Here is a 113723-nt window from a genome sequence, read left to right as displayed (position 1 = left end):
GCGGGCGCGGCTCCACCTTCTTGCGCTCCGCCGCGGCCTTCTGCATCTCGCGCAGCCGCGAGAACGCGGTGATGGTGGACTGGAACGTGCCGCCCGAGAAGCTTGCGGACACGGCGAAGTAGCAGTCGACTGTCAGCGGTACCCCGACCGGTAGCTGCTGCACGGTGTAGAGCACGCCGAGGTCATAGGGGATGGAGTCAAAACCGCACGCGTGCACCAACCGTGCCCCGGTCTCTACCGCCCGTGAGTGGTACCGCAAGTAGGTGCGGTCGACGAACTCGGGCTCCCCGGTCAGGTCCACGTAGTCGGTGCCCGCTTCCGCGCACGCGCCTACCAGCACGTCGCCGTACTCCAGGTAAGGGCCGACGGTAGTGATGACGACCCGGGTGGCCTCCGCGACGGCGGCAATCGACGCCGGGTCCGTGACGTCCGCTGTGAGCGTCTCCACGTCGACGCCGAGCCGGTCCCGCACCGCCGCCAGCTTCGCCGGGTTCCGACCCGCCAGCGCCCACCTCAGCCCCTCGGGCGCGTGCCGGGCGAGGTATTCGGCGGTGAGCTGACCGGTGAAGCCGGTGGCGCCGAACAGCACGATGTCGAACCTGCGACCGGTGGGCATGGCCACACCCTACCCGCCGGTAACCGGGTCGGGCTCGTTCACCTCTTCAGCGGCACGGGGCCGCGCCCGCCAGCCGATGACCCCGATCACGGTCCCGAACAGCAGCGACACGGCCGTGAGCACGGCGTGCACCACGAAGAACGCCGTCGGTCCCGGCGCGAACGAGCGCGGGTCGACCCAGACGTTGCGCAGGAAGACCGGCCAGATCACCCAGGACCAGACGCCGAACAACAGCAGGAACAGCGCCGACCGACGACTCAGGCTCATCCGGGCAGTATCCAGTCGCCGACCCCGGTGCCCACGTGTGGGTGATAGGCCGGATCGTGGCCGGATCGTGACGGGTTCTATCGTGCAGGGGTGCGCTTCGCAGCCCGCAGGACCGTGACCGCTCTCCTCGTCTCGTTGTGCGCCCTGCTCCTCGGCGCCCTCCCGGCGGGCGCGCAGCCTGCCCAGCGCAAGGCCCAGCAGCAGACCGACGCCGCCAAGACGCCGACCACCCCCCAGTGCCAGAACCACGACCGCCCGCCGCCGCCGGTGGACACCTCGGAGGAGCCCAAGCCGGGCAGCACGACCCCCGAGGCGCTGCCGGTGCCGAACGAGCCCGTCGGCGGCACCCGGATGGGCGAGTGCGGCGTGGTCACCCCGACCGGCGCCAAGGCCGCCATCGCCGGTGACGTCACCTCGGCGTCCTGGGTCATCGCCGACCTGGACACCGGCGACGTGCTGGCCGCCAAGGACCCGCACGCCAGGGAGCGGCCCGCCTCGCTGATCAAGACCCTGCTGGCCGTGGTGGTCATCCGCGAGCTGCGGATGGACGAGGTCGTCGTCGGCACCCAGGACGACGCCGCCCAGGAGGGCACCAAGGTCGGCGTCGGCCCCGGCGGCCAGTACACCGTCCGCCAACTGCTGTTCGCCCTGCTCATGCGCTCCGGCAACGACGCGGCGCACGCGCTGGCCGTGAAGCTCGGCGGCATGGACGTCGCGGTGAAGAAGATGAACGACCTGGCCAAGGAGCTCGGCGCGCTGGACACCCGGGCCGCCACCCCGTCCGGCCTGGACGGGCCCGGCATGAGCACCTCGGCCTACGACCTGAGCCTGGTCTTCCGCGCCGCGATGAAGCACAAGGAGTTCGCCGAGGCGGTCGCCACCAAGTCGCTGGACTTCCCCGGGTACGGCACCAAGCCCGGCTACAAGGTCATCAACGACAACAAGCTGCTCGGCAAGTACGCGGGCTTCCTCGGCGGCAAAACCGGCTTCACCGACGACGCCCGGCACACCTACGTCGGCGCCGCCGAACGCGGCGGCAAGCGCCTCGTGGTGGTCCTCATGCGCGGCGAGCTGAACCCCAACCCCCTCGCCGACCAGGGTTCCCGCCTCCTCGACTACGGCTTCGCGCTGACCGCCGAAGGCACCAAACCAGTCGGCGTCCTGGTCGACCACGCCCCCGAGGCCCAGCCCAAGCAGGACACCGGCCTCGGCACCTCCAGCGCGGCCCCCCAACAGCAACAGCAGCCACCCGCCGGCCAGTCACCCACCGAAGCCCTCCCCCCAGACGCCCAACGCTCCGCCTTCGGCAACTACGGCGCTCCCCTGGTCGGCTTGGCAGGACTCGGCATCCTGATCTCGTTCGCGATGTGGGTCCGCCGCAAACGCGCCCGCGCGGCCCGCACCGCCCGAGCCAAGGCGGCGGGCTAGCAACCCGCCGGTTCACGCCTTTTCCCAGGTCAACGCCCTACCGACACACCCGGGATTCATCCTTCTCGGCGACGGAAGTTATCCACAGGAGAACCCCTCCGTCAGCCTTGTCAAGATCCACTGTCGGTGCCCACCGGTAGACTGGCATCGAGGGCTGCCCCCGGGAGGGTGGGGGCCGCCCTGTGGGGTGGCGGGGTGGCGGTGTCAAGTGGTTGTGGTGGGGATCAGGCGGAAGTGTGAGGCGGGGGTGCGCGGCCGGCGGCGGGGGGCGGAAGGCGGCGCGCAGGGCTACTTGCGGCGGCGCCAGGCCAGGCCGAGGAGGGCGCCGAAGCCGACGAGGCCGAGGACTTCCTTCGCGCGGGGGGTGCGGGTCACCTCGATGGTCGGCCGGATGATGGCGGGGGCGGGGGCCGGTGGGGGCACGACGGCGATGTTCTCCTTCGCCGTCGCGGCCCAGGCGGTGATGAACAGGAGGAAGCGGGACACCAGGTTGGCGAACACCAGCAGACCCACGATCGGACCAACGAGCGACCCCAACGGACCCTTGATCACGACGCTCAGGTAGATCGACCCGACGAGCTTCAGGATCTCGAAACCGATCGCCGCGGAAAGGGCGCCGCGGACCGCGCTCTTGGCGCTTACCCGTTTGCGCGGCAATCGCGCGATAACCCACAGGAACACGAGCCAGTTCGCCGAGATCGACAGCAGTGTGGCGATCACGAACAGGACAACTTTGGCCCAGCCGTAACCGCCGAGTCCGATCGCGTCGAGCAATGTGTCGGCCAATCCGCCGCCGATCGCGCTGAGGCCGAAAGACACCGCCATCGCGGCGCCCAAACCGAGTAGCGCCAACAGGTCGAGGACCATTCCGCGCAGGAACGGCGGCGGTTCGAGCTTGTGCCCCCACTGCGCGGTGAGCGCGTCGCGCAGGTTGCTCATCCAGCCGAGACCGGTGTACGCGGCGGTCAGCAGGCCGATGATCCCGACCTTGCCGCGTTCCAGGATGGCGGCGTTGACGAGGTCGTCGAGGATGCTGCGGATACTGCTCGGCGCGGCGCTGATCAGGCTGGCCCGCAGGTCGTTGAGGGTGTCCGGTTGACCGGCCAACACGAAACCGAGGATCGACACGCCTATCAGGGTCAACGGGAACAATGACAGCACGCTGAAGTACGTGATCGATGCGGCGAAGTGGTTGCCGTAGCGTTCGGTGAACGCGTCGTAAGCCCGGATGAGGTGGTCGATCCCCGGCCGCCGGGCGCGGAGGCGGGTCAGCCAGGACTCGTTCTCGGTCACCACGGAAACTCTAGCCGCCCACGGCGGCGCCGCAACGCGAAAGATCGACAGTCGGGCGCGGGATTCCGCCCGGCCAATCGCCCGGACGGGGGGTGTTTGGCCGGTGTTCGGGTGATGATCGTTCTCCCCCGGGGCCATCCGGCCCTAGCGTCGGCGGAATCCGTCTTCCGCACCGACCCCGTTTCCGGAAAGGACCCCGATGACCCACACCCTCCAGGGCGTCGACGTCGCCGACCTGGTCCCGTCGCTGGGCGCCCAGCACACCGTGTCCGTGACCAACAACTCCACTGTGGACGGTCGGAACGCCGTGCTGTTCCAGGGTTCGCCAGGGCTGCTGGACAGCGCCGTCCCGATCGCCTGGCTGGCCCGGCTGTCCCGACCCGGCACCACCGTCACGCTCGACTGGACCCTGAGCTACTGCTTCGTCATGGGCAGGCAGGGCAACCTGCACGACGGCGTCGACTACGGCGCCGCGGGTGTGCTCGACGCCCGGCTCTCCCGGTACAACGTGGCGGGGTTGTCCTACCGCGCCGGGAACTTCGCGTTCCGCCGCGAGTCGGGCAGCCACCCCGACGGCGTGCTCGCCGTGTTCGAGGACGACACCGTGCCCGGATCGGGCGCCTACCGGCGGGGCTGCGTCGGCATCGGGATGGACGGGCGGGCCACCTTCGTCGCGCCGACCGAACCGGGGCGGGACCTGACCTTCGACCCGCACCCGGAGTACTGGCTCACCCTGGCCCGCTACGCCGCGGGCGCCGTCGTCGACCCGGCCGCCACCCGCGCGGTGCGGCTGAGCTTCCCCGGCGGCAAGACCAGGGCGCACGCCGAGTACAACGGCACCACCTGGACCATCGGCTACAGCTGACCCGGCCGCGGTGGCGTGGAGTCGGGGACCGGCCGCCGGGCCCGCTGGACCAACCGGCGGATTGCCCGGACCGTCCCAAGGTGACAGGTTCCGTGTGCGCCTGACCGGCGCGGACCCGACTCCCCACGCCTGCTGGAGGTTGCTGTGCACAGACCTTCCCGACTCCGCTTACTCGGCGCCGCGGTGGTGATCGCCACGGCAACCGGCCTGGCGACCGTCGCGGGCCAGGCGTCGGCGGCCCCCGCCCCCGCGCCTGCCGCCGCCGAGGGTGGGGCGCACTTCGTGGTGCTCGGTGACGAGGGCCACAACCTGTCCCAGGTCGAGCGGGCCGTCCGCGACGCCGGTGGCGCCGTGCTGCAGAGCTGGCCGCAGATCGGTGTCGTCGTCGCGACCTCGCCGAACGCCGACTTCGCCGCCACCGTCCGCGGCAAGCGCGGCGTCCGCGGCGCCGGTGCCACCCGCAACCTGGTCGAGCTGGCCGCGACCCCGCCCGCCGCGCGGATCTCCGCCGCCGAGGCGAACAACGTGCGCACGCTGGAAGCCACCCAGGCCGTCATCACCAACGGCGGCAAGGGCACCCCGTCCGACGCGGGCGACCCGCTCAGCGTCAACCAGTGGGACCTGAAGGCGATCAAGGCCGACCAGGCGCACAGCAAGTCCCTCGGCAGCCGCGACGTGGTCGTCGGCGTGCTCGACTCGGGCATCGAGGCCACCCACCCCGACCTGGCGCCGAACATCGACGCGTCCCGCTCGGTCGGCTGCACCAACCAGGGCGTGCCGGACACCAGCCCGGCCGCGTGGGCGCCCACCACCAGCGACCACGGCACGCACGTCGCGGGCACCATCGCCGCCGCCAAGAACGGTGTCGGCGTGGTCGGCATCGCGCCGAACGTGCGGCTCGCCTCGGTGAAGGTCGTCGACGACGGCGGCTTCATCTACCCCGAGTACGCCATCTGCGGGTTCGTCTGGGCCGCCGAGCACGGCATCAAGGTCACCAACAACTCGTACTTCATCGACCCGTGGTACCTCTGGTGCCGCACCGACGCCGACCAGCGCGCCGTGCTCACCGCGGTCACCCGCGCGGTCGACTACTCCGCGCACCGCGGCGTGGTCAACGTGGCCGCCCTGGGCAACAGCAACTGGGACCTGTCGCACGACATCACCGACTCCGGCAGCCCCGACAACGGCACCCCGGTGCCCCGCGAGACCGGTCGCGAGTGCCTGAGCATCCCGGCCGAGATCGACGGCGTCGTCGGCGTGTCGGCGACCGGCGCGACCAACCAGAAGTCGTACTACTCGAACTACGGCCGCACCGAGACCGACGTGGCCGCCCCCGGCGGTGACGCCAAGGTCATCCCGAACACCCCCGACGCGAACGGGCGCATCCTGTCCACCGTCGTCGGCGGCGGCTGGGGCTACAAGCAGGGCACCTCGATGGCGTCCCCGCACGCTGTCGGTGTCGTCGCGCTCATCCGCTCGACGCACAAGAACTGGTCCGCCGACCGCGTGATCGACGAACTGCGCGACGACGCGGACCGCCTCCCCTGCCCGCCCGGCGGCACGTACGACCCGGACGGCACCGGCGTGTGGAAGGCCACCTGCGAGGGCGGCAACTCCGGCCGGGGCTTCTACGGCAGCGGCCTGATCGACGCGCTCGACGCGGTGCGGTAACTGTCTTTCCGAGGCCGGGCCCCTCCTTTTGTTCGGGGGGCTCGGCCTTTCTTAAACCTCGGCCTGAGACCGACGCGGCGCGGGCACCTTCAACGGCCCGACCACCTGCGCCACCTTGGCCGCGGCCTGCTCAGCGGCCAGCGCGATCCGCGCCTCGGCCTTCGCCACCTTCCGCCGCCGCACCAAACCCACGGCGAACCCGCCAACCCCGACCACGACCGCCGCGATCCCCACGGGACCGGCCACCGAGAACGGGACACTGCTCTCCACAGCTCCGCTGTCCGCCACCGCGACCTGCGCGGACCCCGCGACCAACACCGCGGAAACGGACGCGGCCGCCGCTATTCGCGGCCCCAACCCACGCGCGTTCACGAATCGACACCACTCGACACAGCTGTACCGTCCCTCGACTGGACTAGCACCATCGGCCAGGTCCCCGGAACCCGCGACCGATCGTGGCGGCATGACCGCACGTTCGGCTGACAAGCCCCGAGACTAGCCCCCACCCCGGCAGGTCGCGGCACGGGGTTACCGATCATCAGGAACCCAACTGGCAACGGGATTCCGCGCCTGCGTCCGAAAACCGCCGCCCGACCAGCAGAACAGCGCGTATCCAACCAACCGCGCCCGGTAGCCCTCACGCACCCCACGCTCCACCCACACGGGTGACTAGGGGCGCTGTGCGATGAACGGATCACCGTGGTCGAACCGCACACCGCGGAAGTCGGCGGCACGCCCGAAATCCGCCCCCTCGACCACCACCGGCCCCGCGAAGCGCGCGTCGCTGACGTCGACCGCGTCGAACACGGCACCGGCGAAACTCACCGGGCCGGAGAACTCCGCGTCGGACAGCTCGGTCTCCCCCCGGAACGACGTACGGGCGAAGCTGACCGGCCCCGCGGCCTTGGCCTCGTTGAACCACGAGCCACCCGCGAACACGACATCGTCGAAGGTCGCGGACGAGCCGAAACCCGCCTCGGAGAAATCGGCGTGGCCACCGACCTCGCTACCGGTGAAATCGGCCCGCGCCGCGAAAGCGGCATCAGCGAAGTCGAAAGCGTCCTTGACGGTCACCCGCTCGAACCGCGCCTCGCCCTCGAAGACAGCACCGTCGAAGTACGCGCAGTGGTCGAAAACCGCGTCGTCACAACGGAAATAGCCGTGGACGACCGTGCGGTCGGCCAACAGGTAGTCCACGTGGCAACCACTGAGATCGACATCGACGAGATCGGTGAACTGCAAGTGGAGGCTGAGCCCCGGCCAGAACCGGGCCGGGTCCCGAGGCCGCACGTGCCGGGTCAGCACCCCCTGCGCCGCGGCCCTGACCTCGTAGTCCAGCCGCAACTCGACCGGGTCGAACCGCTCCGCGACCGACAGATCGATGAGCTTGTTCGACATCTCCCGCACCCCCGGCCCCGACGAACGCAAGTAGTCGGCCAACACATCCACGACGTGCTGCCGAAACCGCGGATCCCCCTGCCCGAGGTCCTCCAAAGCCGAGACAGCCCCCCGCCGCTCCCCGACGTCCGACGCCCCCAACCCCTTCGCCGCGGCCTTGAACAACTTCCGCCCCGCCCACCCAAACTCCATGGCCGAGGACGCTAACAGCGCACCCACACCACCGGAGCCAAAACGATCTCCAACGTCCTCGGCCGAACAGGTCCCCGGACATTCCGCTCGACGACGAGGACATCCACCCGGCCGGTCGCGGGAGTGAACTCCACACCAAGCGCCAGCCCGGACAGATCCAGTCCCGGCGACCTCCCCAGCTTGTCCATCCATCTCAGCCCAGGCAAAGTGGCCAGCCGCACCAGATCCAGATCCAGAACCAGCCCGCCCTCCGCACCCCGAGTTATCCACATCCCCCGACGTTGTCCACAGCGGGCGAGCGCGCCTGTTTTCGCAGCTCAACACCGGTAGGCTGGCATCGAGGGCCGCCCCCGGGAGGGTGGGGGTCGCCCGTAGGGCGGGGGTGGGGTGGGTGGCAAGCGGTGGGGGGTGGGTTCGCTCGATCGGGTGGCGGAAGCGTCGGGCGCTGAGCTGCTTGAGCAGCGCGAAAGCCGCGGCGGCGTTCCACAGGGCAGGCGCGGGGGTCAGGCTGCGTAGAGCGTTTCTTGGTGGCCAGGACTCGCGCGCTGAACCGGTGGCGGAGGTTGGTGATCTCCCTGGACGAGTTCGTGCACGGGCGCTACGACTCGGTGGGGGTGCGGGGCCAGTCGAAGGACACTGTGACGGGGGCGTGGTCGGACCAGCGGTCGGCGTAGGTGGGGGCGCGGTCGACGGTGGCGGTGGTGGCGTGGTTGGCGATGCCGGGGGTGGTGACGACGTAGTCGATGCGCCAGCCGGAGTCGTTGTCGAAGGCTTTGCCGCGGTAGGACCACCACGTGTACGGGCCGGGGCCTTCCGGGTTGAGTTGGCGGAAGACGTCGCGGTAGTCGGCTTCGGTGAAGACTCTGGTCATCCAGGCGCGTTCGCCTGGGGTGAAGCCCGCGTTCTTGCGGTTCGCTTTCCAGGCTTTCAGGTCGATTTCCTGGTGCGCGATGTTCCAGTCGCCGCAGACGAGGACTTCTCGGCCGTCGGTGGCGGCTTTGGCGCGCAGCTCGACCAGGTACGGCAGGAACGTGTCCATGAAGCGTTCCTTCTGGTCCTGCCGCAGGGTGCCGACCTCGCCGCTGGGCAGGTAGACGCTGGCGACGACCAGGCCGGGCAGCCACGCCTCGACGTAGCGGCCGCTGGCCTCGAACTCGGGGACACCGAAGCCGACCTGGGTGGCCTCGAACGGGCGGCGGGAGTAGACGGCGACGCCGTTGCGGCCGCGCAAGAGGGTCGACTCGGCGTGCACGACATGCCACCCGTCGGACAGTTCAGCCGGCAGTTCGGTGGCAGCGGCGCGGACTTCCTGCAGGCACACGACATCGGCCTCGGTGGCGGCGAGCCACTCCACGAAGCCCTTTTTCGCCGCGGCGCGCAGGCCGTTGACGTTGACGGTGGCGACGGTCAGCACCGCACCACCATAGATCTATCCGCAGTCGCGGCCTGCGAGTGGCTTCAGGAACTCGTTCGACGCCCAGCGGTTGTCGCCGAGTTTGCGGAAACCGTTCTGCACGACCTTGTCCGCGTCGGCCTCGGCGCCGTTCTTGTACTTGCCGACGATGCCCGCTTTGGCGTCCGGTGCCGCCCGCACGTTGAGGACGTCGGCGGTGACCGTCATCCGGCAGTTGCTGACGTTGCCCGCGGGCGTGGTCGCGGACTGGCCGTTCGGCGGATCGACCCCCATCGAGTAGATGATGGCGACGGCGACGAGGCCGCCCCCGATCAGCAGGGTGCCCTTCGGCAGGATCACGGCTCACCCTCCACGGCGCGCGGACAGCACTCCACCACCGTCTCGCACCTGTCCCCCCGCCCGCCAGTACCCGTGGCCCGAACCACCCACTGGAGCCAACCGCGGCAACCCAGCGTCACGGGTGCGCGATCATGACCCCCTCGGCGCTGCCGTACCGGTCGTGGACCATCCCCCCGGTCACCCACGGCCACGTCCTGCGGACCCTCCCGGCCACCGGTGACCTCGTCCTGTCCGGTCTCGGCGGCGTCGCGATCGATGGCTGCTGGTCCTCGATGACGTCAACGACCCGAAGGACCTGACGGGCCTGTGGCCGCTGACAGGCACAACGGGCAGGCTCCTCGTCACCACCCGCCGCAACGAGCCCGTCCTCCGCGCCCAGGGCCGCCAACTCGTCCCCCCTTCGACGTCTTCACCGTGCCCGAGTCCCGCTCCTACCTACGTGACGACCCGGATCTGCCGAACCTCGCCGACCTGCTCGGACACCTACCGCTCGCGGTGGGCCAGGCAGCCGCGCACATCTCCCTGCGCCCAGGCATGACCGCCGGTGACTACCACCCGGAGGTCACGGTCACCGAGTTCAACCTGTTGTATTGGCAGAAGCGGGCCGAAACGTGAAGCGGCCCCGCACCTGGGGTGCGGGGCCGCTCACACGAAGACGGACTCAGCCTGCCATCTTCTTCTGCAGGTTCTCGTCCAGGGTGCCGAGGAAGTCCTCGGTGGTCTGCCACTCCTGGTCCTTGCCGACCAGCAGGGCGAGGTCCTTGGTCATCCGGCCGCTTTCCACGGTCTCGATGACGACCTTCTCCAGGGTGTCCGCGAAGCCGGTGACCTCGGGGGTGCTGTCCAGCTTGCCCCGGTGGGCCAGGCCGCGGGTCCAGGCGTAGATGGAGGCGATCGGGTTGGTGGAGGTCGGCTTGCCCGCCTGGTGCTGGCGGTAGTGCCGGGTCACCGTGCCGTGCGCGGCCTCGGCCTCGACGGTGCGGCCGTCCGGGGTGGAGAGCACGGAGGTCATCAGGCCGAGGGAGCCGAAGCCCTGGGCGACCGTGTCGGACTGGACGTCGCCGTCGTAGTTCTTGCAGGCCCAGACGTAGCCGCCTTCCCACTTGAGGGCGGCGGCGACCATGTCGTCGATGAGGCGGTGCTCGTAGGTGAGGCCCTTGGCCTCGAAGTCGGCCTTGAACTCGGCCTCGAACACGGCCTGGAAGATGTCCTTGAAGGCGCCGTCGTAGGCCTTCAGGATGGTGTTCTTGGTGGACATGTACACCGGGTAGTCGCGCTGCAGGCCGTAAGCGAAGGACGCGCGCGCGAAGTCCTCGATGGACTTGTTGTAGTTGTACATGCCCATCGCCACGCCGCCGTCGGGGCCGTAGTTGGTGACGACGTGCTTGATCGGCTCGGAGCCGTCCGCGGGGGTGAAGGTGATGGTGAGCTCACCGGCGCCGGGGACCTTGAAGTTGGTGGCCTTGTACTGGTCGCCGTGCGCGTGGCGGCCGATGATGATCGGCTTGGTCCAGCCGGGCACCAGCCGCGGGATGTTGGAGATGATGATCGGCTCGCGGAACACCACGCCGCCGAGGATGTTGCGGATCGTGCCGTTCGGCGAGACCCACATCTTCTTCAGGCCGAACTCCTCGACCCTGGCCTCGTCCGGGGTGATGGTGGCGCACTTGACGCCGACCCCGTGCTCCTTGATGGCGTTGGCCGCGTCGATGGTCACCTGGTCGTCGGTGGCGTCCCGGTGCTCGATGCCCAGGTCGTAGTACTCCAGGTCCACGTCCAGGTAAGGGTGGATCAGCTTGTCCTTGATGAACTGCCAGATGATCCGGGTCATCTCGTCGCCGTCGAGTTCGACGACCTTCCCCTGGACCTTGATCTTGGCCATGAGCCGCGGTGCTCCTCTCGCCTTCGACACCCGCTAAACGGTACAAGCGTACTGCTACCTGGGTGGGCCGCGCCTGTGGGCACGGTCACCCGGATCGTAGGCCGTCAAGGTATCCTGACACCCATGTACGACATGGACCTCCCGGGGCACCGCGGCGCCGTCGTCGACCTGCGCCCGCACTGCGACTGCGGCTGGGTCGCCGACCGGCACTTCCCGAGCGCCGACGAGGCCACCGCGCACTGGTTCCGGGAGCACGCGCTGCCGTTGGTGGAGGCCGAGCCGCCGTCCTGGCTGCTGGTCAAGTCGGACGTGCTGCGCGAGCAGGTGGAGGAGCTGATCCGGACCCGACCCGAGGTGGCGCTCAAGCTGCTCACCGAGATCGAGTCCTGGCACCGCCCGCTCACCGAACGCGCCGTCGCCGCCGCCCGCACCAGCGGGGCCTCCTGGAACGACGTGGGCCAGGCGTTAGGCGTCACCCGGCAGGCCGCCCACGAACGGTTCCGCCACCTGAGCTGACCGCCACTCGTCGGCGAGCAGCGCGTAGACGAGTTCGTCGGTCCACCGACCCCGCACGTACTCGTTGCGCACGAAGTGAGCCTCCCTGCGCATCCCGAGCCGCTCCGCCACCCCGGCGGACGCGGTGTTGGCACCGTCCAGGCGCGCGATGACGCGGTGCATGCCCAGGTCTTCGAACGCGACGCGCAGCATCTCCCGGGCGGACTCGGTGGCGTAGCCGCGGCCCGCGTGATCCGGGTGGAAGATGTACCCGAGTTCCACTGTCCGGTGCTCTTGGCTCACCAGATGCAACCCCACATCACCGAGCAGTTCCCCAGTCGCCGCAAGGGTTACCGCCAGCACGAGCCGGTGGTGTTCGAGGTCCACTGCGGTCCACGACAGCCGGTCGGCGAGCGCCTCTTCCACCTCTTGCCGCGTGCGCGGACCCCAGTACAGGTAGCGGGTGACGTCCTCGCGCGACTGGATCCGCCACAGCGCGTCGAGGTCGTCGGCGGTGAAGAGGCGGAGAACCAGTCGGCGGGTCGTGATCGGAAACGTGGGTGGTGGCATCGTGCTGATCCTAAGGTGGTCGACGTTTGCCGTCGTTCGAGTTTCCTTGGGGGTGGCCGGTGTCGACCGGTCCAACGCACGCGATGAGCGGGTTGGCGGCGTGGGCGGCGGTGACCGCTCTCGCCGATGGCAGCGCCATTGGGAGCCTGTCCGCGAAGGGGTGGCTGGTCGGGGCGGTCCTGTCCGCCGGTGCGGCCCTCTTACCCGACCTGGACCACCCCGAATCGACCGTGTCGTCGACGTTTGGTCCTATCACGCAAGCGGCTTCGCAACTGCTGAACGGGATTAGCCACGGCATCTACCGGTTCACCCGCACCAAGCACGACGCCAACCGCGACGGCGGTCACCGGGGCCTCACGCACACCCTGGTGTTCGCGGTCATCGCGACCGTGGTGACGACGGCGATCATCCAGACCAGCCGCTCGTGGGCGCTACCGCTGCTGATGTTCTTCTTCTGCGGGTTGGCCGTGCGCGGCATCATGCACAAGTGGTCGCCCCGGCATGACGCGCTCTGGATCACCGGCACGTCCCTGGTCCTCACCTACGCCTGTCTGCGCTGGACGGACCAGACGACCGCCGACGCCGCCGCCTGCGGTGTGGCCGTTGGCATCGGGTGCGTCGCGCACTACATCGGCGACGCGATCACCGAGCAGGGCTGCCCGATCCTGTGGCCGGTGCCGATCGGCTGGAAGACGTGGTACCCGGTCGCGCCGCCGAAGATCTTCCGGATCCGCACCGGCGGCCGGGTGGAGATGAGCCTGGTCGGGCCGCTGCTCACGCTGATCGCGCTGTGGATGTCCGCGATCGCCCTGCACCACGCCGGTGTGCTGCCGGTGCTCGACCACATCCCACTGGAGCCCTGGGCGAAGTCGTGAAGGAGGCCCGACCCCACCACCCCGCGCGGTCGGGGCCGGGCCGGTCCCTCAGCCGGGGTGCGCCCCCACGGCGTCCCGGATCCGCTCGCCCAACCGCTCGTCCGCGGTGCGGGCGCAGTGCGCGCAGCAGTAGAACCGCCCCTCCACCTCGACCCCGTGGCCGAGGATGCGGCAGGCGCACTGCTCGCACACCGGCGCCAGCTTCGTGATCGCGCACTCGAAGCAGTCGAAGGTGTGCACCTGCCCGCTGACCGTCCGGACCTCGAAAGCCAGCCAGTAGTCGTTGCCGCAGGTGTCGCAGATCGCCATGGGGGCACTCCTTCCGTCCCCCCGCACCCTGCGCCCAGCCCGGCGGGTCGGCAACCCGGGACGGCGTTCCCCCGGCCAACCCGCACGATCGAGTGGATCTCAGCCGCCGTTGGGCGCCTTGGCGAAGTTGTCGATCATCAGGGTGCCGTTCTGCTGCACGAACACGTAGACGTACGGCTCCTGGGTGACCCGGTTCTTCTTGGTGGTGAACCGGATCTGGGCGGCGACCTTGTTGCCTTGGCCCTGCGCGGTGACGACCTCGACGGCGGTTAGATCCTGGTAGAAGTTCGCGAACTCGTCGTACCCGTGCGACTTGGCGCGGGCGCGGTCGGTCAGCAGCGCCCACGCGGCCTGCGGGTTGCCCGGCAGGAGCGAGTAGTAGTTGCGCAGCGCGGCTTCGAGGTCCGCGGCGGACGGACCGGTCGTTGTCGGCGTGGCGCTCGTGGTGGTCGGTGTCGACGTGGTCGTGCTCGTCGTCGACGTGGTGGTGGTGCGTGACGCGGCCGTTGTCGCCATCGGCTCCAGAGTCGTCGTCTCTGAGGTCGTGGAGCTGGCGGCGTTCGCGTTGTGCTTGCTGCCGACCAGGCTCGCGACCAGGATGCCGATCAACGCGGCGGCCACGATCGCCAGGATCGTCAACAACACCGACCGCACATCGCGCTTCTTGTTGTCCGGCGCGGGAGCGGGCGCGCGCTGCACGCCACCGGCGGGCGTCCGCGGGCCGTAGTTGCGCGGCGGACCGACGGGACCGCCGAGCCCGTTCTGCATAGGAGGCTGCTGCTGCCGCATCGGACCGGACGGGGTGGGCTCCGCGAACGGGTTCACGTCCAACCTGGTGCCACCGGCGGGAACCGCGGGGCGCTGCGGCATCGGCGCGGGCACCGTCCGCTGGTTCAGCATCGCCACCGACGGCAGCGGCTTGCCCGCCGCGACCGCGGCCAGCGCGTCCTTCGCCGCCGTCATGGTCGGCCGCTCGGTCGGGTCGGCGCGCAGCAACTGCATCAACAGCGCGGTGAGCGGGCCGGCCTGCCGCGGCGGGGTGACCTTCCCGGCCGCCACCGCGTACAGCAGCGCCAGCGTGTTCTCGGACAGGCCGAATGGCGAGTGCCCCTCGACGGCCGTGTACAGCGTCGACCCGAGGGAGAACACGTCCGCCGCCGGCGTCGGCGCCTCACCCTTGGCGACCTCGGGCGCCAGGTAGGCCGGGGTGCCCGCCAGCATCCCGGTGGCGGTGACGGTGATGTCGCCGGTGGCCCGGGAGATGCCGAAGTCGGTGATCTTGACCGTGCCGTCCTCGCCGAGCAGCACGTTGGCGGGCTTGACGTCGCGGTGCACGATGCCCGCCGCGTGCGCCGCCACCAGGGCCGCCGCCACCTGGGTGCCGATCCTGGCCGACTCGACCGGGGGCAGCACCTCGCGCTCGTTGAGCACCGTCGCCAGGCTCTTGGACGGCAGGTACTCCATGATCAGCCACGGTTCGCCGTCGTGCTCGGCCACGTCGTAGACCGTGATCGCGTTCGGGTGCGCCAGCCGGGCCGCGATCCGGCCCTCGCGCATCGCCCGCAGCCGCGCCTCCTCGGCCTGCTCCTCGGTCAGCCCCGGCTGGGAGAGCAACTGCTTCACCGCGACGGTGCGGTGCAGCCGCTCGTCCCTGGCCTGCCAGACCACACCCATGGCGCCGCTGCCGATGCGCGCGCCGAGCCGGTAGCGGCCGGCCACCAAGGTCTGCTCGCTGGTCATGTGCTGCGACTCCTGGCTCAGGGGGAGGGTGTCGGGCTCGAGGTCGTGTTGTTGCCCTGGGTGGTCGTCGTGGTGGTCGGGGTGGCGGTGGTCGTGGTCGTCACCGTCGTCTTCGTCGGGGTCGTGGTGGTGGGCTCGACCGTGGTGGTCGTCGGTGGCGGGGTGGTCGTCTGGCGCGGCTGGGCCGAGGTGGGCACGACCGGCTTGGTGGTGTGCTCGACCTCGGAGGGCTCGGCGCTGGTGGTCGGCATGACCACGGTGCTCTGCGGGGTGTTGATCGAGCCCGGGTTGTCCACCTTGTCGGTGCCGCTCTTGCCGTTGAGGATGAAGAAGGTACCGACCGCCAGGATGGCGGCGAGGCCGACCCCGGCGACCACCAGCGGCATCCGCGAGCGCGGCGGCAGCGGCGGCGGGGCGACCGGGGACTGCCTGCCGGAGACCGGCCTGCTGGTCCCGGTGCGGGCGGTGCGGCCGACCAGGGCGGTCGGGTCGGCGGCCGGGTTGGCCACCAGCCGGGTGCGCGCGTCGGCGATGACCGGGGTCACCGCGGGCACGTCCGGGTCCTCACCGCGGGCGACGGCGGCGAGCATGTCGCGGGCCTTGGCGGCGCTGGGCCGCTCGGTGACGTCGGAGGCCAGCAGCGCGACCAGCACGTCGGTCAGCGGGCCGGACTGCACCGGTGGGTTGATCTTGCCGGAGGCGACCGAGTGCAGCAGGCCGAGCGTGTTCTCCGACAGCCCGAACGGCGGCTCGCCCTCGGTCGCGGCGTAGAGGGTGGACCCGAGCGAGAACACGTCGGAGGCGGCGGACGGGTCGCGGCCGACGGCGACCTCGGGTGCCAGGTAGGCCGGGGTGCCCGCGATCAGACCGGTCTTGGTGACGGTCACGTCGTCGGTGGCCCGGGAGATGCCGAAGTCGGTGATCTTCACCGAGCCGTCGTCGCCGAGCAGGATGTTGCCCGGCTTGATGTCGCGGTGCACGATCCCGACCGCGTGCGCGGCGGCCAGCGCGGCCGCCACCTGGGTGCCGATCCTGGCGACCTCCTCCGGCTGCAGCGGGCCGCGCTCGGACAGCGCGACCGCCAGGCTCACCGACGGCAGGTACTCCATGATCAGGCAGGGCACGCCGTCCTCGTCGACGACGTCGAAGACCGCGATCGCGTTCGGGTGGTGCAGCCGGGCGGCGATGCGGCCCTCGCGCTTGCAGCGGGCCACCGCCTCCTCGGCCTCGTCCTCGGGCAGGCCCGGCGGCAGCAACAGCTTCTTCACCGCGACCGTGCGGCTCAGCCGCTCGTCGACGCCCTGCCAGACCACGCCCATGGCACCGCTGCCGATGCGCCGCTCCAGCCGGTAGCGCCCGGCGACCAGCCGGTCCTCGTCGCTCATCCCGACCGGAACCTCCCTTGCCCGCGATGGCCGCGCGGGCTGTTCGTCATCGGCGCGGTCGCGCGCCACCGGGCACCCCGGCACCGGCTCGGACCCGGGGTTGGCCGACCACCTCAGGCTAGGCGTTCACGCAGCGCGCACGAACGCAGTCCCACCACCACGCGGACGACCCCGAGAACGGCTACATACTGTCACAATCGTACCCCCTATCGGGGGAGATCCAGACCTTCAGTCCAGTTGCACGGACACGAGCTTGGCTCCGACGATCTGCTGCGGCGCGGTGTTTGTGACCGTCAGTAGCTGCTGCACCCGCAGGTGGACCCCATCGGACAGGTGAATCCGGATCACCGCGAGCACCCCGTCCCGCCGCTCGGTCACGTCCAGCACGTCGATGTGCGTCACATCGGCCCACGAGCCGAGGAACTCGGCCAGCGAGGTGCCCAGGTCGTCGCCCGCGATCAGCTCGAACGCCGAGCGCGGGTTCACCTCGACCAACTGGTAGTAGTCCAGCACCAGCTCTCGACTGGAGGTGACCGTCCGCCTGCCGACCTGGTCGGACCGGGCGGGGCTCGTGTCGTCGTACCGGCCGCGCCGCCAACCCGGGTCGGCGGCGGTCGTGGTGGTCGGCGGGCTGAAGCTGGCCGAGGCGGCGCCGGTGACCGGCGGCAACATGCGGGCGGCGACGTCGTCCTTGCCGGTGACGACCTGACCCAGCCGGTGCGGCAGCAGCGCCTGCTCGCCGGTGATCTGGCTGCCGACGTGCGCGCCGGTCTTCGCCGAGTCCCGGTCGCGGGCGATGACGGTGGCCGCGGCGACCGCACCGCACAGGGTGATGACAGCCACACCCATCCCGGTGAGCTTGGCCAACCGGGCGGCCCGCGAGGCCGGGTGCCCGACCTCCGCGCCGTCGCCCGCCACGGTGTGCGCCGGTTCGACGACCGGCACGATCTCGGTGGTCTCTGCGGTCTTCGTGGTCTCTGCGGTCTTCGTGGTCTCTGCGGTCTCGGCGACCTCGACGGCCTTGGTGGTCTCGATGGCCTTGGTCGGGTCGACCGGCTCGACGGCATCGACGGCGGGCGCTGGATCACCCACCTGGTCGAGTGACACGCGGGGCATCGTCGCGGTGTCGACAACGGACGGCGCGGGCTGGCGCTCCATCAGTTCGGCCACCCGAACCGACCCGGAGCGCACCCGCCGCCTACCGGTCGCCGGACGATCCACTGCCGCTGTCCTCCGCCTGAGTCGCTCGTCGGGGCCACTCGTACCCTGTTGCCGGGTGCTCACACCACTCTTTCTCGGCGCATCACCCGATCGAGGCGATACCCAGTGCCGATATTCACTCGAATAGCGCAGTCATGACCCACGGCTCCGACCGAATCCCGCTGAGTCGGGTGCGATCGGCGCAACGATCACGACCAGGCGGCCCATCATGGGGCCCCACCGGATCCATCATGCCGGACCACGGTCCACCGGAAAACCACTGGACGAGGCCGTCTAGTCCTTGATCGGTTCTTGCCGGGGCAACGGCGTGCGGGTACGCGCTAACCGGTGGACTTCTCGGCGGTGATGCGCGGGTCGGTGCCGTAGGAGAAAGTCAGTTCACGTTGCTCGGTAGTGACGCTGCCGTCCTTGCGGGTGACCTTGACCACCGACCGGGTGCGCGCGCGGGTCGGGTCGATCACGATCTGCTCTACATCCACCCGGCGCACGTCGGCGTAGCGGCGCTGGATCTGCTCTTGGCCCTGCCTGCGCAGTTGCCCCGAGGTCAACGCGTACGCGGCGGTCGGGTCGGCGACCACGTCCCGGTAGTACGCCTCGGTGCGGTCGCCCATGGTGCCGGGGTCGTTGGCGGGGACGACCAGCATCGGGGTGAGCACCGTGCTGCGGACGGCCGCGCTCGGCGCGGGCACCCCGGTGTCCGGTTCGAAGAACGCGCCCGGCCGCGAGTCGGTGGTGACCGGGCCGATCGCCGCCGACCCCGGCTGCGCGGCACCCGACCGCGGGGACTGCTCGGCGGGCGGGGCAGGCGCGGCGCTGCCCGGGGCCGGGTCGGCGGTCGTCGTGGTGGCGGGCCGGGACGGGACCTCGGGCGCGGGCAGTGCGAAGTCGGTCGGCGGGCCGGTCATCGGGCGCGGCGGGACCTGGCTGGGCACCGGCAACGCCTCGATCACGTCCGGCCTGCGCGGGCTGGTCATCAGGGTCGCCGCCGCGTACACGAGGCCGATCACCACCAGCATCGCCGAGGTCACCGCGAACCACGCCGCCCGCCGCCACGACCGGGGCGGGGTCACCGACGCCGGGATGCTGCCCAGGTCGAACTTCGCCAACCCGGTCGCGGGCCGGTCCACCCGCACCATCGCGCCGATCACCGGCAGCACATCGGTGTCGGCGGTGTCGGCGGTGTCGTTGCCCGCGCGCGCGGGCCCGCTGCGCGAGCGCGCGCCCGGCAGCCGGGCTCCCCGCGCGCGGCGGTGGACCCGGTGCTTGCCCTCGTCGGTGTCGCCGGCCATGTCTGCTGCGAACTCCTCTCTGCCCAGCGCTCAGCCGGTGGCGACGACCTGGAACTCCTCGGCCAGCCGACCCCGGGGCAGCCCGTAGCGGGCCGCGGTGTCGGCGAAGTGGCCGCGCAACCGGTCCACCAGGTCCGGCTTGTCGCCGACCTGGGACACGTGGCAGCGCAACGCGGCCATCCGCAGGTCGAAGAACTCGGTGGTGTCGACCGCGTGGTTGCGCAGCAGCGACGGGCCGTCGGCCAGCCACAGCTCGGCCACCGTCCACGGGGCCAGGTGCTCGTCGGCGAGCAGCTCCGGGAAGGCGTTGGGGTTGCGCGCGTCCGGGTAGACCGCGGCGAAGGTGGCCGTCCCGACCGCGCGGTGGTCCGGGTGCGCGGTGGGCACGTGGTCCCAGTTGATCTCCGGTGACCAGGTGAGCACCCGGTCCGGGCGGACCCGGCGGATCACCCTGGCCAGGTCGCGGCGCAGCGCCAGGCTCGGCTCGACCGCGCCGTCCGGGTGGTCCAGGAAGACGACCTCGCCGACCCCGAGGGTGTCGGCGGCATGCAACTGCTCGCCCTGGCGGATCGCGCCCACCTCGGCGCGCGGGCGGCTGCCGTCGCCGCTGGCCTCGCCCCGGGTCGCCAGGCAGTAGGTGACCTCGATCCCGGCGGCGGTCCAGCTCGCGACCGTGCCCGCCGCCCCGAAGTCGACGTCGTCGGGGTGCGCGCAGACCACCAGGGCCCGGCGCACGTCCTCGCGTGGAGTGGCTCCCATCACGCGCAGAAGACTAAGCGGTCGCTAGGCGTGACATCGGTCAGCCGAGATCGCCCGAACCGCGCCACTCCTTCGAGCGAAACAGCGGGAAGCGACTCCCCGCTCGGTTCATGTTCGACCTAGCGGTCGGAGCGGTACCGGGTCATCGTGGTGGACAGCGACTGGCCAGCGACCGTGCCGGAGCCCGCCGCGATCAGGATGGCCAGCACGTCGGCGAACCCGCCGCCGCTGGTGAGCAGGAAGGCGAGCGCGGCACCGGCCGTGGTGACACCCGCGACCGGCCACCGGCTCCGCACGTACTGGGCGACCGGACTGCCGCTCACCCCGCGTTTGCGCGCCGCCGAGTTCAGCAGCGCCAGATATCCGACGTGGCCGAGAGCGGCCACCAGGGCGACGATGGCGACGAGGACCGCGATGAGATCGAGCATGGTCCCCAGTCTGCCCCAGTTCGGCCCGCCACAAATGGGGGATTCCCCCTAGATGTCCCTGCCTATTCCTCCCGCCACCCGCCCCCTCTTCCCCACCCGGCACCGTTCCCGACCTGGCGAGCAGGCCGCCGCCACCAGGGGTGAAGAGTTCGCACACGGGCTTGGGCACTTGGCCCCGTGGCGGCTACCGGCCCAGTTTTCCCCGGCCGAGGTCGAGCAGGGCCATGGCCAGGGTGCGGCCCGCCGGTCCCAGTTCGCGGTAGCGGGCGAGCACGTCCATCTCGCGGTTCACCACGATCCGCGGTCCGCCCGCGGCCATCCTGGACGCGCCGATCGCCCTGGACACCTCGGCCCGCCGCTTGACCAGGCGGAGGATCTCCTGGTCCAGGGTGTCGATCTCCTTGCGCAGCTCGGCTACTTCTTCGGGCGCGGGCAGTTCCACACCCGGCTTGTCGGACTCGACCTTGTTCTCCGTTATCGGGCTCATCATCATCCTCGGTGGTCTCGCACCAGGTTCACGTCCCCGAACAGCGAAAGCCCCGGGTCCGTGGACTCGGGGCTTCGTTGTGGTCTGCTGTGCGCCTTACACCACGACGGGAGCCGGAGTCCGGTTCCCGTAGAAAAACTCGTAGCAGGTCAGCACTCGTCGAGTCTCGCACACGGTCGCGGCGGCGGTCGAGCGGTTCGCGGAATTACCGGGGTACCGCGATGCGCGACACAGGGGTGTCGGTGCCTGGCGGTACCGTTGACGGCACGATGGAAGCTCTCTTCGACCTCCCCGCCCAGCCCGGCAGCAGTCCCGGTCAAACCCGAACCCGACCCCACCGCGTGGCCGCCCTGCTCGACGACCTGAACGACCCGCAACGCCGGGCCGTCGAGCACGCCGGGACGCCGCTGCTGGTGGTCGCGGGCGCGGGCTCCGGCAAGACCCGGGTGTTGACCAGGCGGATCGCCTACCTGCTCGCCGAGCGGCAGGTGCACCCCGGCCAGGTCATGGCGATCACCTTCACCAACAAGGCCGCCGCCGAGATGAAGGAGCGGGTCGCCGACCTGGTCGGCCGCCGGGCCAACGCCATGTGGGTGTCCACCTTCCACTCGATGTGCGTGCGGGTGCTCCGCCGGGACGCCAAGACGCTCGGCCTGACCTCGGGGTTCTCCATCTACGACGCCGACGACTCGCGGCGGCTGCTCACCCTGGTCGCCCGCGACCTCGACCTGGACCCGAAGCGGTACCCGGCGCGGACGCTGTCGGTGCACATCTCGAACCTGAAGAACGAACTGGTCGACGCGGAGACGGCGGCGCGGAACGCGGCCAACGACCTGGAGCGCCGGGTCGCCGAGGTGTACGGCGAGTACCAGCGCCGGTTGGCGCAGGCCAACGCGATGGACTTCGACGACCTGATCATGAAGACGGTCGGGCTGCTGCAGGCCTTCCCGGACGTCGCCGAGTACTACCACCGCCGGTTCCGGCACGTACTGGTCGACGAGTACCAGGACACCAACCACGCGCAGTACACCCTGGTGCGCGAGCTGGTCGGCAAGGGCGACGACGGGTTGCCACCCGCCGAGCTGTGCGTGGTCGGCGACGCGGACCAGTCGATCTACGCGTTCCGCGGCGCCACGATCCGCAACATCGTCGAGTTCGAACGGGACTACCCGGACGCCACGACCGTCTTGCTCGAACAGAACTACCGGTCGACGCAGAACATCCTGACCGCCGCCAACGCCGTCATCGCGCGGAACCCGAACCGCAGGGACAAGCGGCTGTGGACCGCCATGGGCGACGGCGAGAAGATCGTCGCCTACGTCGGCGACAACGAGCACGACGAGGCCGGGTTCGTCGCCCGCGAGATCGACCGGCTGGTCGACTCGGGCGTGGCCAACAACAGCGACGTCGCCGTGTTCTACCGGACCAACAACCAGTCCCGGGTGTTCGAGGAGATCTTCATCCGGCTCGGCCTGCCGTACCGGGTGGTCGGCGGCGTCCGGTTCTACGAGCGCCGGGAGATCCGCGACGCCCTGGCGTACCTGCGGGTGCTGGCCAACCCGGACGACACGGTCAGCCTGCGCCGGATCTTGAACGTGCCCAAGCGCGGCATCGGCGAGCGGGCCGAGGCGTGCGTGTCCGCCTACGCCGACCGCGAGCGGGTCTCGTTCGCCGCGGCGCTGCGCGCGGCCACCGAGGGCAAGGTCCCGATGCTGAACCCGCGCTCGCAGCGGGCCGTCTCCGGGTTCGTCGAACTGGTCGACGGGCTGCGCCGGTTCGTCGACGACGGGCAGGACGTGGCCGAGGTGCTCGACGCGGTGCTCGACCAGACCGGCTACCGCGCCGAGTTGGAGGCCAGCGACGACCCGCAGGACGCGTCCCGGCTGGAGAACCTGAACGAGCTGGTCACGGTGGCCCGCGAGTTCACCGAGGCCCCCGAGATCGCGCTGCCGGACGACGTGCCGGAGGGGATCGCCCCGGTCGAGCAGACCGGCCCGGCCGCCGGGACGCTGGCCGCGTTCCTGGAGCGGGTGTCCCTGGTCGCCGACGCCGACTCGGTGCCCGACGCGGACGAGTCCGGTGGTCTGGTCACCCTGATGACGCTGCACACCGCGAAGGGCCTGGAGTACCCGGTCGTGTTCGCCACCGGCTGGGAGGACGGGATCTTCCCGCACATGCGCGCGCTGAGCGACCCGGTCGAACTGGCCGAGGAACGCAGGCTCGCTTACGTGGGCATCACCCGCGCGCGGGAGCGGCTGTACCTGTCCCGCGCGTTGGTCCGGTCGGCCTGGGGTCAGCCGATGACCAACCCGGCGTCCCGGTTCTTCGACGAGATCCCGCCCGACCTGCTGGACTGGCGGCGGGTCGGCCCGGAGCGGTCGGCACCCGCGCGGGCGACCACGTGGGGCGGTCGGTCCAGCGAGTCCGTGCAGGCGAGCCGGTTGCGCGGCGCGCCGGGCAAGGGCTGGCAGGACACGCCCTCGTTGTCGCTGTCGGTCGGCGACAGGGTCAACCACGACAAGTACGGGCTGGGCACGGTGGTCGCCGCCGACGGGCAGGGCCCACGGGCGACGGCCACCATCGACTTCGGCTCGTCCGGCACGATCCGGCTGATGCTGATCGGCAGCGTGCCGATGGTGAAGCTCTAGCGGTTGACCAGGTAGGCCGAGGTCAGGAAGTCGGAGTAGACCTTCGGTCCGGCCGGGGACGACCACGCCTGCTGGGTGAACAGCAGCGTGATCATGTCCTCGGCCTGGCTGATCTGCGCGGACGTGCCGAGGCCGCCCTCCCAGCCGAACCGACCGGGCACCTTGTGCGCGTGGTCCTGCCTGGTGACGACGCTCCCGCCGAAGCCCCAGCCGAAGGTGTCGAAGAAGCCGTCGACCAGACCACCGCCCGCCTTCTGCCGCGGGGTGAGCTGGTCGGTCGTCATGGTGCGGACGGACAGCCGGGTGAGGACCCCCTGCCCGCCGTCACGCAGCATGCGCGCGAAAGCGAGGTAGTCGGCCGCCGTCGACACCAACCCACCCGCGCCGGACTGGAACGCGGGCGGCGTGCTCCACTGCCCGTCCCGCGGGTCGTAGACAGCCCGTTCGCCACTCTCCGTGTTCGAATAGGCGACGGCCAGCCGGTCGAGTTGATCAGCCGGAACGTGGAACCCGGTGTCCACCATGCCGAGCGGCCCGAAGACCCGCTCACCGAGAAAGTCGTCAAGCCGCTGCCCCGACGCCCGCTCGACGAGCACCCCCAGCACGTCGTAAGCCGTGTTGTACCACCACCTTTCGCCCGGCTGGGACAGCAGCGGAAGGGTGCCGAGCGCCCGCATCACCTCATCGCCCCCCGGCGTGGCCGCGGGCTGCGGCGGCCCAGGCGGAAACCCGGCATCGGCGAGGGCAGCCTGAACCGGGTAGGTCCCCGGCGCCGCCATGATCATGCCGTGGCCGAAGGTGGAGTTCATGAGGTGACGCACCGTGATCGCCCGCTCGGCAGGCACCGTGTCATCCAGTTCGCTGCCGAGTTCACGCAAAACCCGCCGCCCCGCCAACTCCGGCAACAGATCGTCGACCGGGTCGTCCAGCCGCAACACACAGTCCTCAACGAGCACCATCGCCCCAGCCGCCACCACCGGCTTGCTCATGGACGAAACCCGAAAAATCGTATCCGGCGCACACTCCCCCAACACCGTCATCGCCGTATCACCCCCGTGCTCGACAACCGTGATCAGCCCCGGCACCGCACCACTCTCAACGTGCCTGGCCATAACCGCCCGATGCCGCGCCACCCCTGCCTGATCCATGCCCGCCAACCTAGTTGCTCCGCCCAACGCGGTAGGAACAAAGCTCATTCGCAGTCGCCCAGCGACCGCCAGAAGCCGAGATCCGCAGCAGTTCTTCGTGCATGTCACACGGCCAATAGAGGCGCCACCTCTCGCGCAAGCCGCACCCACCGCCCCCAACCCAGCCCCCACCCTTCCCGGGGGGCGTCCCCGAGGCCAGTCTACCGGCCACCCGTGATCAACAGGGTCGGGCGCTGTGGGCTGTGGGCGGCTGCAGGGGATGTGGACAACTCGACCGAGTGGCACCGGATGGCGGGGCACCGGGCACGGTCGGATGGCGGCGGTTCAGGCGGACCGGGCCTTGGGAAATCGGCCACCGGGCGAAGGATCAGCGACCGGGCGAAGGCTCGACGGCCGGATGAAGGCTCAACAGCCGGTGAAGGCTCAACAGTCGGGCGCATGCTCAGCGATCGGATGAAGGCTCAGCGACCGGGCGAAAGCTCGACGGCCGGGTGAAGGCTCAACAGCCAGGCGCATGCTCAGCGATCGGATGAAGGCTCAGCGACCGGGCGAGGGCTCGATGGTCGGGTGAAGGCTAAGCGGCCGGTGAAGGATCAACAGTCGGGCGCATGTTCAACAGCCGGATGAAGGTTCAACGGCCAGGAGGCAGCTTGGCCGAAGCGGTCGGGATTGGGGATCGCGACACGGCGGGCACGACATCCTTGAGGATTACGGGCTCAACAACCACGTGATCAACGAGAGGCCGTGCCTGCCGCACAACCCTCCACCCGCAACCCAGCCCCCACCCTTCCCGGGGGGCGTCCCCGAGGCCAGTCTACCGGTTGTCCATGATCGACAGGACCGGGCGTGGTGGGCTGTGGGTGGCCGGATGGGATGTGGACAACTCGACCAAGGTGGCGCGGGGCGGTGCGGCACTGCACGCGGACCAAGGTGGCGCGGGGGGCGGTAAGGCACTGCGACAAACAAGGTAGCGCGAACGCTGGGCGCTGCGTGCAAACAAAGGGGCGCAGACGGTGGGCGCCGTGCGCAAACAAAGGGGCGCAGACGGTGGGCGCTGTGCGCAAACAAGGGGCGCGGAGGGCACTGTGCGCAAATTAAGGCGGTGGGCACTATGCGCGGGCACGATGGCGCGGACGGTGGACACCGCGCGCGAACTTAAGGGGGCGCGGAGCCGGTGGGGGCGCTGTGCGCGGGCACGGTCGGGTGACGAGTGGTTTAGGCGGATCGGGCCTCGGGAAACCCGGGGCCGGTGCTTGGTATCGCACAGGAAGGGGATCACCGCGGCATCGGGAACGCCCGCTTCGGATGGCGACGGACACCCAGCCGAGACCGAATCGGGCGACCGGGGAGCAAACCGCCGCCGTGGCACAACTGAACACGAGCGTGAGTCCGAGCGGTGCGCCCAACCAGGGCTGGCGGGTTCACGCCAGGACTGCCGAAGCGACGGAAAGCGGTGGTTACAGGACGATGCCGCGGTCGGCGAGCCAGGGCTGTGGGTTCATCTTGCGGCCGCCGGCGTCCCAGATTTCGAAGTGCAGGTGGGGGCCGGTGGACTGGCCGCGGTTGCCGATGTGGGCGATGAGCTGGCCCGCTTTGACCTGCTGGCCTTCGTGGACGACGAAGTCGTTCATGTGGCCGTAGACGGAGATGGTGCCGTCGGGGTGCTGGATGCGGACCCAGAGGCCGAAGCCGCTGGCCGGTCCGGCTTCGATGACCACGCCGTCGGCGACGGCGACGATGGGGGTGCCGATGCTGTTGGCGATGTCGACGCCGTAGTGGGTGACGCCCCAGCGGGCGCCGAAGCCGGAGGTGAAGGTGCCCATCGCGGGCTTCACGTACTTGGGTCGGGCCGCTTCGTCCTGCTGTGCCTTGAGGTCGGCGGCGCGCTTGTCGAGGGCCTGGCTGAGGCGTTCGGTCGTGGCCATCTTCTGGGCCTCGACGGTGCCGTCGTCCTCGCTGTCCATCGCCAGCGGCTCGGGGGTGGCCTGCGAGTCGCCACCGACGCCGATCGCGGCGGAGGCCTGGCGGGCGCCGGAGAGCGGGACGATCTCGTCCGCCGCGGCCGAACCACCGGATGCCGCCTGGATCGTCTGACCGGCGGCGGCCGCGGCGAACGCGCCGACGGCGACAGCGGCGACGACCACCCGTCCGCGCAGCGCGGATGACGGTGGGGCGATCCGGTGAGCGCCCTTCGCGCGGCGGGCGCCGCGTTCCAAAGCCTCGTCGAGCCCGGCGAACTGTTGTTCGCCGGTGGTGCGATATCGGGACAAGACCCAGCCTTCCGCCTTCGGGGAGCCCGGTCGCGATGGACACCGGCTCGCGGGGGACGAGCCTTGCGGTGTGGAGCACCGGGCGGGGGACCCGGCTGGGGCGGCTTCCACGGTGGATGCCATCCCTGCCCTATTCGTGACCGGACCGTGACAACGGACCCGGGGACAGTAACGGCGCGGCAGCTTCGCGGGCAACATCACTCACCCGGTTCATGTCGGACGGCATACGCCGTCACCGCCGCAGCCAGCGCCTACTACACAAAGTTAGCGCGACATCACGCCCATAGTGTGAGCTGGGTCTCCCAGCAATCAACCATCCGAGTGGCAACCCATTTTGTTGTCGCGCGTCTTCATCTCTTCCGCAGGTCACGCCGCCGGTAACACATAGCGTTACCTTCACCTTCACCCACACGCGTGACACGCACCCCAAACCCGAGCCACCCTCGACCTGAGCGCCGGGGGAGCAGTGGGCTCGGGCACCGTGGGCCTGCCGGCCCGCGCGGCGGGGCCGGGGTTGCTAGCGTTGCCCGCGATGACTTCGCGGACCACCACCCCGCCCCCCGCCGACGTGGCTGTCGCACACAGCTTGGCGCGGGTTGGTTGGCGGGAGAGCCCGGTGCGGGTGCGGCTGGCGTTCGGCCTGGCCGCGGCAGGGGCTGTTGCCGGGATCACCGGCATCGCGGCCGGTGTCGTGGCAGGCCAGCCCACGGCCGGTTTCGGGGCGCTGCCGTTGCTGGTGGCGCTGACCCTCCTGCCGGTCACCGTCGCCGTGGCGTTCGCGGCGGCGGGGCGGGCGGCGTTGGGCGCGAACGTCCTGGCCGGTGCCGCGCTCATCGAGCCCGGCCGGTTGTTGGCGGACCTGCAGATCCTGGTCGACCCGCTGGTCGTGTCCCGGCCGGAGCTCATGGTGCCGACGAGCCTCGCACCGCTCAGGGCGGGCCTCGGCCTGTGGCTACTGCTCGCGGGCCACGTCCTGCTCATCGCGGCGGGCGTGTTGGCGAAGAACCGGGCGGGCGCACCGCACGGGACGCCCTACGCGGCCGAGTTCGACGAGGACGAGCGGCCCCGGACCCGGATGGCCCTGCTCGGGATCACCGCCGGTGTCGTCGCCGCGTTCGGCCTGCAGCTTTCCCCTTTTACTTCCGGCAACGCGTTCGTGCTCGCCGATGACGTGATCGACAGTCCCGGGTTGTTGCGGCTGGCGTTCCTGGCCACCGGCCTCGGCGCGGTGGTGGCGATGGTGGCGGCCGGGTCGCCGAGGCCGTCGGTGGCGCGCGGGGTGGTCCTCGGCGGGGCGCTGGGGGTCGCCGCGGTCGCGGTTCCGCAGATCGTGGCGGGGCTGGGCGTCGACCTGCTCGGCGCGGCACCCGGGCCGTACATCGCGGTGGCGAGCGTGGTCGGGTTGGCGGCCGTGGTGTGGCTGTCGGCGAAAGCGGTCCAGGTTGATCCGACCGTCAAGGCGCACCGGGTGGCCGGGGTGCTCGGCGCCCTGACCGGGCTGGCGGGCGTCGCGGCGGCGTCGAGCACGTTGTTGGTCGTGGACGGGATCGACCAGCCGGAGACGTACTCCAGTCGGCTGTTCTACCCGGCGGGGATCTTGGTGGTCCTCGTCGCCGTCCCGCTGGTGATCACCCGCTCCGCGGCGGCGGTCCGACCCGCGTTGGCGGCGGCACTGGTCGCGATCCCGCTGGCCGGTCTATCCACTTTGGACGCCGTGGTCACCGCGACCGGGATCCAGTCGGTGGTGCACCCCGGGGTCGGGGTGTGGTTCACCGCCGCCGCCGGGGTGTTCGCGTTGGCGGCGACCGGGGCCGTCCTGCTCGCGGGCAACGCGGAGCGGACCGAGCCGGAGGACGAACGGCCGCTGGACGTCGTGCTGGTCGCGCCGCTCACCGCCGCCGGGCTGCTCTCGATCGGGGCGTTCGGGCTGCCGACGGTGAAAGCGGCCGGGTTGGTGGCGCCGGGGATCTGGTCGGACTTCCGGCTGGCCTCGCTCGGGTTGCTGCTGGCCCTGATCACCGTGCTCGCCTCGGTCGCGATGACGCCGGTCGCGCGGCCGAACCGGGCGGGCGCGCTGCTGCTCGGCTGCGCCGGGCTGGTCGCCGTGCACGCGCTGGAGTACCCGCTGACGGCCGCCAGGGCCGCCGGTTCGGCCCCGGGACCGGGGTTGTGGCTCTCGATCGCCTGCGCCGCCGCGCTCGTCGTGTCCGGCCTGATGGTGTTGAGCCGGAAGTGAGGCAGCCGGAAATACGGCGAGCAGTGCGGGTGGTCCTCGGTGTCGCAGAGCCCGCAATCGCCCGGGAACTGCGTGACCTTGGCGCCGAGGTGGTCGTCGTGGACGGCACCGACCCGGCCGCGCTCGTGTCCGCCGCGGTCCAGGAGGACGCGGACGTGATCGGCGCGACCGGCCCCGCCGAGGCGATCACCGGGCTGTTGGCCGACAATGGCGCCGCGGAGGTGGCCGTAGTCGACGTGCTGCGGATCGCCGCCTGGGTCGTCGACACGGCCGGTGAGCGAGCTCACCACCGGTCGTGACGGACCTCACCGGGTGCGAAGTGTCAAGCCCCATCCCACGTCGCTAGGGTTCCGTGTCGTCCGACCGCGCGGACGTCCCACAGCAGCACGTCGACACCGTAAGTCAGGAGACTGTCGAGTGGACCTGTACGAGTACCAGGCGAAGGACCTCTTCGCCGCCCACGGGGTCCCGGTCCTGCCGGGTCACGTGGCCCAGACCGCCGAGGAAGCCCGCGACCACGCGGCGGCCCTCGGTCAGACCGTCGTGATCAAGGCCCAGGTCAAGACCGGTGGCCGGGGCAAGGCGGGCGGCGTCAAGCTCGCCGAGACCCCGGACGAGGCCAAGGACAAGGCCGAGGCGATCCTCGGCCTGGACATCAAGGGCCACATCACCCGCAGGGTGCTGGTAACCGTCGCGTCCGACATCGCCGAGGAGTACTACTTCTCGTTCCTGCTCGACCGGGCCAACCGGACCTTCCTGGCGATGGCCTCCGCCGAGGGCGGCATGGAGATCGAGCAGCTCGCCGTCGAGCGCCCGGACGCGCTGGCGAAGATCCCGGTCGACGCCATCAAGGGCGTGGACCTGGCCACCGCCAAGGAGATCGCGGCCGCGGCGAAGATCCCGGCGCCGGTCGCGGACCAGGCCGCCGAGGTCATCGTCAAGCTGTGGGAGACCTTCGTCGCCGAGGACGCGACCCTGGTCGAGGTGAACCCGCTGGTCCGCGACCCGCAGGACCGGATCATCGCGCTGGACGGCAAGGTCACCCTGGACGAGAACGCCGGGTTCCGCCAGCCCGCGCACGCGGACCTGGTCGACCAGGAGGCCGAGGACCCGCTGGAGGCGGCGGCCAAGGCCAAGGACCTCAACTACGTCAAGCTCGACGGCCAGGTCGGCATCATCGGCAACGGCGCGGGCCTGGTCATGTCCACCCTGGACGTGGTGGCCTACGCGGGCGAGAAGCACAAGGGCGTCAAGCCCGCGAACTTCCTGGACATCGGCGGCGGCGCCTCGGCCGAGGTGATGGCCAACGGGCTGCACATCATCCTGGGCGACCCGGACGTGAAGTCGGTGTTCGTCAACGTCTTCGGCGGCATCACCGCCTGCGACGCGGTCGCCAACGGCATCGTGTCCGCGCTGGGCATCCTGGGCGACGAGGCCACCAAGCCGCTGGTCGTCCGGCTGGACGGCAACAACGTCGACGAGGGTCGGCGCATCCTCGCCGAGGCCAACCACCCGTTGGTGACGGTCGTCGACACTATGGACAACGCGGCCGACAAGGCCGCCGAGCTGGCTGCGGCGGGTATCTGATCATGGCGATCTTCCTCAACGAGAACTCCAAGGTCATCGTCCAGGGCATCACCGGGTCCGAGGGCAGCAAGCACACCGCGCGGATGCTCAAGTCCGGCACGACCATCGTCGGCGGGGTGAACCCGCGCAAGGCGGGCACCAAGGTCGAGATCGAGGGCCAGTCGCTGCCGGTGTTCGCCACCGTGGCCGAGGCCATCGCCGAGACCGGCGCGGACGTGACGGTCATCTTCGTGCCGCCGAAGTTCGCCAAGGACGCCGTGCTGGAGGCGATCGACGCGGGCATCGGCCTGGCCGTGGTGATCACCGAGGGCATCCCGGTGCACGACAGCGCGTACTTCTGGGCGCACGCGGTCGCGACCGGCAACAAGACCAGGATCATCGGCCCGAACTGCCCCGGCCTGATCTCCCCCGGGAAGTCGAACGCGGGCATCATCCCGGCCGACATCACCGGCCCCGGCAAGATCGGCCTGGTGTCCAAGTCGGGCACGCTGACCTACCAGATGATGTACGAGCTGCGCGACATCGGCTTCTCGTCCGCGGTCGGCATCGGCGGCGACCCGATCATCGGCACCACCCACATCGACGCGCTGGCCGCGTTCGAGGCGGACCCGGAGACCGAGCTGATCGTGATGATCGGCGAGATCGGTGGCGACGCCGAGGAGCGGGCCGCGGCGTTCATCCAGGAGAACGTGACCAAGCCGGTCGTCGGCTACGTCGCGGGCTTCACCGCCCCCGAGGGCAAGACGATGGGCCACGCGGGCGCCATCGTGTCCGGCTCGGCGGGCACCGCGCAGGCGAAGAAGGAGGCCCTGGAGGCCGCTGGGGTGAAGGTCGGCAAGACGCCGTCCGAAACCGCCGCGCTGGCCAGGGAGCTGTTCGCCGCCCGCGGGTAGCGGGAGTGGTTGTTCGGGCGTGGGGCCGGGCGCTGGTGTAGCGTCCGGCCCCACGCCCGTTTTCACCCGTTCGGGAACCGGTGCGGACCGGCGGACGTCGAACGGTCAAGGGATGGGCTAGCGTTTTCGTTGGCTCTGAAGTTTCTTCGTCGCTGAGGAGAGCACGCGATGACCTACCCAGGTGCGCCGGGCGGATACCCGGGGCCGGGACAACCGCAGCCACAGCCGCCGCAGGGGTTCGGACCGCCGCCGGGACCGGTTGGCAGCAAGTTCACCCTGGCGCAGACCCTGCACCTCGTGGTCATCGGGCTCGGCGCGTTGAACCTGTTCCTGGGCTTCGCCCCGATCAGCGCGGGCTACAGCTTCTACGAGAGCGGCTTCGGCTGGGTGACCGCGCTGCTGTTCGCCGGTGGTCTGCTGGCGCTGCCCGCCGTGCTCGCCGGGGACAAGAAGGTCGGGTTGCCGTCGGTCGCGGTGGTGCTCAGCGCGACGCTGGCGTTCCTGTTCACCGTGTTCACCTTCCCCGGCGACCTCAAGGCCGGCGGCATCATGGTGCTGATCTTCGGCCTGCTCCAGGCGATCGCCGCCGTGGTGGCGTACCTGTTCGAGGCCGGGGTGCTCAAGCCCCCGGCGCCGCAGCAGCACCACGGCCACTTCGGTCAGCCCGGTGGCTACAACCCGCCGTCCGGCCAGTTCCAGCAGCCGGGCTACGGCCAGCCGCAGCCGCCGGTCCAGCCGGGCTCGCAGACCACGTTCGCCCCCCAGCAGGGCCAGTTCGGCCAGCCGCAGCAGAACCCGGGCACGCCGCCCGGCGGGTACCCGCAGTGAACTGACCACAGACCGCCGATCGGGCGGGACGGCCACCCGGCCGTCCCGCCCGATCGCGTTCCCGGGGGTTTTTCACCGGATCGGTGGATGGCGGCGTGCCTGCCCCGTCCGGTGCGGGTCGGCTGTCAGAGTGGGGGCCATGCCGCGCACCGACCTGTTGGAGGCCGTCGAGGAAGACCCGGTGTTCGTGCCCCGGTCGATCCGGGCGCGGGTGCTGGTGGTCGCCGCGCTGGGGCCGCTGCTGACCGGGTACGCGGCCGTGGCGGCGGTGTTGGCGCTGGTCACGGCCATCGCCGCGCGCGCGTTGTTCACCACGCACGGCGTGCTGGCGGCCGCGGTGCCTGGCTGGCTGGCCGCTTACCAGGTGCCGGTGCGGATCGAGGGCCACGAACTGGGCGCGTTGCCGCTGCTGCCGACGCTGCTGGTGCTGGTGCTGGTCTGGCGCACCGCCGTGGCCGCGGCCGACCGATTGGACGTGGTGACGCCGCGCGAGGGCGGTCAGGTCGTGCTGGCCATCGCCGGGACGCACGCGGCGGTGGGACTGGCCGTCGCGTTGTTGGGGTCCGGCGGGAAGATCTCGGTGGATCCGATGGCGGGCCTGTACTACCCGGCTTTGTTGTCCGGTCTGGCTTCCGCGGTCGGTGTGCTGCCCCGAGCCGGTTTGTCCCACCTGCTTTCGGAGCGGATGGACGCCGTGGCGTTGCGCGGTTTGCGCGCGGGCGTGCTCGCGGTGGTGGCGTTGGTGGCCACCGGCGCGTTCGTGCTGACGGTGTCGTTGTTGTTGTCTTTCTCGACGGTGAAGAACCTCTTCGCGGTCGAAGGCCTCGGCGGCGGAATCGGGATGTTGTTGCTGTCGCTGGGATACCTGCCGAACGCGGTGGTGGCGGCGACGGGGTTCGCGGCCGGACCGGGGTTCTCGCTCGGCTCGGTCGTGGTGTCCCCTGTGGACTTCGCGGGTGGACCGGTGCCGCCGCTGCCGCTGCTGGGCGCGCTGCCTGAGCACTCCGCGCCGTGGTGGTTCCTGCTGTTCGCGCTGCCCGCCGCCGTCGGCGCGCTGGTCGGGTGGGTGCTGCGGGACGTCAGCGAGTCGCCGCGGTTTCGGCTGCGGGCGGTGGCGGTGGCGTCGGTCGTGGTGGCGCTGGCGTTCGCGGTGCTCGGCGGCTCGGCGGGCGGGGCACTGGGCGGCGGCCCGTTCCACCCGCTGGACATGCGCGCGGCGTGGCTGTCGCTGGCGCTGGTGGTCTGGGTCTCGGTGCCGGGCGGGCTGGTCGCGTGGCTGACCGGGCCGCGACCCGAGTTCCCGGTCGAGCCCGATGTCGAACCCGATGTCGAGCCCGAGGCGGCGGACGACGAGGACTACGACATCGAAGACGTCGAAGACACCGAAGACGAATCGGACGAGGACCCGGACACCCCGGACGAGCGGGCGGATTCCCCGGTGGATTCCCCCGCCGACTCCGCCGAGGACCCCGGGGCTGACCAGGCGGAGGACGCCGGAGAGCCACCCGCGGGGCGCTGAGCAAGATCGACTACGCACGGCCTACGCTGGGCGCACACCGTCCCCGCCGTCGCAGGAGACAACGCTGAGCACCCAGTACCCACCGACCGCAGCGGCCAGGGTCGTCGTCCTGGTCTCCGGATCGGGCACCCTGCTGCAAGCCCTGCTCGACGCGGGCACCGACCCGGCGTACCCGGCCCGCGTGGTCGCCGTCGGCGCCGACCGCGGCAAGATCGAGGGGCTGGCCAGGGCCGAGCGCGCGGACGTGCCGACGTTCACCGTCCGCACCCGCGACCACGCCGACCGGGCCGCCTGGGACGTGGCGCTGACCGAGGCCGTCGCCGCGCACGAACCGGACCTGGTCGTGTCGGCGGGCTTCATGAAGATCACCGGCCCGGCGTTCCTGGACCGCTTCGGCGGGCGGCTGATCAACACGCACCCGGCGCTGCTGCCGTCGTTCCCCGGCGCGCACCCGGTCCGCGACGCCATCGCCCACGGGGTGCGGGTCACCGGCGCCACCGTGCACCTGATCGACGGCGGCGTGGACACCGGACCGATCATCGCCCAGGAACCCGTCCCGGTCGAACCCGGTGACGACGAGCCGGGCCTGCACGAACGCATCAAGGCGGTGGAGCGGCGGCTGCTGGTCGACGTGGTCGGCGGGCTGGCCGCGCAGGGCTACACCGTGGACGGACGAAAGGTGAGCATCCCGTGACCGAATCCGCTGGGGCCGAGCAGCGGCGGCCGATCCGCCGCGCGCTGATCGGCGTGTCGGACAAGACCGGCCTGCTTGAGCTGGCCACCGGTCTGCACGCGGCCGGGGTGGAGATCGTCTCCACCGGCGGGACCGCCAAGACCATCGCCGACGCCGGGGTGCCGGTGACGCCGGTCGAGGAGGTCACCGGGTTCCCCGAGTCGCTCGGCGGCCGGGTCAAGACGCTGCACCCGCGGGTGCACGCCGGGCTGCTGGCCGACCTGCGCGACCCGGCGCACGTGGCGCAGCTCGACCAGTTGGAGATCGCCCCGTTCGACCTGCTCGTGGTCAACCTGTACCCGTTCGTCAAGACGGTCGCCTCCGGCGCGTCGCCGGACGAGTGCGTGGAGCAGATCGACATCGGCGGGCCCGCCATGGTCCGCGCGGCGGCGAAGAACCACGCGAACGTCGCCGTCGTCGTCGACCCGTCGCGGTACAAGTGGTTGCTGGAGCAGGTCGGCGCGGGCGGGTTCACCCTGGCCGACAGGCAGTCGCTGGCCGCGGCCGCGTACCGCCACACCGCCTCTTATGACGTCGCGGTCGCGTCTTGGATCGGCAACGTGCTCGCCCCCGACGACGAGGGCTCCGGTTTCCCCGGCTGGGTCGGCGCCACCTGGCAGCGCGGCGCCGTGCTGCGGTACGGCGAGAACCCGCACCAGAGCGCGGCCCTGTACATCCAGGGCGACGGCTCCACCGGTCTCGCCACCGCGACCAAGTTGCACGGCAAGGACATGTCGTACAACAACTACGTCGACGCCGACGCCGCCTGGCGCGCGGCCCACGACCACACCGCCGCCTGCGTCGCGATCATCAAGCACGCCAACCCGTGCGGCATCGCGGTATCCGATGTGGACATCGCGGAGGCGCACCGCAACGCGCACGCCTGCGACCCGACCAGCGCGTTCGGCGGGGTCATCGCCGCCAACCGCGAGGTCAGCGTCGCCATGGCCGAGCAGGTCGCGGAGATCTTCACCGAGGTCGTCATCGCCCCCGGCTACGCCGACGGCGCGGTGGAAGTGCTGGCCCGCAAGAAGAACCTGCGCATCCTGGTCGCCGAGCCGCCCCGCCGCGCGGGCGCCGAACTGCGCCCCATCACCGGCGGCGTGCTCATCCAGACCATCGACACGATCGACGCCGACGGCGACAACCCCGACAACTGGACCCTCGCCACGGGCGAACCGGTCGACGAGGCCACCCGCGCCGACCTGGTCTTCGCCTGGCGGGCCTGCCGCGCCGTCAAGTCCAACGCCATCCTCCTCGCCCGCGACGGCGCCACCGTCGGCGCGGGCATGGGCCAGGTCAACCGCGTCGACGCCGCCCGCCTCGCGGTAGCCCGCGCGGGCGACCGCGTGAAGGGCTCGGTCGCCGCCTCGGACGCCTTCTTCCCGTTCCCGGACGGGCTGGAAGTGCTGACGGACGCGGGAGTCCGCGCCATCGTCCAACCGGGCGGCTCGGTCCGCGACCCGGAGGTCCTGGCCGCGGCGGAGGCGGCCGGGGTGACGGTGTACCTGACCGGGACCCGGCACTTCGCGCACTAGTTACCGTTCCAGGAGGGGGTCGCTTCGGCGGCCCCCTCCTGGCGTTTGGGGCTTGTCCACAAGTCCTGTGTGTACTGGTTTGACATGGGGCGCGGCTGGGGTATTCTTCAGACATCGAACAGATGTTCGAGGTGATGGCCGGAGTCGAGGCCGACCGTCACGACCGCCGTCTCCCCCACGGCTCGCATCGCGCGCGAAATGAGCGGCGCGCGTGCTGCGACCGTGGGGGTGGCGCGGTGTGGTCGCCGCCTGCTCCCCGCGCGGGGAAGTACGCGGGAGCAGGCGGCGACCGCTCACCAACCGCGACGGCACCGGGCAGCAACGCCGACCGGCTTTTGTTGGCCGGCCAGCGTTGGCCGGCAAGTGTTGGCCAACAGTGTCGGCCAACAACACAGCGTCCAACACACAAGTGGCCCACGAGGCCCGAGATCCCCGTACGTCCCAACGCGTCCGCGGCGCGCTTGCCTGATCCTGCGGCGGCTGAACAATGTCGGCGCATTCGAGCCCACAGACCTTCCACGGCATTCCCAGCGTTCCCGGCGGCCTCAGCGGCCCCGAGGTCCTGCCGGTCCACCCCGACCTGGCGGCCCTGTTCCCCTGGGGCGGTCTACGCCGCGGTGGGACGGTGGCCGTGCGCGGGTCGTCCGGGTTGTTGCTCGCGCTGCTCGCTCGGGCCAGCGCGGAGGGGTCGTGGGTGGCCGTGGTCGGCCTGCCGGACCTGGGGTTGCCCGCCGCGGCGGAGGCGGGGGTGGCGCTGGAGCGGACCGCGGTGGTGCCCCGGCCGGGTGGCGAGCTGACGGCGGTCGTGACGGCCCTGCTGGACGGGTTCGACGTGGTCGTCGTCGGCGCGCGGGTGGTGGATTCGTTGGCGCGCAGGCTTTCGGCGCGGGCGCGGAGCCGGGGGGCCGTGCTCGTGTCGTTCGGGGCGTGGTCGGGGGCCGAGGTGGAGTTGTCCGTCGCGGGCAGCACCTGGTCCGGCCTGGGCGAAGGGCACGGCCACCTGACCGGGCGCGTGGTCGACGTGCACGCCCGCGGCCGTGGCGCGGCGGCCCGACCGCGCCGGGCGAGGCTCACCTTGACGCCGCCCGAGTTCGAACATATGTTCGAGCCGCACGGCGCTACCTGGTGAAACCCCCGCTACCTGGAGAACCCCATGACCCGTCTGCTCGTCCTCTGGTGCCCCGACTGGCCGGTCGTCGCCGCGGGGATGGCGGCGGGGCTGCCGGTCGACGCGCCCGCCGTGGTGGTCGCCGCGAACCGGGTGGCGACCGCGAACGCCCAGGCCCGGCGGGACGGGGTGACGCCGGGGATGCGCCGCCGGGAGGCGCAGGGCCGCTGCCCGGACATCGCCGTGCTGCCCGCCGACGTCGACCGGGACGCCCGGCTGTTCGAACCGGTCGCCGCCGCCGTGGAGGAACTCGCGGTGGGGGTGGAGGTGGTCACCCCCGGCCTGGTCGCGGTGCCCGCGCGCGGGCCCGCGGGCTACTTCGGGTCGGTGGAGGCCGCGGCCGAGCGGATCATCGACCAGGTGTCGGCCCGCACCGGCGCCGAATCCCTGGTCGGCGTGGCCGACGGCCTGTTCGCCGCCACCTTGGCCGCCCGCCGCGGCCGCGTCGTCCCGCCGGACCGCAGCCCGGAGTTCCTGGCCCCGCTCGGCGTGCACGAGTTACCGGACCGTGAGGAACTGGTAGACCTGTTGCGGCGCCTGGGAATCCGCACCCTGGGCGCGTTCGCCGCGCTGTCCGCCGCCGACGTCAACACCCGCTTCGGTGCCGACGCCGGTTACGCCCACCGGTTGGCGCGGGGCTTGGAGCAGCGGCCACCGTCACGCAGGCGCCCACCGGTCGACCTGTTCGTCACGCACACCCCGGACCCACCGATCGACCGGGTCGACGCGGCCGCGTTCGCCGCCCGCACCCTCGGTGAGCGCCTGCACGACACCCTCGCCGCACACGGCCTCGCCTGCACCCGGCTCGCCATCCACGCCGCCACCGCCACCGGCGAAACCCTGACCCGGGTCTGGCGCTGCGCCGACCCGCTCACCCCGTCCGGCATCGCCGACCGAGTCCGCTGGCAACTCGACGGTTGGCTACGAGGTCCGCACCGCCCCACATCCGGCATCACCCTGCTCCGCCTGGACCCCGAGGAAACCGTTGACGGCCACGCCATGCAACCGGCCCTGTGGCAGGGCGGCGCCGACGAGCAGCGCGCGGCCCGCGCCATGGTCCACGTCCAGGGCCTCCTCGGCCCCAACGCCGTCCTCACCCCCACCCACACCGGCGGCCGTTCCCCCGCCGACCAAATCACCCTCACCCCCTGGGGTGACGAACCCCCCACCCCCACCACAAATCCCCCCTGGCCCGGCAGCGTCCCCCCCCCCCCCCCCCCCCCCCCCCCCCCCCCCCCCCCCCCCCCCCCCCCCCCCCCCCCCCCCCCCCCCCCCCCCCCCCCCCCCCCCCCCCCCCCCCCCCCCCCCCCCCCCCCGTCCCCGCCACCGTCCTCGACACCAACGGCACCGACGTCGGCGTCACCGGCCGCTTCACCCTCACCGCCCACCCCGACGAGGTCTCCGTCAACGGCACCCCCCGCCGCGTCCTCGCCTGGGCAGGCCCCTGGCCCGCCGACGAACGCTGGTGGGAACAACCCAACGCCCGCCGCCGCGCCCGCCTCCAGGTCCTCCTGGCCAACCCCCCCACTCAGAACGCTCAAGACACCCAAGACGCACTACTACTGGTCCGCGAAAACGAACAATGGTCCGTGGAAGGAATATACGACTGATGTCCCCAACCGACCCCACCCTCGACGAGTGGCTGGACCTGTTCGACCTCACCACCCTCATCCCCGAACAACGCCACTCCCCCGAAAACCCCCCCCCCCCCCCCTAGCCCCCACCGCACCGCCACCCCACCGGAACCACGGGCGGGGTGGCGGCCCCTCCTCAACCACCACACTCACACCACCAACCAAGACAACCACCACACCCACCAAGCCCCACCACCAACCGGCACCCACGCGCCCCGCAACCCCCAGCCCCATCAACGAAGCCCACCAACCAGCACCGCGCACCTCGAAACCCCCAGCCCCATCGACGAAGCCCACCGACCGGCACCGCGCGCCTCGAAACCCGCCGATCCCAACCGCCCGTTGTGGTGAAGTTGTTTTGTTTGGGGGAAGCGGTGGCCTAAGCCGGCAGGCGGGTAAGGCCACGCTTTCCAGTGGCCCCGCCTTTTAGCCTTACCCAGGCTACCGCTAGGGGCCCCAAACAAAACAACTTCACCACAACGGGCACCCCAGCTTTAATCTGGCGCCCAAGCGCCGGCGTCGCCGAAGGCGACCAGGCCGAAACCCGAGCGCAGCGAGGCCCAGAGACCCCTCACACCAAGATCAACCAGCCGAAAAGCCCCCAAATACACAGCCTAACCGACCCCACCGACAAGATGGGCTACCCGCGCCCCGAGCATGATCAACCCGCTCCAAAGCCCCCGAATACACACCCTAGCCGCAACCACCGACAAGATCAGCCGCCCACAAACCATGATCAACCCAAACTTGAGCCCCCAAATACACACCCTAACCAGCACCACCGACAAAACCACCCACCAACAAGCACACCACCAAACACACCCACCGAAAGGCCCCCATGGGCTGGAACAACCCCCCAGTCCGCTGGTCCGAACTGGAACGCATCCTCTCCGGCCGTCCCCCCACCACCGGCGACGGTGGTGACAGCCCCGCCTGGACCCACCACCGCGATCGCTACCACACCCCTTTCCCCCTCCAACCCTCCGATGACACCGACACCCCCCGCCACCCCTACGCCGAACTGCACTGCCACAGCAACTTCAGCTTCCTCGACGGCGCCAGTCACCCCGAGGAGCTCGTCGAAGCAGCAGCCCTCCTCGGCCTGGACGCCATCGCCATCACTGACCACAATGGAATGTACGGCGTCGTCAGGTTCGCCGAAGCGGCGAGGGAAGTCGGGATCCGCACGGTTTTCGGCACCGAGTTCAGCCTCGGCCTGACCAAACCCCAGAACGGCGAGGCCGACCCGGAAGGCGAGCACCTTCTCCTCCTGGCCGACGGCCAAGAGGGCTATCACCGGCTCTGCCGCGTCCTCACCACCGGCCACCTCAACGGCAACGAGAAGGGCAACCCCAGCTTCAACCGCCGAGACATCACCGAGGAAACCCGCGATCACTGCGTCGTCCTCACCGGCTGCCGCAAGGGCGCTGTCCGCAAGGCGCTCGCAGAAAACGGCCCCGCGGCGGCGTTCGAGCAGTTGCGGCTGATCACGAACGACTACGGCAAAGACCGGGTGTTCGTGGAACTGATCGACCACGGCTACCCGGACGACTCCAAACGCAACGACCTCCTGGCGGGAATGGCCCGAGACCTGGGTCTCCCAACAGTCGCCACCAATGCCGTGCACTACGCGCATCCCGCCAGAGGCAGACTCGCGGCCGCGATGGCGGCCGTGCGGGCCAGGCGGAGCCTCGACGACCTGGAAGGCTGGCTGCCACCCGCGCCAACGGCGCACCTGCGGACCGGCAAGGAAATGCACGACCGATTCCACAGGTACCCAGGCGCGGTGCAGCGGGCGGCGGTGCTCGGGGTCGCGTTGTCGTTCGACCTCGACGTGGTCGCGCCGAAGCTGCCGCCGTTCACAGTGCCGGGAGACCACACCGAGATCACCTACCTCCGAGAGCTCGTTTACCTTGGTGCGGCGAAGAAGTACGGGTCGGCGGCGGAAGCGCCGCGGGCGCACGCGCAGATCGCGCACGAGTTGGCGGTGATCGAGGAGCTGAACTTCCCCGGCTACTTCCTGGTCGTCTGGGACATCGTGCGGTTCTGCCGGGACAACGGGATCTTCTGCCAGGGGCGCGGGTCGGCGGCGAACTCGGCGGTGTGCTTCGCGCTGGGCATCACCAATGTGGACGCGGTGCGGTGGGAGCTGTTGTTCGAGCGGTTCCTCGCGCCGGAACGGGACGGGCCGCCGGACATCGACCTGGACATCGAGTCGGACCGGCGGGAGGAGGCGATCCAGTACGTCTACCGGGAACACGGCAGGCGGCACGCGGCGCAGGTCGCCAACGTGATCACCTACCGGGCCAAGTCGAGCGTGCGGGACATGGCGCGGGCGCTGGGGTACTCGCCGGGGCAGCAGGACGCGTGGAGCAAGCAGATCGACCGGTGGGGGCCGCTGACCAGCACCGTCGGTGACAACCACCTCGACGTGCCGGACACGGTGCTGGAACTGGCCGGGCAACTGGAGGACTTCCCCCGGCACCTGGGCATCCACTCCGGCGGCATGGTCATCTGCGACCGGCCGGTCAGCGAGGTGTGCCCGGTGGAGCCCGCCCGGATGGCCAACCGGACCGTGCTGCAGTGGGACAAGGACGACTGCGCCGCCGTCGGGCTGGTGAAGTTCGACCTGCTCGGCCTCGGCATGCTTTCCGCCCTGCGCTACATGGTGGAACTCGTGCACGAACACCAGGGCGAGCAGGTCGAGCTCGGCGAGCTCGACCTGGACGACCCGAAGATCTACGACATGTTGTGCCGCGCCGATTCGGTCGGGGTTTTCCAGGTGGAGAGCCGCGCGCAGATGGCCACCCTGCCGCGCCTCAAACCGAGGGAGTTCTACGACCTCGTGGTCGAGGTGGCGCTGATCCGCCCCGGCCCGATCCAGGGCGGTTCGGTGCACCCGTACATCCGCCGCAAGAACGGCGAAGAGGACATCACCTACGACCACGACCTGCTGCGCAACGCCTTGGAGAAGACCAAAGGTGTCCCGCTGTTCCAGGAGCAGTTGATGCAAATGGCCGTCGACGTCGCCGATTTCACCCCGGCGGAGGCGGACGAACTGCGCCGGGCGATGGGGTCGAAGCGGTCCACCAAACGGATGGAGCGGCTGCGGGAACGGTTCTACGAAGGCGCCGCCGCGCACGGGATCAACGAGGACCTGGCGGGCCGGATCTACGCGAAGCTGTTGGCGTTCGCCAACTTCGGCTTCCCGGAGAGCCACGCGCTCAGCTTCGCGTACCTGGTTTTCGCCAGCGCGTGGTTCAAGTTCTACCACCCGGCCGCGTTCTGCGCCGCTCTCCTGCGCGCCCAGCCGATGGGGTTCTACTCGCCGCAGTCGCTGGTCGCCGATGCCCGGCGGCACGGGGTGGTGGTTCTCGGGCCGGACATCAACGCCAGCACCACTCACCCGACATTGGAGTCCGGCGCGATCCGGATGGGGCTCGGCACGGTTCGCGGTATCGGCGAAAGCCTGGCCGATCGAATCACGGAAGCCCGCGGTGAAAGCCCGTTCGAGGACATGGTGGACCTGGCGCGTCGAGTCACCCTCACCCGCGCGCACATCGAGGCTCTTGCGACGGCGGGCGCTTTCGGCTGTTTCACCTCGGAACGCCGGGAAGCGTTGTGGGCGGCGGGTGCGGTCGCCGGTGAGGGCAAGGGATATCTGCCCGGAACCAGCGTCGGCGTCGAGGCGCCGACCCTGCCGGGAATGGACGATGTGGAGCTGGCCGTCGCCGACGTGTGGGCGACCGGGTTGTCCCCCGGCAGTTTCCCCACCCAGTTCGCCCGCGAACAACTGAACCGGCTCGGCGCGGTCCCGGTCGCCGGTCTATCCGAAATGGACGGTGGAACACGCGTCCTGGTCGGTGGCGCCGTCACGCACCGGCAGCGGCCGCAGACCGCGGGCGGGGTGACGTTCCTGAACATCGAGGACGAGACCGGCATGCTGAACGTCGTGTGCTCGCCGGGCCTCTGGGTGCGCTACCGCCGAATCGCCCGCACCAGCGCGGCGCTGCTGGTCCGGGGCACGCTGGAGAAGTCCGGCGGCGTGATCAGCCTCTACGCCGACCACCTGCGGACGCTGCACCTGCGGATCGCCGGGAAGTCCCGGGACTTCCGCTGAACCGGTCACCCCGACCCGGTGCGGCGACCGAGGCGGGATGACCGGTTCGGACGGTCACAGCTCGATGCCCGAGAGCACCATGACCTGCTCCTCGGTGAAGTCGTCCATCGCCGACCGGAGGCCCTCGCGGCCGGTGCCGGAGCCCTTGACGCCGCCGTAGGGCATCTGGTCGGCCCGGTACGACGGCACGTCGCCGATCACCACGCCGCCGACCTCGAGCTCGGCCGACGCGCGGAACGCGGTCTGCAGGTCGCGGGTGAACACGCCCGCCTGCAGCCCGTAGTCGGTGCCGTTGGCGATCTCGAACGCCTCGTCGACGCTGTCCACCACGGAGACCACGAGCACCGGCCCGAAGACCTCCTCGCAGGACACCTTCTCCGCGAACGGCACGTCCTTGAGCACGGTCGGCGCGACGGTCGCGCCGTCCCGGGTGCCGCCGGTGAGCAGGGTCGCGCCCGCGGCGACGGCCTCACGGACCCAGGTCTCGACCCGCTCGGCGTTCTTCTCGTCGATCAGCGGACCCACGTCGACGCTCGGGTCGTGCGGGTCGCCGGTGCGCAGGGCCTCGACCGCGGCGACCAGCTTGGGCAGGAACTCGTCGGCCAGCGACCGGTGCACCACGACGCGCTGCACCGCGATGCACGACTGCCCGGCCTGGTAGTTGCCGAAGGTCGCGATCCGGGTGGCGGCGAAGTCCAGGTCGGTCCAGTCCGGGCACAGGATGGCGGCGCTGTTGCTGCCCAGCTCCATCACCACGTGCTTGCGCGGCGCGGCCTGGGTGATGCCGTGGCCGACGCCGGTGGACCCGGTGAACGAGATGACCGGCAGCCGCGGGTCCTCGATCAGCGTCGACATCGCCGAGCCGCGCACCGGCAGCACCGAGAACGAGCCCGGCGGCAGGTCGGTCTCGGCCAGGATCTCGCCGAGCAGCAGCGCCGACAGCGGGGTGGCCGACGCGGGCTTGACGATCACCGGGGCGCCGACCGCCAGCGCCGGGGCGACCTTGTGCGCGACCAGGTTCAGCGGGAAGTTGAACGGCGCGACCGCGAGCACCGGGCCGCGCGGCCTGCGGCGGATCAGGCCGAGGCGGCGTTCGCCGTTGCCGTCGGTGTCCAGCCGCTGCAGCTCGCCGATGTGCCTGCGGGCCTCTTCCGCGGCGAACTTGAACACCGACACCGCCCGGCCGACCTCGGCGGTGGACCACTTGAGCGGCTTGCCGTTCTCCGCCGTGATCGTCTCGGCGATCTCCTCGGTGCGCTCGGCCAGCGTGCGCGAGACGTGCTCCAGGGCGGCCGCCCGCAGGTGCGCGGGGGCGGACCGCAGCGGCTTGGCGGCGGCCGCCGCGGCGGCGATCGCGGCCTCCACGTGCTCCGGGGTGGGCACGGACACGGTCGCCACGTCGGTGCCGTCGTACGGGTGGCGGACGTCGAGGGTGTCTTCGCTGCTCTGCGGCCTGCCCGCCACCCAGAACGGGCGCGGCTTGGCCACCACGACGTCTTGGGCGTCTTGTTCGTCGGTCATGGCTCAACGGTAGGCCGCGGCGGGGCGCGCGGCTTGGCCGAGAAGGCCCCGGGTTAGGATGGCGGTGGCTGACCGACGGTGGTGACTAGGGTTCCGCCGCGCCGAACGCGGGCGCGGGTCTGGTTCGAGCGTCACGGAAAGCCCGCGCGACCTGCGGGCAGGCATCTCCGGGAGAGAAACCCAGGGAGGGACCGGTCGGCGCACAGACATGTCTCGACATGGACGCTGCGCCGATGGGGACCGCTCCCCGCGTGCTCGCGGCTTCCGTGCCAACGGAAGGGTGAGGCCAGATGACGGAGAGTCAACGCCCGGTCCTGGTGGTCGACTACGGCGCGCAGTACGCCCAGTTGATCGCCCGCCGGGTCCGCGAGGCGCAGGTGTACTCCGAGGTGGTCCCGCACACCGCGTCGGTCGCCGAACTGCTCGAGAAGGACCCGGTCGCGATCATCCTGTCGGGTGGACCGTCGAGCGTCTACACCGACGGCGCCCCCACCGTCGACCCGGCCCTGTTCGACGCGGGCGTGCCGGTGTTCGGCATCTGCTACGGCTTCCAGGCGATGGCCCGCGCGCTCGGCGGCACCGTCGAGCACACCGGGACCCGCGAGTACGGCCGCACCGACGTGGGCGGCACCGGCGGCGTGCTGCACGACGGGTTGCCCGCGCGGCACCCGGTGTGGATGAGCCACGGCGACTGCGTGACCAAGGCCCCGGACGGCTTCACCGTCACCGCGAGCAGCGCGGGCGCCCCGGTGGCCGCGTTCGAGGACACCGCGCGCCGGTTCGCCGGGGTGCAGTACCACCCCGAGGTGCACCACTCGCCGCACGGCCAGGAGGTGCTGCGCCGGTTCCTGCACGACATCGCCGGTATTCGTCCACAGTGGACGACGGCGTCCATCGTGGACGAGCAGGTGGAGCGGATCCGCGCCCAGGTCGGCTCCGGCAAGGCGATCTGCGGCCTGTCCGGCGGGGTCGACTCGGCGGTGGCCGCCGCCCTGGTGCAGCGGGCCATCGGCGACCGGCTGACCTGCGTGTTCGTCGACCACGGCCTGCTCCGCGCCGGTGAACGCGCCCAGGTCGAGCGCGACTACGTCACCGCCACCGGCATCCGCCTGGTCACCGTCGACGCCCGCGACCGGTTCCTGACCGCGCTGGCTGGTGTGACCGACCCCGAGCAGAAGCGGAAGATCATCGGCCGCGAGTTCATCCGGGTCTTCGAGGCCGCCGAACTCGACCTGCAGGCCGAGGCGGGCGGCGACAAGTACCGCTACCTCGTCCAGGGCACCCTCTACCCCGACGTCGTCGAATCCGGCGGCGGCACCGGCGCCGCCAACATCAAGAGCCACCACAACGTCGGCGGCCTCCCCGACGACCTCGACTTCGACCTCGTCGAGCCGCTGCGCGCCCTGTTCAAGGACGAGGTCCGCCGCGTCGGTCTGGAACTCGGCCTCCCGGAAACCATCGTCCACCGCCAACCCTTCCCCGGCCCCGGCCTCGCCATCCGCATCATCGGCGCCGTCACCGCCGACCGCCTGGAAACCCTCCGCGCCGCTGACGCCATCGCGCGCGAGGAACTCACCGCCGCCAACCTCGACCGCACCATCTGGCAGTGCCCGGTCGTCCTCCTCGCCGACGTCCGCAGCGTCGGCGTCCAAGGCGACGGCCGCACCTACGGCCACCCCATTGTGCTGCGCCCCGTCTCCAGCGAAGACGCCATGACCGCCGACTGGACCCGCCTCCCCTACGACACCCTCGAACGAATCTCCACCCGCATCACCAACGAGGTCGCCGAAGTCAACCGAGTCGTGCTCGACGTAACCAGCAAGCCCCCCGGCACCATCGAGTGGGAATAAGCACCACCCCCACCCCACCCCACCCAACCCCAATCACCAAGCCCCACCCACATCGACGAAGCCCCACTCCCGCACCGGGCGCCTCAAAACCCCACCCCAATCAACGAAGGCCGCCAGCCCGCCCCGCGCGCCTCGAAACCCGCCGATCCCAACCGCCCGTTGGGGTGGAGTTGTTTTGTTTGGGGGGAGCGGTGGCCTAAGCCGGCAGGCGGGTAAGGCCACGCTTTCCAGTGGCCCCGCCTTTTAGCCTTACCCAGGCCACCGCACAGGGGCCCCAAACAAAACAACTTCACCCCAGCGGGCACCGCCCGCGAAAATCTGGCGCAATCCAGCGGCGTCGCCGCCAGGCGACAAGCAGTCACCACCCCGCCGCCCGCCGCAACGCACCCCCCAACTCCCCCAAATCCGAAAGCACCGCCGCAATAAACCCATCCGGTCGAACCAGCACGCCCGCGGACACATCCACCACCGACTGCTCCGGCACCACCACCACCGTCAACCCATACCCAGGATCAGCAGGATCAGCAACCACCGGAACACCAACCTCCACCGAGGTCAACAACGTGAACCGAGCCCCAAACCGATCCCGTAACCGACTCCCATCCGGAAACGCGAAATCAGGGCACAACACCCCCGCCACCACCGGCCGAACCACCCCCGGCTCCGTCGGAAAGCCCGCAATCACCTCTGGCGCCGCCCGCGTCGTCAACGGCGACTCCAAGTACCAATACGGCTCCGACAACTTCCCCGAGTCGATCTCCGCACTCGCCGCCGGATCAGTCACGCTGCGTTCCAGGACCTCCCGCCGCCGCCCCCACTCGTCATCATCCGCCGGGCAGAGGAACCGCATCGTCGCCTTCGTCACCCGCAGGTTCTCGTCAGTGGCTGGCCCCCGCTCCAGGTCATAGCTGTCCAACAACCCCGGCCCACCCCACCCTCCGCGCACAGCCGCGATCTTCCAAGCGATGTTCTCCACATCAGCCAACCCGGAGTTCATCCCCCGCGCGCCGAACGGGCTCATGATGTGCGCCGAGTCGCCCGCCAGGAACACCCGGTCGACCTGCATCGTCGGCACCCGCCGCTGGTGGAACCGGTACAGCGACGCCCACACCAACTCGAAGTCGATGTCGCCGATCACCGTGCGGATCCGCTTGTCCAGCGCGCCGGTGGCCTGCTCGTCCGCCAGGTCGTACTCGTCGCCGACCTGCCAGTCGATCCGCCACACCGAGTCCGGCTGCGGGTGCAGCAGGGCTTGGCGGCCCGGGTTCCAGTCCGGGTCGAAGTAGAACCGCCGCTCCGGGACCGGGAAGTCGAACTCGGCCCGGATGTCGGTGATCAGGAACTTGTCCCCGAACGAGTGGCCCTCGAACGGCAGCCCGACCAGCTTGCGGATGGTCGACCGGTTGCCGTCCGCCGCGACGCAGTGCGACCCGCGCAGCGACTCCGGACCGTCCGGACCCTCGACCAGCAGGGTGACCCCGGTGTCGTCCTGGCTGATGTCGACGGCCTTCGTGCGGTACCGCAGGTCGATCAGCGGCTCGGCCAGGACCCGCCGCTCCAGCACGCCCTCGATGCTGTTCTGCGGCGTGTTCACGAACGGCGGGAAGTGCCCCGGCGCGGGCACCGGCAGCGTCATGGTGAACACCTCGTGCTCGCGGTAGAAGATCCGCCCCGAGTACCAGGTGACGCCCAGGTCGACGATGTCGTGGCCCGCGCCGACCCGCTCCAGCACGTCGAGCACGTCGCGCTGCACGCAGATGGCCCGGCTGCCCTCCAGCATCCGGCCGGGCAGCGCGTCGACGACCACGGTCGGCACACCGTGCCGGGCCAGGACGAGGGCGCCGGTCATGCCGACCGGGCCCGCCCCGACCACCAGTACCGGCTCGCTCACCGGTCCTCCTGCAGGGCGGCCCACACCTCGCGGTCGCGCTCGGCGGTCCAGATCAGCGGCCAGTCGTTGCCGTCCAGCTCGTCCCAGTAGCGCTGCACGTCGAACGGCAGGCAGTGCTCGAAGATCGGCCAGCGGCCGTACTCGGGCGCCAGCGCGGTGTGCGTGGCCCGGAACGCCTCACCCACCGTGCCGCCGCGGCGGTGCACCTCGCCGACCAGGCGGCGCAGCTCGTCGAGGAAGTGGCGGCTCTGCGCGATGGCGGCCTCGACCGCGGGACGGCCGTGCGCGACCGCGCCGCGCCCGCCGACCAGGACCTCCGCCGGGTAGGCGCCAACCGCGTCCAAAGTGGAGGTGGCCCAGTCGTCGTGGAAGGCGTCGCCGGTGTACAGCGCGGCCTGCGCCTCGACCAGGTCGCCCGCGAACAGGATCTGCTGCTTGGGCAGCCAGGCCACGATGTCACCCGCCGTGTGCCCGCGACCGCAGTAGGCCAGGATCAACTCGCCCCGGTTGCCGCCGAGCGGGATCACCATCCGTTCGGTGAACGTCAAGGTGGGCCAGGTCAGGCCGGGGACGCTGTCCGGCTCCTCGAACAACCGGGGCATCCGGCCGAGCTCGCTGGCCCAGTCCGCCTCACCGCGCTCGGCGATCAGCGTGCGGGTGGTCTCGTGCGTGATGATCTCCTGCGCGCCGAACTCGCTCGCGCCCAACACCCGCACCGCGTGGTAGTGGCTGAGCACCAGGTAGCGCACCGGTTTGTCGGTGCGCTCGCGCAACTGGGCCAGCCAGCGGCGGGCGGCGACCGGGGTGGCCCTGGCCTCGAAGCAGACCAGGAAGTCCTCGCCCTCGATGGCGCCCACGTTCGGGTCACCCTCGGCGGTCAGCGCGTAGACGCCGTCGGCGAGCTCGGTGAACGTCTCGACTTTCTGTTCCAGGTCGGCGCTGGATGCGAATGACTTTGTCACGCCGCAAACCCTGCCACCGGTTGGCGCTCGGGTACAGGGGCGCGCGAGAGCCTGTGGACAACTCACCGGGGTCTGGACCACCGCGCGTCACAATCCGCAGCGCCAGGGCTGTGTTTAGGCTCCGGCCAGTGTCTACTGGAACCGCGTCTACTGGAACCACGGCACGACCAGCGGTGCACGATGGCGGCGGCGGGAGGATTGGCACGATGCTGAACCGGAGGTCGTTCCTGCGGGCGGCGGGCGTCGGCGCCGTGGGGGTCGGCGCGGCGGTCACCGCCGCGTCGTGTTCGGTGAGCGGACAATCCGGGGAACCCGCCCCGACCGGTGGTACTCCCTCCGCCGTGCCCGAGCCATCCAGCACCCGACCGCCGCAGGTCCCCCCGGACTGGGACGGCCTGCGCCAACGACTCGGCGGCGCTCTCCTGCAGCCCGGCGAGAACGGCTACGACGCCGCGCGGAAGTCGTTCAACCCGCTGTACGACCAGCGCAGCCCGGCAGCGGTGGCGTTGTGCAAGACCAGTGACCACGTCCAAGCCTGCGTGGCCCTGGCCAGGAACTCTTACCTGCCGATCGCCGCCCGCTCCGGTGGGCACAGCTACGCCGGTTACTCCGTGCCCGACGCGGGCCTCGTCGTGGACGTGCGGTCAATGTCCGGTGTGGACGTCCACCCCGATGGCACCGCGGTCGTTGGCGCCGGTGCGCGCCTCATCGACGTCTACGCCGCCCTCGCGGCGGCGGGCCGGTGCCTACCCGCGGGAAGTTGCCCCACCGTGGGCATCGCCGGGTTGACCCTGGGCGGCGGTCTTGGCGTCCTCGCGCGCAAGTACGGCCTCACCTGCGATCACCTCTTGTCGGCGCAGATCATCACGGCCGACAGCGTTGTCCGCACCGCGACACCGAGCAACGAAGCCGACCTGTTCTGGGCACTGCGCGGCGGCGGAGGCGGGAACTTCGGCATCGTCACCTCGTTCACCTTCTCCACCGAGCCCGCGCCCACCGTCACCGTCTTCCACCTCGACTACCCCGACGGCTCGGCACCGCAGGTCCTCGGCGCCTGGCAGGACTGGACGGCGGCCGCGCCGGACGAGCTGTGGTCGACCATCGTGATCAGCGGCGGCGGCAAGCCCCGCGCCAAGATCAGCGGCAGCTTCGTCGGTCCGCCGTCCGGGGTGAACCCGCTGCTGGACCGGCTGGTCACCGCGTCCGGCAAGCCGACCAGCCGGTTCGTCCAGCAGAAGTCGTACCTCGACGCGATGCGCTACTACGCCGGGTGCGCCCAGGTGCCGGTCGCCCAGTGCACCCCGGACAAGCTGCCGCGCAGCACCTTCGTCGCCTCGTCGCGGGTGCTGCCCGAGCGGCTCGCCAACCCGGCCGCCCTGGTCGACCTGGTCAAGGACCGGGTCGACATGGACCTGCAGTTGGACTCGCTGGGCGGCGCGGTGTCCAGAGTGGACCCCACGGCCACCGCGTTCCCGCACCGCGCGGCGCTGGCCACCGTGCAGATCTACCAGAAGACCACAGTGGACCAGGGGCCCGCCGCGGCCCGCGCGGTCGCCGAGGTCCGCGACGCACTGGGCCGCGTCGGCGCCAAGGGCGGCTACGTCAACTACATAGAGGCCGCCATGCCCGCCTGGGGCATCGCCTACTACGGCCCCAACCTGAGCAAGCTCGACACCGTCGCCCGGCACTACGACCCGGACATGGTGTTCGCCTTCGCCCAGTCCATCCAGCGCTCTTGATCGCCGAACACAGGCCGGGCCAACACGCCGCGGCCTACGATCTGGAGTCGTGAAGGACGGGCTCGCGGTCATCGTTGTCGGCGTGGACGGCACGCAGCCGTCGCTGAACGCGTTCGCCTGGGCCGCCGGTCTGGCCCGCCGCGAACACGCCCGACTGCTGCTCGTTTACGTCGAGCAGCTCAACAACCCCGCGTACTGGTCCGGGGTAAGCGTCTCCGGTGTTCGCGAGGCCGCCGAGGCCTACGCCGACGAACTGCGGTTGGACGCCACCCGCTACCTGGACCCGATCGGCGTGCCGTGGGAGGTCGTGCACATGACCGGCGACGCCGCCCGCGGCCTGGAAGCCGCCGCTGAACAGGCGGGCGCCGACTGCATAGTGGTCGGGCGGTCCCGCCACGGGAAGGTCCCGAGAGCCCTGATCACCGACGCCGCGCGACCGGTCGTCGTCGTCCCCTAGCGGTTGTGTCGCCGGACCGTGACAGGCTGGCCGGGTGGAAACCACCGGTGAGGACTTCAGCGAGACCGACCTGCACGAACAGCACTGGGAGCAGCGCGAGTTCGTCGAGTGCGACTTCAGCGGCGCGGACCTGCGCGGCGTGACGACCGACCGGTGCGTCTTCGTCGACTGCACGTTCACCCGAGCCGACCTCGGCGAGTCCGCGCACCGGCTCACCGCGTTCCGGACCTGCGTGTTCGACCGCACCACGCTGACCGACAGCGAGTTCACCGGCTGCACGCTGATCGGCTCCACCTTCACCGACGTCCGGTTCCGCCCGATCAAGATCAGCGACACCGACCTCACCCTGGTCAGCCTGGCCCGCGCCGCGCTCACCAAGACCACCCTGCGCGGGCTGCGGCTGCGCGAGGCGAACCTGCTGGAGGCCGACCTGCGCGAGGTCGACCTGCGCGACAGCGACCTCACCGGGGCCCGGCTGCGCGGCGCCCGACTCGACGGCGCCGACCTGCGCGGCGCGCGACTCGACGCCGACGGGCTGGTCGGGGCCAACCTGCGCGGCGCCAGGGTGGACCTGGACACCGCCGTGTCGTTCGCCGCCGCGCACGGCCTCGTGGTTGGTTGACTCAGGGCCTGCTCGGCGCGTCCCGGTCGTCCACCTCGATCAGGTGACCCCGGTCCAGCAGTTCGGCGACCGAGGTCTGCAGCAGGTAGGCCACCCCGCCGCCGGGCTGCTCGAACCACGGGATCGCCACCCCGGTCAGCACCTCGGTCGGCTTCACCACCCGGTACGCGCGGTACGGGCGATTCACCCACTCGGGGACCAATGAGCGTCGCTCGAACGGGGTGCCCGCGGCGTAGGTGAGGTTGCCGCCCGGCTCCCCGTAGCGGTCGATCTCCATCCCGGGGGACAGCTCCATCAACTGCTTGCCGCGGAACAGGGTCAGCGGCGGCTCACCCGGGCGCGGCTGGATCGGCCAGTCCTGCGGCTTGCGCGACGTCGGCTCGGTCCGGTGCAGCACCGGGTCCGGCCTGCGCACCGGCGGCTGCGGCTCCGGCTTGCGCGGCACCGGCCGGGGCTGCGGCGGCCTGCGCACCCCGAAGTCGTCGTCATCGTCGTCGAACACCGGGGCCGGGGCGGGCGGCTCCGGCTTCGCAGGCGGCGGGGTGAACAGGCTCTCCGCCTGCTTGGGCTGGTCGAGCATGATCTTGCCGATCAGGAACGCCGACGCGTCCGCGACGTCCTCGAACACGGCGGGCGCGACGAAGTGCTCGTCGAACCAGCCGACCCGCCACCCCTCGCCGGTCTGCTCCATCGTCCACCCGGCGCCCGACGGCGACCCGATGTGGTACCGGGTGGGGGCGATACCGAGGTCACCGAGCCGGGTGCGCAGGTGCTCGACCACCTCAGCCGCCGGACCCGACGACGGCAGCGCGGCAGCGGGCGGCGTCCGCACCACCGGCTCCTGCGGCGGCGCGAAGTCCGGCTGGATGTGCCCCGGCACGTCACCGTCGGTGGACCGCGCCACCGGCGCGTCGGCGTGCCACGCGACCTGCTCCGGCTGCCACTGCGGCGCAGCCTGCTCGGGCTGCCACGGCGGTACCGGGTCGGGCTCCTGACGCGCGGCGGGAACCTGCTCGGGCTGCCACGGGACCTCGGGCTCCTGGCGGGCAGCGGGCACGGGTTCGGCCTGCCACTGCTGGGGCTGGTCGGTGTCCTGCCGAGCGGCCGGGACCTGCTCCGACTGCCAGGACTGCGGAGCGGACTGCTCGCCGGCGTTCACCGCCTGCTCAGCCTGCCACGGCGGCTGCGCGGGTCCATCCGCCGCACTCACCGGCTGCTCCGGCTGCCACGACTGCTCGACGGGCTGGTCGGCCACGGTCGCAGGCTGTTCGGGCTGCCACGGCAACTGGGCAGGCCGCTCAGCCGCACTCACGGGCTGCTCGGGCAACCACGGCTGCTGGACGGGCTGGTCGGCCGCGTGGGCCTGCTCAGGCTGCCAGGTCTGCTGAGCAGGCTGGTCAGCCGTATTTCCCGGCTGCCACGGCTGGACGGGCTGGTCGGCACCATTCACCGGCTGCTCAGGCTGCCAGGCGGGCTGCTCAACGGGGTTCTCCGGCTGCCACGGCAACTGGGCGGCCTGATCAACCGAGTTCCCCGGCTGCTCGGGCTGCCACGGCAGTTGAGCGGGCTGGTCAGCCGCATTCGCGGGCTGCTCCGGCTGCCACGGCAACTGCTCGGGCCGGTCCGCAGCGTTCACCGGCTGCTCAGGCTGCCAAGCGGGCCGCTCAGCCGAGTTCCCCGGCTGCCACGACAACTGCTCGGGCTGGTCGGCGGCGCTCGCGGGCTGCTCCGGCTGCCAAGGCTGCTGGGCAGGCTGGTCGGCCACATCCGCGGGCTGCCACGGCGACTGCGCGGGCTGGTCGGCGACGTTCGCGGGTTGCCAAGGCTGCTGAGCAGGCTGCTCAGCAGCGTTCACGGGCTGCTCGGGCTGCCATGGCGACTGCGGAGGCTGGTCGGCGGGCGGCTCGGGCTGCCAGGACAACTGCGCGGGCTGGTCGGCCACCGGCTGCTGGGGCGGGTCCGGCTGCCACGTCGGCTGCTCTTGGTGCTGCGGCGCCTGGTCGGCCTGCCACGCGGTCGGGGGCTCCTGCGGCTGCCACGGCTCGCTCTCGTGGCGGGCGGGCGCGGCCTGCTCGGGCTGCCACGTGCCGTTCGGCTGGTCTTGGGGCGCGGGTTCGCCGTGCTGGGGCTGTCGCTCGTGGTGGGTCTGCTCCGGCTGCCACACGGGCTGGTCCGGCGCGACGGGGAGGCCTGGCTGGTCGCCACCGACGGGCTGCCACGGGGCCTGGTCCACCGGCTGCTGCCACGACTGGTCGACGGGCGGCTCGGGGGCGTTCCAGGGCTGCCCCTGGTCGGCCTGCCAGGTGCCGCTCTCGGCGACCGGCTGCCACGGGGCGGTGCTCTCCTCCTCCGGCTGCCACGGCTCGGTCTGGCGCTGCCAGGGGGCCGTGGGCTCGGCGGCGGGGGTGCCGACGTCGAGGGGGTGTTCTGGCGCGCGTTCCCAGGGGGCGGGCTCGGCGGCGTTGACGGCGCTGACAGCGTCGTGCGGGTCGCCGTGGGAGTGGCCGTTGCGGGGTTCGGTGTAGGTCGGGCCCGCGGCCGACTCGGGGGCTTGGCCGACCGCCGGTTCCGGGGCCTCGGGCGTCCACGGGGTCTCGGCGGGCTCGACCTCGGCGGGAGCCCAGGCCTGCTCCTGCGCGGGGGTCCGCGACCACGGGGGCGGGTTCTCCACGTTCACCGGCGCGGGGCTGAACGCGTCGAAGGCCGTGCCGAACTGCCCGGACTCGGTGGGCTCGTTGGGCGGGTTGGGCACAGTGGGGTTCTTGGAAGGGGCGACCGAGCCCCGCTCACCGGCGTTGACGAAGGCGCTGGCGATGTCGGCCGTACCCGCGCGGTCCTCGACGGGCTCGGCGTCGGGCAGCCACGGGGCCTCCGGCGCACGCGCCGCCGACTCCGGTAGCGCTACCTCAGCCGGTAGCTCGGGCAGCACGGGCAGCTCAGTCGGGGCGCCCGCGGTCACCTTCGGCTGGACCGAGCGCGGGTCGGGCAGGCGGGGCTGGTTGGGCTCGGGCGGGACCGACACGCCGTTGGTGCCATTGGTGCCGTTGACCGGCAGCGGTCGCGGCGGCCTACCCCGGTTCAGGAACGCGGCCGCGTTGGCCCGAACGTGCTCCTCGACCTGCGGGAGGGTGAACTCCGACCGGCGGATGTGGTCGACCAGCTCCGGCTCCGGCGCGACCCCGTGCACGCGCAGGTAGTAGTTCACCGCGGCGGGCCAGATCCACACGCCGTCGGTGTGGAAGGCGACCGGCACGCCCTGGCGGCCGTCGGGGTCCATGTGGTCGGTGTCCACGCCCCGGTGCGGCAGCGCGAGCGGCGCGTCGTCCAGGTAGCGCAGGACGGCGTCGCGCTCACCGTCCTCGACCGGCGGGCGGTTGACCAGCGGACCGGTCGGTCCCTTGCCGTCGAAGATCCGGGCCACCCGGAACGGCGGCTTCAGCGCGGCCATCCGGCGGGTCAGCCACTCCGGGACGTTCTCCTCCTCGCGGGGGAACATCCGCAGGTCGTCGGCGTAGGCGGGCGGGGGCGGCGGCGCGGCCCACGGCGGCTCGTCCCGGTCGTACTCCAGGTTGTACGCCGACGGCTGGTCGAGCTGGTAGCGGGCGTTGAACCAGGTGCCCCGGCCCTCCCGGTACATGCCCGCCCGCAGCCGGGTGAACAGCATCGCGATGTCGGGGGAGACCGGCAGCTCGGCCGCGGTCTCGTCCTGCAGGGTGACCTTGCCCGTGGTCTCCAGGTAGCGGCCGAGGGCGCGGTACTCGACGACGATGGACGCCCACCGCTGCGGGGCGCCGCGCAGCAGCGCCAGACCGATCTGCTTGACCAGGGCGTCCTGTTCGGTCGGGTTCAGCTGCGTCGGTAGTGCCACGGTGACATCTTCTCCTGAGGGCATGCCTTCGGCATACGGTGGATCGGTCGGTACCGGTCTGCCAGCGCTGACGACGTCGACAATGACATATCGGTGTCGGTCCGCCGGTGGTGTGGGGCACAGTGGCCGGGTGCTGGGGCCATACCGTCAACTCCTCACCGTCCGCGGCCTGCCGAGCGTGCTGGCCTGGTCACTGCTGGGCAGGCTGCACCTGCCGGGTACCCCGCTCGCCACCACGTTCCTCGTCGCCGGGTGGACCGGGTCGTACGTGGCGTCCGGGGTGGTGAGCGGTCTGTACACGGTGGGTGTCGCCGTTGGTGGCCCATTGCGTGGTAGATCTGCCGACCAGGGTGACCCGGCGAGGCTCTTGATCGCCATTTCACTCCTTTACGCGATCGGGATGACCGCGCTCGCGTTCGCTCCCTCCCTGGTCGGCCCGGGGTGGTGGCCGATAGCCGCCGCCGTGGCCTGCGGGTCCGGACTGGCCCAACCGCCCGTCACCCAAATAGCGCGCGCGGCGTACCCGAGACTGGCCCCGGACGCCGCCGCGCGCCACTCGTTGTTCACCGTCGAGGCCACCCTGCAGGAGCTGCTGTGGGTGGTCGGGCCGGTCCTGATCGCCGTGGTCGTGGCGGTGGCGGGCGGTCGCGCGGGCGTGCTGACCTGCGCGGGACTGGCGTTGGCCGGGTCGGCGGGGTTCGCGGCGGCGCTGCACCGGACCGGGCTGCGCACCCCCGTCCCACGGGCCGGGAGCCCGGACGGGTCGGTGCTGCGGACGCCGGGGATCGCGTGGGCGCTCGCGATGAGCATGTGCGTGGTCGCGCCGCTGACCGTACTGGACATGACCGTGGTGGCCTGGGCGCGGGACGCGGGCAGTTCGGCGGTGGCGGGGGCGCTGGTGGCGGTGTGGTCGATCGGGTCGGCGGTGGGCGGCCTGGTCGTCGGGTCCCGGTCGGCGCCGCCGCGGTTGTCCCGGCGGATCCTGCTGATGGCGGTGGGGATCGCGGCGCTGGTGCCGGTGCTGCCGCCGGTGGCGACCGGGTCGGCGCGGCTGATCGGGCTGGTGCTGGCCGTCGGCGGGGTCGCGATCGCGCCCGCGCTGGCCGCGGCGAACTCCCGGATCGGCGAGTTGGCCCCGCCGGGTCGGGCGGCGGAGGTGTTCGGCTGGGTGATGACGGCGGCGACGGTGGGCTCGGCGATCACCCTCCCGGTCAGCGGGTGGCTGCTCGACCACGTCGGCCCCGCGGCGGCGGCCGCGGGTGCGGCGGCGCTGGTCCTGGTGGCCGCCGTCGTGTCGGTCAGGGTGCCGGTCGGAGCGCCGGAGTCGAGCGGGCGGAACGCGTCGGTGTGAGGTTTGGTGTCAACGTCACATCTGTGCCAACCTGCTGCTCCGCGCGAACCCGCGCGGCCATCTGTGAGGAGCACCATGTCCGACGGCGACCTCGCGCCGCACCTGGGCAGGCTTGGCTTGCCCGGGGCCGAGATCCGCGCCTACCTGTACCTGCTGCGTACCGGTCCCACCACGGTCGACCAGGTCGCGAGCGATCTGGTCGAGCCGCCCGCCGAGGTGGCCGCCGCCGTGGGGGCCCTGATCGACGCGGGGCTGGTCGGCGCGGGTGGCGCGGACGGGCGGACGGTGACGCCGGTGCCGCCCGCGTCCGGGTTGCAGATCCTGAGCCGCCGCCGGGAGTCGGAGTTGGAGCAGGCCAGGGTGGCCACGCTCAACGCGTACGACACGTTCCGGCGGGCCGTGTCGCCGCAGCGCACGGACGACCTGATCGAGGTGGTCACCGGGACCGCGATCGCGCAGCGGATCCAGCAGATGGAGCTGAGCGCGCGGTCGGAGATCCGTAGGCTGGACTCGCCGCCGTACTTCACCGAGGGGCACGTGAACAACGCCGAGCTGGAGCAGTTGGCGCGCGGCGAGGTGACCTACAAGGTCGTCTACGCGCGCGCCGCGATCGAGGACCCCGGCAGGTACACGCAGAACATCCAGCCGTGTGTGGCGGCGGGCGAGCAGGCAAGAGTGTTGCCGGAGGTGCCGGTGAAGCTGACGATCGTGGACCAGCAGTTCGCGACGGTGTCGCTGCCGGTCGCGGAGGCGGACGTGAACCGGTCGCTGCTGGTGGTGCGCCCGAGCAGCCTGCTGTCGGCGCTGATAGGGCTGTTCGAGGCGTCGTGGCGGTTAGCCGTGCCGCTGCACGCCGGGGCGCGCGCGCCGTCGCCCGTGCAGCCCATCGAGCAGCGGTTGCTGGGGCTGCTCGCGGCGGGGGCGAACGACGACTCGATCGCCCGGCAGCTCGGGGTGAGCCGCCGCACGGTGTTCCGGCACCTGCAGCGCCTGATGGATCACGCGGGCGCGACCTCCCGGTTCCAGTTGGCCGTCCACGCGGTGCGGCACCGATGGCTGTGACGGACAAGACGCCGCTGGTCAAGGTGGCCGCGGTGCTGGTGACCGTGCTGGGCGGCGTGGCGCTGGCGACGCAGAGCCGGGTGAACGGGCAGTTGGGCGCGCGGATCGGCGACGGCCTGTTCGCCGCCGTGATCTCCTTCAGCATCGGCCTGGTGATCCTGTTCGCGGGGGTGCTGGTCCTACCGACCGCGCGGGCCGCCGCGCCGAAGTTCGTCCAGGCGCTCAGGACGCACCGGCTGCGACCGTGGCAGTGCCTCGGCGGGGCAGGCGGCGCGTTCTTCGTCACCTCGCAGGGGCTGACGGTGGCGCTGCTCGGTGTGGCGATGTTCACCGTGGCCGGGGTGTCCGGTCAGGTGCTGAGTGGACTGTTGACCGACCGCGCGGGCTTCGGTCCGGGAGAACCACGGCCGATCACGCCGACAAGGGCCACGGGCGCGGTCATGGCCGTCGTGGCCGTCGCCGTCGCCGTGTCCGACAAGTTCGACTCGCCGTCTCGGTTGTGGCTGTCGTTGGTGCCTGCCCTGGCGGGTTTGGCCATTGGGTGGGCTCAGGCGGCGAACGGGTTGGTGCGTATCGCCTGCGGTAGCGTCGCCTTCGCCTCTTTCGTCAATTTCGTCGTGGGCACCGTGCTGCTCGTAGTGGCGTGCGCGATCGATGCCCTCGTGCGAGGTCTACCGGGGCACCTCCCACCGGACTTCTTGCTCTACACGGGTGGGGCTCTCGGGGTGGTCGGTATCTCCACCGGTGTGTTCGCGGTCCGGCACATCGGCGTGCTGATGGTCGGCCTGTGCCTGATCACCGGGCAGGTCGCCGCCGCCGTCCTGTTCGACGTGACCACCGCCGGGATCGAGCCGACGACCGTGGTCGGCGTGGCGGTCACCCTGCTCGCGGCGGGGGTGGCGGCGGTGCCCAGTGGGCGCGCGGCGCGGAATCGGCCAGTGAGAGGATGACGACCGTGACCGCGACGATCCTTGACGGCAAGGCAACCCGGAACGCCATCCTGGACGAGCTCCGCGTCCGGGTCGCGGCGCTCGCCGAGCGCGGCGTCGTCCCCGGGCTGGGCACGGTGCTGGTCGGCGACGACCCCGGCTCGCACGCGTACGTGCGCAGCAAGCACAACTTCTGCAAGAAGATCGGCCTCAACTCGATCCGCCGCGACCTCCCGGCGGAGACCACGCAGGCCGAACTCGAAGCGGTCGTCGAGGAACTGAACGCGAACGCCGACTGCACGGGCTACCTGGTGCAGTTGCCGCTACCGGGCCACCTCGACGCGGGCCGTGTCCTGGAGCGGATCGATCCGGCCAAGGACTCCGACGGTCTGCACCCGGTCAGCCTCGGCAAGCTCGTCTTGGGCGACTCGGGTCCGCTGCCATGCACGCCGGTTGGCATCGTCGAGTTGCTGCGCCGCTACGAGGTACCGCTGGCGGGCGCGCGCGTCACCGTCGTCGGTCGTGGGGTGACGGTGGGCAGGCCGCTGGGTCTGCTGCTGACCCGCCGCAGCGAGAACGCGACCGTGACCCTCTGCCACACCGGCACCAAGGACCTGGCCGCCGAAGTGCGCCGCGCGGACATCGTGGTGGCCGCGGCGGGCAACGCGGGCCTGATCACCGCGGACATGGTCAAGCCGGGCGCCGCGGTGCTCGACGTCGGTGTCACCCGCACCGACGCGGGCCTGGTCGGTGACGTGCACGCGGACGTGCGGGAGGTCGCGGGCTGGCTGGCCCCGATGCCCGGCGGCGTCGGCCCGATGACCATCGCGATGCTGCTGAGCAACACCGTCGAGGCGGCCGAGCGGAACCTGCGGGCGTGAGCGACGGCCCGCGGCGCGGCAGGCACCCCGCGCTGGTCCACCTGCCGTTCGCCATGGTGTTGGCGGTCGTCGCCCTCGGCCTGGTGCGGATCCTCCAGTTCTACTGGCGCGAGGGGTCCATCTGGATCGGACTGGCGCTGCTGCTGGCCGCGGGCCTGCGGATCGTGCTGCGCGACGAGCAGGCCGGTCTGGTCGCCATCCGCAGCCGGGCGGTGGACGTGCTGCTCTACGGCCTGTTCGGCGTCGTGGTGATCGCGGTCGCGCTGACCATCGAGGGCGGCTGGCTCACCCGCTGAAGCCGCCGACCTCGGCGATCAACCGGGCCGACGCCGCCTCGTCCAGCGCGACGCTGAGCAGTTCGACGACCACCTGGTCGTACCGCTTGACCTCGACGGAGTCCTCGACGAACAGGCTGGACGTGCGGTTCTCCAGCAGCACCAGCGCGCCCCGGTTGGGGAACTGCATGCGCCGGAACGACCCGCGCAGCCCGGGGTGCCCGTGCCCGAGCCGCGGCACGACCCGGATCGTCACGTCCGGTTTCTCGCCCGCCTCCATCAGGTACCTGAGCTGCCCGCGCATGACGTCGTGGCCGCCGACGGGCGTGCGCAGCGCCGCCTCGGTCAGGATCGCGTAGTAGCGCGGCGGGCGCGGTCGGCGCAGCACGGCCTGTCTGCGGATGCGGTCGGCGGTGCGGTCCTCGACCGAGGGCTCCTCGGCCATGTCGACCTCGCGCAGCACCGCCTGCGCGTACGGGACGGTCTGCAGCAGGGCGGGCACCAGCGTCGCCTGGTAGTCGACCAGCATGTCGGCCTTCGACTCCAGCACCCGCAGCGTGGCCGACGGCCGCTGCTCCGGCCACGCCGTCGGCTCGGTGGCGTCGCGGGCCAGCGCGACCAGGTCGTCCCGGCGGGACTCGCCCACCCCGTAGATGGCCAGCAGCGCCTCGACGTCGTCGAGTTTGTGCGGTCTGCGACCGTTCTCCAGCCTGCTCAGCTTGGAGGTGCTGATCCCGGTCTTGGCGGTCACCTCGGCCAGGCTCATGCCCGCCGTCTCGCGGTGGCGGCGCAGTTCCTCCCCGAGCAGTTCGAGCCGGACGGTGGTCTCGGCGGCGTGCAACGTCACGGGCCTCATGATTAGACCGCGCGCGGTCGCATACCCACTGGTAGCGGCCTTTGTCGGGGCAAGTCCACCCGAAGGGGTCGAGACCCTGGTAACACCGGCCGTTGCCGCGGACCCCGGCTTGGTAGCCTCCGGGGGCCGGGCGACGCCGCCGACAGGGCACCTACTTGACTGCCGCGTGACCTCCCTGTGCTGACACATTCCGTCTGTCTCGGGAGGATCTGCCAAGTGGCACCCGTCAACGTCACCGTCACCGGCGCGGCAGGCCAGATCGGCTACGCCCTGCTCTTCCGCATCGCCTCGGGCGCCCTGCTCGGCCCGGACACCAAGGTGAACCTGCGGCTGCTGGAGATCCCGCAGGCGGTCAAGGCCGCCGAGGGCACCGCGATGGAGCTGGACGACTGCGCGTTCCCGCTGCTGTCGGGCATCGAGGTCACCGACGACGCGAAGAAGGCGTTCGACGGGGCGAACGTGGCGCTGCTGGTCGGCGCCCGGCCGCGGACCAAGGGCATGGAGCGCGGTGACCTGCTGGCGGCCAACGGCGGCATCTTCAAGCCGCAGGGCGAGGCCATCAACGCCGGTGCCGCGTCGGACATCAAGGTCTTGGTGGTCGGCAACCCGGCCAACACCAACGCGCTGATCGCCCAGCAGCACGCCCCGGACGTCCCGGCCGCGCGGTTCACCGCGATGACCCGGCTGGACCACAACCGGGCCATCTCGCAGCTCTCGGCGAAGCTGGGCGTGCCGGTGGACGAGATCAAGAAGCTGACCATCTGGGGCAACCACTCGGCGACCCAGTACCCGGACGTCTTCCACACCGACGTCAACGGCACGTCGGCGGCCGACCTGGTCGACGAGGCGTGGCTGGCCGACACCTTCATCCCGACCGTGGCCAAGCGCGGCGCGGCGATCATCGAGGCGCGCGGCGCGTCCTCGGCGGCGTCTGCGGCCAACGCGGCCATCGACCACGTGCACGACTGGGTGCTGGGCACCGCGGCGGGCGACTGGACCTCGATGGCGATCCCGTCGGACGGCTCGTACGGCGTGCCCGAGGGCATCATCTCGTCGTTCCCGGTGACCTGCGCGGACGGCGAGTACCAGATCGTGCAGGGTCTTGAGGTCAACGAGTTCTCCCGGGCCCGGATCGACGCCTCGGTGGCCGAGTTGGTCGAGGAGCGCGACGCGGTCAAGGGCCTCGGTCTCATCTGATCTGTGCATCACCGCCACGGCGGCCCGCGCTGTTTCGGCAGTGCGGGCCGTCGTTGTGTTTTACGGTGCGAAGGTGACCTTCATCCCGTGGCCGGTACCGGAGCCGGTTTTACCCGCAGGCGTTAACCCCGTCCTGCACGACGCCGCCACGTCGGCCGTGGCGGCGTACAGGTCGGCGCGGAAGATGCATACCCGGCAGGCGCTCTCGGAAGAGGTGGCGATGGGCGCCGACGGGACGCCCAGCATGCAGGTCGACCTGCTGGTCGAGGACGCGATCGCCGAGTCGGCGCAGGCCAACCGGGTGAACCTGCTGTCCGAGGAGGCCGGGTTCGTCGACAACGGTTCCGCCACGACGCTGGTCGTCGACCCGTTGGACGGTTCCGCCAACGCCGCCGCGGGCATCCCGCTGTCGTGCTTCTCGGCGGTGTTGACCCGCGACTCGATCGCGGTCGAGGCGCTCACGGTCTGGCTGGACACCGGCCGGTCGTGGTGGGCCCGGGTTGGACAGTCCACTCCATACCGGACGACCGGCCGGAAGTCGCTGGACGGCGCGTCGGTGTCGCTGCTGCGGCCCAAGCGGACGAGCGCGGCGGCGTGGCAGCGGGTGTCCGGCCGGGCCGGGCGGGTGCGAGTCCTGGGGACGACCTGCCTGGAGACGGCGCTGGTCGCCGAGGGCACGGTGGACGCGTTCGTCGACCCCGGCTCGGACACGCTGCGCATCGTCGACCTGGCGGCGGCGCTGGTCCTGGTCCCGGCCGCGGGCGGGGCGGTGGTCGACGCGCACGGCAGGCCGTTGGACTTCGACCCGGACCTGACCCGCCGGTGGTCCGGCATCGCCGCGGCCAGTGGGGAACTGGCCGACCAGATCGCGGAGACCGTGCTCGGCTGAACCCGGGCCGACGGGTCCGTCATCGGTGCCGGGCGGCGCCGTCTCACCGGCGCGGCGGGAGCGCCCAGGTGGACAGTCCACTCGGGTCTTCGGGCGGTTGGTGAGTTGGCCACCGGTTCCGGCTCCACCAATGGGTTGCGGGATCCCCCGGATATACCGAGCGGGGGTCCGAATGCGGGTTGAATCGTGCCTCGAACGAGCCTGTATGCCCCGATAGCGTGAACGTATCGCCATTGGCATCACGGGCTGCCGCCACATGCGTTTCCCTGCTGACAGTTCGCCAACCCGACGCGCGAACACCAGGACAGGAGGCAACGAGATGACCACCGACGCCGAGCACTCCGAGCAGATCATCTCGCACTACGGCGGCAGCACTCCTGTCCGCTCGCGCTGGACCTACCGCGCCAGCGAGCCCTACACCGTGGTCGCCGCGTTCCAGGCCGACACCGACCGCTGGGTCGAGTGGATCTTCGGCCGCGACCTGCTGGCCGAGGGCCTCGTCCGCGCCACCGGCGACGGCGACGTCCGGCTCGCCCCGGTCACCAGCGGCGGCCGCCCGGTGCTGGCCCTGGAGATCGAGTCCCCGGACGGGCACGCCGTGCTGGAGCTCGACCACGCCGCCGTGCAGTCGTTCCTCGCCGCCACCACCGACATCGTGCCGCTGGGCAGCGAGAGCGACTACTTCGACATCGACGCGCTGATCGAGGAGATCACCAACGTCTGACCCGACCACCCCGACCTTGTTCGACACTCGATCACGAGGGGTGGGCCGGTGAACCCGATACCGAACGACGGCCGCCTCCAGCAGGCGGCCGTCGCTCATTCGCTCACGCGCAGGCCTGCACCAGGGTGTTGAACGCGTTGACCTTCTTCTTCGCCCAGTCGGTGACCGAAGCCGGGTTCAGGTTCGGCGCGTTGAGCGACTTGACCTGGTCGGCCATGCCGTTGATGGCGTCCCGCAGGGTCGCGTCCCCCGCCTTGTCGGCCAGTTTGCCCAGGTCGTCCGCGGTTTTCTTGGCGTCTTCCGCGGTCTTCTCCAGGTTCTGCGCGCTCGGCGTGAAGTTCGCCAGCCGCAGCGCGTCCAGGCAGACGCTCGCCTTGTCGGTGCTGTTGCTCACCGAGTTCGACGCGTCGCGGACGGTCTCGCAGGCGGTCAGCGCCAACGCCGCCGCGGTCACGGCCATCGCCAGCCGGTAACGCATGACTCCCCCGGTGGGTGTGTCGGTTTGCCTCAGCCGGTGACGAACACGCTGCCGTCCGGCTCGCCCCCCTTGGGCTTGGCCAAACAGTACAGGTACGACCGGTCCGGACTGCCCGTTTTGCTCGGCAAGATCTCGATCTCCCAGCCGTCGGTGCTCTGACCCGGCACGGTGCGCGCGGTCATCACCGCCGCCGTGCAGACCCGGCTGACCTCGGGCAGCTTCGCGATCGCGGTGCCGGTCATGTCCTCGGCGCCCTTGGGCAGCCAGGTGCCGGTGAACGCCTGCCAACTGTGCTCGGCACCGCAGTCCGTCGGCCGCGCCTTGATGTCGACGTCGGCGATGTTGACCAAGCCCCCGAAGCACTTGTCCTGCACGCAGAAGCCGTTGATGTCGCTACCCGCGCACGCGGTCATGCCCGGCGGGGCCGCAGCAGGCGCGGCGGCTGCCGCAGTCGGTTGGGATGCCTGCGTAGTGGTCCCGGCAGTGCCGGTAAGGCCTCTTAGCAAGAATCCACCGGCTACCAGAGCGGGAACCACTACTACGGCGGCCGCAGCCTTGAGGACCTTGACGCGGTTGGTGGAGACCGTTGGCAGCGGACGGATTGGCCGTAGTCCGTCGAGTTCGTCTCTTAGCTGCGCGGCATTCGTAGTGCGCCTGGACGAGTCGGCCGCAAGAGCGTTGAGCAGGGCGGCATTGAGCGCGGGAGGTGCGTCCTCGATGGGAGATACCGGCGCGCGTAAGGCGGCGATCAAACCGTCCAACGATTGCGCGGGCCACGGGATGTCACGCGGGCGCGCACCGGAAGCGAGCATGTAGAGGGTCGCGGCGAGCGAGTAGATGTCGCCTTGCGGGCTGGGAGCGGCATGCGCGAAGACTTCGGGAGCAGCGTAGTACGGGCTCAGCGCCCCTACGGTGACGGTGCTCTCGGCGTGCGCGTCCAGGATCGCCGCGAGCCCGAAGTCGGCCAGCTTCACCGTGCCGAACCCGTTGACCAGGATGTTCGCCGGTTTGATGTCGCGGTGCAGAATCCCCAAGTTGTGCACGCGAGCCAGGGCGTCGGCGAGCCGCGCGCCCATCTCGATAACCTCGTGCGCAGGTAGCCGTCCTCGCCGGGCCAAGACGTCGGCGAGGGAACCGCCGGTGCACAGTTCCATGACGATGTAGGGCCTACCGTCAACGGTTACACCCGCGTCGTACACGTTCACCACGTGCGGGTGCCCGGATAGTCGCGCTGCGGCACGGGCTTCGCGGAGGAACCGCTCACGGTCGCGGTCGGTTTGCAGCACGCGGTTGTCGACCTTCACGGCGACGTCGCGCTGCAGCCGGTCTTGGCGGGCGAGGAACACGGTCCCGAAACCGCCTTGGCCCAAGGGAGCGCCGAGGGTCAACCCGGGGATCACCGGCGGGCGGGGTGTCACATGCACCGGAGGAATGTACTTCTATGGTTGAACCGATGTACTCACCCACGATCGTCGACCGCGTCACCGGCCACTGCGGCGAACTCGTCCTACGCCGCGCGGACCCCCACTACGAGATCATCGCCAACGGCATGTTCCTCATGGACACCCGCGCGGGCGACTCGGAACGGTTGCTGGTCCGCACCGCCGTCGCGCACATGCCCGGCCCACGCCTGCTGATCGGCGGCCTCGGCGTCGGCTTCTCCCTCCGCGAGGCCCTGGCCCTGGGCGTCGAGTCGGTGGTGGTCGTCGAACGCGAACCCGCCGTCATCCGCTGGAACGCGGAGTTCTTCGGAAACCCCACCGCGGACTGCGTCCAAGCCGACCTCGTCTCCTGGCTGCACACCACCCCGACCCGTTTCGACGCCATCTGCCTCGACATCGACAACGGCCCCGACTGGACCCTGTCGGAGGACAACGCCACCCTGTACTCCGACGCGGGCCTCGCCCTCCTCCACTCCCACCTCACCCCCGGCGGGATGCTGACCGTCTGGAGCGCATCAGCCAGCCGCACCTTCGAATCCGCCCTCCGCACACGTTTCCCGTCAGTGAAAACGCTGTCAGTGGACGTCCCCCGCGGCGAACCCGACGTGGTTTTCATCGCCTGTTAGGCCTTCGCTTTGGCCTTGGCTTCCTTCTTGAAGGCACGCACCTCGGCCAGACTCTCCGCATCGGTCACATCCGCGACCGACCTCCGCGACCCATCCAACCCATAATCCCCGGCAGCCTCCCGCCACCCCCTCGGCCGCACCCCGCGCTGCTTACCCAACAACGCCAAGAAAATCTTCGCCTTCTGCTCCCCAAACCCCGGCAACCCCTTGAGCCGCTTCAACACCTCGGCCGCACTGAGCCCCTTCTCCCAAATCCTCGTCACATCCCCGTCATACTCGGACACGATAAACTGACAAAGCACCCGCACCCGCCGCCCCATCGACCCCCCATACCGATGAATAGCAGGCGGCGTCACCGCCAACTCCACAAACGCCTCTTCGTCATACTCGGCGATCTCACGCACATCCAGCCTGTTCCCCAACCGCGTGTAAAGCTTGAACGGCCCCTTGAACGCGATCTCCATCTGGATCTGCTGATCAAGCAACATACCGAGCAACAACGCCAGCGGACTCTCCTCCAGGAGCGCGTCCGCCTCAGGATCTTGGGCGATGCAAAGTTTAGGTGCCATGGCACCCATGGTGACACGCAGACGCGCCCGACGCGTCATCCCCGCCGCCTACGCCAGGTAGGTGGCGCAGGTCGCTATGATGAGCCGGTTCGCGCTGGTCATGAGGTCGGTGCAGGCGGGGTCGGGTGGAGGTGCGTGGGCGTGGTTGACAAGTTCCGCGACCCGATGCTGACCCCGCGGGACGTCGTCCGCCATCTTGAGATTCCCGCCTCGACTGTGCGGCGTTGGCTGGGCGAGAAAGCCAACGGGACACCGCTGGTCCACCAGGTCACCCCGGAGAAGCGCGGGCGGGCGTCAGTCCCGTTCGTCGCGGTGGTCGAGGCGTACGTGTTGCGGTCGCTGCGCGACCTCGGTCTGAGCATGGCGAAGATCAGGCAGGCTGCCGCGGAGATCCGCAAGACGTTCGACACGCCATTCGCCCTCGCGACGAAGAAGATAACCACGGACGGAGTGGACATCTTCGTGCACTACGCCGGTGACGAATTGGCAAGGATCGGGGACAACCAACAGCCGATCCGCCAGATCATCGACGAGTACCTGCACTACATCGAATGGGACCAGGCGGACGATTTCGCGGGCAGCCTGCGACTCCGGCAGTACCCGGACGCCGCGCCGGTGATCCTGGACCCCAGGTTCGGCCATGGTGTCCCGGTGCTCAAGTCGAGCAAGGTCCCGGTCGACTCCATCGTCGACCTGTGGCTCGCCGGGGAGTCGTTCTCCGCCGTGGCCTACGAATACGATTTGGCCGACGACCAGGTCGAAGCGATTTGTCGAGTTCATGCCAGCCACGCCGCATGAGTTTTTCCTGGACCGCGGGTTGGGCCGCAGGGTCGCCGAACGCCTGACCGAACTCGGCTGGGTGGTGCACCGGGCAGCCGAGCACTTCCCGGACGACGCGCAGCACGTCGCGGATGAGGATTGGCTCACCTACGGGCTGGAGCGAGGCTGGTCCCCACTGTGCAAGGACGGTCGCATCAGAGGCCGACAGGCTGAGCGCGCCCCGATCGAACGTATGGGCGCGACCCTGTTCTACCTCGACAACCAGCGACTCATCGTGGACGCCATGGTCGACCGGTTCGAGAGATCACGCACAGAGATCCTCCGCGCCGTAGCGCGCGGCGGCCCGGCAGCGTACGCCGTTCGCGAGCACGACATCCGGCGGACCTGGCCGTAGACCGGTCACCGTGATCACGGGTACGTCACGTACTTGACGTACCTGAGCGCTCGGCTCACCATGTTCACAGATAGGGAGGTGGGTGTGAACGCTGTGCATCTGGACAGCTACACGGCGGCGCGGGCGCACTTGAAGGAGTTGCTGGACGCGGCGCAGCGGGGGCATGTGGCGACGGTGACCAGGGACGGGGTGCGGATCGCGCTGGTTGACGTGGGGCGGATGCGGGACTTGCTGGCCTCGATCATCGGGTCGGGGGCGGAGGTGGTAGCCGAGGGGGGCGGCTGGTCGGTGTTCATCCCGGGGTTGCCGGTGGCCGCTGACGGGGCGACGTTCGAGGAGGCGGTGGGCGAGATGGTGGTCGCGCTGCGGGAGTACGCCGAGGACTGGCAGGCTCGGCTTTCGCAGGCGCCCAACCACCGGGATCACTGGGGGTTGGTGCAACTGGTCAGCCTGAGCGACGACCACCAGTTGCGTGATTGGCTGGTGGGGGACTCCCGGTGACCTGGCCCCGGCCGAGCAGGCGGGATCACGAGGCGTTCTGCCGGGTCGAGGGCTGGGAGCGGGTACGCGTCGCGCGAGGGCGTACCGGAACCCACCACGTCACCTACGAACTGCACCTGCCGGACGGGCGGATTCTGCGGACGCGGGTGTCGCACCCCGTTGACCGCACGGACTACGGCCGGAGCATCGGGGCGCACATCCTGCGCGACCAGTTGGCGGTGTCCGAAGAGGAGTTCTGGGCGTGCACGCGCGATGGCACTAAACCGCGTCGTGGTGTGCCGAGAGCGCCTGCCGAGACGTTGCCTGCGAAGCTGGTTTTCGTGTTGCTTAGCAAAGTCGGCCTTGCCGAAGACGACGTCGCCCGCATGTCGCGGGATGAGGCGATCGCCCGGGTGAACCGCTTCTGGGCTGAAGGGGGGTGACTACCTCTTGGCCTCGGCCGCGGTGCGGAGGGCGGTGATGAGGGTCGTCAAGGTTGGCTGGTCGTGGGCGGATTCGCGGGTGGCGGCGTGGATTTGGCGGAGGGGTTCGGGGTGGCGCAGGCGCCGGACGACGGTGCCGGGGTGGGGGTTGGAGAGGGCCATGACGGGGATGAGGCAGACGCCGAGGCCCGCGGCGACGAAACCCTGGGCGTTGGTGTAGTCCTCGCTCTCGACCATGACGTTCGGGGTGAAACCGGCGGCGGCGCAGGCGTCGAGGACGATTTGCCAGCAGGGGCCGCCCGCGGGCCATTCGCCGACCCAGGGGTCGTTGGCGAGGTCGGCGAGGTTGATGACGCGTTTGCCCGCGAGGCGGTGGCCGCGGGGGAGGACCACCCGGTACGGGTCGTCGAGCAGGTGGATCAGCCGGACGCCGCGGGGGGCGTGCCGGGGGTGGACGACGATGGCGAGGTCGGCGTCGCCGCGGGCCACCTCGGGGAGCGGGTCGCCGGGGTCGACCAGTTTCAGGTCGACCTGGATGCCGGGGTGGGCGCGGCGGAGTTCGGCGAGGGCGGGTGGGACGAGGGCGGAGCCCGCGGTGGCGAAGTAGCGGACGGCGAGCCTGCCGGTGTGGCCCGCGCGGAGGTCGGCGAGCGCGGTCTCGGCCTCGGCGACCTGGCGGGAGATGATCGCGGCGTGTTCGGTGAGGAGCCGACCGGCCGCGGTGGGTTGGACGCCGCGGCCGACGCGTTCGAGGAGGGCGACGCCGGTGGCCTTCTCCAGTGCGGCGATCTGCTGGCTGATCGCGGACGGGGTGTAGCCGAGGTTGGTGGCGGCGGCGGTCACCGAGCCGCTGGTGACCACGGCGCGGAGGACCTGGAGCCTGCGCACGTCGAGCATGTAGCTCAGCTTAACGGTCCATGCACGACATTTCACTTGTTCTGGAAGGACCGCTGAGTCATCGTGACCGTGGAACAGCCGGTCAGGAGGACGAAACGCATGGTCAGCAGTAGGGGGACGCTCCTCAGGATGGGGGCGCTGGCGCTGGTGTGGGGTTCCAGCTTCTTGTGGATCAAGTTGGCGCTGCGCGGGTTGGACCCGGTGCAGATCACCGCCACCCGGTGCACCCTGGGGGCGCTCGTGGTGCTCGGTCTCTGCCTCTCGGCGCGGTACCGGTTACCGCGCTCGCCCGGACTGTGGGCCCGGATGGTCGTCGTGGCGTTCTTCGGCAGCGCGTTGCCGTTCACGTTGTTCGGCATCGGCGAGCGCACTGTCGACTCCGGAGTCGCGGGTGTGCTGAACGCGACCACCCCGCTGTGGGCGTTGCTGATCGGGATCGTCCTCCGGTCCGAACGCGACCTGCGGCCGGTGCGGCTGGGCGGTCTGCTGCTCGGCTTCGCGGGCACCACACTGATCTTCGCGCCGTGGCAGCAGGCGGGCCTGGCCAGTTGGGGGTCGCTGATCATCCTGGCGGGCGCGGCGAGCTACGCGGTCAGCTACGCCTACGTCGGCCGGTTGATGACCGGCAGCGGCACCGCCCCGCTCGCGCTGTCGGCCACCCAGTTGGTCATCTCGACCACGATGGCCGCCCTGGTCCTGCCGGTCGGCGGCCTGGACGCCGTCCACCTGAGCCCGGCCGTGCTGATCTCCGTCGGCATCCTGGGGGTGTTCGGCACCGGGGTCGCGTTCGCCATCAACTACCGGTTGATCGCCGACGAGGGCCCGACCAACGCGACCACCGTCGGCTACCTGCTGCCGGTCGTGTCGGTGCTGCTCGGCGCCGCGTTCCTGGGTGAGGGCCTGAACCTGCGGGTCATCGCGGGCATGGTCGTGGTGCTGGTCGGGGTCGGGATGACGCGGTGGCGGAAGAAGGCGCCGTCACCGGTGCTCGCCGAGGACACCACCGGCGCGCTCGCGGGCACCCGCTAGACCAGGCGGCGGTCCGAGGCCCAGCGGGACAGCTCGTAGCGGTTGGACAACTGGGTCTTGCGCAGGACGCTGGACACGTGCGTCTCGACCGTCTTGACCGAGATGAACAGCTCCGACGCGATCTCCTTGTAGGCGTAGCCGCGGGCCAGTAAACGCAGCACGTCGCGCTCGCGGGGCGTCAGCAGGTCCAGCTCGGGGTCGCTGATCGGGGCGGCCCCGGGCCGGTCGGCGAAGGCGTCCAGCACGAAGCCCGCCAGTCGGGGGGAGAACACCGCGTCGCCCTCGGCCACCCGGAGCACCGCGGTCACCAGTTCCTGGCTGGAGATCGTCTTGGTGACGTAGCCGCGGGCGCCCGCCCGGATCACCGCGATGACGTCCTCGGCCGCGTCGGACACCGACAGGGCCAGGAACACGACCTCCGGGTACGCCTTGCGGGCCTGCCGGAGCACCTCGGCGCCGCCGCCGTCGGGCATGTGCACGTCGAGCAGCACCACATCCGGGCGCAGGTGCCCGATCCCGGCCACCGCCTCGCCGACGGTGCCCGCCTCGCCGATGACCTCGATGTCGTCGGTCAGCGTGTCCAACTCGGCGCGCACCCCGGCGCGGAACATGCTGTGGTCGTCGACCAGGTAGACGCGGACCAAGCGCTTCTCACTCATGTGGACACCTTCGCACGCGGCATGTGCAACTGAACCTCTGTCCCGTCGCCGGGGGCGGTGCGCAGGCGGATCTCACCGCCGTTGCGCTCCATCCTGCCCCGGATCGAGTCGGCGAGGCCATGCCGGTCGTCGGGGACCTCCTCCGGGGTGAAGCCCTTGCCGCGGTCGCGCACGAAGACGGTGACCTTCTCGGCCTCGACCTCGGCGTACACCGAGACCTCGGCGACCCCGGCGTGCTTGGCGGCGTTGACCATCGCCTCGCGCGCGGCCATGACCACCGCCATCAGCCGTTCGTCGATCTCGCAGTCACCGACCACCACGTGCCCGACCTTGATGGCGAAGGTGTCCTCCACCTCGCCGGACGCGCGGGTCAGGGCGTCGGCCAGCGAGCCGCCCGCGAGTCCCTCCGCCGCGCTGGCGCGGCCGTAGCCGGACGGCCCGTAGAGCCAACTGCGCAGTTGCCGCTCCTGGCCGCGGGCGAGCCGGAGCACCTCGCGCGGCGCGTCGACCTGCTTCTGGATGAGCGCAAGCGTTTGCAGGACGGAGTCGTGCAGGTGCGCGGCGATCTCGGCGCGCTCCTCGGTGCGGATGCGGGCCCGCCGCTCCTCGCCGAGGTCGCGGACCAGCCGCAACCACCACGGCACGGTGATCACCGCGACCCCGACCAGCGCGGCCACCACCGCCAGCAGCGCGAACTGCACCTGGTCCAGGCCGATGCTGCTGATCAGGAAGATCGCGATGCCGGTGGCGACCAGCGCGGCACCGGAGAGCACCCTGATCATCGCCGCCCGGCCGCCGCCGCCGAGCACCGCGCCGCGCACCCGCCGCCGCTGCGACTGGTCGGCCTCCCGCCAGACCAGCGCCGCGCCGACCAGGGCCACCCCGGTCGCGCCCGCCACCCAGCCGTTGACCGTGCCGGACAGCGTCCCGGCGCCGATGGTCAGGCCCGCGCCCAGGGCGACCAGGCCGAACGCCTGCTGCCGCTCCCGACCGGTGACCTCCGGCGCGGGCGCGTCCGCGGGCACCTGCGGGACGAAGATCCAGAGCAGCCCGTAGGCCACCACCCCGGCCCCGCCCAGCGCCGCGAGCAGCGCGAACGCCACCCGCACGTAGAGCACCGGCACCCCGAGGTGGTCGGCGACGCCCCCGGCGACACCAGCGACGGCGCGACCGGTCCGGCGGCGGTGCACCCGGGTCTCCCCCGGCACCGCCACCCCGGTCCTGGACCGCTCGATGTCCGTCTCCACCGCTCCGTGCTCCCGCAGCGCCGCTGTCACGTCCAGAATGCTCACACGCGCGGGCGCGCGCCACATCGGGGTTCGACCCTGACCGCGAAGTCAGGGTCAGCCCCCGATGCGAAACCCCCTGGTCGGGCGCGATGCTGGTCATCGTGAGTGGAACAGCGAACCAGGCGCGGCACACCGCGTCGAGCGTGGAGGACACGCTCAAGGACTTCTGGGCCTCGCGCCCGCGGCGGCCACGCCAGGGCCGCAAGCTCGCGGGCGTGGCGGCCGGGATCGGCAGCCGGTACGGGGTCGACCCGATCATCATCCGGGTGGCGTTCGCCGTCGCGACGTTCTACGGCGGCGCGGGCATCGCCGCCTACCTGATCGGCTGGCTGCTGTTCGCCGAGGTCGACGACGAGGTGTCGCCGGTCGAGGCGCTGCTGCAGCGCGGCCGCAGCGCGACCTCGCCGCAGTTCGCGGTGGCGCTGGTCGTCGGCGTGATCGCGACGGTCAGCATCGGGTTCGACTTCGAGGGCTACGTCGGGTTCGCCGTCGTGCTCGGGCTGCTTTTCCTGCTGCACCGCTACCGGGGGCAGCAGAACCGACCGGTACCGGAGCAGGCCGCGCAGGCCGCCCCGGTGATGACCATGCCGTTCCCGGTGGACGAGACGACCGAGGTGCCGACGCCGATGACCGTGAACCAGCCCCCGGCCTACCAGCCGGTCGGCTACCCGACCGAGCCGCCCGCGTGGGACCCGCTGGGTGCGGCCCCGTTCGCGTGGGACCTGCCCGAGCCCGCCGCGCCGATGTCCGACCCGGAGCCGCCCACGCCGCGGCGCCGGTCCAAGGTCGGGCCGGTCACGCTGGCGGTGGTGTTCCTCGCGGTCGGTGTCTCGGTGCTGTTTGGCCTGCGCGCCGACGGCTGGTTCAGCGTCCGCCACCTGATCGGCGGGGTGCTCGCCATCCTCGGCCTCGGCCTGGTGGTCGGCGGGTTCACCCGGGGCGGGCGCGGTCTGATCGGGTTGGCGATGCCGCTGGCGGCACTGGGGATCGCGATGACCGTGGTGTGGCCCAACGGGTTCCGCGCCAACGCGGTCGGCGACGTCCACGTGACCCCGCAGACCCTGGCGGACGTGCGGAGCGACTACAGCCGCGACATCGGCTCGGTGGCCGTCGACCTCAGCGCGCTGCCCAAGTCGGGCTCGGTCGACGTGACCGCGGAGGCGGGGGTGGGCGAGGTCGACGTGATCGTCCCGGCCACCGCGGACGTCACGGTGTACTGCGAGGCGGGCATCGGCGACGTCGACTGCCTCGGTGAGTCCCGCAGCGGGACCGACACCGCCGTCCGCAAGACCGACCTCGGCACCGACGGCGAGGGCGGCCTCAAGATCGAACTGCGTGCCGAGGTCCACGGACCCGGGAATGTGAGGGTGACCCGTGGCTGACAACCAGAAGTCCCGCCGGTTCGACCCGCTGGCCCTGATCGCGGGCCTGGCCACGCTGGCGGCCTCGTCCTACGTGCTGACCGACGGGCGGATCTGGGTGCCGTCGCTGGACCCGCGGTGGATGATCGCGGGGGCGGCGGTGCTGGTCGGCGTGTCGCTGCTGGGGTGCTCGCTGCGGGGCAAGCGCAAGTAGTCGACCACACCACTCACGCGGAAGGCCCGGCCACCTCGGCCGGGCCTTCGTCGCGTCCAGGGGTGAGCTACCGGCGCAGCGCCGCCGGGGCTGTGGCCGGGACAGCGGGGTTTACCGGGGCGACCGGCGGCACCGGCCGGTACCCGTCCCCCTGGGCGGGCCGCTGGTCCGCCTCACCCTTGTTGGGCCACAACGAGAACGCGCGCTCGGCCTGGGCGGTGATGGTGAGCGACGGGTTGACGCCGAGGTTGGCGGTGATCGCGGACCCGTCGACCACGGAGACACCAGGGTAGTTGTGCAGCCGGTGGTACGGGTCGATCACGCCGTCCGCGGGGGTCTCGCCGATCGGGCAACCGCCGATGAAGTGGGCGGTGAGCGGGATGTCGAAGAGTTCGCCCCAGGTGCCGCCGGGCATGCCGTCGATGTGTTTGGCGGTGAGCTGGTTCGCCGCGTAGCCCGCGGGGATGAAGGTGGGGTTGGGCGTGCCGTGGCCTTGACGGGAGGTGTACTTGCGGCGGCCGAAGCGGCCCCGGCGGGTGTAGGTGGTGATGGAGTTGTCGAGGCTCTGCATCACCAGGAGGATCACGGTGCGCTCACTCCAGCGGTAACCCTGGAGGAGTCGGGCGGTCTGGATGGGGTGGCGGAGGGCGAACCGCAGGGCTTGGCGGTACCTCGGGGTGGGCAGCGACCCGTCGGTGGCGAGGGTCTGCAGCAGGCTCATCGCGTTGCTGCCCTTGCCGTAGCGGACCGGTTCGATGTGGGTGTTGTCGTCGGGGTGGAACGACGAGGTGATGGCGACGCCCCGGCTGAAGTCGCGGTCTGGGTCCACTGTGGTGCGACCCGCGCCGATGATGGACTCGGAGTTGGTGCGGGTGAGCTCACCGAGGCGTTCGGACAGGTTGGGCAGGGTTCCGTTGTCCCGCATGGCGTGGAGCAGGTTTTGCGTCCCCCAGGTTCCCGCGGCCAGCACGACGTTTCGAGCCGTTATGGTGGTGCGGAAGGATTTTGAGCTGGTCCCGGTCTTGCGGAGGTCGACTTCGTACCCGTCGCCCCGGGGTCGGACGGCGGTGACCGTGGTCAAGGGGATGACCTGGGCGCCGTTTTTCTCCGCCAGGTACAGGTAATTCTTCACCAGGGTGTTCTTGGCGCCGACGCGGCAGCCGGTCATGCACGAACCGCATTCGGTGCAGCCGACGCGGGAAGGACCCGCACCGCCGAAAAACGGGTCGCCCACCGGCTTCCCTGGCTGTCCGAAGTAGACACCCACGGGCGTGGGCCGGTAGGTGTGCGCGACACCCATGTCGGTGGCGACCTTCTGCATGATCTCGTCGGAGGGGGTCACCGTGGGGTTGGTGACGACGCCGAGCATGCGGGCGGCCTGGTCGTAGTGCGGCGCCAGTTCCGTTTCCCAGTCGGTGATGTGGGCCCACTGGCGGTCTTGGTAGAACGGCTTGAGCGGCCGGTACAGGGTGTTCGCGTACACCAGGGAACCGCCGCCGACACCCGCGCCCGCGAGGACCAGGACGTCCTTGAGCAGGTGGATGCGTTGGATGCCGTAACAGCCCAGTCGCGGGGCCCACAGGTAGTTGCGCACGTCCCACGAGGTCTTGGCGAACTCGTCGTCGGCGAACCGGCGGCCCGCCTCGACGACGGCGACCCGGTAGCCCTTCTCGGTGAGCCGGAGCGCCGCGACGCTGCCGCCGAACCCGGAACCCACCACCACGACGTCGTAGTCCGGCTTGTTACCGGCGAGTTGCGCACCCATGCAGGCAGGCTAGGCGCACCCCGCCGGGCCGGGCTAGGGGGCGAGCGGGTTTTTCTGTGACCGGCGGTAACACCGGTCAGCGCGGGTCGGTCCGGAGCAGGCCGAACTGGACCATGTCGTGCCGGGTGCCGCCGCGCAGTTGGGCGCCCCGGAGCACGCCCTCCTCCAGCAGCCCCGCCGCCGCGAGCGCCCGGCGGGCGGGGAGGTTCTCGACATCGGTCGACGCCTCGACCCGATCAAGGTCGGTACTGGCGAACAGGTACTCGACCAGCAGCCGGATCGCGGCCGACCCGGCGCCCCGACCGCGCGCGGACGGCAGCAGGCCGATACCCATGTTCCACGCCGCGCAGCCCAGGCTCGGACCGTACTGGACCTGGTGCCAACTGACGTCGCCGAGCAACTCGCCCGCCGAGTCGACCACCACCGCCCGGCCGAGGTTGACCGGCAGGCTGATCGGGCGGTCGTCCCGGTCGACGTCGAACGCGCCGTCCGAGCCGGACCGCACCGCCTCGACGTCGCCGTCGGCGGGTTCGACCAGCGCGAACCCGCCCGCCGAGACCAGGACGCGCCTCATCCGCGGACCGTCAGGCCGACCTTCTGGAACTCCTTGAGGTCGGAGTACCCGGTCTTGGCCATCGCCCGGCGCAGCGCGCCGAACAGGTTCACCAGGCCGTCGGCGTCGGTGGACGGGCCGAACAGCAGCGTCTTCAGGTCGACCTCGATGTCCTCGGCGACCGGCAACACCCGGCTGCGCGGCAGCGACGGGTGCGCGGCGGCGGACGTCCAGTACAGCCCCTGCCCCGGTGCCTCCGCGGCCAGCGCGAGCGGCGCGCCCAGCATGACCGCGTCTGCGCCGCAGGCGATGGACTTGGCGATGTCGCCGCTGGCGTGCACGTCGCCGTCGGCGATGACGTGCACATACCGGCCGCCGGTCTCGTCGAGGTAGTCCCGCCGGGCGGCGGCCGCGTCGACGATCGCGGTGGCCATCGGGGTCCCGATGCCCAGCGCGGCGTCGGTGGTGGTGATGCCCTCGCAGTGCCCGTAGCCGACGAGGACGCCCGCCGCGCCAGTACGCATCAGGTGCATCGCGGTGCGGTAGTCGTGCACGCCACCCGCGATGACCGGGACGTCCAGGTCGGCGATGAACCGCTTCAGGTTCAGCGGCTCGTCACCGCCGGAGTCGCGAGCCACGTGCTCGGCGGACACGATCGTGCCCTGCACCACCAGGATCTCCACCCCGGCAGCCAGCAGGTGCGGGGTCAGCTCGGCCGCCCGCTGCGGGCTGACCCGCGCCGCGACCGTCACCCCCGACTCGCGGACCGCGCGGATCGCCTCGGACACCAGCTCCACCTGGATCGGCGCCGCGTGCAGCCGCTGCAACTCGGCGACCAGCAGCGCCGGGTCGTCGCCCTTCTCGGCCGCGGTGACCAGGCGGGCCAGCACCTCGTCGACGTTGGCGTGCCGTGCCCACAGGCCCTCGGCGTTGAGCACCCCGAGCCCGCCGAGCTCACCCACGGCCACCGCGGTGCCCGGCGAGACGATCGCGTCCGTCGGGTGCGTGATCAGCGGGATGTCGAACCGGTAGGCGTCGATCTGCCAGGTGGTGGCCACGTCCTTGGACGAACGCGTGCGCCGCGACGGCACGATCTCCACCTCGTCGAGCCCGAAGGCGCGCCGGGCGGTCCGGCCCATGCCGATGTCGACAAGATCCCGCACGGGTGCTGTCCTTTCCGAACGCCGACGAACGTCAACGCGTCGTGTAGTTGGGGGCTTCTACCGTCATGGTGATGTCGTGCGGGTGGCTTTCCTTGAGGCCTGCCGCGGTGATGCGGATCAGTTGCGCCTGCTTCAACTCGGGGATGGTCCGCGCGCCGGTGAAGCCCATGCCCGCGCGCAGACCGCCGACCAACTGGTACACGACCTGGGACAGCGGGCCGCGGAACGGCACCCGGCCCTCGATGCCCTCGGGCACCAACTTGTCGTCGGAGAGCACGTCGTCCTGGGCGTAGCGGTCCTTGGAGTAGGACTTCGCCTCGCCGCGCGAGCGCATCGCGCCCAGCGACCCCATGCCCCGGTAGCTCTTGAACTGCTTGCCGTTGACCAGGATCAGCTCGCCCGGCGCCTCCGCGGTGCCCGCCAGCAGGCTGCCCAGCATGACCGCGTCCGCGCCCGCCGCGATGGCCTTGGCGATGTCGCCGGAGTACTGGATGCCGCCGTCGCCGATGACCGGGATGCCCGCCGGGCCCGCCGCCAGCGACGCCTCGTAGACCGCGGTGATCTGCGGCACGCCCACCCCGGCCACCACCCGGGTGGTGCAGATCGAGCCGGGGCCGACACCGACCTTCACACCGTCCGCGCCCGCGTCCACCATGGCCTGCGCGCCCGCGCGGGTGGCCACGTTGCCGCCGACCACGTCGACCGCGTCGCCGAGTTCCTTCTTCAGCCGGGTGACGATGTCGAGCACGGCCCGCGAGTGGCCGTGCGCCGTGTCCACCATGATCACGTCGACCCCGGCGTCGAACAGGGTCATCCCCCGCTTGTAGCCGTCCTCGCCGACGCCGACCGCGGCACCGCAGATGAGCCTGCCGTCCGGGTCCTTGGTGGCGTTCGGGTACTGCTCGGTCTTGACGAAGTCCTTCACCGTGATCAGGCCGCGCAGCTTGCCGTCGCCGTCGATGATCGGCAGCTTCTCCACCTTGTGCCTGCGCAGCAGCCCCAGCGCGGCCTCGGCGGACACCCCGACCTGGGCGGTGACCAGCGGCCCCTTGGTCATGACCTCGCTGACCAGCCTCGTGTGGTCCACCTCGAACCGCATGTCCCGGTTGGTGATGATCCCCACCAGCTTGCCCTCGCCGTCGGTCACCGGCAGCCCGGAGATCCGGTAGCGCGCACACATCGCGTCGACCTCGGCGAGCGTGTCCCCCGGGGAGCAGGTGACCGGGTCGGTCACCATGCCCGCCTCGGACCGCTTCACCGTCTCGGCCTGCCGCGCCTGCTCCTCGATGGACAGGTTGCGCTGCAGGATGCCGATACCGCCCTGCCGGGCCATCGCGATGGCCATCCTGGCCTCGGTCACGGTGTCCATCGCCGCCGAGGCGACCGGGATGCGCAGCGTGACGTTGCGCGAGATCCTGGTGGACGTGTCGACCGTGCTCGGGATCACATCCGATTGAGCGGGCTGCAGCAACACATCGTCGAAGGTGAGCCCGAGGGTGGCGAACTTGGTCGGGACCCCGTCAGCGTTCAGCTCGCTGGTCATGGTGGGTGGCGGACCTTCCTGCAGGGCTGGCGGTCCCGGTGGCCGTACCGGGGGTGGAGGGGGTGGCCTGCTGGCGTGCCCTGGCCCGCGTGGGTGTGCGGTGGGCGCGTTCCCCCATGGTATCCGGGCGCGAGCGGCCGCCCGCCCGGTACCGTGCGTGGTCGTGCCGCATGACGCAGTTCCACCCAGCCCGTTCCCCGGTGGACCGTGGGAGCAGGACGGCCCCGAGGGAGCCGACCGGCCCGCCCGCGACCACCGCGGCGCGCTGCCGCCGGACCCGTTCGCCGACGACCCGGACGACCCCGCCCTGGCGTTCGACGACGACGAGCCGGACGAGGCCGGGCCGCCGATGAGCGCCCAGGAGCGCGAGGAACTGGTCGCGGACCTGTCCGACCTGGCGGTCTACCAGGCGCTGCTGGAGCCGCGCGGGGTGCGCGGCATCGTCGTCGACTGCGGCGAGTGCGAGGAGCCGCACTACCACGACTGGGCGCTGCTGGCGGCGAGCCTGGAGCAACTGCTGCAGGACGGCAACATGCGGCCGCACGAGCCCGCCTTCGACCCGGACCCGTCCGCGTACGTCACCTGGGAGTACTGCCGCGGCTACGCCGACGGCGTCACCGCCAGCGAGAACGCCCTCTAAAGGCGGACAGCCCAACACAGCCGGAAGGCCCCCGCGGGATGTTCTGCGGGGGCCTTCCGGCTGTTGCTTGCTGGGCCTGACCCGCTACTGGCTCGGGCTGGTCGAGCCGCTGACCGCGTCCGGCTGGGTCGAGCCGTCGTTGGTCGGCAGGATCAGCCGGGGCGCCTCAGTCTGCGGCTGCGTCGTGTCCGACGTGGGCGGCGGCGGGGTCGTCGTGCTCGGCGGCGGGGGTGGCGTCGTCGTCGTCACCGGCGGCGTGCTCGGCGGCGTGGTGACCTGCGGCGGGACCGAGTTCACCGACGTGCTGGGGACGCTCGACACGGTGGTCACCACCGGCGGGTTGGTGCTGGGGGTCGCCGACGGGGGCGGGAGCGCGCCGTTGGCCGGAGCGGTCGGCAGCAGTTGGGAGAGCAGGTCGGCGTGGGTGGCCGCCAACTCCGCCTGGCCGTCTTCGCTGGCGATGGCGGGCAGGCCCTTCTGGGCGTCCTCGAGCTTGGACTTCGCCTCGGCGAGTTTGCCCTGGGCCAACGCGGTCTGGGCGATGTCGAGGTCTTGGCGGACCGAGGCCGCCGCCTCGACGGACCGGGCGTGGTCGGCGTAGAGGACCTTGGTCAGGCTCCACAGGGTGTCGCCCGGCTGGGCGTCGCGGGCGGCCAGGCCCGCGCCGGTGAAGGCGATGGCCAGCACAGCGGCGGCGGCGGCGAACGGCACCAGGAGCCGAGGTCTGCGCCGTCTGCGGGCCTTCGCGGCCGCCACCGTGGCCACGGCGAGCTTGCCGTCGACCAGTTCGCCGATGGGGGTGGAGTCGACCTCGTCGCGCCAGGAGCTGAGCAGGGCGGCGAGCTCGTCGTCGCGGAAGTCGGGCAGGTCACCGAGGTCACCGGCGAAGCCGTGGTCGTCGAGGCCGAGGTCGAGGCCACCGCGGACGGCGGCGCCGAGGGCGTCGAGGAAGGCGTCGTCGGCGTGCACGCGGGAGATGTCGACCGCGTCGTCGGAGTCGGCCAGATCGGCCAAGCCCAGGTCGTCGGCGGGGACCGCGCCGTCGAGGCGCAGACCGGACCCGAACGAGACCGGGGTCACGTTCGAGTGCTCCGGCCGCGCGGTCGACGCGTCGTCCGCGCCGCGCTCGTCGCGATCGCTCTGGTCGGGCACCTCAGGCCACCTCCTCGGCCGACAAAGTCTTGCGCAACCGGGCAAGTGCCCGGTGTTGGGCCACTCGAACCGCACCAGGGGTGGATCCCACAGCTTCCGCCGTCTCCTCCGCGGACAACCCGACCACGACCCGCAGCACCACGATCTCCCGCTGCTTGTCGGGCAGGACGCTGAGCAGCTCGCTCATCCGGCGGGAGAGCTCCCCCTGCATGGCGCGCTGCTCCGGTCCGGCCTCGGTCACCGGTTCGTCGGGTACGTCGGCCACCGGCTCGGAACGGTTACGGGCGGCCGCGCGGTGCGCGTCGGCGACCTTGTGCGCGGCGATGCCGTAGACGAAGGCCAGGAACGGGCGGCCTTGGTCGCGGTAGCCGGGCAACGCCGTCAACACCGCGAGACACACCTCCTGGGCCACGTCGTCCGCGGACGCGAACGAGCGTTCCTGCCTGCCGACACGTGCGCGGCAGTACCGCACGACCAGGGGTCGGACCGAGGCCAGGACCGTCTCCACCGCTCGAGGATCACCCTCGACGGCAGCGGTCACCGACGCGTCCAGTCCGTCCCCCAATGTGGTCATCGCAGAATGCAGCCCTGGTGTTACGAGTGCGGTCATCTGAAGGACACCGAACCGAGGCCGTTCCCCGACTCGACGCCCACCGTACCGCCCTGGTCGGCACGTCCCGACGGGTAGGAGCGGTCGTGATCCCGAGCAGGCGGCTCGGGCGGGTCGACCAGGGGTTGAGTGGTACGCGACACAGTAGCGGTCCTCCCGCCGGGGACGGGCCACCGACCGGGCCCGCGAAGCCGGGCGCGCAGCACGACCAGCCGTGCGTGCCCGGTGCGCCTCGGGCACGCACGGCTGGTCGCCGACGCTGTATGGACTAGGAAACGAGGCCGCGCCGGAACCCGTGGGCGACCGCCTGCGCCCGGTCACGCACGCCGAGCTTGCGGAACAAGCGGCGCGCGTGGGTCTTGACGGTGTCCTCGGACAGGTACAGCTCACGGCCGATCTGCCCATTGCTCTTCCCCTGACTCATCCCGCGCAGCACCTGGAGTTCGCGGTCGGTGAGCTGGACCCCGGGGTCCGATGGCTGGCGCGGCGCGGGCACCGAGGTGCTGGCCAGCGTGTGCGCGAGCGCGGCGACCAGTTCCGGGCGCGAGGCGTCCCACCGCAGGTAGCCGCGCGCGCCACCGGCGATGGCGGCGGCGATGCTGCCCGCGTCGTCCGGGGCGCCGAACACGATGACGTTCGCCTGCGGGTTGGCCGAGACCAACCGCCGGGTCGCCTCGACCCCGGTCGGCACCGCGCGCTGGGTACCGACGAGCACGACATCGACCGGCTGCCGGGAGAAGCGGGCGAGCAGCTCGTCACCGTGCGCTACGCAGTCGATGCGACTGACCCCCGGCACGGCAGACATGACACGGGTCAGCCCCTCCCGCACACTGCGTCGGTCGTCGCAAATCAAGACCGTCGTCACGGGCACTCCTTCCTGCAGCCGAGTGACGTTCCATTTCCCCTATCGGACGCCGGGGCCCGAACCTTGACACGATTCGGTGGTAAATCTGTCAACCAATCCACCGGATGACCGGACTGCCGATGTCACCTGTTCGGACCAAGGCCAAAAGCCGAGGTCGGGACCCATGGCGAGGCGCGGGCCAGCGCCCGGCCCACCGGATCGGCGTGTCGTAACACACAGTCAAGGGCGACGGCCGCAGCGCGACGGTGCTCGTCGGCCCGCTCGGGTTCCAGGTCGGCCAGCACGAGCGCGCACGGCCAGCGCAGCGGGACCAGCCCGTGGGTGACCGCGTCGGCCCGGCTCGCCAAGACCATGTCGAGACCGCCCGCCCGGTCCCCCGATGCGGCGAGCGCGACGCCGAGCACGAGCCGGGACTTGGCCACCAGCCGCACCGACCCCGACCGCACCGAGGCCGCCTCGGCCACCCGGGCGGGTGGCACCGCGGCCACCGGATCGGCCGCGGCCAACGCCACCTCCGCCGTCACCCACCCGCGTTTGACCTCGGCCCGCCACCCCCCGTCCACCGAGGCGGACTCGATTCCGATCAGCCGCCGCGCCTCGTCGAGCCGCCCGCCCCCGAGCGCGTCCGCCGCGAGCCCGAGCAACACGTCCGACCGCGCCGCCCCCGCGTCCTCCCCAGCACCCGCCGATCCCGGTTCGCGATCTCGCGGAGACCGCTGCCCCGGCAGCACCCCACCCTCCGCGAGCCGACGAAGCCCGAACCCGTCCAACACCCGCGCCGCCGCGTGCCCCCCGAGCTGCCGCCGGTGCGCCGCCAACGTCGCCGCCCCCAACGCGGCGAGCACCGGATCGATCCCGTTGATCACCGGCCCGAGCAACCCAGCCGCCGCCGCGTACCGCCCCTGACCACCGAGCGTGACCGCCGCCAACCAGTGATCCCGCCCAGCACAACGCACTCTCAGTGGGCGTTCACCCGCATCCGGGCCAAACGCCGCCCCCCACAACCCCCCTCGATCGGGTTCACCCATCAGCCTGACCCTCCCGCACACCGCTCCCCGCCTCACCACCCACTCCGCTCGCCCGCACGACGCGCCGGCCGAGAAGCCCCCGCCAGTTTTCGTTACGCCCCCACCCCCCGTTGGGCCGCGTCCGCCCGCCCACCGACCACGCTCAGTGCGACCCTCTGGCCGACCGCCCCACCATCCGCCCACCACCGGCCCATCCTCGGGTGACAACAAACCCCGGGCAACCGGCGCCGTCGGCCACGCTGCGTCGACCGGGTGAATCCGATCGGCTGAATCGAGTATCCGATGAGTCGATCACCCTTGAACAAGGGTTGGCTCGCTTCTAGCGTGTAAGCCGCTGCACCGAATGGAGTAATGGCTCCATCCGCTCACTCGTCAGGAGGGCTGCCACCATGGCGGACACCCGCAGGCTTCCCGGTCCGAACGCCGACGTGTGGGACTGGCAGCTCGACGGTTCGTGCCGGGGAATGGACAGCGCGTTCTTCTTCCACCCCGACGGCGAACGCGGCCCCGCCCGAGCCCGCCGCGAGGCCAAGGCCAAGGCCATCTGCCAGGCCTGCCCGGTGCTCTCCCTGTGCCGCACCCACGCCCTAGCCGTCCACGAGCCCTACGGCATCTGGGGCGGCCTCTCCGAATCCGAACGCGAAGCCATCATCAAAACCGAAAAACGCACCCTCGCCGTCGCCAAGTAGCCCCCCACACGCACGGCACACACGCACCCACCCCACACGCAAGGGCCCGGTCACCACACCCCACCGGGCCCTTCGCCATCCCCACTCCCACCCCACGCGCCCCAAGAAAGCCAGCCCAGATCGACGAAGCACCACCCCCACACCGCACGCCTCAAAAAAAGCCGCCCAACATCGACGAAGGCCGCCAACCCACCCCACGCGCCTCGGGACCCGCCGATCCCAACCGCCCGTTGTGGTGGAGTTGTTTTGTTTGGGGGAGGCGGTGGCCTAAGCCGGCAGGCGGGTAAGGCCACGCTTTCCAGTGGCCCCGCCTTTTAGCCTTACCCAGGCCACCGCACAGGGGCCCCAAACAAAACAACTTCACCACAACGGGCACCCCCGCTTTATCTGGCGCCCGAGCGCCGGCGTCGCCGAAGGCGACCAGGCCGACCCCCGAGGCGAAGCCGAGGCCCAGCGCCCCCTCACACCAAGATCAACCAGCCGAAAAGCCCCCGAATACACAGCCTAAACGGACCCACCGACAAGATCCACCAGCCGTCCACAAGCAAGATCAACCGAGAACAAAGCCCCCAAATACACAGCCTACCCAGCACCACCGACAAGATCAGCTACCCCGAATCCCCACAAAGACAAAGGACCCGGTCACCGACCGGGTCCTCGTCAACGTTCAAGAATCAGTGCCCGTGACCATGCCCGTGGCCATGGCCTGCAGCAGGCTCATCTTCCTTCTTCTCGACAACCGCGCTTTCCGTCGTCAGCACCATCCGCGCGATCGACGCCGCGTTCGCCACCGCTGATCGGGTCACCTTCACCGGGTCGACAACCCCCGCGGCGACCAGATCGCCGTAAACCAGCTTGGCGGCGTTGAACCCCTGTCCCCAAGGCAGCTCACGAACCTTGTTGACCACGACCGCGCCTTCCTGGCCACCGTTCGCGGCGATCCAGAACAGCGGGGCGGACAGGGCTTCCCGGACGATCGCGACGCCGGTCGCCTCGTCGCCGGTCAGGCCCAGGTTGCCTTCGAGCTCCTTGGCGACCTGCACCAGGGCGGAGCCGCCGCCGGGGACGACGCCTTCTTCGACCGCGGCCTTGGTCGCGGCGACGGCGTCCTCGATGCGGTGCTTGCGCTCGGACAGCTCGGTCTCGGTCGCGGCGCCGACCTTGATCACCGCGATGCCGCCGGAGAGCTTGGCGAGCCGCTCCTGCAGCTTTTCCCGGTCCCAGTCGGAGTCGGTGGCCTCGATCTCCTTGCGCAACTGCTCCGCGCGGCCCGCGATGTCGGCCTTGGCGCCGCCGCCGTCGACCAGGGTCGTGTCGTCCTTGGTGATGACGACCCGGCGGGCGGTGCCGAGGTCTTCCAGGGTCAGCTCGGACAGCTTGACGCCGATCTCGGCGGAGACGACCTGGCCGCCGGTGACGACCGCGAGGTCGTCGAGGAACGCCTTGCGCCGGTCGCCGAAGTACGGCGCCTTGACCGCGACGGCCTTGATGGTCTTGCGCAGGGCGTTGACGACCAGGGTGGAGAGCGCCTCGCCGTCGACGTCCTCGGCGACGATCAGCAGCGGCCGACCGGCCTGGACGACCTTCTCCAGCACCGGCAGCAGGTCGGCCAGCGCGGAAATCTTCTCGCGGTGCAGCAGGACGTAGGCGTCCTCCAGCACGGCTTCCTGGGCTTCCAGGTCGGTCGCGAAGTGCGCCGACACGTAGCCCTTGTCGAACTGGACGCCCTCGGTGACGACCAGCTCGGTGGCCAGGGTGGAGGACTCCTCGACGGTGATCACACCGTCCTCGCCGACCTTCTCGATCGCCTCGCCGAGCAGCGCCCCGATCGAGGCGTCCCGGGAGGCGACGGTGCCGACCTGGGCGATGTTGTCGCGGCCCTTGACCGGGGTGGCCTTGGCCTTGAGCGACTCGACGACGGCGTCGGACGCGGCCTGGATGCCGCGGCCGATGGCGGTCGGGTTGGCGCCCGCGGCGACGTTGCGCAGGCCGACCCGGACCAGGGCCTGGGCCAGCACGGTCGCGGTGGTGGTGCCGTCCCCGGCCACGTCGTTGGTCTTGGTGGCGACGTTCTTGGCGAGCTGGGCGCCGAGGTTCTCGAACGCGTCCTCCAGCTCGATCTCGCGGGCGATCGTCACACCGTCGTTGGTGACGGTCGGTCCGCCGAACTTCTTGGCGAGCACGACGTGCCGCCCGCGGGGGCCGAGGGTGACCTTGACCGCGTCCGCGAGCTTGTTGACGCCACGCTCGAGCGCCCGACGAGCGTCCTCGTCGAAGCTGATCTGCTTGGGCATTGCCTACCTCTCGTTGCGCAAAACGCCCCGGGTGCCCCGAACGGGGCCCGGGGCGCTCAGCTTGGTCAGCCGGGGTGTCAGTTGATGACAGCCAGCACGTCGCGGGCGGAGAGGATCAGGTACTCCTCGCCGTTGTACTTGACCTCGGTGCCGCCGTACTTGGAGTAGATGACGACGTCGCCGACCGCGACGTCCACCGGGACGCGGTTGCCCTTGTCGTCGATCCGGCCCGGCCCCACAGCCAGGACCTTGCCCTCCTGGGGCTTCTCCTTGGCGGTGTCCGGGATGACCAGGCCGGAGGCGGTCGTCGCCTCGGCCTCGCTCGCCTGGACGACGATCTTGTCCTCGAGCGGCTTGATGTTCACGCTCACCGCTGTGACCTCCACGGGTCGTCGAAAGCGTTGGCAGGTACAGAGCGCGACCCCGGGTTTCCGTTGTCGCGCCTACGGCTCCTGCCACCCCGCCGTCGCGGGTGCCGGGGCGGTACTGGCGCCGTGCAACTAGCACTCTACCGATGCGACTGCTAAGCCCGCAACGACCCCCGGCTATGACCTGCCGGGGTGGCCTGACCAGCACCGATCGTGATAACGGCGTGCGGACCCCGCGGTACCGGCGCTACCGTCGCCCGGTGATCAGGGTGGCGGTGGCGGCGGACTTCGACCGGATGCGGGAGATCGAGGACCTCTCCGGGGAGGCGTTCCGCGACGTGGGCATGCCGGAGATCGCCAACGACCCGGCACCTTCCGCGGCCGAACTCGCCGGTTTCGCGGCTGCCGGTCGGGCCTGGGTCGGCGAGTACGACGGCGGGGTCGTCGGATACCTGGTGGCCGAGGTGGTCGGCGGCTGCGCGCACATCGCCCAGGTCAGCGTGGACCCGGTGGTGCGCGGCCGTGGCCTCGGCCGGGCGCTGATCGACCACCTGGAGGCGTGGGCCCGCGACCACGACCTGGCGGCGTTGACGCTGACCACCTTCCGGGACGTGCCGTGGAACGCGCCGTACTACGAGCGGATCGGGTTCCGCGTGATCGAGCCGACACCGGCCCTCCAGGTCGTGGTGGACCGCGAGGCGTGGCTCGGCCCCGAGCGTCGGGTGTGCATGCGTCGGGAGCTCTAGCCGAGTGCGGATAGCGCCGCCTCGCGGCCGAAGCGGACGGCACGTCGGAGGAGGAGGGTGTCGCGGGTGAGCCTCGGGACCTCGGGGGCGTTGTCCGACGGCCGGATCTGCAGGATCGACGGGTGCGTCGACAGGTCGGCGTCATCGTCGAGTTGCCGGGTGTGCCGACTCAACCACGGTGTGATGGCACCCGGCGCCACTTGGCGGAGGTAACGGGAGACGACAGCCGATTCCACGCGGGACGGCGGCGAGGACGCCCAACCCGCGGGTCGGGTGCGCAGAACGAGAACGTCGGTGGCCCCATCGGCAATGGCCGTGCGGAACGGGATCGCCTCCGCCAGGCCCGCGTCGATCCACTGCCTACCGGCCAAGGTAACCGGTCGTCCTGAGAGGACAGGCAGCCCTGTCGACGCTCTTAGCGCCAATTGCAAGGACTTCTGGTCGGTTAAGAACGGGTGTAGATCGACGGCCTCACCGGTGGCGGCGTCGGTCGCGAGCGGGTGGAACGTGGTGGGGTTGGCCAGGATGGCGGCGAAGTTCATCGGCACGGCCTCGTAGACCGTCTGCACCAGGTGCTCGGTGTCGACGACCCGGCGCAACCGCCACGGGTTGGTCACCCGCCGCATGATCGACGGATCGGACCAGCCGAACGTGCCGGTCTGCGCCTGCCCGCCGAGCAGCCACGCCCCCGCCAGCGCCCCGGCCGACGCCCCGTAGACCGCGTCGAAACACCCGGTCAGCCCCAGGTCGTCCAGCCCGGCGATCATGCCGCTGGAGTAGGCGCCCCGGCTGCCGCCGCCCTCCACGGCCAACGCCAGCCTGCGACCGTCGGCCCGGCTTCCGGCGGACAGGCGAGCACGCAACAACTCGATCACGGGATGCACGACGACGACGGTAGCGGAGGGCGCGGCGCGGTCAGACGGAGATGGTGGCGACGGGCAGCGCCGGGTTGGCCGATAGGTCCAAAGAGGACGGTTTGACCCCGGCGGCGACCAGGTGGGCGCCGAGGGCGGAGATCATGGCGCCGTTGTCGGTGCACAGCCGGGGCCGGGGGACCCGCAGCGCGATGCCCGCCGCGGCGCACCGCTCGGCGGCGAGCGCCTTGAGCCGGGAGTTGGCGGCCACCCCACCCGAGATGACCATGGTGCCGATGCCCAGGTCGACGGCGGCGCGGACGGCCTTGGCGGTCAGCACGTCGGCGACGGCTTCCTGGAAGGAGGCGGCCACGTCGTCCACCGGGACGTCGGCGCCGTCGCGTTCGCGGGTCTCGACCCAGCGGGCGACGGCCGTCTTCAACCCGGAGAAGGAGAAGTCGTACTTGGCGTCGCGGGGGCCGGTGAGACCGCGGGGGAAGGCGATGGCGCAGGGGTTCCCGCGTTGGGCGGCCTTGTCGATCGGCGGGCCACCGGGGTACGGGAGACCGATGACGCGGGCGACCTTGTCGTACGCCTCGCCCGCGGCGTCGTCGATGGTGGAGCCGATCTCGGTGATGCCGTCGGCGAGGTTGTCCACCCGCAGGAGCTGGCTGTGGCCACCGGAGACCAGCAGGGCCAGCGTGGGAGCGGGCAGCCCGCCGTGGTCGAGGGTGTCGGCGGCGACGTGGCCGGCGAGGTGGTTGACCCCGTAGAGCGGCACGTCCAGCGTCAGCGCGTACGCCTTCGCGGCGGAGACACCGACCAGCAGGGCGCCCGCGAGACCGGGGCCGCAGGTGACCGCGACGGCGTCCACATCGGACAGCGACAGGCCGGACACCTCGAAGGCGCGGCGCATGGTGGGGACCATGGCCTCCAGGTGGGCACGGCTGGCGACCTCGGGGACGACACCGCCGAAGCGGGCGTGCAGCTCGACGCTGGAGGCGACCTCGTCGGCCAGCAGCTCGATGCTCCCGTCCGCGTTGAGCCGGGTCAGGCCGACACCGGTCTCGTCGCACGAGCTCTCGATGCCCAGGATGATCGTCACGTGGTCTCCTCCACCCGCGCGGGCCGGGACATGGTGTACGCGTCGGCTCCGGAGGGCTGGTAGTAGCGGCGGCGCAGGCCGATGGTGGCGAAGCCGTGCGCCGCGTAGAGCCCGATGGCGGCCGCGTTGTCGGTGCGCACCTCCAGGAACACCTGCGCGCGGGCCTGGTCGGCGCGGTCGAGCAGGGCCCGCAGCAGCGCCCGGCCGACGCCGCGGCCCTGCCAGACCGGGTCGACGCCGAGGGTGTGCACGCTGGCCTCCATGTCACCGGGGGCGCCCGCCATGGACAGGCCCGCGTAGCCGATCAGCAGCTCGCCGGTGTGGGCACCCAGGTAATAGTGACCCCAGTCCAGCTCGCCCGCGAAGGCGGACTCGCTCCACGGGTCGTCGCCCGCGAACAGGACGCGTTCCAGTTCGGCGCAGCGGCGCAGGTCGGTGCGGCGCAGCGGCTCGACCCGGAAGTCGAGGGTCATCCCGGGCTCACCCGCTTGCGCGCGCCCGGTTCGACCGCGTCGGGCCTGCGCAGGTACAGCGGGGTGAGCGGACCGGGTTCGGCGGTGAGGTCGGCGGCGGCGACCAGGCCGACCGGGCCGGGGTGCTCGGGTCCGGTGAACGGCAGCCCGAGGTCGACAATCCGGGCACCGGCGACCCGGTTCACGCGATCAAGGGGGATGGCGGTGGGGACGCTCACGCTCGGTTCGGAGGTCCGCCGGCCGTCGGCGTCGTAGGTCGCCCAGTAGAGCTCCTTGCGGCGCGCGTCGGTGACGACCAGCAACGGCTCGCCGGGGACGGCGGCGGCGATCGCGTCCAGCGAGCACACCGGGAACACCGGCCGGTCCAGGGCGTGCCCGAGGGCGGCGGCGGTGACCATGCCAGCGCGCAGCCCGGTGAACGGGCCCGGACCGACCCCGCAGACCACGGCGTCGACGTCCGAGAGGGCGCGACCGGCCGCGGCGAGCGCGTCGCGCACGTGCGGGGTGAGCAGTTCGCCGTGCGCGCGGGCGTCGACGGTGACCCGCACGGCGAGCAGCGTTGGCGTCCCGCCGCTGAGTTCGACGACTCCGGCGGTGACCGCGGGGGTGGCGGTGTCGACCGCGAGGACCAGCACGGTCGACAAGGGTACGAGGGCGGCCGGGGCGCCCGTCAGGTGACCGCCTTCTTCTTGCGCCGGTTCTCCGCGACGCTCTCCACCGCGCAGGTGGTGATCAGGGTCAGCATGAGCCCGGCGCCGAACACGCCGCCGCCCTTGGAGACCTTGCCCTTGGGCAGCTTCTCCGGGTCCTGCGGCGCGGCGACCACGCCGACGGTGACCCAGGTGCTCGGCGGGGCGCCGAGGGCGCCCTGCTCGTCGTTGAGCGACTTCTCGATCAGGTCGAACGCCTGCTTGCCCAACTCCTTGGCCCGGGTGGTGGTGGCACCCTCGACCTTGACGGTCATGAACGGCCCCTCGCGGCTGATCGCCACCGCGTCCTTGGGCTGGGTGACCAGCTTGCCCGCGGACACCGCGGTCTGCTCGATCAGCATGATCGTGATGGTGGACAGCGTCGGCGCGAACGCCAACAGCGAGTTGGTCTGCTCCAACTGGCTGGGCGGCCGGACGATGCGGCCGTCCTTGGGGGCGAGCATGACGACGGTGCCGGTCCACTGGTAGGCCAGCGGCGTCGAGATGTACATGTAGCCCGCACCGACGACGGTGACCAGCAGCATGGGGACCACCAGCAGCCAGCGCCGCCGCAGCAACGCGTAGAACTTCGTGAAGTACACCCCGGCGCTCCCGATGACATCAACCCACCCGAGTCGGTATCGCTCGGCCGGACCTGTGCGTAACAGCAGCTCACCGCGTGCGACGAAGTTCACCGCCACGGTGACCGGGCCGCCACTAGGGTTGGCCCGTGCTGCTGCCTGCTCTGGCCGATCCGCCCGCCCGCGTCGCGCTGCGCTTCAGGACGACGGCGGTGACCTACGACGAGCTTGCCAGGTCCGCGCGGGCCACGTCGGCCGCGCTCGCGGGCGCCCGCCGGGTCGCGGTGTGGGCGACCCCGACCGTCGACACGTGCCTGGCCGTCGTGGGGGCGTTGGCGGCGGGGGTGGCCGTGGTGCCGGTCAACCCGAAGACCGGGGAACGCGAGCTGGCGCACATCGTCGCCGACAGCGCGCCCGACCTGGTGTTGGCGGCACCGGACGTCGACCTCCCGCCCGCGCTGGCGTCGTTGCCGCGCCCCCCGGTCGGCCCCGGTGCAGGCCCGCTGCCGCCGGAGCCGGACGCCGAGGAGCCCGCGTTCATCATCTACACGTCCGGCACGACCGGCCCACCCAAGGGCGTCCTCCTCCCGCGCCGAGCGATCGCGTCGAACCTCGACGCGGTGGCGGACGCGTGGGAGTGGACGTCGTCGGACACGGTCGTGCACGCGCTGCCGCTGTTCCACGTGCACGGTTTGATCCTCGGCGTGCTCGGCCCCCTGCGCCGCGGCGGCACCGTCTGGCACCTGGGCCGGTTCGACTCCGCCGCCATCGGCGCGGCCCTGGCGGGCGACGCCACGGTGATGTTCGGTGTGCCGACCATGTACCACCGGCTCGCCGCGGACTGCGCGGCCGACCCGACCCTGGCGGCCGCCGTCGGCCGGGCCCGCCTGCTGGTCTCGGGCTCCGCCGCCCTCCCCGCCGCCGACCACGCCCGCCTAGCCGAAACCACCGGCCAACACGTCGTCGAGCGCTACGGCATGACCGAGACCCTGATGAACTGCGCGATCCGCGCCAGCGGCGACCGCCGCCCCGGCACCGTCGGCCCCCCGGTCGACGGCGTGGACGTCCGCCTGGTCGACGACACCGGCACCCCCGTGACCGGCGAGGAGATCGGTGAGATCGAGGTCCGCGGCCCCAACCTGTTCCTCGGCTACCTCAACCGCCCCGACGCCACCGCAGCCGCCTTCCGCGCCACCTGGTTCCGCACCGGCGACATGGCCACCCGCGACCCCGACGGCTACCTCCGCATCGTCGGCCGCCGCGCCACCGACCTCATCAAAAGCGGCGGCTACAAAATCGGCGCGGGCGAAATCGAAAACGCCCTCCTGGAACACCCAGCCGTCCTCGAAGCCGCCGTCACCGCCGAACCCGACGACGACCTCGGCGAACGGATCGTGGCCTGGGTGGTCACCACAACGCCCCACCCCCCACCCGAAGACCTCTCCAACCACGTAGCACGACTACTGGCCCCCCACAAACGCCCCCGAGTTGTCCACTACCTGGACGCGTTGCCCCGCAACGAACTCGGCAAAGTCACCAAACGCGCCCTCACCCGCCCCTGACACACCCCTCCCGCGAACCGCCCCAGCCCGAGCACCGACTTTCACCGCCCTCACCCGTTCGCACACTTGACAGCTCCAGCCGCCGTGGTCCAGACGGGAGCCCGCCCACCCGGGGCGCCGGGGCCCATTCCTGACAATAACGCGAAACACGACCTGTCAAGAGCCCAGCGGCCGGGCTGTGGATGGCTGTGTCGGTTGTGGACAACACGGCAAGCTGTGGTCACACGCGCCAACAGCGGCTTCGAGGCAACACGAAACGCACGTGCGAACAGCGCACGCACGAGCCAAGAGCGGGTACACGAAACAACAGACAAAACGGCCACGCGAACCATCGCCGAGCACGTGCACCAGCGCCGGACACCATGCGGCGGCCAGCACGGAAGCGCGGAGCGGAGACCAGCACGACGCGGCGGCAGCCGGCGCCTAGGAGCGGCGGACACGCGAGGCAGCGGCCAGCACGCGAAGCAATGGCGGACGACCGCGTGGTAGGCGACAGCAAGCCCAACGTTCATCCGATTGTGCGGCTTGACGATTCCAGCCACCGGAGCCCAGACAGGAGCCCGCCCACCCGGGGGCCGGGGGCCCATTCCTGAACATAGCGCGGGTCGCGGGTTGTCAAGAGGGGATGGCCTGGAGCTGTGGACAGCTCGACAACCTGTGCACAACCAACCCGCTCAACCTCAACCGATCGGGACCCACCACACGCTTGACTGAAACGCCGCCGTGGTCCAGACAGGAGCCCGCCCACCCGGGGCACCGGGGCCCATTCCTGACAATAACGCGAAACACGACCTGTCAAGAGCCCAGCGGCCGGGCTGTGGATGGCTGTGTCGGTTGTGGACAGCCGGGTCAGGGGAGCCAGCGGTCGAGGATGGTGGGGAGGTCGGAGAGGCGGTGGAGGGTGGCGTCGGGGGTGGCGGTGGTGGGGACCTGTTGGGACGGCGGGATGTCGCTGTGTGGGATGAGGATGGCGCGCATGCCGACCGCTTTCGCGCCGGTGATGTCGTCGTAGGGGCGGTCGCCGATGTAGACGCAGTCGGTGGGGGTGGTGATGTCGAGGGCGGCCATCGCGGCTTTGAAGGCGGCGGGGTGGGGTTTGGTGTGGGGGAGGTCGCTGCTCCAGATCCGGGCGTCGAAGAGGTGGAGGACGCCGTCGCGGGCCAGGACCTCGTCGTGCCAGGTGGCGGGCCAGGCGGTGGAGGAGAGGATGCCGGTGCGGAGGCCGCGTTCGCGGAGGGCGGTCAGCAGCGGGGCGACCTCGGGGTCGGTGTGGGTGGCCCGGTCCCAGTAGGCGCGGAACGCGAGCAGGGCCGCTTCGGTGACGGGGGCGTGGGCCGTGTCGAGCACCTGGGCGAGGGTGAACGCGGTGTGGTGGTCGCGAACGCGCAGCCAGGCGGCTTGTTCTGCGGCGTGGACAGCGGCGGCCAGGGCGACGGCGGCGGTGACGTCCTCGGGGTGGATGACGTCGGCGTACGCCCGCCATGCGGCCAGGTGGTCCATGGTCACCCACGGGGTCAGCGTGCCGCCCCAGTCGAAGATCACCGCGCGCATGCCGGTCACCCTAGTGGCGCGGTCCAGGGAGTTGGCCTGCCAACGGCGTTCTGGCAGGGCGCTGGAACGGCCCCGTACTGGGCGGCAACGCGGCCAAGGACATCGCAGGCCGATCGACACCCGACCAGCGGAGCCACCAGAAGTCGACCCACACAACGTCGCCCGGCAAGGCACCGGAACGGCGGCCACGCGGTCAGGGACGTCGTGGGCCGATCGAGGCGCGGGCGGTTGTCATGGTGCCAGTGCGCGGTTCGACCAGGTGCCGTGGCGTTCGATGGTGGCGAGGCGGGTGTCGTCGGGGCGGGGGGTGAGGTGGATGAGGAGGTGGTCGGCCGTGAGGCGGGTGGCGGTGTCCTCGCCCCATTCGACGACCAGGGCGGAGTCGACGAGGGTGGTGTCGAGGTCGAGGTCGTCGAGTTCGTCGAGGGAGCCGCCGAGGCGGTAGGCGTCGACGTGGACCATGGGGATGCCGCGGGGGCCGGGGCGGTGTTCGCGGGCGATGATGAAGGTGGGGCTGCTGACCCGGCCTTGCACGCCCAGACCGGCGCCGATGCCTTGGGCGAGGGCGGTTTTACCGGCGCCGAGGGGGCCTGCGAGCAGGACGAGGTCGCCCGCGCGGAGGACGGCGCCGAGGGCGCGGCCGAACTCGTGGGTGTCCGCTGCGGTGGTCAGTTCGACGGTCTCAGCCACGGTGTCCTCCCTGGTAGCTGTCGCGCAGCAGCGTAGTCAGGTGGTGGTTGACGAGTTCGGCCCGCTCCAGCATGACGACGTGCCCGGCGTCGGGGACGCGGACGAGTACGGCGTCGGGGAGGGCGGCGGCGATGCGTTCGGCGTGGCTGAACGGGGTCATCCAGTCGTGGTCGCCGCTGAGGACGAGCACGCGGCAGTGTTTGAGGCCGGCGAGGGCGGCGTACCGGTTGTGGCTGCCGAGGGTGTCGGCGAAGTCGGCCAGGACCTGGACGGGGGTGACGTCGAGCATCGTGACCAGGAAGTCGACCAGCCGGGGGCTGGTGTCGCCGGGGCCGAAGCCGATGGCGCGGGCCGCGCGCCGGGTGATGCCGCCGCCCGCCGAGCGGATCACCTCGACGACGCGGGGCTGCCATTCGGCGAGCGCGCCGAGCACGCGGGTCGTCGGGTTGTACTTCGACAGCAGCGGCCGGGGCAGTCCGCTGCGCCCGACCTCGCCCGCCGAGGTCCCGATCAGCGCGACGCCGCGCACCCGGTGTTCGAACAGCGCCGGTTCGCGCTCGGCCAACGCCATGATCACCATGCCGCCCATCGAGTGTCCGATGAGGACCAGTGGCCCCTCGGGCGCGGTGGCAGGCAGGACGTCCGCCAGGTCGGCGGCGAGCTGGTCGATCGTGCTGGACGCCGCGGTCCCCCGACCGGACTTCCCGTGGCCGCGGTGGTCGTAGAGCACCTGCCGCACCCGGGGTTCGACCAGTTCGGCCAAGTCGCGCCGCTGGAAGTGCCACCCGAGCCTGCTCATCGCGAACCCGTGGACGAGCACCACGGTCAGGTCCGGCGGGCCGCCGTCGGCCGGGTCGACCTCCTCGTACGACAACGTGATCCCGTCGTCGGTGACCACGCTGCCCTCGCGGGTCGGTACCAGCTCACCGAGCGGCTCGTCGATGTACGGGTCTTCGTCCGGTACCCGTCGGCGCGCGAGGCCGACCCCGAGGGCGACCGCGGCGGCGACCACTCCGGCGCCGGTCGCAACCAGGCCGGTGCGGTTCATCCCACGTACCGGCGGCGGACCCGGGGCCGGTACATCCCGGTGACGATCTCGTAGTCGATGGTGCCGATGGTCTCCGCCCACTCGGTCGCGGTCGGTTCACCACGCGCGCCGGACCCGAACAACACCACCTCATCGCCCACGGACACCTCGGCATCACCGCAGTCGACGATGACCTGGTCCATGCACACCCGACCTCGGATGGGCCTGCGCGCGCCTGCCAGCCACACGTCCATCCGGTTCGACAACAACCGCGGTACGCCGTCAGCGTAACCCGCCGTCACCAACGCCAACGTCGTGTCCCGGGTAGCGGTCCACGTGTGTCCATAGGAGACAGACGATCCCGCACTGACCCGCTTCACCAAGGCGACCTCGGACCGGAAGGACATCACCGGCCGCAGGTCTTCCTTCTGCCGCAACGGGTTCAGCCCGTACATGGCGATACCGAGCCGCACCATGTCGTAGTGCAGGTCGGGGCGGTTCAGGGTCGCCGCCGAGTTCGCGAGGTGCCGCTTGGGGGTCAGCCCGGCTTCCCGCGCGATGTCGTACGCTTCGTCGAACGCCTTGGCCTGCAGGTCGACCGACGGGTGACCGGGCTCGTCCGCGCACGCCAGGTGCGACCACACCGCGTAGACCTCGTTGTCCGAAGCCGCCGCGGCGCGCACGAGTTCCGCCCACCGCGCCGGCGGGCAACCGTTGCGGCTCAACCCGGTGTCGACCTTCAGGTGCACCCGGGCCCCGGACAGCGCCCGCAACTGCTCGACCGACGACACCCCGACGTCCACGCCCGCCGCGACAGCCGCCGAGAAGTCCTCCGCCGGACCATCCAACCAGGACAGTATCGGCGCGTCGATCCCCGCTTCCCGCAAGGTGAGCGCTTCATCCAGCGAGCACGACCCCAGCCAGGTCACTCCCGCCTGCAACGCCGCCTGAGCCACTGGTACGGCCCCGTGGCCGTACCCGTCGGCCTTCACGACCGCCATGCTCTCCGCGCCGGAAGCCCGCTCGACGAGGAGAGAAACGTTGTGCCGCAACGCTTCCAGATCGATGACGACCTCGGCCCTGGTCATGCCAGCACCGACCGGATCGCGTCCGGCAACGCCCGCACGATGGCCGACGCCGGAGCGGGTGCACCCAGGGCGGCCAGCTCCCCAGCCCGGACGTGCACGAACGCCGCGCAACCACCGGCCAACAACGGGTCCATCCCTGAAGCCAGCAACGCCCCCAGAATCCCGGACAGCACATCCCCCGAGCCTGCCGTCGCCAACCACGGCGACTGGGCCGAGTTGACCAACACCTGACCGTCCGGCGCCGCGATCACCGTCGCATGTCCCTTCAACAGCACGTGGACCCGAAGCGCGCGGGCCAATGCCGACGCGGCGGAAACCCGGTCCGCGCCAAGTGAAATCCCGTGCGACTCGGCGACGCGGGCGAATTCCCGGTCATGCGGGGTGAGCAACACCGGCACATCCGGGTCTCGCGCGTCCCACAGTTCGGGGTGCGCGCCCAACAACGTGATCCCGTCCGCGTCAACGCACACCGGCACACCGGCGCCCAGGATGTGCGCCAGCGCGTCCCGGGAAGCCTTACCCGTCCCCATTCCCGGCCCGGCGACCCAGGCTTGCACGCGACCGGCGTCGCCAACCGACCCGGTCGCGATCACCTCGGGCCAGCGCCGCCGCACCTCGTCCGCCGCCGACCCCGCGTACCGGGTCAGCCCCGAGGTCGCCTGGACCGCCGCGCCCACCGCCAACACCGCGGCACCGGGGTAGGTCGACGAGCCCGCGGCGATTCCGACAACTCCTTGGGTGTACTTGTCGTCGCGTGGTTCCGGCAACGGCCAGGCGTCGGCGACGTCGTCCGGGTCGAGCACGGAGAACAGCGGTTCGCCCAGGTCCAAACCGAGGTCGACGAACCGCACCTCGCCGCAGCGGTCTCCGGCCAGGAAGTGCACCGGCTTGTACCCGCCGAACGTCACCGTCACATCGGCTGTGACCGCCGGTCCGGCAACGGCCCCGGTGTCCGGGTCGACCCCGCTCGGCAGGTCGACCGCCACGACCGGTGCCTGGACCCGGTCGACGACAGCCGCCGCGTCCGGCCGCAGTGGACCGCGGGCCGACAGCCCCACGATCCCGTCGATCACCAGGTCGGCACGGTCAACGTCCACAATGGACCCGATCCGGCCGCCCGCGCGCCGCAGGGCGGCCAGGCCCTCGGCGTGCGCGCGGTCCGGCGCCAGCAGCACCGCCGTGACCCCGACCCCGCGCCGACGCAGGAACGCGCCCGCCCACAGGGCGTCGCCGCCGTTGTCGCCCGCGCCGACCAGCAGCACGACCCGGCGGCCGGACACCCCGCCGACGTGCTGGGCGAGCACCCGGGAGGCGTGCCGCGCGACCCCGTGCGCCGCGCGGCGCATCAACGCGCCCGGGGCGGTCGCGGCCAGGACGGGTTCCTCGGCCTCCCGGACGGCGGCGGTGGTCCAGACGCCCCGCATGCGGCTCCCCTACTCGACGGTGACGGACTTGGCGAGGTTGCGCGGCTTGTCCACGTCGTAGCCCCGGGTGCGGGCGATCTCGGCGGCCAGCACCTGCAGCGGGACGGTGGACACGAGCGGCTGCAGCAGGGTCGGCACGGCCGGGATCTCGATGAGCTCGTCGGCGAACGGCCGGACCGTCTCGTCGCCCTCCTCGGCGATGACGATGGTGCGCGCGCCGCGGGCCTGGATCTCGCTGATGTTGGACACCAGCTTCGAGTGCAGCACCGCCCGCCCCTTCGGCGACGGCATCACGACCACGACGGGCAGTCCCGGCTCGATCAGCGCGATCGGTCCGTGCTTCAGCTCGCCTGCCGCGAAGCCCTCGGCGTGCATGTACGCGAGCTCCTTGAGCTTGAGCGCGCCTTCGAGCGCCACCGGGTAGCCGACGTGCCGACCGAGGAACAACACCGCCTTGGCGTCGGCGAGCTCGCGCCCCAGCGCCTGGACCCGCGGTGTGGTGCCGAGGACCTGCTGGACGGCGGCGGGCATCGCGGCGAGCTCGTGGAACTCGCGGGCGACCTCGTCCGGGTACTTGGTGCCGCGGGCCTGCGCCAGGGCCAGGCCGACCAGGTAGTTCGCCGCGATCTGGGCCAGGAACGCCTTGGTGGAGGCGACCCCGATCTCCGGGCCCGCGTGGGTGTAGAGGACCGCGTCGGACTCGCGCGGGATCTGCGCGCCGTTGGTGTTGCACACCGCCAGCACGCGGGCCTTCTGCTCGCGCGCGTGTCGCACGGCTTCCAGTGTGTCCGCGGTCTCGCCGGACTGCGACACGGCGACGACCAGGGTGTCCCGGTCGAGCACCGGGTCGCGGTAGCGGAACTCCGAGGCCAGCTCGACCTCGACCGGCAGCCGGGTCCAGTGCTCGATGGCGTACTTGGCGACCAGGCCGGAGTGGTAGGCCGAGCCGCAGGCGACGACGAAGACCTTGTCGACGTCGCGCAGGTCCTGGTCGGACAGCCGCTGCTCGTCGAGCACGATCCGGCCGCCCGCGAAGTGCCCGCGCAGGGTGTCGGCGAGGGCGGTGGGCTGCTCGTCGATCTCCTTGAGCATGAAGTAGTCGTGGCCGCCCTTCTCGGCGGCGGACAGGTCCCAGTCGACGGTGAACGGCTTCACCGGGGCGGGCTCGCCGTGGAAGTCGACGACCTCGTAGCCGTCGCGGCTGATCACCACGAGCTGGTCTTGGCCGAGCTCGACGGCCTGGCGGGTGTGCTCGATGAACGCGGCCACGTCGGAGGCGACGAACGTCTCACCCTCGCCGAGGCCCACCACCAGCGGGGAGCTGCGCCGGGCGGCGACGATCAGGTCCGGCTGGTCGGCGTGCGTCACGACCAGGGTGAACGCGCCCTCCAGCCGCCTGCACACGGCGCGGACGCTGGCGGGCAGGTCGCCGGCGGTCGCGCCGTCGGCGTACGCGCGGGCGACCAGGTGGGCCGCGGTCTCGGAGTCGGTGTCGCTGGCCAGCTCGACCCCGGCCGCCTCCAGCTCGCCGCGCAGCGCGGCGAAGTTCTCGATGATGCCGTTGTGCACGACGGCGACCCGGCCGGTGGTGTCCCGGTGCGGGTGCGAGTTCCGGTCGACCGGGGCGCCGTGGGTGGCCCACCGGGTGTGGCCCATGCCCGCGGTGCCTGCGAACCCGTCCCGGCCGACCTCGTCCAGCCTGGCCTCCAGGTTGGCCAGCCGACCGGCCTTGCGCTCGACCGCGAGGCCGCCGCCGACCAGCACGGCGACGCCCGCCGAGTCGTACCCCCGGTACTCGAGCCTGCGCAGCCCGTCGAGTACCACGTCCAGAGCAGGCCGGTGCCCCACATATCCCACGATTCCGCACACGGGGACCAGGGTAGCCGGCGGATAGTTCGACCACCGATAGGCTGGTCCCCATGGCACGCACGGCCAAGCACCTGCTCAACGAGCTGGCCCTCCCGGGACCGCACGAGGTGATGCGCGGTGACCTGGCCCTGGTCGGGGTGCCGGGCGTGGTCATCACCCCCGCCACCGGCCTCGGGTTGCCCGCGATCGCGTTCGGCCACGGCTGGCTGCAGCCGCCCGGCCGCTACCACGCCCTGTTCCGGCACCTGGCCTCGTGGGGCATCGTGGTCGCCGCGCCGGGGACGCACGCGGGGCCGCTCGGGTCGCACCGGCTGCTGGCCGCCGACCTGCGCACCGCGCTCGACGTTTGCGTCGGTGTTCGGCTGGGCGACGGGGCGATCAGCGTCGACGAGCACAGGCTGGGCCTCGCCGGTCACTCCACCGGTGGCGGCAGCGCGGTGCTGGCCGCGGCGCAGGACGAGCGGGTGCGGGCGGTCGCGACGCTGGCGGCGGCCGAGACCAGGCCGTTCGCCTCCGAGGCGGCGACCCGCTGTCACATGCCGTCACTGCACGTGGTCGGCGGCCGGGACGTCGTCGCGCCCCAGCAGGGCCACGGCGAGCTGATCGCGAAGGCCTGGGCCGGTCCGACCCAGGTGCGGGTGCTGCCGAAGGCGTCGCACCTGGGCTTCACCGAGGGCTGGCACTGGAGCGGGCTGCTGGTCCAGGGCAAGGCCGAGCACGGCACGCACCGGCTCAGCCGGGCCCTGCTGACCGCGTTCTTCCTGGTCGAACTGGCGGGCCGCACCGAGTACCGGCCGCTGTTGGACGAGGAACTGAAGGGCACCGAGACCGTGCTGCAGACCCTGGCCGGTCAGCCCGCCTAACGGCCCGGGTACTGGTTCGTCATCCAACTCACCGTGAAGACGCCCGTGTCGGAGGGCTCCTCGGGGTCGACGCGGCGGCGGCGGGGTTTGCGCTCGTCCGGGCGGGCCAGGTCCTGCTCGTAGGCGGCTCGGGAGCGGGCCAACTCGTCCGCGAGGGCCGCGCCGACCTGCTGGAAGCGGGCGCGGACTGCTTGGACGGCGGGGTCGGCGGGGCCTGCGGAGTCGATGCGGTCGGGCATCAGCGCCTGGTCCGGTTCGCCGGGTCCTCACCGACGATGCCGTCGAAGCCCGCGGCGGGGTCCTCGGCGTCGAAGAGGCTGCCGACCAGCCGCCACTGGCTGGGCTTGCGCTCGGTGTCGCCGCCGCGACCGCCGCCGCCACCCATCCCGCCCATGCCCATGCCGCCGCCCGTCCCGGACTGCGGTGGCTGCTGGGTGGCAGCAGCCGGGGCGGTCGCCGGGGGTTGCCGCTCGACCGGGGGTGGCGCCTCGGCGCCCGTGGCGGCACCCGGGCCGGGGCTCTGCGCCGCACCGCTGTCCGCACCGACACCGGCGGCACCGCCGTGCCCGACCGGACCGCCCCGACCCGCGCCACCGTGGCTCGCCGGAACACCCGAGGGTGCGCCTTGAGCAGCGGGTTGACCAGTGGACTGGGTGGGGGCGGGGTGTACACCGTCGATGACGTACCGCTCGCCGTCGGCGTTGACCGTGACCGAGGTCGGACTCGCCGACACGGCGACGTTGCGCGCGGCGGCCGGGGCGGTGGCGGAGTCCACAGTGGAGGGTGTGCGGAGCACCTGGAGGAACAGCTCCCATGTGTCCGCGGTCGCCTTGTGCACGGCCGTCACGTCACGCCGGAACCGGGCGACCGCGGCCTCGTAGTGGGTGCAGTACCCGTCCAGGTACTCGATCACGTCCGCCGTCGGCCAGGCCGTTTCCCCTGGCACGTTGAGGAAGTGCGCGCCGGGCGTGCGCAGCAGCCCTACCGGGTTCGCGCGGACGGCGATGTCGAGCCGGTCGAGTTGGGTCAGCCGGGTCGACAGGTCGTCGACGGTGATGCCGCGCACCGTGTCCGCCTGCCCGGCCCACTCGGCCAGACCGGACTTGATCGTGTCCCGGGCCGCGTCGACGGCGGCGGCCAAGCGCACCAACGTGTCCTGCCAGCCGCGGGCCCGGCGGGCGAAGTCGTCGAACCGTCCGGCGGCAAGATCAGCACCCCGGCCGCCCCACGTGTCGGCGAGCCGGGCGCGCAGCCCGTCGGCGCCGTCGTGGAGTTCGTCGGCGGCGGATGCCAAGGCGGACAGGCGGTCCACGGCGGTCGACAGCGCGCCGAAGTCGATGGACCGGAGGTCGTCGACCAGCCGCTCGTCGCGCTCGCCCCAGACCTCCTGGCGCCAGCCGCCCCGGGCGGCCGGGTGGTCCCGCCAGCGGGCGAAGACCGACCCACCGTCCTTTGTGGACAACAGACGGCGAACGGCGAGCGGACCGTCGAGGACCTGGTCGGAGGTCTCGTCGGGGTGATCGCCCGGCTGGACCAGGACCGCCCGCACGCCTGCCTCGGTCACCGCTCACCAGCGCGGGTGATCCGCTGGGCGGCGTCGTGGTCGGTCTCGGTGATCCGCTCGACGGCGGTGCGCAGCCCGGCCACCGTGTTCGCCAGGTCCGCACCCGACTTCTCGATGGCGGCGACGATCTCGGTGTGCACGTCCGCGAACGCCTTGCCCGCCCGCGCGCCGAGCACGCCGAACCGACTGGGCGCCAAGGTGTCCGCGCGGGCGTAACCGACCACATCGGACACCGCGGTGCGCAGGTCGGCGACCTCGGTGGCCAACGCGGCGACGGCCTCGTGGTCGATCCGCAGCGTCACGGCTACCGCACCCAGCTTCGACCGGACCAGTCGTCGTCCTGGTCGTCATCGGTGGGCCAGGCGGCCGGGCGGGTCTCGCGGGTCCGCGTGCGGGGCTGCTCGGCGCCCTGCTCCTCCTCGGCCACGACAGGCGGGACCGGACGGGGCGCCGGGGGCGGGGCAGGGCGGTCTTCGTCGTCGCCGAAGCTCATCAGCGTGGGGCGGTTCTCCCGCGTCCACGTGGTCGGCTTCTCCTCGACCTGCCTGCTCGCCGCCTCCTGCTTCGCGGCCTCGTGGGCGGCGTCGATGGCGGGCAGCCGCTCGGCCGCCGCCCGGTCCCGCTCGGCGGCGGCCGCGTCGTACCGGGCCAACTCGGCGGCGAACTCCTCACCGACCTGGTCGACCCGCGCGGTGTACTGGGCGGTGATGTCCTCGTAGCGGGCCAGCACCAGGCGCGATTCCGGGGTCACCGGCCCCCCTCGATCGAACTGGCGATCCGGGCCTCGGCGGCGGCGTAGTCGTCGTCGAACAGTTGACCGGAGGTGCGCCACTGCGACCCAGCGCGCTCGGCATCCCCGCCACCGCCGCCACCGCCGTGGCCTCCGCCGCCCATGGCGCCCATCGGCATGCCGCCGAGACCGGACCCGGCCTGGCCGCCCGCGTCCTGCGCGCCGTGGTGGGCGGTCGCCAGCCCGGCCTCACCGGAACCGGCGGACTGCGTGTCACCGGTGGCGCCGGACATGTCGCCGTGATCGCCGGGAATGCTGTGGTGGGCGCCGATCTGGTCGCCCGGCTGGGCGCCGTCCAAGACGCTGCCCGCCGAACCCCAGGCCGCCGAGTGGTCACTCGCCGCGTAGGTCGCTTGTGGACTGTCGGTGGACACCTGGTCCGCCGTCGCATAGTCGGTGTAGTCGGCGGAACCGGTGACAGCGTGGACCTGGCCGCCGTCGACGTGGTTGGTCGAGGTGTGGCCGGTGGGCACGTCCGGGTGGGCCGCCGGACCGCCCGGCCGGCTGGTATCGGGGTCGAGGGTTCCGGTGAAGGCGTTCGCGGGGTGCGCGGGGCCGACCGTGGGGGAACCCGGGTCCTGGTAGTCGACGGTGTAGGTGACCGGCTTGCCGGACCCGTCGTCCACGGTGATCTTGACCGTGTCCGGGTGGTCGGCGGGCCGCTCGGCGGTGATGGTCAGCGCGCCGTCGTGGATGACGGCCCTGCCGTCCGGACCGGCCTGGACGTGCTGCGCCGCGTCGGGGGTGGCGGGGACCTGGGTGGCCGGGTGACCGGTGGGGTCGGTACTCGGGTGATCGTGGCCGGTGGGACCGGTGTGATCGGTACCGCCGCCGGGTAACCCGGTGCCGCTGGTGTCCGTTGTGGACGATCCGAAGTCCAGGTCGTAGTGCTTGGGCTTGCCGGACCCGTCGTCGACCGACACCCCGACGCTGCCCTGCCCGGTCGGGCTCTGCACGCTGATCGACCGGCCACCGTCGGTGATCGTCACCGTCTCCGGGGCGTGCGCGGGCGTCGCCGGGTGCGCGACCGCGCCCGGGTTGGTCGGGTCGGTCGAGTGGATCGGACCGATCGCGGACGCCGGGTCGGTCGAGCCGGGCACCGCAACCGGCTGCGAGGTGACCGGCTGCTGGGCAATCGGCTGAGCGGGGATCGGCGGAACCGACCGCGGCCCACCGGTTCCGCCGGGCCCACCGCTGCTGCTGGTCGGCGGACCGTCGCCGGGGTGGTCGTCCCCGGTCGTCGGTTGGCCTTCCTTCTTCTCCGGCGGGTGCTCTTCCTCCTGCGGCGGCGGGTTGGCCGCGGCCAGGCTGAGCTTGCCGAACGGGTCGGGGGACAGCGTGATGGTGGCCGACTGCAGTTCGTTCCAGGTCTGCACGACCGCCTTGATCGTCTCCTCGATCCGGCGGCGCAGGTTGCCCACGGTGAGGAAGTAGCACTCGCAGAAGTCGTCGAGTTCGTGGCAGACCTGGTCGGACCAGCGGTTGTCGCCGTCGGTCAGCTTGACCGTGCCGGGCTGGTGCAGCGACTCGGCGGTCTGCGGCTGGGCACCCGCGAAGGTGACCCACGTCGGCTGCGTCAGGCTGGACATGGTGGTCGCCTCTTCCTTGGCGTTCCACCCCGTCTTCCAGGTGCCGTGGTCGAGGATGCGGCCCATCTCGTCGATGTAGGTGTGGTAGACCTCGCGCGGGGCCAGGCCGAACATGCCGCCGTAGGCCAGCACCTTGTACCGGTCCGTGATGGTCTTGCCGCCCACGTCCGACTGGTCGGCGAAGCCGGAGAGCTTCTGCACCACGTCCCGGCTGCTCTGCCACGCGCCGGTCACGTGATCGCGCAGTTGGGTCAGCACCGACTGGTAGTCGGTCGAGGCGCCGCGCAGGTCGTTGACCTTGGTGACGGCGGCCTCACCGGCCTTGCTGCTCCACGCCCCCTGCAGCTTGCCCGCCACGGCGGCCGCCGACCCGTCGACCGCCCCGGCGGCCTTGGCCAGGTTGTCCAACCGGCCGCGAGCGCCCCACAGGTAACCCCAGTTGATGTTCTTGAGCTTCCACAGCCCGCCGGACTGGTCGCCCTTCTCCTGCCAGCCGTCGCCGCAGACCGGCTGGGACGCCCAGCGGTCGCGGTTCGCGGGTAAGCACGCCGGGTGGTTGCGCCACTTCTCGTAGAGGTTGCCCAGCGCGTCCTTGCCCATCAACGCGATGAACTCGTCGAGCTTGGCCAGCATCGTGGCCGACTGGTCCTCGGTGTGCACGTCCGAGGGGGTCTGCAGGGCGTCTTGGACCTCGTGGCTGAACTGTTCGGGCATCGGCTACTTCTTCTCCCCGGACCGCGCCAACCCCCAGGCGTTGTCCACATCGGTGTTCTGGGTGGCGGCCGCGGAATCGGTGACCCGCTTCGCCGCGTCCACGCAGAACTGCTGGGCCTTGCCCACCGAGGCCGCCAACTGCTGCACGACGCCGTTGACCGCGGTGAACGCGGCCGCGCCCTCCGGGGTGCCGCCGAAGTGCTCGGCCTTGAGCCCGTCCCCCGTCGCGTACCGCTGCACCTCCTGCAGCGAGACCGACAGGTCGGCCAGGTCCTGCCCGGCCGAGCGGACCACCTGGTGGTCCATCTTCATCGTCTCGTCCAGCGCCACCGTTCCCCCTGCTTCACTGCCCCTCGATGTGTCGTCGAGGGCTTGGACGCAACCCGCTGACCTGCGGTGCCGTCACTTACGCAAAGAAGAACCTACCCACCGGACCTGTGCGCGACGGGCGCTTTCCGCGCATTCGCGCCCGCTTTGCCCGCGCTTCTCGATCCACATGGGCGGTGACCTGGGGAATGGATTTCGCGAGCCGCTGGGGCGCGGTGCGGGCGGTAACCGGAATTAGCGGGGTGTCAACTCGGTCCCTCGCCGTCGAGGTACCTGCGGGCGTCGCGGAGCGCGCGTTCCCGCCGCTGCTTCTCCGCCGTCCGCGCGACCACGACAACGGTCAGCAGCAGCAACCCCACAACCACGAGGATCAGGAACTCGACCAGACCGATGCTCACCCGTGCCCCCTCGTCCGCGCGACGTTCTCCGCAGCACAGGCTAGGCCACAGCCGCCAAGTCGGGAACCGTGCCGGGCGGGGACGAGGGGGCGGGTGGCGGGAGGGAATGTCTCAGTGTCAATGCGCGTCGGCGACTACGGCCGCGAGGCGGTCGGCGGCGACCTGGGCCAGCTCGTGGCTGGGTGCCTCGACCATGACCCGGACCAACTGCTCGGTGCCGGACGGGCGCAGCAGCACCCGGCCCGTGTCGCCCAGCTCGGTCTCCACGGCCAGCACGGCCTGGTTGACCAGCGGCGACGCCGCCACGGTCGCCTTGTCCTCGACCCGCACGTTCACCAGGACCTGCGGCATCCGGGTCATCACCCCGGCCAGCTCGGCCAGCGACCTGCCGGTCGCGGCCACCCTGGCCATCAGCCGCAGCGCGGTGAGCAGGCCGTCGCCGGTGGTGGCGTGGCCGGGGATGAGCACGTGGCCGGACTGCTCGCCGCCCAGGGCGAGGCCGTGCGCGCGCAGCTCCTCCAGCACGTAACGGTCGCCGACGGCGGTGGTGCGCAGCTTCACACCGGCCTCGCGCATGGCCACGTGCAGGCCCAGGTTGCTCATCACGGTGACCACGAGGCTGTCGTCGGTCAGCTCGCCCGCCTCGCGCATCGCCAACGCCAGCACGGCCATGATCTGGTCGCCGTCGACCACGTCGCCGTTGCCGTCCACGGCCAGGCAGCGGTCGGCGTCGCCGTCGTGCGCGATGCCCAGGTCGGCGCCCTCGGCGAGGACGGCGGCGCGCAGCACGTCCAGGTGGGTGGAGCCGCAGCCGTCGTTGATGTTCTCGCCATCCGGCAGCGCGTGGATGGCGATGACCTCGGCCCCGGCCTCCCGGTAGGCCTGCGGCGCGGCCGCCCAGGCGGCCCCGTTCGCGCAGTCCACCACGACCTTGAGCCCGTCCAGCCGGTTCGGCGTGGCGGCCAGCAGGTGCGCGACGTACCGGTCGTGCGCGTCGGCGACGTCGTAGATCCGGCCGACCCCGGCCCCGGTCGGCCGCGGCGCCGGGCTGCGCAGGCCCGCCTCGATCTCGTCCTCGATGGCGTCGGGCAGCTTGTGCCCGCCCGCGGCGAACAGCTTCACGCCGTTGTCCGGCATCGGGTTGTGCGACGCGGAGATCATCACGCCCAGGTCGGCGCCCAGCTCACCGACCAGGAACGCGACCCCCGGGGTGGGCAGCACACCCACCTGGAGCACGTCGGCGCCCGCCGAGGCCAGCCCGGCGCACACCGCGGCCTGCAGCATCTCGCCGCTGGCCCGGGGGTCGCGGCCGACCACGGCCACCGGCCGGTGCGAGGTGTCGTGCGCGGCCAGCACCCGCGCCGCCGCGGCCGCGACGGACATCGCCAGTTCCGGGGTCAGGTCGGCGTTGGCGAGGCCGCGCACGCCGTCGGTGCCGAACAGTCGAGCCATGGACGGGGATCCTCCACGTGTGGGGACGGTCGGTGGGAGGCAGGGAGGGATGAGCGTAGGCGGGATTCGCCGGGAATGGGACGGCCCCGGCGGGGTCAAGATGGGGAAAGCCGCGAAAAACACAGCGGGAGCAGCTTGTTCGATGGGTCGAACGGTGCTGCTCCCGCTGGTCGTACCTGGGCGCCTGGGTCAGCGCTTGCTGTACTGCGGAGCCTTGCGGGCCTTCTTCAGGCCGTACTTCTTGCGTTCCTTCGCCCGCGGGTCGCGGGTCAGGAAGCCCGCCTTCTTGAGCACCGGGCGGTCCTCGCTGTCCAGCTCGATCAGCGCGCGGGCGATCGCCAGCCGCAGCGCACCGGCCTGGCCGGTGATGCCGCCGCCGTGCAGGTTGGCGCGGATGTCGAAGGACTCGGGCTTCTCGACCACCACCAGCGGCTCGCGGATGAGCTGCTGGTGGACCTTGTTCGGGAAGTACTCCTCGAGCGACTTGCCGTTGAGCAGGAACTTGCCGCTGCCGGGCAGGATGCGCACGCGCACCACGGCCTCCTTGCGGCGGCCGACGGTCTGCGCGGTCTCCGACGTGAGGTGCGGCAGCGCCGGGGTGGCGGGCTCGTCGGCCTCGTCGGTGTCCAGGGCGTCGAACTCGGCGACGGCGGCGGCCTCGGCCGACTCACCGGCCTCGTCCTCGCCCGCCTCGGCCTCGGGGGCCGCGGGGGCCTCGGCCTCGGCGACCTCAGCGGTCTCCGCCTCGACGACCTCGGGGGTCTCGGTCTCGACGGCCTCGACCTCGGGGGTCACGACGTCCTCGCTCACTTGGTGACCTTCGCAATCTGGAACGGCTGGGGCTGCTGGGCGGCGTGCGGGTGCTCCGGGCCTGCGTAGACCTTGAGCTTCTTGCCCTGCGCGCGGCCGAGCTTGTTCTTGGGCAGCATGCCCTTCACGACCTTCTCCAGCAGCTTGTCCGGACGGGTGTCCAGCAGCTCGCCGAAAGACCGCTTGCGCAGACCACCCGGGTAGCCGGAGTGCCGGTAAGCGAACGCCTGGTCCCGCTTCTTGCCGGTCAGGGCGACCTTCTCGGCGTTGACGATGACGACGAAGTCGCCGGTGTCCACGTGGGGGGCGTAGGTGGGCTTGTGCTTGCCGCGCAAAAGCGTCGCGACATGCGTGGCGAGACGGCCGAGCACCACGTCCTCGGCGTCGATCACGTGCCAGGCTCGGTCGACCTCGCCGGGCTTAGGGCTGTACGTGGGCACGGGTCTACCTCATCGTCAACATGCGTCATGGGTGCCTGTGCGGGCCTCACCCCTGGGCGAACGGGTCGTCCAGGGGCGCGCAACGCGGCTCGACTCGCGTTCGACCAGCCGAGCTATACGCCCCGCGCCGCACAACAACGTAAGAAGATACCGGGTGCCTCCGAGGGGGTCAAAACCGCCCTCCCTCACCCGCTCGGGTGTGGCCTGGGCCACAGGGGCGCCGGACGCGGAACAGGACCCGGGAATGCTCCCGGGTCCTGTCGGCGCGACCTGGCGGCGTACGACCGCGGCTCAGCCCCAGCGGTTGGCGTTGGCGCGCTCGGTCGCCTCGTAGTTCTCGCCGGACTGCTGCACCGCGACCGCGATCGAGCTGAGGACCTGCTTCAGCTCGTCGTAGGCCTTGTCCCACTCGGCCTGCTTGGCGTTCCACGCCTCGGCGGCGGCACCGGTGTAGCCCGCCGCCAGCGGGGCCAGCCGCTGCTTGAGGTCGCCGAGCAGACCGTCGAGCTGGCCGGAGGTGGACGAGAGCGACTGCGAGGCGTTGGCCACCTCGGCGAAATTGACCTTGATCATGTCGCCGGACATTTGGGTTCTCCCTGAGAAGTGTGAAGAAAGTCTTGGGGGTGGGCCGGAAAGCGGAGCTGGGTCAGCCGCCGAGGACGTTGCTGATGTTCGACAGCGAGGAGGACGACTCCTCCTCCTGGCGGACGTAGGCCGTGTTGCTCTGCTTGAGCTGGTCCGAGATGGCGGCGAGGGCGTTGTGCAGCTTGTTCGCGTCGTCGTTGTAGCGCTGCATCAGCGTGGCGAAGGCGCGCGCGGCGCTACCCGACCAGTTGTCGTGCAGCGGCTGCAGGGCGCTACCCAGGCTCTTGAGGGCGTTCTGGCTCTCCTCGTTGACGTTGTCAACGTCGGTGGCGGCCTTGGCCATCTCTTCGGGCGTGATTCCGTAACCGGACATTGGGAGAAACCCCCTGGCTTGTGGTTGGGTCGTACGCCTTCTTCGTTCGTACGCCGCTTACGACGATGACCCTGCCAGGTTTGGTTCCACCTCGGCGCGAGTTGTCCGCAGGTCGTTGCTCCCGTTAACGCTGTTCGCGGGAACCCGCAGGTCAGCGCGGCGCACGCGGTCGAACACCGGCCGGGCGCGGTTCACAGGTGTGAACGATCGCCGCAGGTCAGCCCCCGTGCAGCAGGATCTGGTCCTGGGAGAAGTCCTCGTCGTCCGGCGGTCGCGGCGCGCGGTCGGGGGTGTCGACCGGTGCCGCCGCGCCCGCGCGGGCGATCAACCGCTGGGTGTCCCGGCGGAACGCGGCACTCGTCTCCCGCGCCTCGGCCGACGCCCGCCGGGCCCGGGTGATCGCGGCGGCCGCCTCGGCCCGGAACCTGGCCACGGACTCGGCGAAACCCTCGTTCACTGCCCACCTCCGACCTCGACCGACCGCACCACGGTGGTGCAGGCCGCCTGCACGGCGTCCCGACCGTCCGGGGTGTACTGGCACCCCACGCTCACCTGGAAGGTGCCGCCGAGGAGCACGTACCAGTCGACGGTAGCGCCCTGGTCGGGCACCTGCTCGCGGTAGTAGACGACATCCCGCCCGGCGAAACTGGCGTGGTCGCGGAAATCGGAGAGCCCGGAGCCGCCCTTGGTGAAGTCCTCCCGCAGCCGCGCGACCGCCCGCTCCCGGTCGGTCCCGCTGTCGAAGGACAGCTTGCGCTCCTGGATGATCACCAGGTCGTTGCCCTGCTCGGCCCCGGTCGGTTTGACGTCGGTCCGCGCGATGTTCGGGTTGCCCCCGGTCTGCGTCCACCCGTCGGGGAGCGAGAACCGGTAGTCGTAACGCGCGACCTTCGGCGCGTCCGCGCCACTGCCGTTCACCAGGACCAGAACAGTCGCGGCCGCCGCGATCAGTGCGAAAAGGACACCGATCCCGACGAACAGCTTCGTCGTGGGTTTCCGCGGCTCCGGTCGGGCGGTGCCACCCGGGGCACCGAGGTGAACGGTTTCCCGCTGCGGTGCCCCGGGGAGAGCACGCGGCGCCGAGAGCACCCCCGTCTGCTCGACCTCGGCCGCCACCGCCCGCAGCGCGCCCCGCGCGACCACGGTCTCCGGTTGGTCGAGCGTCACCGGCACGATCCCGGTCCGCTCCGCCACCAACCGCGCCACCAGCGGAATCCGACTCGACCCACCGACGAGGAACACCGCGTCGGCCCCACCCGCCTCCGCGATCGCCGCCGCCGTCAACTCGACCGCGGCGGTGATCGCGGGCCTGATCAACCGCTCCAGGTCGTCCCTGGTGACGTGCGCGTCGGGAAACGGGGACGGCAGCGGCACATCGGTGTAGGTGTGCCGGGACAGGGACTCCTTGGCGCCCCGGACATCCTGGTGCAGCAGCCGCCTGCGCCGCCGGTCGAGCAGGTCCCGCCCGGCCATGAGCTCAGCCCACGCGGCCTGGTCGGACACCGTGCGCCCCAGGTGGTCGAGCAGCAACTGGTCGACATCAGCGCCCCCGAACGCCGGATTCCCCTTGGTGGCCAACACGACGTTGGGTTTGGTCCGCACCACACTGACATCGGTCGTCCCCCCACCCAGGTCCAACACCGCGATCACCCGCCCAGCCCCGGGAACACTCGCCGCGTGGAACACCGCCGCCGCCACCGGCTCCGGCACCAACCGCACCTGCCGGGCCAGGTTGACCGCCGCCTGCCGGAGAACCCCGGTCCGCACACTCCCCCAGTCCGCCGGGTGGGTCAGCACCAGTTGGTCAACCAGCCCCCCACCCGCCACTCGCCGCGCCTCCGCCACCGCCCGCCCGATCACAGCCCTGAACACCGTGGCGACCGGGACGACGACATCCCCGAGCAGCAACTCCCCATCATCAACCCGCCGCTTCGGATGCGCCTCAAACCTCGACGGCTCCACCGCCGCCCGCCGCTCCGCCTCCTGCCCCACGAACAACGTCCCATCAACCCCGACACACACCGCCGAAGCCAACAAGGGCTGCCCATCAACCACAACAACCTGCGGCTCCCGCCCACCCACCGCCAAAGCCACACAAGTACTCGAACACCCAAAGTCCACAGCGACCCGCAACACGCGCACCACCCCCAGTCCCCGGGTATGTCCCAGATCACCCTACGACCCACCCCACCCCCAGCCACCAGCACCACGACAACCGCGAACCGCGCCCCTCGAACCCACCCACATCGACAAGGCGCCACTCTTGCACCGCACGCCCAAACCCCACACCTCATCGAGGAAGCGCTACCCCCACACCGCACCCCTCGACCCGCGCCAAATCGATAAAACGCCACTCCCGCACCGCGCTCCTCGAAACCCCCACGCAAATCGACGAAGCCCCACACCCGCACCGCCCCCCCAAAAAAAGAAATAGAAACTCCACCCCGTATCGACGAAGCCCCACACCTGCGCCGCGCGCCTAAAAACCCAGCCCTGATCGACGAAGCCC

Annotated in this window: 110 protein-coding genes and 1 pseudogene (1 of these 111 running past the window's edge); 44 read left to right on the top strand and 67 right to left on the bottom strand. The window is 71.3% G+C overall.

Going from position 1 to position 113723, the window contains the following annotated elements; all coding sequences use genetic code 11:
- A protein-coding gene (locus tag H504_RS0109000; protein WP_026422515.1) for a saccharopine dehydrogenase family protein crosses the window boundary here: on the bottom strand, positions 1–616 show its 5' portion. It extends 554 nt beyond the left edge of the window; only the first 616 of its 1170 coding nucleotides appear in the window; its start codon is at positions 614–616; the stop codon falls past the left edge of the window.
- 9 nt (positions 617–625) lie between these two features.
- Positions 626–883, bottom strand: coding sequence for an SCO4848 family membrane protein (locus H504_RS0108995; RefSeq protein WP_026422514.1), 258 nt, complete (start codon positions 881–883; stop codon positions 626–628).
- 90 nt (positions 884–973) lie between these two features.
- Here H504_RS0108995 and H504_RS0108990 point away from each other — a divergent pair, with 90 nt between their 5' ends.
- Positions 974–2311, top strand: coding sequence for a D-alanyl-D-alanine carboxypeptidase family protein (locus H504_RS0108990; protein WP_026422513.1), 1338 nt, complete (start codon positions 974–976; stop codon positions 2309–2311).
- A gap of 288 nt (positions 2312–2599) precedes the next feature.
- Here the strand turns inward: H504_RS0108990 and yhjD are convergent, their stop codons facing one another.
- Entirely contained in the window at positions 2600–3607 is a 1008-nt protein-coding gene (yhjD, locus tag H504_RS0108985; RefSeq protein WP_026422512.1) for an inner membrane protein YhjD, read from the bottom strand.
- Between the two features lie 196 nt (positions 3608–3803).
- On the opposite strand from yhjD, the gene H504_RS0108980 reads away from it, so the two are divergent.
- Entirely contained in the window at positions 3804–4469 is a 666-nt protein-coding gene (locus H504_RS0108980; protein WP_026422511.1) for a hypothetical protein, read from the top strand.
- A 144-nt stretch (positions 4470–4613) separates the two neighbouring features.
- Positions 4614–6140, top strand: a complete 1527-nt coding sequence (locus H504_RS0108975) for a S8 family peptidase (RefSeq protein WP_026422510.1) — start codon at positions 4614–4616, stop codon at positions 6138–6140.
- 51 nt (positions 6141–6191) lie between these two features.
- On the opposite strand, the gene H504_RS34025 is transcribed toward H504_RS0108975, so the two are convergent.
- From H504_RS34025 to H504_RS0108950, 4 genes are all read right to left on the bottom strand, one after another.
- Positions 6192–6512 carry a hypothetical protein gene (locus tag H504_RS34025; protein WP_157440297.1) on the bottom strand — a complete coding sequence of 107 codons (321 nt, stop codon included), beginning with the start codon at positions 6510–6512 and terminating at the stop codon, positions 6192–6194.
- A gap of 297 nt (positions 6513–6809) precedes the next feature.
- Complete coding sequence (locus H504_RS0108965; protein ID WP_026422509.1) at positions 6810–7730, bottom strand: pentapeptide repeat-containing protein; 921 nt, start codon at positions 7728–7730, stop codon at positions 6810–6812.
- 598 nt (positions 7731–8328) lie between these two features.
- Positions 8329–9144: an exodeoxyribonuclease III gene (locus H504_RS0108955; RefSeq protein WP_026422507.1), complete on the bottom strand. Its 816-nt coding sequence runs from the start codon at positions 9142–9144 to the stop codon at positions 8329–8331.
- A 15-nt stretch (positions 9145–9159) separates the two neighbouring features.
- A complete protein-coding gene (locus H504_RS0108950; protein ID WP_245614126.1) occupies positions 9160–9483 on the bottom strand; it encodes an SH3 domain-containing protein in 324 nt (107 codons plus the stop codon).
- A gap of 131 nt (positions 9484–9614) precedes the next feature.
- Between H504_RS0108950 and H504_RS40960 the strand changes: the two genes are divergently transcribed.
- Together H504_RS40960 and H504_RS0108940 are read left to right on the top strand one after the other, a co-directional pair.
- Positions 9615–9782: a hypothetical protein gene (locus tag H504_RS40960; RefSeq protein WP_157440295.1), complete on the top strand. Its 168-nt coding sequence runs from the start codon at positions 9615–9617 to the stop codon at positions 9780–9782.
- A gap of 115 nt (positions 9783–9897) precedes the next feature.
- Positions 9898–10098, top strand: coding sequence for a hypothetical protein (locus tag H504_RS0108940; RefSeq protein ID WP_026422505.1), 201 nt, complete (start codon positions 9898–9900; stop codon positions 10096–10098).
- A 46-nt stretch (positions 10099–10144) separates the two neighbouring features.
- Here the strand turns inward: H504_RS0108940 and H504_RS0108935 are convergent, their stop codons facing one another.
- Positions 10145–11365, bottom strand: coding sequence for an NADP-dependent isocitrate dehydrogenase (locus H504_RS0108935; RefSeq protein WP_026422504.1), 1221 nt, complete (start codon positions 11363–11365; stop codon positions 10145–10147).
- A 123-nt stretch (positions 11366–11488) separates the two neighbouring features.
- On the opposite strand from H504_RS0108935, the gene H504_RS34020 reads away from it, so the two are divergent.
- Positions 11489–11881, top strand: a complete 393-nt coding sequence (locus H504_RS34020; protein ID WP_157440294.1) for a hypothetical protein — start codon at positions 11489–11491, stop codon at positions 11879–11881.
- Here H504_RS34020 and H504_RS0108925 read toward each other — a convergent pair.
- The gene (locus H504_RS0108925) at positions 11831–12430 is read right to left on the bottom strand and encodes a GNAT family N-acetyltransferase (protein ID WP_026422503.1); all 600 of its coding nucleotides are present in this window, start codon (positions 12428–12430) and stop codon (positions 11831–11833) included. The two genes, H504_RS34020 and H504_RS0108925, sit on opposite strands and share 51 nt — an antisense overlap.
- 59 nt (positions 12431–12489) lie before the next feature.
- Between H504_RS0108925 and H504_RS0108920 the strand changes: the two genes are divergently transcribed.
- Positions 12490–13305, top strand: a complete 816-nt coding sequence (locus tag H504_RS0108920; RefSeq protein WP_026422502.1) for a metal-dependent hydrolase — start codon at positions 12490–12492, stop codon at positions 13303–13305.
- Between the two features lie 48 nt (positions 13306–13353).
- Here H504_RS0108920 and H504_RS0108915 read toward each other — a convergent pair whose 3' ends face one another.
- The 8 genes from H504_RS0108915 to H504_RS0108880 all read right to left on the bottom strand — a co-directional run bounded on the left by H504_RS0108915 (position 13354) and on the right by H504_RS0108880 (position 20926).
- On the bottom strand, positions 13354–13614 hold the full coding sequence (locus H504_RS0108915) for a hypothetical protein (protein WP_026422501.1): 261 nt from the start codon (positions 13612–13614) through the stop codon (positions 13354–13356).
- Positions 13615–13713: 99 nt separating this feature from the next.
- Positions 13714–15354: a serine/threonine-protein kinase gene (locus H504_RS0108910; RefSeq protein ID WP_026422500.1), complete on the bottom strand. Its 1641-nt coding sequence runs from the start codon at positions 15352–15354 to the stop codon at positions 13714–13716.
- Between the two features lie 17 nt (positions 15355–15371).
- Positions 15372–16739: a serine/threonine-protein kinase gene (locus H504_RS34015; RefSeq protein ID WP_035303730.1), complete on the bottom strand. Its 1368-nt coding sequence runs from the start codon at positions 16737–16739 to the stop codon at positions 15372–15374.
- A 228-nt stretch (positions 16740–16967) separates the two neighbouring features.
- Positions 16968–17960: a hypothetical protein gene (locus H504_RS0108900; RefSeq protein ID WP_157440293.1), complete on the bottom strand. Its 993-nt coding sequence runs from the start codon at positions 17958–17960 to the stop codon at positions 16968–16970.
- Positions 17961–18280: 320 nt separating this feature from the next.
- Positions 18281–19249: a hypothetical protein gene (locus H504_RS0108895; RefSeq protein WP_026422498.1), complete on the bottom strand. Its 969-nt coding sequence runs from the start codon at positions 19247–19249 to the stop codon at positions 18281–18283.
- 30 nt (positions 19250–19279) lie between these two features.
- Positions 19280–20008, bottom strand: a complete 729-nt coding sequence (locus tag H504_RS0108890; protein WP_035303728.1) for a PIG-L deacetylase family protein — start codon at positions 20006–20008, stop codon at positions 19280–19282.
- A gap of 119 nt (positions 20009–20127) precedes the next feature.
- Positions 20128–20436 carry a hypothetical protein gene (locus H504_RS0108885; RefSeq protein WP_026422496.1) on the bottom strand — a complete coding sequence of 103 codons (309 nt, stop codon included), beginning with the start codon at positions 20434–20436 and terminating at the stop codon, positions 20128–20130.
- A 184-nt stretch (positions 20437–20620) separates the two neighbouring features.
- On the bottom strand, positions 20621–20926 hold the full coding sequence (locus tag H504_RS0108880) for a chorismate mutase (protein WP_026422495.1): 306 nt from the start codon (positions 20924–20926) through the stop codon (positions 20621–20623).
- Positions 20927–21192: 266 nt separating this feature from the next.
- Between H504_RS0108880 and pcrA the strand changes: the two genes are divergently transcribed.
- On the top strand, positions 21193–23571 hold the full coding sequence (gene pcrA, locus H504_RS0108875) for a DNA helicase PcrA (RefSeq protein WP_026422494.1): 2379 nt from the start codon (positions 21193–21195) through the stop codon (positions 23569–23571).
- Here the strand turns inward: pcrA and H504_RS0108870 are convergent.
- Together H504_RS0108870 and H504_RS0108865 are read right to left on the bottom strand one after the other, a co-directional pair.
- On the bottom strand, positions 23568–24683 hold the full coding sequence (locus H504_RS0108870) for a serine hydrolase domain-containing protein (RefSeq protein ID WP_245614131.1): 1116 nt from the start codon (positions 24681–24683) through the stop codon (positions 23568–23570). The two genes, pcrA and H504_RS0108870, sit on opposite strands and share 4 nt — an antisense overlap.
- A gap of 1493 nt (positions 24684–26176) precedes the next feature.
- Complete coding sequence (locus tag H504_RS0108865; protein WP_026422492.1) at positions 26177–26989, bottom strand: M23 family metallopeptidase; 813 nt, start codon at positions 26987–26989, stop codon at positions 26177–26179.
- A gap of 532 nt (positions 26990–27521) precedes the next feature.
- Here H504_RS0108865 and H504_RS0108860 point away from each other — a divergent pair.
- The 10 genes and pseudogenes from H504_RS0108860 to H504_RS43840 all read left to right on the top strand — a co-directional run.
- The gene (locus H504_RS0108860) at positions 27522–29225 is read left to right on the top strand and encodes a hypothetical protein (protein WP_157440291.1); all 1704 of its coding nucleotides are present in this window, start codon (positions 27522–27524) and stop codon (positions 29223–29225) included.
- Positions 29222–29524 carry a hypothetical protein gene (locus H504_RS34010; RefSeq protein WP_169735359.1) on the top strand — a complete coding sequence of 101 codons (303 nt, stop codon included), beginning with the start codon at positions 29222–29224 and terminating at the stop codon, positions 29522–29524. The genes H504_RS0108860 and H504_RS34010 overlap by 4 nt, the downstream gene beginning before the upstream one ends.
- Before the next feature lie 118 nt (positions 29525–29642).
- Positions 29643–30812 (top strand): ADP-forming succinate--CoA ligase subunit beta, encoded by a 1170-nt coding sequence (gene sucC, locus H504_RS0108850; RefSeq protein ID WP_026422490.1) that lies wholly within the window; start codon positions 29643–29645, stop codon positions 30810–30812.
- A 2-nt stretch (positions 30813–30814) separates the two neighbouring features.
- Entirely contained in the window at positions 30815–31705 is an 891-nt protein-coding gene (gene sucD / locus H504_RS0108845) for a succinate--CoA ligase subunit alpha (protein WP_026422489.1), read from the top strand.
- 168 nt (positions 31706–31873) lie between these two features.
- Entirely contained in the window at positions 31874–32533 is a 660-nt protein-coding gene (locus H504_RS0108840; RefSeq protein WP_026422488.1) for a DUF5336 domain-containing protein, read from the top strand.
- Between the two features lie 139 nt (positions 32534–32672).
- Positions 32673–34052 (top strand): cell division protein PerM, encoded by a 1380-nt coding sequence (locus H504_RS42935; protein WP_051385635.1) that lies wholly within the window; start codon positions 32673–32675, stop codon positions 34050–34052.
- 64 nt (positions 34053–34116) lie between these two features.
- The gene (purN, locus tag H504_RS0108830) at positions 34117–34746 is read left to right on the top strand and encodes a phosphoribosylglycinamide formyltransferase (protein WP_026422486.1); all 630 of its coding nucleotides are present in this window, start codon (positions 34117–34119) and stop codon (positions 34744–34746) included.
- Entirely contained in the window at positions 34743–36323 is a 1581-nt protein-coding gene (gene purH / locus H504_RS0108825; RefSeq protein WP_026422485.1) for a bifunctional phosphoribosylaminoimidazolecarboxamide formyltransferase/IMP cyclohydrolase, read from the top strand. Before purN ends, purH begins: the two co-directional genes overlap by 4 nt.
- 487 nt (positions 36324–36810) lie before the next feature.
- Positions 36811–37452 carry a hypothetical protein gene (locus tag H504_RS34005; protein ID WP_157440289.1) on the top strand — a complete coding sequence of 214 codons (642 nt, stop codon included), beginning with the start codon at positions 36811–36813 and terminating at the stop codon, positions 37450–37452.
- Positions 37453–37476: 24 nt separating this feature from the next.
- Positions 37477–37863, top strand: a pseudogene (locus H504_RS43840) (Y-family DNA polymerase); the annotation flags it as partial.
- 285 nt (positions 37864–38148) lie between these two features.
- On the opposite strand, the gene H504_RS43835 reads toward H504_RS43840, so the two are convergent.
- Both H504_RS43835 and H504_RS43830 read right to left on the bottom strand, forming a co-directional pair.
- Positions 38149–38307: a hypothetical protein gene (locus H504_RS43835; RefSeq protein ID WP_245614133.1), complete on the bottom strand. Its 159-nt coding sequence runs from the start codon at positions 38305–38307 to the stop codon at positions 38149–38151.
- Positions 38308–38412: 105 nt separating this feature from the next.
- Positions 38413–38598 (bottom strand): hypothetical protein, encoded by a 186-nt coding sequence (locus H504_RS43830; RefSeq protein WP_026422483.1) that lies wholly within the window; start codon positions 38596–38598, stop codon positions 38413–38415.
- Between the two features lie 1365 nt (positions 38599–39963).
- Between H504_RS43830 and H504_RS0108780 the strand changes: the two genes are divergently transcribed.
- Positions 39964–43245, top strand: a complete 3282-nt coding sequence (locus tag H504_RS0108780; protein ID WP_026422482.1) for an error-prone DNA polymerase — start codon at positions 39964–39966, stop codon at positions 43243–43245.
- Between the two features lie 54 nt (positions 43246–43299).
- Here H504_RS0108780 and H504_RS0108775 read toward each other — a convergent pair whose 3' ends face one another.
- A complete protein-coding gene (locus H504_RS0108775) occupies positions 43300–44766 on the bottom strand; it encodes an aldehyde dehydrogenase family protein (protein WP_035303722.1) in 1467 nt (488 codons plus the stop codon).
- Between the two features lie 290 nt (positions 44767–45056).
- Between H504_RS0108775 and guaA the strand changes: the two genes are divergently transcribed.
- A complete protein-coding gene (gene guaA / locus H504_RS0108770) occupies positions 45057–46616 on the top strand; it encodes a glutamine-hydrolyzing GMP synthase (RefSeq protein WP_026422480.1) in 1560 nt (519 codons plus the stop codon).
- Positions 46617–46974: 358 nt separating this feature from the next.
- Here guaA and H504_RS34000 read toward each other — a convergent pair whose 3' ends face one another.
- Positions 46975–48507: an FAD-dependent monooxygenase gene (locus tag H504_RS34000; protein WP_281173604.1), complete on the bottom strand. Its 1533-nt coding sequence runs from the start codon at positions 48505–48507 to the stop codon at positions 46975–46977.
- A complete protein-coding gene (locus H504_RS0108760) occupies positions 48504–49469 on the bottom strand; it encodes an MBL fold metallo-hydrolase (RefSeq protein WP_026422479.1) in 966 nt (321 codons plus the stop codon). Before H504_RS0108760 ends, H504_RS34000 begins: the two co-directional genes overlap by 4 nt.
- 206 nt (positions 49470–49675) lie before the next feature.
- On the opposite strand from H504_RS0108760, the gene H504_RS0108755 reads away from it, so the two are divergent.
- From H504_RS0108755 to H504_RS0108745, 3 genes are read left to right on the top strand one after another with little or no spacing between them, the layout of a single operon-like run.
- Positions 49676–51208 (top strand): FAD-binding oxidoreductase, encoded by a 1533-nt coding sequence (locus H504_RS0108755; protein WP_051385634.1) that lies wholly within the window; start codon positions 49676–49678, stop codon positions 51206–51208.
- Between the two features lie 49 nt (positions 51209–51257).
- Positions 51258–51665: a universal stress protein gene (locus H504_RS33995; RefSeq protein WP_051385633.1), complete on the top strand. Its 408-nt coding sequence runs from the start codon at positions 51258–51260 to the stop codon at positions 51663–51665.
- A 34-nt stretch (positions 51666–51699) separates the two neighbouring features.
- Positions 51700–52287 (top strand): pentapeptide repeat-containing protein, encoded by a 588-nt coding sequence (locus H504_RS0108745; RefSeq protein WP_026422477.1) that lies wholly within the window; start codon positions 51700–51702, stop codon positions 52285–52287.
- A gap of 1 nt (position 52288) precedes the next feature.
- On the opposite strand, the gene H504_RS38525 is transcribed toward H504_RS0108745, so the two are convergent.
- Positions 52289–56179: a glycohydrolase toxin TNT-related protein gene (locus H504_RS38525; RefSeq protein WP_157440288.1), complete on the bottom strand. Its 3891-nt coding sequence runs from the start codon at positions 56177–56179 to the stop codon at positions 52289–52291.
- A 106-nt stretch (positions 56180–56285) separates the two neighbouring features.
- Here H504_RS38525 and H504_RS33980 point away from each other — a divergent pair, with 106 nt between their 5' ends.
- From H504_RS33980 to H504_RS0108715, 5 genes are all read left to right on the top strand, one after another.
- Positions 56286–57506 carry an MFS transporter gene (locus H504_RS33980; protein WP_035303716.1) on the top strand — a complete coding sequence of 407 codons (1221 nt, stop codon included), beginning with the start codon at positions 56286–56288 and terminating at the stop codon, positions 57504–57506.
- 75 nt (positions 57507–57581) lie between these two features.
- Positions 57582–58568 carry a helix-turn-helix transcriptional regulator gene (locus tag H504_RS0108730; RefSeq protein ID WP_026422476.1) on the top strand — a complete coding sequence of 329 codons (987 nt, stop codon included), beginning with the start codon at positions 57582–57584 and terminating at the stop codon, positions 58566–58568.
- Complete coding sequence (locus H504_RS0108725; protein ID WP_026422475.1) at positions 58559–59518, top strand: DMT family transporter; 960 nt, start codon at positions 58559–58561, stop codon at positions 59516–59518. The genes H504_RS0108730 and H504_RS0108725 overlap by 10 nt, the downstream gene beginning before the upstream one ends.
- Before the next feature lie 5 nt (positions 59519–59523).
- Positions 59524–60378, top strand: a complete 855-nt coding sequence (locus H504_RS0108720) for a bifunctional methylenetetrahydrofolate dehydrogenase/methenyltetrahydrofolate cyclohydrolase (RefSeq protein WP_026422474.1) — start codon at positions 59524–59526, stop codon at positions 60376–60378.
- Positions 60375–60674 carry a DUF3017 domain-containing protein gene (locus tag H504_RS0108715; RefSeq protein ID WP_026422473.1) on the top strand — a complete coding sequence of 100 codons (300 nt, stop codon included), beginning with the start codon at positions 60375–60377 and terminating at the stop codon, positions 60672–60674. Before H504_RS0108720 ends, H504_RS0108715 begins: the two co-directional genes overlap by 4 nt.
- Here H504_RS0108715 and H504_RS0108710 read toward each other — a convergent pair.
- Positions 60664–61500 (bottom strand): helix-turn-helix domain-containing protein, encoded by an 837-nt coding sequence (locus H504_RS0108710; protein WP_051385631.1) that lies wholly within the window; start codon positions 61498–61500, stop codon positions 60664–60666. The genes H504_RS0108715 and H504_RS0108710 overlap by 11 nt on opposite strands.
- A 225-nt stretch (positions 61501–61725) precedes the next feature.
- Between H504_RS0108710 and H504_RS0108705 the strand changes: the two genes are divergently transcribed.
- The 3 genes from H504_RS0108705 (at position 61726) to H504_RS0108695 (ending at position 64319) form a co-directional block, all read left to right on the top strand.
- Complete coding sequence (locus H504_RS0108705) at positions 61726–62706, top strand: malate dehydrogenase (protein WP_026422471.1); 981 nt, start codon at positions 61726–61728, stop codon at positions 62704–62706.
- Between the two features lie 73 nt (positions 62707–62779).
- Positions 62780–63595, top strand: coding sequence for an inositol monophosphatase family protein (locus tag H504_RS0108700; protein ID WP_026422470.1), 816 nt, complete (start codon positions 62780–62782; stop codon positions 63593–63595).
- 319 nt (positions 63596–63914) lie between these two features.
- Complete coding sequence (locus tag H504_RS0108695; protein ID WP_026422469.1) at positions 63915–64319, top strand: SsgA family sporulation/cell division regulator; 405 nt, start codon at positions 63915–63917, stop codon at positions 64317–64319.
- Positions 64320–64422: 103 nt separating this feature from the next.
- On the opposite strand, the gene H504_RS0108690 is transcribed toward H504_RS0108695, so the two are convergent.
- A complete protein-coding gene (locus tag H504_RS0108690) occupies positions 64423–64797 on the bottom strand; it encodes a bacteriophage spanin2 family protein (protein ID WP_026422468.1) in 375 nt (124 codons plus the stop codon).
- A gap of 29 nt (positions 64798–64826) precedes the next feature.
- A complete protein-coding gene (locus H504_RS33975; RefSeq protein ID WP_245614123.1) occupies positions 64827–66221 on the bottom strand; it encodes a serine/threonine-protein kinase in 1395 nt (464 codons plus the stop codon).
- Positions 66222–66250: 29 nt separating this feature from the next.
- Between H504_RS33975 and H504_RS0108680 the strand changes: the two genes are divergently transcribed.
- Positions 66251–66865, top strand: coding sequence for a spermidine synthase family protein (locus H504_RS0108680; protein WP_035303747.1), 615 nt, complete (start codon positions 66251–66253; stop codon positions 66863–66865).
- Here the strand turns inward: H504_RS0108680 and H504_RS0108675 are convergent.
- A complete protein-coding gene (locus H504_RS0108675; RefSeq protein WP_026422466.1) occupies positions 66862–67434 on the bottom strand; it encodes an HhH-GPD-type base excision DNA repair protein in 573 nt (190 codons plus the stop codon). The two genes, H504_RS0108680 and H504_RS0108675, sit on opposite strands and share 4 nt — an antisense overlap.
- A 141-nt stretch (positions 67435–67575) precedes the next feature.
- Here H504_RS0108675 and H504_RS0108670 point away from each other — a divergent pair, with 141 nt between their 5' ends.
- The 4 genes from H504_RS0108670 to H504_RS0108655 all read left to right on the top strand — a co-directional run bounded on the left by H504_RS0108670 (position 67576) and on the right by H504_RS0108655 (position 69531).
- Complete coding sequence (locus tag H504_RS0108670; protein ID WP_026422465.1) at positions 67576–68232, top strand: DUF433 domain-containing protein; 657 nt, start codon at positions 67576–67578, stop codon at positions 68230–68232.
- On the top strand, positions 68213–68608 hold the full coding sequence (locus H504_RS0108665; RefSeq protein ID WP_026422464.1) for a PIN-like domain-containing protein: 396 nt from the start codon (positions 68213–68215) through the stop codon (positions 68606–68608). Before H504_RS0108670 ends, H504_RS0108665 begins: the two co-directional genes overlap by 20 nt.
- 84 nt (positions 68609–68692) lie before the next feature.
- Positions 68693–69109, top strand: coding sequence for a type II toxin-antitoxin system prevent-host-death family antitoxin (locus H504_RS0108660; protein WP_026422463.1), 417 nt, complete (start codon positions 68693–68695; stop codon positions 69107–69109).
- Entirely contained in the window at positions 69106–69531 is a 426-nt protein-coding gene (locus tag H504_RS0108655; RefSeq protein WP_026422462.1) for a hypothetical protein, read from the top strand. The genes H504_RS0108660 and H504_RS0108655 overlap by 4 nt, the downstream gene beginning before the upstream one ends.
- On the opposite strand, the gene H504_RS0108650 is transcribed toward H504_RS0108655, so the two are convergent.
- Entirely contained in the window at positions 69532–70428 is an 897-nt protein-coding gene (locus H504_RS0108650; RefSeq protein ID WP_026422461.1) for a LysR family transcriptional regulator, read from the bottom strand. It abuts the gene before it with no gap.
- Positions 70429–70527: 99 nt separating this feature from the next.
- Here H504_RS0108650 and H504_RS0108645 point away from each other — a divergent pair, with 99 nt between their 5' ends.
- A complete protein-coding gene (locus H504_RS0108645; RefSeq protein WP_026422460.1) occupies positions 70528–71457 on the top strand; it encodes a DMT family transporter in 930 nt (309 codons plus the stop codon).
- On the opposite strand, the gene H504_RS0108640 is transcribed toward H504_RS0108645, so the two are convergent.
- Positions 71454–72116 carry a response regulator gene (locus tag H504_RS0108640; RefSeq protein ID WP_026422459.1) on the bottom strand — a complete coding sequence of 221 codons (663 nt, stop codon included), beginning with the start codon at positions 72114–72116 and terminating at the stop codon, positions 71454–71456. The genes H504_RS0108645 and H504_RS0108640 overlap by 4 nt on opposite strands.
- Entirely contained in the window at positions 72113–73393 is a 1281-nt protein-coding gene (locus tag H504_RS33970) for a sensor histidine kinase (RefSeq protein ID WP_425394043.1), read from the bottom strand. Before H504_RS33970 ends, H504_RS0108640 begins: the two co-directional genes overlap by 4 nt.
- 113 nt (positions 73394–73506) lie before the next feature.
- Here H504_RS33970 and H504_RS0108630 point away from each other — a divergent pair, with 113 nt between their 5' ends.
- Positions 73507–74787, top strand: coding sequence for a PspC domain-containing protein (locus tag H504_RS0108630; RefSeq protein WP_169735358.1), 1281 nt, complete (start codon positions 73507–73509; stop codon positions 74785–74787).
- Positions 74780–74980: a hypothetical protein gene (locus H504_RS0108625; protein WP_026422457.1), complete on the top strand. Its 201-nt coding sequence runs from the start codon at positions 74780–74782 to the stop codon at positions 74978–74980. The genes H504_RS0108630 and H504_RS0108625 overlap by 8 nt, the downstream gene beginning before the upstream one ends.
- Positions 74981–75047: 67 nt before the next feature.
- Here the strand turns inward: H504_RS0108625 and H504_RS0108620 are convergent, their stop codons facing one another.
- From H504_RS0108620 to guaB, 4 genes are all read right to left on the bottom strand, one after another.
- Positions 75048–76745 carry a GMC family oxidoreductase gene (locus H504_RS0108620; protein WP_026422456.1) on the bottom strand — a complete coding sequence of 566 codons (1698 nt, stop codon included), beginning with the start codon at positions 76743–76745 and terminating at the stop codon, positions 75048–75050.
- Between the two features lie 76 nt (positions 76746–76821).
- Entirely contained in the window at positions 76822–77319 is a 498-nt protein-coding gene (locus H504_RS33965; RefSeq protein WP_051385629.1) for a GNAT family N-acetyltransferase, read from the bottom strand.
- A complete protein-coding gene (locus H504_RS0108610) occupies positions 77316–78461 on the bottom strand; it encodes a GuaB3 family IMP dehydrogenase-related protein (protein ID WP_026422455.1) in 1146 nt (381 codons plus the stop codon). Before H504_RS0108610 ends, H504_RS33965 begins: the two co-directional genes overlap by 4 nt.
- 31 nt (positions 78462–78492) lie before the next feature.
- Positions 78493–80004 carry an IMP dehydrogenase gene (gene guaB / locus H504_RS0108605; protein ID WP_026422454.1) on the bottom strand — a complete coding sequence of 504 codons (1512 nt, stop codon included), beginning with the start codon at positions 80002–80004 and terminating at the stop codon, positions 78493–78495.
- Positions 80005–80269: 265 nt separating this feature from the next.
- Between guaB and H504_RS0108600 the strand changes: the two genes are divergently transcribed.
- Positions 80270–80644: a DUF5319 domain-containing protein gene (locus tag H504_RS0108600; RefSeq protein WP_026422453.1), complete on the top strand. Its 375-nt coding sequence runs from the start codon at positions 80270–80272 to the stop codon at positions 80642–80644.
- An 84-nt stretch (positions 80645–80728) separates the two neighbouring features.
- Here H504_RS0108600 and H504_RS42330 read toward each other — a convergent pair whose 3' ends face one another.
- From H504_RS42330 to H504_RS33960, 4 genes are all read right to left on the bottom strand, one after another.
- On the bottom strand, positions 80729–81796 hold the full coding sequence (locus H504_RS42330; RefSeq protein WP_084467482.1) for an anti-sigma-D factor RsdA: 1068 nt from the start codon (positions 81794–81796) through the stop codon (positions 80729–80731).
- Position 81797: 1 nt separating this feature from the next.
- A complete protein-coding gene (locus H504_RS0108590; protein ID WP_026422451.1) occupies positions 81798–82370 on the bottom strand; it encodes a sigma-70 family RNA polymerase sigma factor in 573 nt (190 codons plus the stop codon).
- Positions 82371–82674: 304 nt separating this feature from the next.
- On the bottom strand, positions 82675–83271 hold the full coding sequence (locus H504_RS0108585) for a response regulator transcription factor (protein WP_018682728.1): 597 nt from the start codon (positions 83269–83271) through the stop codon (positions 82675–82677).
- A gap of 122 nt (positions 83272–83393) precedes the next feature.
- Positions 83394–84200, bottom strand: a complete 807-nt coding sequence (locus H504_RS33960; protein ID WP_051385628.1) for a hypothetical protein — start codon at positions 84198–84200, stop codon at positions 83394–83396.
- Positions 84201–84688: 488 nt separating this feature from the next.
- Between H504_RS33960 and H504_RS0108575 the strand changes: the two genes are divergently transcribed.
- Positions 84689–84988, top strand: coding sequence for a WhiB family transcriptional regulator (locus H504_RS0108575; protein WP_026422450.1), 300 nt, complete (start codon positions 84689–84691; stop codon positions 84986–84988).
- 674 nt (positions 84989–85662) lie between these two features.
- Here the strand turns inward: H504_RS0108575 and groL are convergent.
- A complete protein-coding gene (gene groL, locus H504_RS0108570) occupies positions 85663–87282 on the bottom strand; it encodes a chaperonin GroEL (protein WP_026422449.1) in 1620 nt (539 codons plus the stop codon).
- A gap of 77 nt (positions 87283–87359) precedes the next feature.
- Positions 87360–87653 (bottom strand): co-chaperone GroES, encoded by a 294-nt coding sequence (gene groES / locus H504_RS0108565; protein ID WP_026316263.1) that lies wholly within the window; start codon positions 87651–87653, stop codon positions 87360–87362.
- A gap of 143 nt (positions 87654–87796) precedes the next feature.
- On the opposite strand from groES, the gene H504_RS0108560 reads away from it, so the two are divergent.
- Positions 87797–88396 carry a GNAT family N-acetyltransferase gene (locus H504_RS0108560; RefSeq protein ID WP_483756964.1) on the top strand — a complete coding sequence of 200 codons (600 nt, stop codon included), beginning with the start codon at positions 87797–87799 and terminating at the stop codon, positions 88394–88396.
- Here H504_RS0108560 and H504_RS0108555 read toward each other — a convergent pair.
- The 5 genes from H504_RS0108555 to H504_RS0108535 are packed head-to-tail and all read right to left on the bottom strand — an operon-like array spanning position 88393 to position 92212.
- Positions 88393–89280 carry a patatin-like phospholipase family protein gene (locus H504_RS0108555; protein WP_026422447.1) on the bottom strand — a complete coding sequence of 296 codons (888 nt, stop codon included), beginning with the start codon at positions 89278–89280 and terminating at the stop codon, positions 88393–88395. The two genes, H504_RS0108560 and H504_RS0108555, sit on opposite strands and share 4 nt — an antisense overlap.
- Positions 89281–89311: 31 nt before the next feature.
- Entirely contained in the window at positions 89312–90355 is a 1044-nt protein-coding gene (gene tsaD, locus H504_RS0108550) for a tRNA (adenosine(37)-N6)-threonylcarbamoyltransferase complex transferase subunit TsaD (protein ID WP_026422446.1), read from the bottom strand.
- The gene (rimI, locus tag H504_RS0108545; RefSeq protein ID WP_026422445.1) at positions 90352–90828 is read right to left on the bottom strand and encodes a ribosomal protein S18-alanine N-acetyltransferase; all 477 of its coding nucleotides are present in this window, start codon (positions 90826–90828) and stop codon (positions 90352–90354) included. Before rimI ends, tsaD begins: the two co-directional genes overlap by 4 nt.
- Positions 90825–91463, bottom strand: a complete 639-nt coding sequence (tsaB, locus tag H504_RS0108540; RefSeq protein WP_026422444.1) for a tRNA (adenosine(37)-N6)-threonylcarbamoyltransferase complex dimerization subunit type 1 TsaB — start codon at positions 91461–91463, stop codon at positions 90825–90827. Before tsaB ends, rimI begins: the two co-directional genes overlap by 4 nt.
- A gap of 35 nt (positions 91464–91498) precedes the next feature.
- Positions 91499–92212, bottom strand: a complete 714-nt coding sequence (locus H504_RS0108535; protein ID WP_026422443.1) for a hypothetical protein — start codon at positions 92210–92212, stop codon at positions 91499–91501.
- Positions 92213–92247: 35 nt separating this feature from the next.
- Here H504_RS0108535 and H504_RS0108530 point away from each other — a divergent pair, with 35 nt between their 5' ends.
- Positions 92248–93660 (top strand): acyl-CoA synthetase, encoded by a 1413-nt coding sequence (locus H504_RS0108530; RefSeq protein ID WP_035303709.1) that lies wholly within the window; start codon positions 92248–92250, stop codon positions 93658–93660.
- Positions 93661–94509: 849 nt separating this feature from the next.
- On the opposite strand, the gene H504_RS0108525 is transcribed toward H504_RS0108530, so the two are convergent.
- The 6 genes from H504_RS0108525 to glmS all read right to left on the bottom strand — a co-directional run bounded on the left by H504_RS0108525 (position 94510) and on the right by glmS (position 101309).
- Complete coding sequence (locus tag H504_RS0108525; protein WP_035303707.1) at positions 94510–95211, bottom strand: HAD family hydrolase; 702 nt, start codon at positions 95209–95211, stop codon at positions 94510–94512.
- A 231-nt stretch (positions 95212–95442) separates the two neighbouring features.
- The gene (gene tsaE / locus H504_RS0108520; RefSeq protein ID WP_026422440.1) at positions 95443–95901 is read right to left on the bottom strand and encodes a tRNA (adenosine(37)-N6)-threonylcarbamoyltransferase complex ATPase subunit type 1 TsaE; all 459 of its coding nucleotides are present in this window, start codon (positions 95899–95901) and stop codon (positions 95443–95445) included.
- On the bottom strand, positions 95894–96949 hold the full coding sequence (locus tag H504_RS0108515; RefSeq protein ID WP_026422439.1) for an alpha/beta fold hydrolase: 1056 nt from the start codon (positions 96947–96949) through the stop codon (positions 95894–95896). The genes tsaE and H504_RS0108515 overlap by 8 nt, the downstream gene beginning before the upstream one ends.
- Entirely contained in the window at positions 96946–98016 is a 1071-nt protein-coding gene (alr, locus tag H504_RS0108510; protein ID WP_026422438.1) for an alanine racemase, read from the bottom strand. The genes H504_RS0108515 and alr overlap by 4 nt, the downstream gene beginning before the upstream one ends.
- Complete coding sequence (locus tag H504_RS0108505) at positions 98013–99440, bottom strand: bifunctional ADP-dependent NAD(P)H-hydrate dehydratase/NAD(P)H-hydrate epimerase (protein ID WP_026422437.1); 1428 nt, start codon at positions 99438–99440, stop codon at positions 98013–98015. Before H504_RS0108505 ends, alr begins: the two co-directional genes overlap by 4 nt.
- A 9-nt stretch (positions 99441–99449) precedes the next feature.
- Positions 99450–101309, bottom strand: a complete 1860-nt coding sequence (gene glmS / locus H504_RS0108500; RefSeq protein WP_026422436.1) for a glutamine--fructose-6-phosphate transaminase (isomerizing) — start codon at positions 101307–101309, stop codon at positions 99450–99452.
- 50 nt (positions 101310–101359) lie between these two features.
- On the opposite strand from glmS, the gene H504_RS0108495 reads away from it, so the two are divergent.
- Entirely contained in the window at positions 101360–102172 is an 813-nt protein-coding gene (locus tag H504_RS0108495; protein ID WP_026422435.1) for a dienelactone hydrolase family protein, read from the top strand.
- On the opposite strand, the gene H504_RS0108490 is transcribed toward H504_RS0108495, so the two are convergent.
- From H504_RS0108490 to H504_RS0108425, 14 genes are all read right to left on the bottom strand, one after another.
- Positions 102169–102411: a hypothetical protein gene (locus H504_RS0108490; protein WP_026422434.1), complete on the bottom strand. Its 243-nt coding sequence runs from the start codon at positions 102409–102411 to the stop codon at positions 102169–102171. The two genes, H504_RS0108495 and H504_RS0108490, sit on opposite strands and share 4 nt — an antisense overlap.
- A complete protein-coding gene (locus tag H504_RS0108485; protein ID WP_026422433.1) occupies positions 102411–103736 on the bottom strand; it encodes a WXG100 family type VII secretion target in 1326 nt (441 codons plus the stop codon). The genes H504_RS0108490 and H504_RS0108485 overlap by 1 nt, the downstream gene beginning before the upstream one ends.
- Positions 103733–104038, bottom strand: a complete 306-nt coding sequence (locus tag H504_RS0108480) for a hypothetical protein (RefSeq protein ID WP_026422432.1) — start codon at positions 104036–104038, stop codon at positions 103733–103735. Before H504_RS0108480 ends, H504_RS0108485 begins: the two co-directional genes overlap by 4 nt.
- 2 nt (positions 104039–104040) lie before the next feature.
- On the bottom strand, positions 104041–104487 hold the full coding sequence (locus H504_RS0108475; protein ID WP_026422431.1) for a hypothetical protein: 447 nt from the start codon (positions 104485–104487) through the stop codon (positions 104041–104043).
- Positions 104484–106829, bottom strand: coding sequence for a hypothetical protein (locus H504_RS0108470; RefSeq protein WP_026422430.1), 2346 nt, complete (start codon positions 106827–106829; stop codon positions 104484–104486). Before H504_RS0108470 ends, H504_RS0108475 begins: the two co-directional genes overlap by 4 nt.
- A 3-nt stretch (positions 106830–106832) precedes the next feature.
- The gene (locus H504_RS33955; RefSeq protein WP_035303705.1) at positions 106833–107159 is read right to left on the bottom strand and encodes a hypothetical protein; all 327 of its coding nucleotides are present in this window, start codon (positions 107157–107159) and stop codon (positions 106833–106835) included.
- Between the two features lie 242 nt (positions 107160–107401).
- Entirely contained in the window at positions 107402–107554 is a 153-nt protein-coding gene (locus H504_RS40945) for a hypothetical protein (RefSeq protein WP_157440286.1), read from the bottom strand.
- A 117-nt stretch (positions 107555–107671) separates the two neighbouring features.
- Entirely contained in the window at positions 107672–109006 is a 1335-nt protein-coding gene (glmM, locus tag H504_RS0108455) for a phosphoglucosamine mutase (RefSeq protein ID WP_026422429.1), read from the bottom strand.
- Positions 109007–109195: 189 nt separating this feature from the next.
- Positions 109196–109636, bottom strand: a complete 441-nt coding sequence (gene rpsI, locus H504_RS38520) for a 30S ribosomal protein S9 (RefSeq protein ID WP_026422428.1) — start codon at positions 109634–109636, stop codon at positions 109196–109198.
- A gap of 176 nt (positions 109637–109812) precedes the next feature.
- Positions 109813–110256, bottom strand: coding sequence for a 50S ribosomal protein L13 (gene rplM / locus H504_RS0108445; protein WP_026422427.1), 444 nt, complete (start codon positions 110254–110256; stop codon positions 109813–109815).
- A gap of 291 nt (positions 110257–110547) precedes the next feature.
- Positions 110548–110841, bottom strand: a complete 294-nt coding sequence (locus H504_RS0108440) for a WXG100 family type VII secretion target (protein ID WP_026422426.1) — start codon at positions 110839–110841, stop codon at positions 110548–110550.
- A 61-nt stretch (positions 110842–110902) separates the two neighbouring features.
- Positions 110903–111214: a WXG100 family type VII secretion target gene (locus H504_RS0108435; RefSeq protein ID WP_026422425.1), complete on the bottom strand. Its 312-nt coding sequence runs from the start codon at positions 111212–111214 to the stop codon at positions 110903–110905.
- A 217-nt stretch (positions 111215–111431) separates the two neighbouring features.
- The gene (locus H504_RS0108430) at positions 111432–111671 is read right to left on the bottom strand and encodes a hypothetical protein (protein ID WP_026422424.1); all 240 of its coding nucleotides are present in this window, start codon (positions 111669–111671) and stop codon (positions 111432–111434) included.
- Positions 111668–113335, bottom strand: coding sequence for a type VII secretion-associated protein (locus tag H504_RS0108425; RefSeq protein ID WP_026422423.1), 1668 nt, complete (start codon positions 113333–113335; stop codon positions 111668–111670). The genes H504_RS0108430 and H504_RS0108425 overlap by 4 nt, the downstream gene beginning before the upstream one ends.
- Positions 113336–113723 lie beyond the last annotated feature (388 nt).

The organism is Actinokineospora inagensis DSM 44258 (assembly GCF_000482865.1).
Classification (GTDB): Bacteria; Actinomycetota; Actinomycetes; order Mycobacteriales; family Pseudonocardiaceae; genus Actinokineospora; species Actinokineospora inagensis.
The sequence above is the reverse complement of the archived record's forward strand: the minus strand, read 5'-3'. Positions and strand labels throughout refer to the sequence as shown.

What these genes read in the sequence shown, in the direction of transcription:
- H504_RS0108860 (WP_157440291.1), top strand. Translation starts at nt 27,522, where the DNA reads ATGACTTCGCGGACCACCACCCCGCCCCCCGCCGACGTGGCTGTCGCA.
- H504_RS0108440 (WP_026422426.1), bottom strand. Translation starts at nt 110,841, where the DNA reads ATGTCCGGCGACATGATCAAGGTCAATTTCGCCGAGGTGGCCAACGCC.
- H504_RS0108675 (WP_026422466.1), bottom strand. Translation starts at nt 67,434, where the DNA reads ATGGCACCTAAACTTTGCATCGCCCAAGATCCTGAGGCGGACGCGCTC.
- H504_RS0108695 (WP_026422469.1), top strand. Translation starts at nt 63,915, where the DNA reads ATGACCACCGACGCCGAGCACTCCGAGCAGATCATCTCGCACTACGGC.
- H504_RS0108935 (WP_026422504.1), bottom strand. Translation starts at nt 11,365, where the DNA reads ATGGCCAAGATCAAGGTCCAGGGGAAGGTCGTCGAACTCGACGGCGAC.
- H504_RS34020 (WP_157440294.1), top strand. Translation starts at nt 11,489, where the DNA reads ATGTACGACATGGACCTCCCGGGGCACCGCGGCGCCGTCGTCGACCTG.
- H504_RS0108680 (WP_035303747.1), top strand. Translation starts at nt 66,251, where the DNA reads ATGTACTCACCCACGATCGTCGACCGCGTCACCGGCCACTGCGGCGAA.
- H504_RS0108980 (WP_026422511.1), top strand. Translation starts at nt 3,804, where the DNA reads ATGACCCACACCCTCCAGGGCGTCGACGTCGCCGACCTGGTCCCGTCG.
- H504_RS0108730 (WP_026422476.1), top strand. Translation starts at nt 57,582, where the DNA reads ATGTCCGACGGCGACCTCGCGCCGCACCTGGGCAGGCTTGGCTTGCCC.
- H504_RS34015 (WP_035303730.1), bottom strand. Translation starts at nt 16,739, where the DNA reads ATGAGCGACGAGGACCGGCTGGTCGCCGGGCGCTACCGGCTGGAGCGG.
- pcrA (WP_026422494.1), top strand. Translation starts at nt 21,193, where the DNA reads ATGGAAGCTCTCTTCGACCTCCCCGCCCAGCCCGGCAGCAGTCCCGGT.
- H504_RS0108495 (WP_026422435.1), top strand. Translation starts at nt 101,360, where the DNA reads ATGGCACGCACGGCCAAGCACCTGCTCAACGAGCTGGCCCTCCCGGGA.
- H504_RS0108620 (WP_026422456.1), bottom strand. Translation starts at nt 76,745, where the DNA reads ATGGGTGCGCAACTCGCCGGTAACAAGCCGGACTACGACGTCGTGGTG.
- H504_RS0108560 (WP_483756964.1), top strand. Translation starts at nt 87,797, where the DNA reads ATGCGACTGCTAAGCCCGCAACGACCCCCGGCTATGACCTGCCGGGGT.
- H504_RS0108575 (WP_026422450.1), top strand. Translation starts at nt 84,689, where the DNA reads ATGGCGGACACCCGCAGGCTTCCCGGTCCGAACGCCGACGTGTGGGAC.
- H504_RS0108910 (WP_026422500.1), bottom strand. Translation starts at nt 15,354, where the DNA reads ATGACCAGCGAGCAGACCTTGGTGGCCGGCCGCTACCGGCTCGGCGCG.
- H504_RS0108870 (WP_245614131.1), bottom strand. Translation starts at nt 24,683, where the DNA reads ATGGCCAGGCACGTTGAGAGTGGTGCGGTGCCGGGGCTGATCACGGTT.
- rimI (WP_026422445.1), bottom strand. Translation starts at nt 90,828, where the DNA reads ATGACCCTCGACTTCCGGGTCGAGCCGCTGCGCCGCACCGACCTGCGC.
- glmM (WP_026422429.1), bottom strand. Translation starts at nt 109,006, where the DNA reads ATGGCTCGACTGTTCGGCACCGACGGCGTGCGCGGCCTCGCCAACGCC.
- groL (WP_026422449.1), bottom strand. Translation starts at nt 87,282, where the DNA reads ATGCCCAAGCAGATCAGCTTCGACGAGGACGCTCGTCGGGCGCTCGAG.
- H504_RS0108915 (WP_026422501.1), bottom strand. Translation starts at nt 13,614, where the DNA reads ATGGCGATCTGCGACACCTGCGGCAACGACTACTGGCTGGCTTTCGAG.
- H504_RS0108640 (WP_026422459.1), bottom strand. Translation starts at nt 72,116, where the DNA reads ATGAGTGAGAAGCGCTTGGTCCGCGTCTACCTGGTCGACGACCACAGC.
- H504_RS0108995 (WP_026422514.1), bottom strand. Translation starts at nt 883, where the DNA reads ATGAGCCTGAGTCGTCGGTCGGCGCTGTTCCTGCTGTTGTTCGGCGTC.
- guaA (WP_026422480.1), top strand. Translation starts at nt 45,057, where the DNA reads ATGACGGAGAGTCAACGCCCGGTCCTGGTGGTCGACTACGGCGCGCAG.
- H504_RS0108780 (WP_026422482.1), top strand. Translation starts at nt 39,964, where the DNA reads ATGGGCTGGAACAACCCCCCAGTCCGCTGGTCCGAACTGGAACGCATC.
- H504_RS0108650 (WP_026422461.1), bottom strand. Translation starts at nt 70,428, where the DNA reads ATGCTCGACGTGCGCAGGCTCCAGGTCCTCCGCGCCGTGGTCACCAGC.
- guaB (WP_026422454.1), bottom strand. Translation starts at nt 80,004, where the DNA reads ATGACCAGCGAGCTGAACGCTGACGGGGTCCCGACCAAGTTCGCCACC.
- H504_RS0108775 (WP_035303722.1), bottom strand. Translation starts at nt 44,766, where the DNA reads ATGACCGACGAACAAGACGCCCAAGACGTCGTGGTGGCCAAGCCGCGC.
- H504_RS0108880 (WP_026422495.1), bottom strand. Translation starts at nt 20,926, where the DNA reads ATGATGAGCCCGATAACGGAGAACAAGGTCGAGTCCGACAAGCCGGGT.
- H504_RS34005 (WP_157440289.1), top strand. Translation starts at nt 36,811, where the DNA reads ATGTCGGCGCATTCGAGCCCACAGACCTTCCACGGCATTCCCAGCGTT.
- H504_RS33965 (WP_051385629.1), bottom strand. Translation starts at nt 77,319, where the DNA reads ATGAGGCGCGTCCTGGTCTCGGCGGGCGGGTTCGCGCTGGTCGAACCC.
- H504_RS0108840 (WP_026422488.1), top strand. Translation starts at nt 31,874, where the DNA reads ATGACCTACCCAGGTGCGCCGGGCGGATACCCGGGGCCGGGACAACCG.
- H504_RS0108645 (WP_026422460.1), top strand. Translation starts at nt 70,528, where the DNA reads ATGGTCAGCAGTAGGGGGACGCTCCTCAGGATGGGGGCGCTGGCGCTG.
- H504_RS0108590 (WP_026422451.1), bottom strand. Translation starts at nt 82,370, where the DNA reads ATGACCACATTGGGGGACGGACTGGACGCGTCGGTGACCGCTGCCGTC.
- H504_RS0108890 (WP_035303728.1), bottom strand. Translation starts at nt 20,008, where the DNA reads ATGGGAGCCACTCCACGCGAGGACGTGCGCCGGGCCCTGGTGGTCTGC.
- H504_RS0108490 (WP_026422434.1), bottom strand. Translation starts at nt 102,411, where the DNA reads ATGCCCGACCGCATCGACTCCGCAGGCCCCGCCGACCCCGCCGTCCAA.
- sucD (WP_026422489.1), top strand. Translation starts at nt 30,815, where the DNA reads ATGGCGATCTTCCTCAACGAGAACTCCAAGGTCATCGTCCAGGGCATC.
- alr (WP_026422438.1), bottom strand. Translation starts at nt 98,016, where the DNA reads ATGACCAGGGCCGAGGTCGTCATCGATCTGGAAGCGTTGCGGCACAAC.
- H504_RS0108665 (WP_026422464.1), top strand. Translation starts at nt 68,213, where the DNA reads ATGCCAGCCACGCCGCATGAGTTTTTCCTGGACCGCGGGTTGGGCCGC.
- H504_RS0108965 (WP_026422509.1), bottom strand. Translation starts at nt 7,730, where the DNA reads ATGGAGTTTGGGTGGGCGGGGCGGAAGTTGTTCAAGGCCGCGGCGAAG.
- H504_RS0108515 (WP_026422439.1), bottom strand. Translation starts at nt 96,949, where the DNA reads ATGAACCGCACCGGCCTGGTTGCGACCGGCGCCGGAGTGGTCGCCGCC.
- H504_RS0108525 (WP_035303707.1), bottom strand. Translation starts at nt 95,211, where the DNA reads ATGCGCGCGGTGATCTTCGACTGGGGCGGCACGCTGACCCCGTGGGTG.
- H504_RS0108470 (WP_026422430.1), bottom strand. Translation starts at nt 106,829, where the DNA reads ATGCCCGAACAGTTCAGCCACGAGGTCCAAGACGCCCTGCAGACCCCC.
- H504_RS0108725 (WP_026422475.1), top strand. Translation starts at nt 58,559, where the DNA reads ATGGCTGTGACGGACAAGACGCCGCTGGTCAAGGTGGCCGCGGTGCTG.
- H504_RS40960 (WP_157440295.1), top strand. Translation starts at nt 9,615, where the DNA reads ATGACCCCCTCGGCGCTGCCGTACCGGTCGTGGACCATCCCCCCGGTC.
- H504_RS38525 (WP_157440288.1), bottom strand. Translation starts at nt 56,179, where the DNA reads ATGCCCTCAGGAGAAGATGTCACCGTGGCACTACCGACGCAGCTGAAC.
- H504_RS0108505 (WP_026422437.1), bottom strand. Translation starts at nt 99,440, where the DNA reads ATGCGGGGCGTCTGGACCACCGCCGCCGTCCGGGAGGCCGAGGAACCC.
- H504_RS0108755 (WP_051385634.1), top strand. Translation starts at nt 49,676, where the DNA reads ATGCTGAACCGGAGGTCGTTCCTGCGGGCGGCGGGCGTCGGCGCCGTG.
- H504_RS0108690 (WP_026422468.1), bottom strand. Translation starts at nt 64,797, where the DNA reads ATGCGTTACCGGCTGGCGATGGCCGTGACCGCGGCGGCGTTGGCGCTG.
- H504_RS0108925 (WP_026422503.1), bottom strand. Translation starts at nt 12,430, where the DNA reads ATGCCACCACCCACGTTTCCGATCACGACCCGCCGACTGGTTCTCCGC.
- H504_RS0108435 (WP_026422425.1), bottom strand. Translation starts at nt 111,214, where the DNA reads ATGTCCGGTTACGGAATCACGCCCGAAGAGATGGCCAAGGCCGCCACC.
- H504_RS42935 (WP_051385635.1), top strand. Translation starts at nt 32,673, where the DNA reads ATGCCGCGCACCGACCTGTTGGAGGCCGTCGAGGAAGACCCGGTGTTC.
- H504_RS0108885 (WP_026422496.1), bottom strand. Translation starts at nt 20,436, where the DNA reads ATGCTCGATCTCATCGCGGTCCTCGTCGCCATCGTCGCCCTGGTGGCC.
- H504_RS0108895 (WP_026422498.1), bottom strand. Translation starts at nt 19,249, where the DNA reads ATGGCCGGCGACACCGACGAGGGCAAGCACCGGGTCCACCGCCGCGCG.